The organism is Methanoculleus caldifontis (assembly GCF_032842345.1).
GTDB classification, from domain to species: Archaea; Halobacteriota; Methanomicrobia; order Methanomicrobiales; family Methanoculleaceae; genus Methanoculleus; species Methanoculleus caldifontis.
The window spans coordinates 663,706-775,321 of sequence record NZ_WBKO01000001.1 but is presented as its reverse complement, the minus strand read 5'-3'; the positions used below and the strand labels follow the sequence as shown (position 1 = coordinate 775,321).

Annotated in this window: 117 protein-coding genes, 1 tRNA gene, 1 other RNA gene and 1 pseudogene (2 of these 120 running past the window's edge); 52 read left to right on the top strand and 68 right to left on the bottom strand. The window is 63.9% G+C overall.

Annotated elements, in window-relative coordinates; translation table 11 throughout:
- From F8E02_RS04080 to F8E02_RS04030, 12 genes and pseudogenes are all read right to left on the bottom strand, one after another.
- A protein-coding gene (locus tag F8E02_RS04080) for a hypothetical protein (protein WP_317064190.1) crosses the window boundary here: on the bottom strand, positions 1-758 show its start. 1,159 nt of this gene lie to the left of the window's left edge; the window shows 758 of its 1,917 coding nt (coding positions 1-758); its start codon is at positions 756-758; its stop codon lies beyond the left edge, outside the window.
- A gap of 133 nt (positions 759-891) precedes the next feature.
- Positions 892-2,073 carry a glycosyltransferase family 4 protein gene (locus F8E02_RS04075; protein ID WP_317064189.1) on the bottom strand — a complete coding sequence of 394 codons (1,182 nt, stop codon included), beginning with the start codon at positions 2,071-2,073 and terminating at the stop codon, positions 892-894.
- 275 nt (positions 2,074-2,348) lie between these two features.
- Positions 2,349-2,504, bottom strand: a pseudogene (locus tag F8E02_RS13070) (DapH/DapD/GlmU-related protein); the annotation flags it as partial.
- 317 nt (positions 2,505-2,821) lie between these two features.
- On the bottom strand, positions 2,822-3,994 hold the full coding sequence (locus F8E02_RS04065) for a carboxylate--amine ligase (protein WP_317064187.1): 1,173 nt from the start codon (positions 3,992-3,994) through the stop codon (positions 2,822-2,824).
- Positions 3,995-4,145: 151 nt separating this feature from the next.
- A complete protein-coding gene (locus F8E02_RS04060; RefSeq protein ID WP_317064186.1) occupies positions 4,146-5,201 on the bottom strand; it encodes a polysaccharide deacetylase family protein in 1,056 nt (351 codons plus the stop codon).
- Between the two features lie 462 nt (positions 5,202-5,663).
- Positions 5,664-6,821 carry a CapA family protein gene (locus tag F8E02_RS04055; RefSeq protein WP_317064185.1) on the bottom strand — a complete coding sequence of 386 codons (1,158 nt, stop codon included), beginning with the start codon at positions 6,819-6,821 and terminating at the stop codon, positions 5,664-5,666.
- Positions 6,822-6,964: 143 nt separating this feature from the next.
- A complete protein-coding gene (locus tag F8E02_RS04050; protein WP_317064184.1) occupies positions 6,965-8,080 on the bottom strand; it encodes a DUF354 domain-containing protein in 1,116 nt (371 codons plus the stop codon).
- A 24-nt stretch (positions 8,081-8,104) separates the two neighbouring features.
- Positions 8,105-8,866, bottom strand: coding sequence for a polysaccharide deacetylase family protein (locus tag F8E02_RS04045; protein ID WP_317064183.1), 762 nt, complete (start codon positions 8,864-8,866; stop codon positions 8,105-8,107).
- Positions 8,866-10,488, bottom strand: coding sequence for a glycosyltransferase family 2 protein (locus tag F8E02_RS04040; protein WP_317064181.1), 1,623 nt, complete (start codon positions 10,486-10,488; stop codon positions 8,866-8,868). Before F8E02_RS04040 ends, F8E02_RS04045 begins: the two co-directional genes overlap by 1 nt.
- A 1,032-nt stretch (positions 10,489-11,520) precedes the next feature.
- Entirely contained in the window at positions 11,521-11,694 is a 174-nt protein-coding gene (locus tag F8E02_RS13065) for a type II toxin-antitoxin system HicA family toxin (protein WP_394357909.1), read from the bottom strand.
- A gap of 19 nt (positions 11,695-11,713) precedes the next feature.
- On the bottom strand, positions 11,714-11,983 hold the full coding sequence (locus F8E02_RS04035; protein WP_317064180.1) for a type II toxin-antitoxin system HicB family antitoxin: 270 nt from the start codon (positions 11,981-11,983) through the stop codon (positions 11,714-11,716).
- A gap of 169 nt (positions 11,984-12,152) precedes the next feature.
- Positions 12,153-12,470, bottom strand: coding sequence for a nucleotidyltransferase domain-containing protein (locus tag F8E02_RS04030; protein WP_317064179.1), 318 nt, complete (start codon positions 12,468-12,470; stop codon positions 12,153-12,155).
- Positions 12,471-12,780: 310 nt separating this feature from the next.
- Here F8E02_RS04030 and F8E02_RS04025 point away from each other — a divergent pair, with 310 nt between their 5' ends.
- The 7 genes from F8E02_RS04025 to F8E02_RS03995 all read left to right on the top strand — a co-directional run bounded on the left by F8E02_RS04025 (position 12,781) and on the right by F8E02_RS03995 (position 18,951).
- Entirely contained in the window at positions 12,781-13,047 is a 267-nt protein-coding gene (locus tag F8E02_RS04025) for a hypothetical protein (protein ID WP_317064178.1), read from the top strand.
- Positions 13,044-14,669 (top strand): carboxypeptidase-like regulatory domain-containing protein, encoded by a 1,626-nt coding sequence (locus F8E02_RS04020; protein ID WP_317064177.1) that lies wholly within the window; start codon positions 13,044-13,046, stop codon positions 14,667-14,669. The genes F8E02_RS04025 and F8E02_RS04020 overlap by 4 nt, the downstream gene beginning before the upstream one ends.
- Complete coding sequence (locus F8E02_RS04015) at positions 14,650-15,471, top strand: DUF4350 domain-containing protein (protein ID WP_317064176.1); 822 nt, start codon at positions 14,650-14,652, stop codon at positions 15,469-15,471. The genes F8E02_RS04020 and F8E02_RS04015 overlap by 20 nt, the downstream gene beginning before the upstream one ends.
- Positions 15,464-16,435, top strand: a complete 972-nt coding sequence (locus F8E02_RS04010) for an AAA family ATPase (RefSeq protein ID WP_317064175.1) — start codon at positions 15,464-15,466, stop codon at positions 16,433-16,435. Before F8E02_RS04015 ends, F8E02_RS04010 begins: the two co-directional genes overlap by 8 nt.
- A 202-nt stretch (positions 16,436-16,637) precedes the next feature.
- Entirely contained in the window at positions 16,638-17,876 is a 1,239-nt protein-coding gene (locus tag F8E02_RS04005; RefSeq protein WP_317064174.1) for a DUF58 domain-containing protein, read from the top strand.
- Positions 17,876-18,163: a hypothetical protein gene (locus F8E02_RS04000; protein WP_317064173.1), complete on the top strand. Its 288-nt coding sequence runs from the start codon at positions 17,876-17,878 to the stop codon at positions 18,161-18,163. The genes F8E02_RS04005 and F8E02_RS04000 overlap by 1 nt, the downstream gene beginning before the upstream one ends.
- On the top strand, positions 18,160-18,951 hold the full coding sequence (locus F8E02_RS03995; protein ID WP_317064172.1) for a hypothetical protein: 792 nt from the start codon (positions 18,160-18,162) through the stop codon (positions 18,949-18,951). The genes F8E02_RS04000 and F8E02_RS03995 overlap by 4 nt, the downstream gene beginning before the upstream one ends.
- Here F8E02_RS03995 and F8E02_RS03990 read toward each other — a convergent pair.
- The 5 genes from F8E02_RS03990 to F8E02_RS03970 all read right to left on the bottom strand — a co-directional run bounded on the left by F8E02_RS03990 (position 18,899) and on the right by F8E02_RS03970 (position 22,862).
- Complete coding sequence (locus tag F8E02_RS03990; protein ID WP_317064171.1) at positions 18,899-19,873, bottom strand: DUF1616 domain-containing protein; 975 nt, start codon at positions 19,871-19,873, stop codon at positions 18,899-18,901. The genes F8E02_RS03995 and F8E02_RS03990 overlap by 53 nt on opposite strands.
- 10 nt (positions 19,874-19,883) lie before the next feature.
- The gene (locus F8E02_RS03985) at positions 19,884-21,056 is read right to left on the bottom strand and encodes a hypothetical protein (protein WP_317064170.1); all 1,173 of its coding nucleotides are present in this window, start codon (positions 21,054-21,056) and stop codon (positions 19,884-19,886) included.
- An 87-nt stretch (positions 21,057-21,143) separates the two neighbouring features.
- Complete coding sequence (locus tag F8E02_RS03980) at positions 21,144-22,079, bottom strand: prenyltransferase (protein WP_317064169.1); 936 nt, start codon at positions 22,077-22,079, stop codon at positions 21,144-21,146.
- An 82-nt stretch (positions 22,080-22,161) separates the two neighbouring features.
- Positions 22,162-22,431, bottom strand: coding sequence for a DUF1294 domain-containing protein (locus F8E02_RS03975; protein ID WP_317064168.1), 270 nt, complete (start codon positions 22,429-22,431; stop codon positions 22,162-22,164).
- Positions 22,428-22,862, bottom strand: coding sequence for a metal-dependent transcriptional regulator (locus F8E02_RS03970; RefSeq protein ID WP_317064167.1), 435 nt, complete (start codon positions 22,860-22,862; stop codon positions 22,428-22,430). The genes F8E02_RS03975 and F8E02_RS03970 overlap by 4 nt, the downstream gene beginning before the upstream one ends.
- 127 nt (positions 22,863-22,989) lie before the next feature.
- On the opposite strand from F8E02_RS03970, the gene F8E02_RS03965 reads away from it, so the two are divergent.
- Positions 22,990-23,931 (top strand): UbiA family prenyltransferase, encoded by a 942-nt coding sequence (locus F8E02_RS03965; protein WP_317064166.1) that lies wholly within the window; start codon positions 22,990-22,992, stop codon positions 23,929-23,931.
- Positions 23,932-24,330: 399 nt separating this feature from the next.
- Here F8E02_RS03965 and F8E02_RS03960 read toward each other — a convergent pair whose 3' ends face one another.
- From F8E02_RS03960 to F8E02_RS03945, 4 genes are read right to left on the bottom strand one after another with little or no spacing between them, the layout of a single operon-like run.
- Positions 24,331-24,825 (bottom strand): GNAT family N-acetyltransferase, encoded by a 495-nt coding sequence (locus tag F8E02_RS03960; RefSeq protein WP_317064165.1) that lies wholly within the window; start codon positions 24,823-24,825, stop codon positions 24,331-24,333.
- Positions 24,826-24,884: 59 nt separating this feature from the next.
- Entirely contained in the window at positions 24,885-25,385 is a 501-nt protein-coding gene (locus F8E02_RS03955) for a MarR family winged helix-turn-helix transcriptional regulator (protein WP_317064164.1), read from the bottom strand.
- Positions 25,386-25,427: 42 nt separating this feature from the next.
- Positions 25,428-25,745 carry a cupredoxin domain-containing protein gene (locus F8E02_RS03950; RefSeq protein WP_317064163.1) on the bottom strand — a complete coding sequence of 106 codons (318 nt, stop codon included), beginning with the start codon at positions 25,743-25,745 and terminating at the stop codon, positions 25,428-25,430.
- 58 nt (positions 25,746-25,803) lie between these two features.
- Positions 25,804-27,828, bottom strand: a complete 2,025-nt coding sequence (locus tag F8E02_RS03945; protein ID WP_317064162.1) for a DUF2298 domain-containing protein — start codon at positions 27,826-27,828, stop codon at positions 25,804-25,806.
- 83 nt (positions 27,829-27,911) lie between these two features.
- Here F8E02_RS03945 and F8E02_RS03940 point away from each other — a divergent pair, with 83 nt between their 5' ends.
- Entirely contained in the window at positions 27,912-28,367 is a 456-nt protein-coding gene (locus tag F8E02_RS03940) for a 4Fe-4S binding protein (RefSeq protein WP_317064161.1), read from the top strand.
- Positions 28,368-28,710: 343 nt separating this feature from the next.
- On the opposite strand, the gene thiC is transcribed toward F8E02_RS03940, so the two are convergent.
- Entirely contained in the window at positions 28,711-29,949 is a 1,239-nt protein-coding gene (gene thiC, locus F8E02_RS03935) for a phosphomethylpyrimidine synthase ThiC (RefSeq protein ID WP_317064160.1), read from the bottom strand.
- 168 nt (positions 29,950-30,117) lie between these two features.
- On the opposite strand from thiC, the gene F8E02_RS03930 reads away from it, so the two are divergent.
- Together F8E02_RS03930 and F8E02_RS03925 are read left to right on the top strand one after the other, a co-directional pair.
- Entirely contained in the window at positions 30,118-30,444 is a 327-nt protein-coding gene (locus F8E02_RS03930; protein ID WP_317064159.1) for a nucleotidyltransferase family protein, read from the top strand.
- 404 nt (positions 30,445-30,848) lie between these two features.
- Positions 30,849-31,043, top strand: coding sequence for a CxxC-x17-CxxC domain-containing protein (locus tag F8E02_RS03925; protein WP_011845255.1), 195 nt, complete (start codon positions 30,849-30,851; stop codon positions 31,041-31,043).
- Between the two features lie 110 nt (positions 31,044-31,153).
- Here F8E02_RS03925 and F8E02_RS03920 read toward each other — a convergent pair whose 3' ends face one another.
- The 4 genes from F8E02_RS03920 to F8E02_RS03905 form a co-directional block, all read right to left on the bottom strand.
- On the bottom strand, positions 31,154-32,023 hold the full coding sequence (locus tag F8E02_RS03920; protein ID WP_317064158.1) for an ATP-binding protein: 870 nt from the start codon (positions 32,021-32,023) through the stop codon (positions 31,154-31,156).
- Positions 32,020-32,862: an ATP-binding protein gene (locus F8E02_RS03915; protein WP_317064157.1), complete on the bottom strand. Its 843-nt coding sequence runs from the start codon at positions 32,860-32,862 to the stop codon at positions 32,020-32,022. Before F8E02_RS03915 ends, F8E02_RS03920 begins: the two co-directional genes overlap by 4 nt.
- 13 nt (positions 32,863-32,875) lie before the next feature.
- Positions 32,876-33,217: a NifB/NifX family molybdenum-iron cluster-binding protein gene (locus tag F8E02_RS03910; protein WP_317064156.1), complete on the bottom strand. Its 342-nt coding sequence runs from the start codon at positions 33,215-33,217 to the stop codon at positions 32,876-32,878.
- A 67-nt stretch (positions 33,218-33,284) separates the two neighbouring features.
- Positions 33,285-33,641 carry a NifB/NifX family molybdenum-iron cluster-binding protein gene (locus F8E02_RS03905; protein ID WP_317064155.1) on the bottom strand — a complete coding sequence of 119 codons (357 nt, stop codon included), beginning with the start codon at positions 33,639-33,641 and terminating at the stop codon, positions 33,285-33,287.
- 174 nt (positions 33,642-33,815) lie between these two features.
- Between F8E02_RS03905 and F8E02_RS03900 the strand changes: the two genes are divergently transcribed.
- The 6 genes from F8E02_RS03900 (at position 33,816) to F8E02_RS03875 (ending at position 41,657) form a co-directional block, all read left to right on the top strand.
- Positions 33,816-36,212: a Lon protease family protein gene (locus F8E02_RS03900; protein WP_317064154.1), complete on the top strand. Its 2,397-nt coding sequence runs from the start codon at positions 33,816-33,818 to the stop codon at positions 36,210-36,212.
- Positions 36,212-37,384, top strand: coding sequence for a cysteine desulfurase NifS (gene nifS, locus F8E02_RS03895; protein ID WP_317064153.1), 1,173 nt, complete (start codon positions 36,212-36,214; stop codon positions 37,382-37,384). Before F8E02_RS03900 ends, nifS begins: the two co-directional genes overlap by 1 nt.
- A 2-nt stretch (positions 37,385-37,386) precedes the next feature.
- On the top strand, positions 37,387-38,733 hold the full coding sequence (locus F8E02_RS03890; RefSeq protein WP_317064152.1) for a phosphomannomutase/phosphoglucomutase: 1,347 nt from the start codon (positions 37,387-37,389) through the stop codon (positions 38,731-38,733).
- A 478-nt stretch (positions 38,734-39,211) separates the two neighbouring features.
- Positions 39,212-39,493 (top strand): ATP cone domain-containing protein, encoded by a 282-nt coding sequence (locus tag F8E02_RS03885; protein ID WP_317064151.1) that lies wholly within the window; start codon positions 39,212-39,214, stop codon positions 39,491-39,493.
- A gap of 251 nt (positions 39,494-39,744) precedes the next feature.
- Positions 39,745-39,819: transfer RNA gene (locus tag F8E02_RS03880), tRNA-Ile, on the top strand.
- 587 nt (positions 39,820-40,406) lie between these two features.
- A complete protein-coding gene (locus F8E02_RS03875) occupies positions 40,407-41,657 on the top strand; it encodes a hypothetical protein (protein WP_317064150.1) in 1,251 nt (416 codons plus the stop codon).
- Positions 41,658-42,089: 432 nt separating this feature from the next.
- Here F8E02_RS03875 and F8E02_RS03870 read toward each other — a convergent pair whose 3' ends face one another.
- From F8E02_RS03870 to F8E02_RS03840, 7 genes are all read right to left on the bottom strand, one after another.
- Entirely contained in the window at positions 42,090-42,227 is a 138-nt protein-coding gene (locus tag F8E02_RS03870) for a hypothetical protein (protein WP_317064149.1), read from the bottom strand.
- A gap of 149 nt (positions 42,228-42,376) precedes the next feature.
- Positions 42,377-42,754, bottom strand: coding sequence for a DUF134 domain-containing protein (locus tag F8E02_RS03865; protein WP_317064148.1), 378 nt, complete (start codon positions 42,752-42,754; stop codon positions 42,377-42,379).
- Positions 42,755-42,821: 67 nt separating this feature from the next.
- Positions 42,822-43,019 (bottom strand): DUF5320 domain-containing protein, encoded by a 198-nt coding sequence (locus F8E02_RS03860; protein WP_317064147.1) that lies wholly within the window; start codon positions 43,017-43,019, stop codon positions 42,822-42,824.
- 794 nt (positions 43,020-43,813) lie between these two features.
- Complete coding sequence (locus F8E02_RS03855; RefSeq protein ID WP_317064146.1) at positions 43,814-44,119, bottom strand: nucleotidyltransferase family protein; 306 nt, start codon at positions 44,117-44,119, stop codon at positions 43,814-43,816.
- 78 nt (positions 44,120-44,197) lie between these two features.
- On the bottom strand, positions 44,198-44,899 hold the full coding sequence (locus tag F8E02_RS03850) for a hypothetical protein (RefSeq protein ID WP_317064145.1): 702 nt from the start codon (positions 44,897-44,899) through the stop codon (positions 44,198-44,200).
- Positions 44,899-47,289 carry a DUF3821 domain-containing protein gene (locus F8E02_RS03845; protein WP_317064144.1) on the bottom strand — a complete coding sequence of 797 codons (2,391 nt, stop codon included), beginning with the start codon at positions 47,287-47,289 and terminating at the stop codon, positions 44,899-44,901. The genes F8E02_RS03850 and F8E02_RS03845 overlap by 1 nt, the downstream gene beginning before the upstream one ends.
- A 420-nt stretch (positions 47,290-47,709) precedes the next feature.
- On the bottom strand, positions 47,710-47,919 hold the full coding sequence (locus F8E02_RS03840; protein ID WP_317064143.1) for a hypothetical protein: 210 nt from the start codon (positions 47,917-47,919) through the stop codon (positions 47,710-47,712).
- Between the two features lie 407 nt (positions 47,920-48,326).
- Here F8E02_RS03840 and F8E02_RS03835 point away from each other — a divergent pair, with 407 nt between their 5' ends.
- Positions 48,327-49,979 (top strand): PAS domain S-box protein, encoded by a 1,653-nt coding sequence (locus F8E02_RS03835; RefSeq protein ID WP_317064142.1) that lies wholly within the window; start codon positions 48,327-48,329, stop codon positions 49,977-49,979.
- A 50-nt stretch (positions 49,980-50,029) separates the two neighbouring features.
- Here the strand turns inward: F8E02_RS03835 and F8E02_RS03830 are convergent, their stop codons facing one another.
- Positions 50,030-50,437 carry a nuclear transport factor 2 family protein gene (locus tag F8E02_RS03830; RefSeq protein ID WP_317064141.1) on the bottom strand — a complete coding sequence of 136 codons (408 nt, stop codon included), beginning with the start codon at positions 50,435-50,437 and terminating at the stop codon, positions 50,030-50,032.
- Positions 50,438-50,700: 263 nt separating this feature from the next.
- Here F8E02_RS03830 and F8E02_RS03825 point away from each other — a divergent pair, with 263 nt between their 5' ends.
- The 11 genes from F8E02_RS03825 to F8E02_RS03775 all read left to right on the top strand — a co-directional run bounded on the left by F8E02_RS03825 (position 50,701) and on the right by F8E02_RS03775 (position 60,703).
- Positions 50,701-51,729, top strand: coding sequence for an AI-2E family transporter (locus F8E02_RS03825; RefSeq protein WP_317064140.1), 1,029 nt, complete (start codon positions 50,701-50,703; stop codon positions 51,727-51,729).
- A gap of 31 nt (positions 51,730-51,760) precedes the next feature.
- On the top strand, positions 51,761-53,422 hold the full coding sequence (locus F8E02_RS03820) for a SulP family inorganic anion transporter (protein ID WP_317064139.1): 1,662 nt from the start codon (positions 51,761-51,763) through the stop codon (positions 53,420-53,422).
- 52 nt (positions 53,423-53,474) lie between these two features.
- The gene (locus F8E02_RS03815; protein ID WP_317064138.1) at positions 53,475-54,494 is read left to right on the top strand and encodes an AI-2E family transporter; all 1,020 of its coding nucleotides are present in this window, start codon (positions 53,475-53,477) and stop codon (positions 54,492-54,494) included.
- Positions 54,495-54,575: 81 nt separating this feature from the next.
- On the top strand, positions 54,576-55,097 hold the full coding sequence (locus tag F8E02_RS03810; RefSeq protein ID WP_317064137.1) for a DUF1269 domain-containing protein: 522 nt from the start codon (positions 54,576-54,578) through the stop codon (positions 55,095-55,097).
- Positions 55,098-55,188: 91 nt separating this feature from the next.
- On the top strand, positions 55,189-55,587 hold the full coding sequence (locus F8E02_RS03805; RefSeq protein WP_317064135.1) for a SpoIIAA family protein: 399 nt from the start codon (positions 55,189-55,191) through the stop codon (positions 55,585-55,587).
- A gap of 84 nt (positions 55,588-55,671) precedes the next feature.
- Positions 55,672-56,607 (top strand): PHP domain-containing protein, encoded by a 936-nt coding sequence (locus F8E02_RS03800; RefSeq protein ID WP_317064134.1) that lies wholly within the window; start codon positions 55,672-55,674, stop codon positions 56,605-56,607.
- A 190-nt stretch (positions 56,608-56,797) separates the two neighbouring features.
- Positions 56,798-57,817: an AI-2E family transporter gene (locus F8E02_RS03795; RefSeq protein WP_317064133.1), complete on the top strand. Its 1,020-nt coding sequence runs from the start codon at positions 56,798-56,800 to the stop codon at positions 57,815-57,817.
- A gap of 144 nt (positions 57,818-57,961) precedes the next feature.
- Positions 57,962-58,354, top strand: a complete 393-nt coding sequence (locus tag F8E02_RS03790; protein ID WP_317064132.1) for a SpoIIAA family protein — start codon at positions 57,962-57,964, stop codon at positions 58,352-58,354.
- Between the two features lie 35 nt (positions 58,355-58,389).
- Positions 58,390-59,415 (top strand): hypothetical protein, encoded by a 1,026-nt coding sequence (locus F8E02_RS03785; RefSeq protein ID WP_317064131.1) that lies wholly within the window; start codon positions 58,390-58,392, stop codon positions 59,413-59,415.
- Between the two features lie 12 nt (positions 59,416-59,427).
- Positions 59,428-59,738: signal recognition particle sRNA (gene ffs, locus F8E02_RS03780), an RNA gene on the top strand.
- A gap of 11 nt (positions 59,739-59,749) precedes the next feature.
- Entirely contained in the window at positions 59,750-60,703 is a 954-nt protein-coding gene (locus F8E02_RS03775) for a malate dehydrogenase (protein ID WP_317064130.1), read from the top strand.
- Between the two features lie 27 nt (positions 60,704-60,730).
- Here F8E02_RS03775 and F8E02_RS03770 read toward each other — a convergent pair whose 3' ends face one another.
- The 3 genes from F8E02_RS03770 to F8E02_RS03760 are packed head-to-tail and all read right to left on the bottom strand — an operon-like array spanning position 60,731 to position 61,801.
- Entirely contained in the window at positions 60,731-60,985 is a 255-nt protein-coding gene (locus F8E02_RS03770; RefSeq protein ID WP_317064128.1) for an elongation factor 1-beta, read from the bottom strand.
- 3 nt (positions 60,986-60,988) lie between these two features.
- The gene (locus F8E02_RS03765; RefSeq protein ID WP_317064127.1) at positions 60,989-61,153 is read right to left on the bottom strand and encodes a zinc finger domain-containing protein; all 165 of its coding nucleotides are present in this window, start codon (positions 61,151-61,153) and stop codon (positions 60,989-60,991) included.
- Between the two features lie 45 nt (positions 61,154-61,198).
- Positions 61,199-61,801, bottom strand: coding sequence for an amino acid kinase family protein (locus tag F8E02_RS03760; protein ID WP_317064126.1), 603 nt, complete (start codon positions 61,799-61,801; stop codon positions 61,199-61,201).
- 40 nt (positions 61,802-61,841) lie between these two features.
- Here F8E02_RS03760 and F8E02_RS03755 point away from each other — a divergent pair, with 40 nt between their 5' ends.
- Positions 61,842-63,518 (top strand): phospholipase D-like domain-containing protein, encoded by a 1,677-nt coding sequence (locus tag F8E02_RS03755; RefSeq protein WP_317064125.1) that lies wholly within the window; start codon positions 61,842-61,844, stop codon positions 63,516-63,518.
- A 2-nt stretch (positions 63,519-63,520) separates the two neighbouring features.
- Here F8E02_RS03755 and F8E02_RS03750 read toward each other — a convergent pair whose 3' ends face one another.
- Together F8E02_RS03750 and F8E02_RS03745 are read right to left on the bottom strand one after the other, a co-directional pair.
- Positions 63,521-63,838, bottom strand: a complete 318-nt coding sequence (locus tag F8E02_RS03750; RefSeq protein ID WP_317064124.1) for a transcriptional regulator — start codon at positions 63,836-63,838, stop codon at positions 63,521-63,523.
- The gene (locus F8E02_RS03745) at positions 63,835-64,068 is read right to left on the bottom strand and encodes a winged helix-turn-helix domain-containing protein (protein WP_317064123.1); all 234 of its coding nucleotides are present in this window, start codon (positions 64,066-64,068) and stop codon (positions 63,835-63,837) included. The genes F8E02_RS03750 and F8E02_RS03745 overlap by 4 nt, the downstream gene beginning before the upstream one ends.
- Before the next feature lie 70 nt (positions 64,069-64,138).
- Here F8E02_RS03745 and F8E02_RS03740 point away from each other — a divergent pair, with 70 nt between their 5' ends.
- Complete coding sequence (locus F8E02_RS03740; protein WP_317064122.1) at positions 64,139-64,504, top strand: hypothetical protein; 366 nt, start codon at positions 64,139-64,141, stop codon at positions 64,502-64,504.
- 1 nt (position 64,505) lies between these two features.
- Here F8E02_RS03740 and F8E02_RS03735 read toward each other — a convergent pair whose 3' ends face one another.
- Complete coding sequence (locus F8E02_RS03735) at positions 64,506-64,724, bottom strand: hypothetical protein (protein WP_317064121.1); 219 nt, start codon at positions 64,722-64,724, stop codon at positions 64,506-64,508.
- A gap of 151 nt (positions 64,725-64,875) precedes the next feature.
- Here F8E02_RS03735 and codB point away from each other — a divergent pair, with 151 nt between their 5' ends.
- Complete coding sequence (codB, locus tag F8E02_RS03730) at positions 64,876-66,132, top strand: cytosine permease (protein ID WP_317064120.1); 1,257 nt, start codon at positions 64,876-64,878, stop codon at positions 66,130-66,132.
- Here codB and F8E02_RS03725 read toward each other — a convergent pair.
- The 3 genes from F8E02_RS03725 to F8E02_RS03715 form a co-directional block, all read right to left on the bottom strand.
- Entirely contained in the window at positions 66,125-66,637 is a 513-nt protein-coding gene (locus F8E02_RS03725) for a ferredoxin-thioredoxin reductase catalytic domain-containing protein (protein WP_394357908.1), read from the bottom strand. The two genes, codB and F8E02_RS03725, sit on opposite strands and share 8 nt — an antisense overlap.
- Positions 66,630-66,905: a glutaredoxin family protein gene (locus tag F8E02_RS03720; RefSeq protein WP_317065144.1), complete on the bottom strand. Its 276-nt coding sequence runs from the start codon at positions 66,903-66,905 to the stop codon at positions 66,630-66,632. The genes F8E02_RS03725 and F8E02_RS03720 overlap by 8 nt, the downstream gene beginning before the upstream one ends.
- Before the next feature lie 64 nt (positions 66,906-66,969).
- Positions 66,970-68,613 (bottom strand): MBL fold metallo-hydrolase, encoded by a 1,644-nt coding sequence (locus F8E02_RS03715; RefSeq protein ID WP_317064119.1) that lies wholly within the window; start codon positions 68,611-68,613, stop codon positions 66,970-66,972.
- Positions 68,614-68,746: 133 nt separating this feature from the next.
- Between F8E02_RS03715 and F8E02_RS03710 the strand changes: the two genes are divergently transcribed.
- Positions 68,747-69,277, top strand: a complete 531-nt coding sequence (locus F8E02_RS03710; protein WP_317064118.1) for a hypothetical protein — start codon at positions 68,747-68,749, stop codon at positions 69,275-69,277.
- A 253-nt stretch (positions 69,278-69,530) separates the two neighbouring features.
- Here F8E02_RS03710 and ftsA read toward each other — a convergent pair whose 3' ends face one another.
- Both ftsA and F8E02_RS03700 read right to left on the bottom strand, forming a co-directional pair.
- Positions 69,531-70,886 (bottom strand): coenzyme F390 synthetase, encoded by a 1,356-nt coding sequence (gene ftsA / locus F8E02_RS03705; protein WP_317064117.1) that lies wholly within the window; start codon positions 70,884-70,886, stop codon positions 69,531-69,533.
- 43 nt (positions 70,887-70,929) lie between these two features.
- Positions 70,930-72,441, bottom strand: a complete 1,512-nt coding sequence (locus tag F8E02_RS03700) for an SLC13 family permease (protein WP_317064116.1) — start codon at positions 72,439-72,441, stop codon at positions 70,930-70,932.
- Positions 72,442-72,612: 171 nt separating this feature from the next.
- On the opposite strand from F8E02_RS03700, the gene F8E02_RS03695 reads away from it, so the two are divergent.
- Positions 72,613-73,617 carry a DUF3821 domain-containing protein gene (locus F8E02_RS03695; protein WP_317064115.1) on the top strand — a complete coding sequence of 335 codons (1,005 nt, stop codon included), beginning with the start codon at positions 72,613-72,615 and terminating at the stop codon, positions 73,615-73,617.
- 6 nt (positions 73,618-73,623) lie between these two features.
- Here F8E02_RS03695 and F8E02_RS03690 read toward each other — a convergent pair whose 3' ends face one another.
- The 6 genes from F8E02_RS03690 to F8E02_RS03665 form a co-directional block, all read right to left on the bottom strand.
- Positions 73,624-73,920, bottom strand: coding sequence for a HEAT repeat domain-containing protein (locus F8E02_RS03690; RefSeq protein ID WP_317064114.1), 297 nt, complete (start codon positions 73,918-73,920; stop codon positions 73,624-73,626).
- Positions 73,917-74,273 (bottom strand): STAS domain-containing protein, encoded by a 357-nt coding sequence (locus F8E02_RS03685; RefSeq protein ID WP_317064112.1) that lies wholly within the window; start codon positions 74,271-74,273, stop codon positions 73,917-73,919. The genes F8E02_RS03690 and F8E02_RS03685 overlap by 4 nt, the downstream gene beginning before the upstream one ends.
- A gap of 70 nt (positions 74,274-74,343) precedes the next feature.
- Positions 74,344-75,519, bottom strand: a complete 1,176-nt coding sequence (locus F8E02_RS03680) for a putative hemolysin (protein WP_317064111.1) — start codon at positions 75,517-75,519, stop codon at positions 74,344-74,346.
- 495 nt (positions 75,520-76,014) lie between these two features.
- Positions 76,015-77,832, bottom strand: a complete 1,818-nt coding sequence (locus F8E02_RS03675; RefSeq protein WP_317064110.1) for a DUF2207 domain-containing protein — start codon at positions 77,830-77,832, stop codon at positions 76,015-76,017.
- Between the two features lie 12 nt (positions 77,833-77,844).
- Positions 77,845-78,423: a LemA family protein gene (locus tag F8E02_RS03670; RefSeq protein ID WP_317064109.1), complete on the bottom strand. Its 579-nt coding sequence runs from the start codon at positions 78,421-78,423 to the stop codon at positions 77,845-77,847.
- 67 nt (positions 78,424-78,490) lie between these two features.
- Positions 78,491-80,167, bottom strand: a complete 1,677-nt coding sequence (locus F8E02_RS03665; RefSeq protein WP_317064108.1) for a PAS domain S-box protein — start codon at positions 80,165-80,167, stop codon at positions 78,491-78,493.
- A gap of 497 nt (positions 80,168-80,664) precedes the next feature.
- On the opposite strand from F8E02_RS03665, the gene F8E02_RS03660 reads away from it, so the two are divergent.
- Genes F8E02_RS03660 through F8E02_RS03650 form a run of 3 tightly spaced genes read left to right on the top strand, consistent with a single transcriptional unit; the run spans position 80,665 to position 82,827 of the window.
- Positions 80,665-81,021, top strand: coding sequence for an STAS domain-containing protein (locus F8E02_RS03660; RefSeq protein ID WP_317064107.1), 357 nt, complete (start codon positions 80,665-80,667; stop codon positions 81,019-81,021).
- A gap of 28 nt (positions 81,022-81,049) precedes the next feature.
- Positions 81,050-82,417 (top strand): PP2C family protein-serine/threonine phosphatase, encoded by a 1,368-nt coding sequence (locus F8E02_RS03655; RefSeq protein WP_317064106.1) that lies wholly within the window; start codon positions 81,050-81,052, stop codon positions 82,415-82,417.
- A complete protein-coding gene (locus tag F8E02_RS03650; RefSeq protein WP_317064105.1) occupies positions 82,417-82,827 on the top strand; it encodes an ATP-binding protein in 411 nt (136 codons plus the stop codon). The genes F8E02_RS03655 and F8E02_RS03650 overlap by 1 nt, the downstream gene beginning before the upstream one ends.
- On the opposite strand, the gene F8E02_RS03645 is transcribed toward F8E02_RS03650, so the two are convergent.
- On the bottom strand, positions 82,819-83,658 hold the full coding sequence (locus F8E02_RS03645) for a nucleoside 2-deoxyribosyltransferase (RefSeq protein WP_317064104.1): 840 nt from the start codon (positions 83,656-83,658) through the stop codon (positions 82,819-82,821). The genes F8E02_RS03650 and F8E02_RS03645 overlap by 9 nt on opposite strands.
- Before the next feature lie 35 nt (positions 83,659-83,693).
- On the opposite strand from F8E02_RS03645, the gene F8E02_RS03640 reads away from it, so the two are divergent.
- Both F8E02_RS03640 and F8E02_RS03635 read left to right on the top strand, forming a co-directional pair.
- Positions 83,694-84,185 carry a DUF367 family protein gene (locus tag F8E02_RS03640; RefSeq protein WP_317064103.1) on the top strand — a complete coding sequence of 164 codons (492 nt, stop codon included), beginning with the start codon at positions 83,694-83,696 and terminating at the stop codon, positions 84,183-84,185.
- 724 nt (positions 84,186-84,909) lie between these two features.
- Entirely contained in the window at positions 84,910-86,562 is a 1,653-nt protein-coding gene (locus F8E02_RS03635; protein WP_317064102.1) for a cache domain-containing protein, read from the top strand.
- Positions 86,563-86,733: 171 nt separating this feature from the next.
- On the opposite strand, the gene F8E02_RS03630 is transcribed toward F8E02_RS03635, so the two are convergent.
- Positions 86,734-87,471, bottom strand: coding sequence for an SAM-dependent methyltransferase (locus F8E02_RS03630; protein ID WP_317064101.1), 738 nt, complete (start codon positions 87,469-87,471; stop codon positions 86,734-86,736).
- Positions 87,472-87,692: 221 nt separating this feature from the next.
- Here F8E02_RS03630 and F8E02_RS03625 point away from each other — a divergent pair, with 221 nt between their 5' ends.
- From F8E02_RS03625 to F8E02_RS03615, 3 genes are all read left to right on the top strand, one after another.
- The gene (locus tag F8E02_RS03625) at positions 87,693-89,573 is read left to right on the top strand and encodes a PAS domain-containing protein (protein WP_317064100.1); all 1,881 of its coding nucleotides are present in this window, start codon (positions 87,693-87,695) and stop codon (positions 89,571-89,573) included.
- Between the two features lie 205 nt (positions 89,574-89,778).
- On the top strand, positions 89,779-90,279 hold the full coding sequence (locus F8E02_RS03620; RefSeq protein ID WP_317064099.1) for a HEAT repeat domain-containing protein: 501 nt from the start codon (positions 89,779-89,781) through the stop codon (positions 90,277-90,279).
- 93 nt (positions 90,280-90,372) lie between these two features.
- Positions 90,373-91,053: a hypothetical protein gene (locus F8E02_RS03615; protein ID WP_317064098.1), complete on the top strand. Its 681-nt coding sequence runs from the start codon at positions 90,373-90,375 to the stop codon at positions 91,051-91,053.
- Here F8E02_RS03615 and F8E02_RS03610 read toward each other — a convergent pair.
- The 5 genes from F8E02_RS03610 to F8E02_RS03590 all read right to left on the bottom strand — a co-directional run bounded on the left by F8E02_RS03610 (position 91,050) and on the right by F8E02_RS03590 (position 96,254).
- Positions 91,050-91,646, bottom strand: a complete 597-nt coding sequence (locus tag F8E02_RS03610; protein WP_317064097.1) for a hypothetical protein — start codon at positions 91,644-91,646, stop codon at positions 91,050-91,052. The genes F8E02_RS03615 and F8E02_RS03610 overlap by 4 nt on opposite strands.
- Positions 91,643-92,584 carry a hypothetical protein gene (locus F8E02_RS03605; RefSeq protein ID WP_317064096.1) on the bottom strand — a complete coding sequence of 314 codons (942 nt, stop codon included), beginning with the start codon at positions 92,582-92,584 and terminating at the stop codon, positions 91,643-91,645. The genes F8E02_RS03610 and F8E02_RS03605 overlap by 4 nt, the downstream gene beginning before the upstream one ends.
- Positions 92,585-92,720: 136 nt before the next feature.
- A complete protein-coding gene (locus F8E02_RS03600; RefSeq protein ID WP_317064095.1) occupies positions 92,721-93,590 on the bottom strand; it encodes a sulfite exporter TauE/SafE family protein in 870 nt (289 codons plus the stop codon).
- A 122-nt stretch (positions 93,591-93,712) separates the two neighbouring features.
- Positions 93,713-95,920 carry an alpha-glucan family phosphorylase gene (gene glgP, locus F8E02_RS03595; protein WP_317064093.1) on the bottom strand — a complete coding sequence of 736 codons (2,208 nt, stop codon included), beginning with the start codon at positions 95,918-95,920 and terminating at the stop codon, positions 93,713-93,715.
- A 55-nt stretch (positions 95,921-95,975) separates the two neighbouring features.
- Positions 95,976-96,254, bottom strand: a complete 279-nt coding sequence (locus F8E02_RS03590; protein ID WP_317064091.1) for a 2TM domain-containing protein — start codon at positions 96,252-96,254, stop codon at positions 95,976-95,978.
- 275 nt (positions 96,255-96,529) lie between these two features.
- Here F8E02_RS03590 and F8E02_RS03585 point away from each other — a divergent pair, with 275 nt between their 5' ends.
- From F8E02_RS03585 to F8E02_RS03575, 3 genes are all read left to right on the top strand, one after another.
- Positions 96,530-97,255, top strand: coding sequence for an ABC transporter ATP-binding protein (locus F8E02_RS03585; RefSeq protein WP_394357922.1), 726 nt, complete (start codon positions 96,530-96,532; stop codon positions 97,253-97,255).
- Complete coding sequence (locus F8E02_RS03580) at positions 97,242-98,645, top strand: hypothetical protein (RefSeq protein ID WP_317064090.1); 1,404 nt, start codon at positions 97,242-97,244, stop codon at positions 98,643-98,645. Before F8E02_RS03585 ends, F8E02_RS03580 begins: the two co-directional genes overlap by 14 nt.
- 360 nt (positions 98,646-99,005) lie before the next feature.
- On the top strand, positions 99,006-99,296 hold the full coding sequence (locus tag F8E02_RS03575; protein ID WP_317064089.1) for a hypothetical protein: 291 nt from the start codon (positions 99,006-99,008) through the stop codon (positions 99,294-99,296).
- On the opposite strand, the gene F8E02_RS03570 is transcribed toward F8E02_RS03575, so the two are convergent.
- From F8E02_RS03570 to F8E02_RS03540, 7 genes are all read right to left on the bottom strand, one after another.
- Complete coding sequence (locus F8E02_RS03570) at positions 99,286-99,654, bottom strand: YigZ family protein (protein WP_317064088.1); 369 nt, start codon at positions 99,652-99,654, stop codon at positions 99,286-99,288. The genes F8E02_RS03575 and F8E02_RS03570 overlap by 11 nt on opposite strands.
- Positions 99,651-100,160 carry a dual specificity protein phosphatase family protein gene (locus F8E02_RS03565; protein WP_317064087.1) on the bottom strand — a complete coding sequence of 170 codons (510 nt, stop codon included), beginning with the start codon at positions 100,158-100,160 and terminating at the stop codon, positions 99,651-99,653. The genes F8E02_RS03570 and F8E02_RS03565 overlap by 4 nt, the downstream gene beginning before the upstream one ends.
- A 7-nt stretch (positions 100,161-100,167) precedes the next feature.
- The gene (locus F8E02_RS03560) at positions 100,168-101,094 is read right to left on the bottom strand and encodes an ROK family protein (RefSeq protein WP_317064086.1); all 927 of its coding nucleotides are present in this window, start codon (positions 101,092-101,094) and stop codon (positions 100,168-100,170) included.
- Positions 101,095-101,194: 100 nt separating this feature from the next.
- Entirely contained in the window at positions 101,195-101,431 is a 237-nt protein-coding gene (locus F8E02_RS03555; RefSeq protein WP_317064085.1) for a KTSC domain-containing protein, read from the bottom strand.
- 58 nt (positions 101,432-101,489) lie between these two features.
- A complete protein-coding gene (locus F8E02_RS03550; protein ID WP_317064084.1) occupies positions 101,490-101,702 on the bottom strand; it encodes a KTSC domain-containing protein in 213 nt (70 codons plus the stop codon).
- A 61-nt stretch (positions 101,703-101,763) separates the two neighbouring features.
- A complete protein-coding gene (locus F8E02_RS03545; RefSeq protein ID WP_317064083.1) occupies positions 101,764-103,437 on the bottom strand; it encodes a hypothetical protein in 1,674 nt (557 codons plus the stop codon).
- Between the two features lie 140 nt (positions 103,438-103,577).
- Positions 103,578-103,955 (bottom strand): hypothetical protein, encoded by a 378-nt coding sequence (locus F8E02_RS03540; RefSeq protein ID WP_317064082.1) that lies wholly within the window; start codon positions 103,953-103,955, stop codon positions 103,578-103,580.
- A 111-nt stretch (positions 103,956-104,066) separates the two neighbouring features.
- Between F8E02_RS03540 and F8E02_RS03535 the strand changes: the two genes are divergently transcribed.
- Positions 104,067-104,351, top strand: a complete 285-nt coding sequence (locus tag F8E02_RS03535; protein WP_317064081.1) for a DUF5661 family protein — start codon at positions 104,067-104,069, stop codon at positions 104,349-104,351.
- A 6-nt stretch (positions 104,352-104,357) separates the two neighbouring features.
- Here the strand turns inward: F8E02_RS03535 and F8E02_RS03530 are convergent, their stop codons facing one another.
- The gene (locus tag F8E02_RS03530; protein ID WP_317064080.1) at positions 104,358-104,726 is read right to left on the bottom strand and encodes a hypothetical protein; all 369 of its coding nucleotides are present in this window, start codon (positions 104,724-104,726) and stop codon (positions 104,358-104,360) included.
- Between the two features lie 114 nt (positions 104,727-104,840).
- Here F8E02_RS03530 and F8E02_RS03525 point away from each other — a divergent pair, with 114 nt between their 5' ends.
- Positions 104,841-105,050 carry a hypothetical protein gene (locus F8E02_RS03525; protein ID WP_317064078.1) on the top strand — a complete coding sequence of 70 codons (210 nt, stop codon included), beginning with the start codon at positions 104,841-104,843 and terminating at the stop codon, positions 105,048-105,050.
- Between the two features lie 190 nt (positions 105,051-105,240).
- On the opposite strand, the gene F8E02_RS03520 is transcribed toward F8E02_RS03525, so the two are convergent.
- Both F8E02_RS03520 and F8E02_RS03515 read right to left on the bottom strand, forming a co-directional pair.
- Positions 105,241-105,828: a GNAT family N-acetyltransferase gene (locus tag F8E02_RS03520; protein ID WP_317064077.1), complete on the bottom strand. Its 588-nt coding sequence runs from the start codon at positions 105,826-105,828 to the stop codon at positions 105,241-105,243.
- Positions 105,825-106,397, bottom strand: coding sequence for a GNAT family N-acetyltransferase (locus F8E02_RS03515; RefSeq protein WP_317064076.1), 573 nt, complete (start codon positions 106,395-106,397; stop codon positions 105,825-105,827). Before F8E02_RS03515 ends, F8E02_RS03520 begins: the two co-directional genes overlap by 4 nt.
- A gap of 284 nt (positions 106,398-106,681) precedes the next feature.
- On the opposite strand from F8E02_RS03515, the gene F8E02_RS03510 reads away from it, so the two are divergent.
- The 5 genes from F8E02_RS03510 to F8E02_RS03490 form a co-directional block, all read left to right on the top strand.
- Positions 106,682-107,707, top strand: a complete 1,026-nt coding sequence (locus F8E02_RS03510) for a type II glyceraldehyde-3-phosphate dehydrogenase (RefSeq protein ID WP_317064075.1) — start codon at positions 106,682-106,684, stop codon at positions 107,705-107,707.
- Between the two features lie 56 nt (positions 107,708-107,763).
- Positions 107,764-108,711 (top strand): tyrosine--tRNA ligase, encoded by a 948-nt coding sequence (locus tag F8E02_RS03505; RefSeq protein WP_317064074.1) that lies wholly within the window; start codon positions 107,764-107,766, stop codon positions 108,709-108,711.
- A gap of 7 nt (positions 108,712-108,718) precedes the next feature.
- Positions 108,719-109,495 (top strand): serine protein kinase RIO, encoded by a 777-nt coding sequence (locus tag F8E02_RS03500; RefSeq protein WP_317064073.1) that lies wholly within the window; start codon positions 108,719-108,721, stop codon positions 109,493-109,495.
- A 22-nt stretch (positions 109,496-109,517) separates the two neighbouring features.
- Positions 109,518-110,060 (top strand): KH domain-containing protein, encoded by a 543-nt coding sequence (locus tag F8E02_RS03495; RefSeq protein WP_317064072.1) that lies wholly within the window; start codon positions 109,518-109,520, stop codon positions 110,058-110,060.
- A gap of 82 nt (positions 110,061-110,142) precedes the next feature.
- Positions 110,143-111,616, top strand: the 5' portion of a protein-coding gene (locus tag F8E02_RS03490; RefSeq protein WP_317064071.1) for an ATP-dependent DNA helicase. Its footprint extends 671 nt past the window's final position; 1,474 of the gene's 2,145 nt are visible here — the first part of the coding sequence; the start codon lies at positions 110,143-110,145; its stop codon lies beyond the right edge, outside the window.

Below are 111,616 nucleotides of genomic sequence, written 5' to 3'. Positions count from 1 at the left end.
AAATCCGTGATGCTTACGATCAGCATCGCAAGAAGTCCTACTTTTTCATTGAATATTTTCCTTCCGATTATGAAAACACATATTGCCGCAAGTACATACGGCAGAAGAATGAAATAATTTGAGGCGTCTCTGATGGGTACGGCAGTGAGAATCTGGCCGATAGCAACCTGGATGTGCATTAATGGGAAGAACTCTTCTTTGTTGATCAAAACACTTATATTCCCATCTTGCGCCAGCAGAAGGTTCATACTCAAGTGTATCCAGTAGTCGACACCCGAACCCCCGGAAAACCAGTATACAGAGTATTTGCTCAGCAGCGAAAGGATCACTATCTTAAATAGTTGGAGTAACACACCATGCTTTGTTTTGACGCAGAGTATGGAAAGCGCCAGCAATCCAGCACAGACGCCAAAAATGATAAAATACGTCGGAGGCCGGCAGCCAGAAGTATGCAGGAGCGCAAGGCAGGCCGTTATTCCGGAAAAAAAAAGTATTTCATAAAGGACTGACAACCCCCGCGATCTGCTGATCGGATATTCTTTCACGTTTGCTCGCCGTAAGAGGAGGTATATCAATGATGCGGAGAAAAGTGCAAGACCCAACATGGGCAGATAGATCGTTTTACTGATGAGATAAAGCAAAGAGATAGCAACCCCGATCAGTATCCCCGCAACGCTGCCTATAACGTCGATGTTATCGGTAAACCAGCTGAGGTACGTGCGCACTGTTGTCTCGCCAAAGACGTTTTTTATCCCCATGCTGCACCAGACAACAACCGCTTTTACTGTATATAGGACTTACTTCTAACGGTTTTATAAATTATCATATGTACCGAGTTTTAGTTTACAATGTAGATGAGCCCGTAGTTCCTATAAGTTCGCTTCTTTAATTCTACAGTATCTTTTCGTATACTTTCATATATCCTTTAGCGATCTCTTCTAGGGAAAATGCATGCGAGTATTCTAGAATCTTTTGGAACTCCCATTTTTTATTTAGTGCGGTATTAATCTGCTCTGCAAGTTCATGCGAATTCTTTGGTTCGACAAGAAGTCCGCAATCTTGAGAAACTATGATCTCCTCACTTCCACCATTTCGTGTCGCCACAACTGGCTTCCCGCACGCCATGGCTTCGATTTGTACAAGACCGAAACTTTCCCGTACACTTGGCAACACGAAAATATCGCAGGCGTTCATCCATAGCGACAACTCGCCGTGTGGCTTCCGATCTACCAGCCGTACGTACTGCTCAAGCTGTTCGCTCTTTATCTGTCTCTCTAATGATTGAAATGTCTGACCGCTTCCAATAATAATGCAAAGGATGTCATTTTGGTGTTTTGCAACCTCCTTGACGGCCGAGATCAAGTATTTATGCCCCTTAATCGGGGAGAAATTCCCCACCGAGAGAATGATTTTTTTATCCAGAGGCAGTCCAAGGGATCTTCGGCAGCCGGCGGAATCTTTCGGGTAAAAAATAGCCTCGTTATACCCGTTAGGTATCACGAATACCGGAGTGGCTACATTCAAGCGTTCAATACATTCTCTATTACTGTTGCTGACGGTAGTTATCGCATCGGCGGTATTAAGAACGTGTTCTATCCTGCTTTTCCAATCGGCATCCCTGAAGGGAAGAGAATAAATATCATATCCATGAGCGGTGACGACAAATGGGGTATCATACTCTTCTTTAAGGCAGGCACCCACATAGCCAGCTGACCACGTGAAGTGGGCGTGAATCAGTTGAAACCGAAGGTTGTTTCTCTTAATTATCCTGGTGACGGCAGTGAGATGTTTTCTTCCCACAGATTTATAGCAGCTTTCTATTGGCACATACAGTGTGGGTGATGGGTAGATGTGGCAGTTTTCTGGTTTGTTTGACAGATCGATTTTATAATCGAGGCTATTCTTATAATATTTGTTTCGGTTTACATGCTTTAATATTTCCATTGCAGGATTGGATCTTATGCAGACGTAAACATTTGAAAAATAGGGGGCTATAGACTCAAGAGGGTCTTTCTGAAAAGTCCTGTAGGTATGAGTAATTGCTAAAAGGTTTGTCTCAGTTTCGCGCATCATGATTTCTCCATCTTCACGTCCGTTGAGAGTTAAACAGTTATTGCCGTATGTATGATTCCGTGATTTTGACCGTTTAGAATGTCTTTAATACAAGTGAGGTCCCGGCCTGCTACCTCTCTACAGGCAATACTCGAAAGCGGTTGTATTCGTGATTAGCCTCTGTATGCGGCTTCCATTGTGGGAACTTCAAACGAAACGACACCGCATGTACGACGATTTTAAGGATCTGCATTACCTTCAATAAATTACTTGCGGTTCCTAGTGTTTGGCTATTCCCTATATCTCATAATCCTAGCGGGATTTCCAACAACTACAGCGTAGTCGGGCACATCTTTTGTAACGACCGAACCTGCTCCGACGATGGCTCCATCGCCGAGAGTTACTCCTTTCAATACAGTGACATTTGCTCCAATCCAGACATCGTTGCCTATGTGGATTGCTTTTTTTACGTGAGGCTGCTCCCTGATTAACCTATCTCGAGAAATTCCGTGGTCCCTCCCCCAGATGACCGTTTTCGGACCGATTTGGACGTCGTTGCCAATGACAATATTGCCCAGAATATGGCATCCTGCATTCATATAGAAGGTATCCCCTATGATAATCTCAGGATCGCCGATAATACGGCAGTATGGTTCGATTCTGGCTTTTCCTAGGAATTTTACTCGAACAAATGCGCAATGATCTCTGATCTTTACCCCTTTTATTAGCAAGGGTATTTTTTTGAGAAAGAAATAAGCGTCTGTTATCATCAAGTATACTCCTTGAATTCTCTTTTTATCACCCGTAGTATCGCATTTTTGGTATCGACAATCCAGGGAAGGAGATCGTCCGGACAAAAGACTGCGAAATGAGTTTTATCAGATCTAAATAAGTTTTTATAAAATATGCCAGCATATTTCCTTCTGAATAAAACGTTGAAAAGTTCGTGCTTAAAGTAAAAGAGGTGAATGTCTTTGTCTTTAATTTGCGACTGTTTGTCGGCGATTTTACCAAGGGCATCCAGGTACTGTGAATACTGTAGGTAGACCCCGGAAAGATTTCCCACGCGATGCCACATCATTGAGCGTAGATTTATCTCCATGAGTTTGTACTTGCCGTCCCTATAGTCATATTTGAATTCGGGTTCGGCAATTCCCATGAGATTCATGCCATTCAGTAATGTTCTTCCCTGGTGATAGACAGTATCCGGGGCCTGATTGGAAGCACTTGCGAAAACGCCAAAGTCATTTGGGAACTGGGAAAGTTTTTTACCGGTCCATTCATTGACGATAACTCCCTGCTTATTGCGGTATCCTACGTATGCATAGATATTCGATCCGTCACCCGGGATAATTTCCGATGCAATGAACGGTATTCCTTTCCGAATAAAATCTTCAATTTTTCGCTTATTTTTGTCAAATTCTTCCCGGTCTTTCAACTGCAGGTTTCTAAAGACATCGATCTTAAGATCGTCTCTCCTGACGGGTTTTAGGAGGACAGGGAATTGAATTGACAAAATCCTATCAATATCTTTGATGTTCTCAATTCGTATTGTTTTAGGATACGGAACCCCTAGCTTTTCGCACCATGAATATTGGTGATACTTATCCGAGCATTCGATCAGATTTTCCGGGTTAAACGGAAGGAAACAATAACCTTCTATGGCTTTATGGATTTTATGCAAATTTTCGAGATGCAGGTCGCTTGTCGGGAAAACTATTATTTTCTCGTATTCTTCGTGGAGTTTGTTCAGCGCATTAAGGAGGTTTTCTGGCGTATCCTCGATCGAAACGTGCTGTGTGATCTTATTGCTATAGGATGCTATATTCCTCGTGCTATCAAAAAGAACAATATTTTCTACTTTTTTTTCATGCAATTCCCGGACTATTGAATATCCATTTACATAACTCCCTAGGATCAATGCACAATCTGTTTTTTCCATTTTTCCTCGCCCTTCTTGATTTTATTTAAATCTAGATTATAAAGAATTCCAGACGTTAACGCTATTTTCTTTTTGTTTCAACGCATATCAATTCTTTTATTTTCTTCACGATATAAACGCTGTGGTGCGGCTGAAAAATATGATACAAAAATTAATAAAGCACATTTTTCTTCCAGAATTCCGTAATTGTCTCTGCATCTGTTATCCATGCCTTATTTCCGGCGCAATAGTGGAGAACCTTCTCATACATCCTCGGCCAGAAACTCTTGTATGGGCAGTTGAAACTGTTTGAGTGCCAGTTCAATACGAGGAGACCACTATAAGAAGCAACAACATCAATACACCTTTTTACGTGGTGCCATGCGTCCTCTTGTGACTTTGTTGTGCTGAAGAGTGTGCTATCCATCACCGTCAAAGGAAGCTCCAGCAGGTCTAACTCGGAATCTGTGTTTCTATTGAATGGCTTAAAGGGATGGCACATACCGTTCCTGAACCCGATTGCATCTGAGTATCCCAGAGTCGTGTCATATTCAAAACGCGCCAGAGATAACTGCTCCCAGGAATCCGGCACTACAAAACGTAGGTAGTGGTTCCGATAGCCGACAATTCTCTTTCCTAGGATACGTTCAAGCCGATTTTTTTCGATTTTGATTTCGTTCAGATCCCCTGCAGCATAGTAACCTCCATGCAGGCCGACCTCCCACCCGTTATCGCTGATGAAACCAACTTCTGTCTCAAGGTCATCGACGTCATATCGAAATCGCCGAATATCTCTGTCTGTTGCAAGGAAATAGAACGAAGACTTTGCATCATACGTCTCCTCTAGATCCATAATATCTTTAAATTTTAGATATGGGCTTGCCTTTTTACCTTTCAATCGCCAGAATAATTGCTTTTTAACTCCAGCGTAGTCGCCCGCCTTAAGGCAATGTCTCGAAGAAGCCAATGTATGACTAATCGGAGGGTATATTTCATCGACATCGTGCGTGAGGCATACTGCAAAATGTCTATTATCCGGATATTCGACCCTAAGACCTTCCTGAATCAGATACCTTGATACTATAGGATCAAGAATATCCCCATGCCGACTGTGACGAGATATGAACCTTCCATGTTGATCTAATCTCTGAGATGAGTACTCTTCCTTTCTCGTATAAATGTCCCAAAATTCTGGATTTTGTTGAATGCTTTCGGTTATAGGATACATCCGCTGCCTCCTTTTGAGAATGGTGATATGTTCTGTTCGACATGCCCGGACGTATAACGCTTCTTCACCGCCGCGTTAATTTGAACTGCGAAATTAATATACCATTCTCTTTGTTTAACTCGATCTCAATTCCCCATCCGAGGTCTAAAGAGTGTTCTCTATGCATCGTCGGATTCCGAAGTAATAAATGTCTTTTTTGAGTTAATCCAGTGGAAAAGGCTCTAACGTACGAATCTGTAGCGATCCCGGAGAAATCTTCACAAAGCTAACGTCACCTCTCCGGAAAGGATCTATCGCCGCATTTCATAGCGCATTCGACAATCTGACTACTTCCTGAATGGTTTCAAAGCAGGGACTACGAGGACGCTTTATCATTATAGTACCTGATTTTCGTCATGCTTTAGGATACTTTCACCCGATTCGTAGGCAAACCGCGGATAAGGGGCGATATCTGGACCTTCGTTACTTCTCTGAGTTACCGGGGTTTTGTCGTTTCCGATGGTAGGATAATAATCCTATAATATATCTTGGAGTCTCGAACATACCTAATGAGCGAAGATAGAAAAACGCTATCTTTGCGTATCGCCAGTATATAGATGCTTTATGATGCAGGAGGGCAATCGTTGCATAAACGGGTCGAGGCGATTTATATACGCCCGATAAGAAAAACACCCAGAACACAACGACACGCCTGCGCAAGCCTTCCAGATCGATTATTGTTGGTGACGCATCTTCCTGATAAACGGGATGAATCGAGATTGTACTGCGTTCTGTATCGTAATCCACCATTATTGAGGCCCGACAGACCGCCGGCCACTTCTTGTACGTTAATGCAAAGACAGGGTGATATTCACGCGTTGTCAAATAGCCGGCCTCTTCAGTGTTTGGGTATGTAATTTGTGCTGGAGGGCGCATGAAGAAATTCGGGAACAGGAAATTTCCTAGGGACATGAACGCATATTTACCGTTATGCCGAATGTAGCCCTGTATCCGGTGGGAGTGAGAACCAATAATCATAAGCACTCTGTCGTCTTCCAGCAGTCTCTTGGCCAGATGAATATCTTCTACCGGTGGAAGCCAGACATGCTCCCTGCCCCAGTGGAAAAAGAGTATGGCCTTTTTGCCGTCCCTGAGTTCCCCCAGATCTCGCAGTATCGATTCTAATCGCAAAGGATTGACACCGGGCTTATTATGCGATGCAACCTGTACTTTATTCAGGTATGAATGCCCGAAATCGCAATAACCCAGTATGCAAATCTCATCATTAATATCCCAGGGCATTCGAGCGTGAGAATCATCCATTCCCGCGCCAAAATGGCCTAGGTGTGCGTTATCGAGTTCTGCCAAAGTATCGAGAATTCCTTGATCTAATTTATCGTGGATATGATTGTTTGCCACGCACACCGCGGAAATGTTCATCTGTTTTAAATTATTCATCGCAGATGAGTCGGTAAATAACGTGCATTTATCTGCACAGAGGGCATGATTACTAATCGGGTGTTCTAAATTTGCAATTTTCGTATCCGCAGACCAGAAGGCTTTGGAATGAATTATCTTTCCGATCTCATTCCTTTGGGCATCGCCTCCGAGGAATAGATCCCCGACAAAAAGCAACCTCATCTACTCGACCTCTGAAAAATCCATGTCTTCTGTCTCCGAATTGTGGTATCTTATGAAAGTTGATCCACCCGTCTACTGGGAACTTGTAGGCTGCATCTCTAAGTGATCTGCAAATCTCACAGAATTTAAGCGAATTTGTTTTTCTATAATACCTCTACCGGCGTCTCTTTTATTTCCGTTTTGAATCGAACGGAAAAATCTGCGTCAGATTGTATTTGAGTCATGCTATCGGGATAACTTTCGATAAACCAGATCATAAATGCAGTTACGTCAATTTTTTCACTTAATAACCTCTGTCTTTTCAACTTTCCTTTCGCGTGCAAATCGGGGTCATTGAGTAATTTCAGTGCTTTGATCAGAACTTCGGATCTCATTTCGCGGGGGTCGGAGATAGTATGAACAAGTCCATACGTACCTCCCAGTTCGTCCGTAGTGCCTGCCCTGAGCGTGTTAACATACAGTGCGTGTGTTCCAAGCATGGCACACTCAGATGCCGTTGTTGCTCCCTCCCCAATATATAACGTAGCGTAGTAGAGAAGATCGTGGAGCTTTTCGGGCGACACTTTCATGCGATACTCCTCCAGCTCAGCTGGGAGCGGCCTCTCTGATGAGATTATGACCCGGCAGTGCGGTTCAAGTCCCTTCACAAGACGCATCTCGTCCTGTATTCCATGCTGCCCGACATCGTGGTGCGCATGCCACGAGACTAACCTGATGATTGCAAATCTTTCACCCTCGGTTAATCCAACCTCTTTGAGAACAGCAGGATTCGGCGTAAAATATTTTGGATGCAGGTACATCAGTTCCTTATATCCTTCAATTTTTACGTGCTTTCTTCCCAAGTTCAGTTGGAAGCTCGAGGGTGATATGATTACGTCCACCAAGGGATCGAGAATCTTCCGCAAGAGAACGACGTGATCGCAGTCGGAGAAAAAAATATGTGGTTTAAACAATAAGCGGCTCATAGCCCCGGAAATGAAAGATCCCCTGCTTATATATATATCCGGTCTGAATGCCCGGGATATATTGTATGCGGTATGGAATGATTTCGCCAGCGATATCAATTTGCGTGTTACTCGTCCTCCCTGGTTTACCCCGATAACATCATAATCCAATCCGATGCTGTTAAGGAGGGGAATTGTGACCTCTTTATCCGTGGTGATGATCCGGACGCTATGTCCTCTCTTTTGCATTTCCTGAATGAAGTGCTTAAACTGGTGAACGTGGGCTGGATGCCCCATTTCTATCAGTAGTCTCATCGAGCTCCCTCTTTACAAATAAAATCACGCCTGGATCGCCATGATCAACTTCTTTCCCATGTTGATCGCGTTGTCCTTAAGGTAGCCTGAAAGCCAGCCCCCACCGCTTATTGCCCACCTTTCCGGATGGATTGTTATATAGGGTTGTAATTTATTGTTTTCCGTGAGAACGTTGATGAGGTCGCTTGTTGTGTGGATCCCCTTACACTTCTCCATTGACTGAAAAACATCGCGGCGTGAGTGTTTCCCGTCCCAGTTCCTGCCTGTATCTGTAAAGTAGCAAAGGTTTGTACCCTGCAATGAGAGGTATGCCTCACCAACGATACTGAACTGTCGAAAATCGTAGTTGTGCCATAGATCTCTGTTGTCGTAGCGGGAGAGGGGACTTCCGTGCATGCAGATCGTCCGGACGTCGCAGATCCCCCTGAGTTCCTCAAGTTCCGAGGCGAAGAGCCCGATCGCCTCCTCGTAGTCGCCCTTTGCCTTTGCAAGCACCTCATAGTGGTAGCCGACCTCGTGGCCGAGGGCATGGATCTCCCTGATCACCTCCGGGACGAAGGTCACGGGGTGCCGGAAATAGTAGGTTGAGGTGATCCCGAAGGCGTGCTCAAGCTCGGCCATCTTCAAGGCGTTCTCCGGCTTGCGATCGACATCGTGGCGGAGGACAACCGTCCGACCGCCGGGAGGATCGGTAAGATACTGATAGACCGTGGCCGGGGTGTAGCCGGCACCGAGGAGGGCGCGGCAGAGTTCCCCGTACTTTGCCATCGTGAAGTCCCGCACCATCAATGGCCCACCGCTGAGTTCGCCTGCATATCAAACAGCATCGCAAACAGCAGAAACTGCATCCCCATCATGAACACCAGGAACGACAGCACCCCGTGTACGAACAGCACCGGATACCCCATCACAAGCTTCTCCCAGAGCGTGACGAGCCCCCCGATCATCCCGATCGGCGTGAGCACCGCCCCGGCGGCGTAGAAGAACGCGAGGGGGTGAAAGCCCATCTGGATGTACTTCGTCTTTAAGCGGAAGAGGAAGTTGCCGAGGAGGAGCTTTGAGACCCTCGGGATGTAGGTCGAGTAGCGGATCTTCGACTTCTCGCGGCCGTAGCGGGCCGGGATCGCGACGTCCCGGACGGTCATGTTGTGGATGTTCAGCCAGACCAGGAGGTTGTTGCAGTAGCCGTAGCCCTGGTAGACGCTGTCGAGGGGGAGCTCGGCGAGGGCTTTCGTCGAGATCGCCGTGTAGCCGTTCTGGGGGTCCATCATCTGCCAGTAGCCCGAGGCGACCTTGGTGAGGAAGGTGAGGAGGGAGTTGCCGAAACTCCGCCACGGCGGCATCCCCGTCCGGTAGGCCTCGTTGATGAGGCGGTTGCCCTTCGTGTACTCGGCCCGGCCGTCGACGATCGGGTCGAGGAGGGAGGGGAGGTAGGCGGGGTCCATCTGGTTGTCCCCGGCCATCACCGCGGCGATCTCCATCCCGTCGGTGACCGCCCGCTTGTAGCCGGTGGTGATCGCCGCCCCGACGCCCCGGTTGGGGTTGTGGTGGATCGGGACGATCCGCGGATCGCGGCGGCTGTAGTCCTCGATGATCGCCCCGGTCGCGTCGGCGGAGCCGTCGTTCACCACGTAGACCTTCGCGACGTAGTCCGGGATCCCGTCGAGCACCTCCCCGATCAGCTCCTCCTCGTTGTAGGCCGGGATCACCACCGCGATCCGCTTCCCGCGGTAGCGGGGCCCGTCGGTCGAAGGCCTCGCGGCCGGCACCCCGGCAACTCTCATGCCGCGGACCTGTGCCAGGATCTCGGTCCCGGCGGAGACGCCGTTGCCGCCGATCCGGATCGCCTCGATCGCCCGCCGCCCGTAGGCCCCGAATCTCCCGGGAACCGTGGTATCAGGGACCTTCGTCCCGCACGAGGCGCAGGCCTCGCCGGCCGAACCGATCACGACGTCGTTCCCCCGCCGGAGCTCGGCAAGCAGCCGGGGGATCTCCCCCGGGCTGTGCTGGCCGTCGGAGTCGATGATGACGAGCTCCTCGGCGCCGAGGTCGCGGGCGGTCGAAAAGATCGTCTGGAGCGCCCCGCCGTAGCCCTTGTTGGTCGTATGCCGGATGACCATAGCCCCGAGCGCCTCGGCGATCGGGACGGTGTCGTCCTTCGAGCCGTCGTCGACGACGAGCACCGCATCCGCGTGCTGCCGGGCGCCGACGACGGTCTTTGCAATAGAGGTCTCCTCGTTGTAGGCCGGCATGGCGACGAGGGTCCGGATGCTGCCGGGCCGCTCCCTCTTCGGCCGGGTCGCCACACTGTCGACGAGGAGGATCGTCTCCTCCCCGTCGTCGCCGTCGTCGATGACCATCTCAGACGTGCGGGCAGGGGTAACAGGAGTGCGGGTCCGGGTGGTCACTCTCGGTCCTCCCGGGATATGCTGTGGATTGCCGGCTCGGCGACGGGGGTGCTCTCCAGGAAGGAGAGGCTCTGGGGTGTGGCGGATTGCATCATAGTACGCTGGTCGTGGGAGGTCACCGGACCTTGAGCACCGTAAGGTGCGGATAGGGAATGAGCGGCCGCCGGCCGCCCGTTTGGACCGGGCGCGGCGCCGGGGCCGCTGCTTTCTGATACGTAAATTTTCATGAATGAAGGGAAAAAGGTGCCGATATGGCTCCGGGCATCCTGAGGATAAATCATGAAAAATTACCCTCTTTCGACGAGGGAAAGACGGTGCCGGCCACGGGGGGACGGGGGGCTTTCCGGGGGATGCCGCACAATATTATATATAAAGTTTTCCAAAACAGATCGCCACTTCACGAAGCCGGTTGAGGATTATGGCGGATAGAATTGCCTTTTGGGAAAATTTGTTTCATCCGACCGGCCGGGGGGCGGCAATCCGAGGTTCAGTCGGCTATAACGCCGCACTCCGACTATCAGAAGCGTCATAGGGGTTTTCCGGCACGCCCCGCCCGGGCCGGGATCGGCGCCCCCGGAGGCACCGGTCCGGAAGAAAGAGAGAGCCCACAACAGCCCGGATCGCCGGAGCGCGCCACAACAGCAACCATAACCGGAAACAGAAGAAGCAAAGAGCACCCTCGCGGCCGCCCGGGAGGCGCCGGGCCGGCAGACCGGACGAAAGAACGGTCCCACACCCCCTCGTGCCCGCGGAGATCCCGTGGGGCAGCGGCAGGTGAAGGCCTCGCCGGCAGACGGTCGCCCCCGGCCACTGCTCAAGGTCCGGGTTCGGGTGGGGGCGGCGTATTCTGAGGGATCTCATGAGGACCCTCAATCTCGCCGGCATCGTGCTGCCCGACAGAACCTGGAGCGGTCGGGGGATCCCGCCGAGATGATTGCTCCTCCTTCTCTCGTCGGGGGCACCCCGGGGCATTACGTTATTAAGAAAAATGGAAAAGAGATTGGACTATCGAAGCATCTCCAATAATGTTTCTTAGGGAATATTTGTCTGGCTGGAGATGTCGTTAAGAAGTGTATTCGGGGTTTTCGCGTTAATTTCGTTGTGCAGGGGGACGGTGACAGGCTTGGTACCGGTCTCGCATTGCTTTCCCATCCGAACATGGCTCCAGGTTTGCCGAAGAAAAGAATACCCGATCGATTCGAGCATTCTGATCACCTTATACCCGCTAACAACCGGCTGTTTTGGCAACAATATCAACCTTGTACTCGAACTTGATAACCGGCATATCGGGGGTTGTTTCTGCTGAAGATTCGGGCATGGTGATGATGGTAATCAGTTCGCCTTTCTCGATCTCCTCTTCAAAATGAAGTTCAGTTGCTTCTAAGATATTATCGATGAGATCACCGACGGTTTTTCCCTGGGTATAGATGGAGTGTTCGGTTGCGTGTGCGCCCCACCATCCGTCGCAAAAATACGTTTTGAACTCGACGATCATGCTTGATCACTTCGATAAGTGTGACATGGGTTTGGCGACAATATAAAATGATATTTGTGTGGGTAATGCTGTGAGAATGTATCTCCGCGGGGTGAAAGGAGCGGAGCTTGAGCATCGGAGGTGCGAATGGCAGAGCGGGAATATCCTGCACAAGCGGAGGGTAGTCCACCTAAACCGCCACGCCGTCCTGCAAAACATGACTGATGAAAGGATACTGCCGGTGTGCTGCAAGATCGGCCCGGGAGATGACCTTGACCGAGAGCCGCTCACCGGAGAGCATCAGCGGGTCAAAAGCAAGTCCGGTGAGGTATTCGCGAGGGCGTTGATCCTCCCGGGACGTGATCACGAGTATATCGATATCGGAGTCCGGCCGATCGTCTCCCCGTGCCACGGAATCGAAGAGCAGGATCTCCTCTATTGCGTCGTCGCACGCCGCACGCGCCTTTACCGCGAACTTATGGACGATCGGCCGCTTGACCGGGAGCATACAACGAACACTTGTGAATGTATGCCCATAGTGGTTACTGCTCCACCGCTCGAACGAATCTCCTTCTGCGTAATCCAGTCTGCGATTGTGGGGTCCGGGTAACCTGTACACCCTAAATTAAGCAAACTTAACGTAGACACGGGAACCCCCCTCCCAGTAAACAAAACTTAACTAAGACGAAACCCGGAGAGAGAGGCCGGGGCGCCCCCGCCGCCACGGTCCCAGCACCAGCAAAATCCCCCCACAGACTCGTCACTAAATAATATAATTTCAATAGGATTATCTCTCGCAGAACGAAAATTTAGTCAGGATGGCGGGTGCGAAGAAATACTATGCTGCGGCCGTACTCGCAGCCTGGCTCATCATCGTCGCCTTCTTCATGGTCCTGAACCGCACGCTCGACCTCGAGGTCTTCTTCGTCCTTGCGCTCATCGGCCTCCTCGTGGTCGCGGTCCTGATCGACGGGGCCTTCTCCCGCCCGCGCTACATGCGCTACGTCGGCTACCTCATCGCGGCCGGGGTCGCCCTCTTCGCCTACATCGTCGCCCAAAAAATCCTGGAGATCCTTGCCGCATGAACGCCCGGGCCTCCCACATCATCCTCGCGGCGGCAACCGTCCTCGTCCTCCTCCTCCTGGCAGGAGAAGCGGCCTCCCCCCTCCTCTACACGGCGGAGAACACCGCGACCCCCGCCCACGCCGACCCCGCCACCGTCCAGAAGAAGTCGCCGGGGAACGCCGACGCCCTCGTCCCCCTGATGGACGACCTCCTCGGCCAGACCGGGACCCTCGCCCTCACGATCAAACTCAAGGACTACGAGAGCGCCGAGCGCGACCTCGCCCGCTACAGCGAACTCTCCCGCCAGTTCGACCGGCTGGTCGTCACCCTCGACGTCTCCGGGACCGACATCGGCGAGTTCCAGCAGAACAACCGGCAGAACCAGGAGGCCCTCACGACGCTCTTGAACGACACTCGGCGATTCGAAGACTTAAAAAGGCTCGAGATCGAGGTCCAGGGCGACGATGGCCAGCGAATGGCCATCGCCTACGAGGGGGAGGCCCTCCGGCAGAAGATGCAGAAGGGGTTCGCCTCCTACGCCGGGCGCGAGGCCGAGACAACCCGGATCGCGGAACGTTACGAGGTCAACGCCACCCCCTACCGCCAGAGCGTCGAGCACTTCGCGGAAGTCGCCGACGCTGCGGACGACTGGCGGAAGAGCAGCGGCGGCACAGGGTCGGGCAGTGGTACAGGGTCGGGCAGCGGCACCCTCAGATCACCTCTCGGCATCGCGGTCACCCCGGCCGAAGGACGCTACGGCGACACCCTCATCATCACCGGTCGCTACACAGGCGGCACCCCGGGAACTCCCATCGAGGTCTACGTCGACAGCAGGAGCACCGCGGCCGTCGCCCTCGGCGATGGCGGGACCTACGGCTACCCCTACCGGATCGGCCGGGCTCTCGCCGGGCCGCACCTCGCCTACGCCGTCGCAGGGGCGATCTACTCCGAGGTCGCGACGTTCACGGTTCTTGCGAGCGATACCGCGATCACCCTCGCTGCCGCGGAGGCGAACGCGACGGCCGTCGCCTGCACCGGGAACCTCACGACCGCCGAAGGCCTCCCGGTCGCGGGCGCCCCGGTTCTCCTCCGGGTCGGCGACGGCACCCTCGCCCCCGCACAGACCGACCAGAACGGCACCTACAGAACGGAGATCGTCCTCCCCGCCGGGGAGCATACCATCCGCGCGGAGTTCCACGCCGCGGGCTATCCCCTCAACGCCTCCGAAAGTCCGATAGAAACGGTCGCCGTCCGGGGCGAGGGGCTCTCGGTCCTCCCGTTCGTCGCGGCGCTCGCGGCCGCGGCCGGCACCGGGTGGTACCTCCGGCGGAGACGGCCGGAGGAGCACCCCGCGGCCGAGCAGGAAGAGGCCCCGCAGCAGGAGGTCGTCGAGGCCCCCGTCCGGATATCCATCGCGGGGCTCTCCCTCCGCGAGGCCGCGACCGTCCTCTTCCGGGCACTCAGGGCCCGGCTCGGCCTCGCCGACACCAGGACCCCGCGGGACTGCGCCCGCATCGCCCCCGACCACGCCGGGTTCTTCGAGCGCTACGAGAAGATCCGCTACGCCGGAGAAGTCCCGACGGACGAGGAGATCCGGGCGATGGAAGAGGAAGCCGTGGGAGGTGACGACCGTGCAGCGTGAGGCCTGGGCGGTCCTCCTCATCCTCCTCCTCGCCGGCGGCGCGGCATACGCCCACGCGACCACCACAACCGAGGAGTTCAGCCGCTACAACGTCGGCTGGAACGGCACCTCGAACCTCGCGGCGGAGGAGGTCAGGGACCTCAGGGGTCTCGATCCCGGCGCGACCCTCCTCATCCTCGCGCCGGACCGGCCCTTCACCGCCGAAGAGGTCGGCTACCTGCGGACGTTCCTCGATGCCGGCGGCCACCTCATCGTCGCCGACGAGGAAGGGGCGGCGAACGGGCTCCTCGCCGACCTCGGGAGCACGATCCGGGTCCGCCCCGGGAACCTCGCGAGCCTGAAGCGCGACCACACCGACCCCGGCCTCTTCACCGTCCAGGTCGTCGGGAACAGCACCCTCTTTGCCGGCATCGAGACCGTCCGGGTCAACCGCCCGGCGGCGGTCGAGGGCGGCGAGCCCCTCCTCGAGACCTCGATCCTCACCTGGGACGACGCCGACGGCGACGGCCGGATCGGCGGCAAAGAGACCTTCGGGACCGCGGTCGTCTGCGCGAGGGAGGGGAACCTCACCGTCCTCGGCGACGCGAGCCTCTTCGTCAACGCCATGCTCGCCGAGAACCCGAAGTTCATCGAGAATATCCAGCCGGTCCTGGTCGACGGTGCCCACAGCAGGACCGGGACAGAGAACCTGCTCATCAACGCCGTAGCCTGGGTCCGGGAGACGCCGGCGGCCGCGGCCGCCTTCGCCGCCCTGGCCGTCCTGCCGGTGGCGTGGCATTTTGGGAGGAAGAGAGATGACTGACGACCTTACCACACGCATCGAAGCAATCGCAAACGCCTACGAAGACATCCGGCTGACCGCCCAGCAGGTGGTCGTCTCGAACCAGCCCCTCATCGAGGAGATCTTCATCAGCATGATCAGCGGCGGCCACCTCCTCATCGAGGGGGTGCCGGGGACCGCAAAGACCACCGTCTGCAAGATCGTCGCCCGGCTCATCGGCTACGACTTCCGGCGGGTCCAGGGGGCCGTGGACATCCAGCCCGCCGACATCATCGGGGTCCGGATCTACGACCGGAACAAGAGCGAGTTCGTCCTCCAGAAGGGCCCGATCTTCACGAACTTCCTGATGATCGACGAGATGAACCGCTTAACGCCGAAGACCCAGAGCGCTCTCCTCGAGGCGATGGGCGAGCGCCAGGCGACGATCGACGGGACGACCTACGCGCTCCCCGACTCCTACTTCGTCATCGCCACCCAGAACCCCCACGAGGCCGAAGGGACCTTCCCGCTCATCGAGGCCCAGTGCGACCGGTTCATGTTCAGCTCCGTCCTCACCCACCTCGACGGCGAGAGCGAGCTCGAGGTCCTCCGCCGGGAGCGGGCCGGGGAACTGGACTGGAAGGTCTACCGCGACCGGGTCGCCCCCGTTCTCAGTCCTGAGGCCGTGAGAGCCATGGCCGCGACCGCCCGGGAGGTCCGGGTCGACGAGGCGGCCCTCGGCTACATGCGCGACCTCGTCCTCGCCACCCGGTCCCACGGCGACGTCCGGCTCGGCGCGAGCTCCCGCGCCTCGATCGCCCTCCTCCGCGGTTCGAGGGTCCGGGCGGCCTTAAACGGCCGCGACTACGTCATCCCCGACGACGCCCGGGCCCTGGCCCTCCCGGCGCTGCGGCACCGCATCCTCCTCACCCGCGAGGCCGCGATCACCGGTGTCACCCCGGAGAGGGTCATCGCCGAGATCGTCGAGAGCGTCGGGGTGTCATGATGCATCGAGCCATCGCTCTGTGGTGCCTGAGGCAGAATACTGCCCCGTTCTTCGCGCCTTCGCGCCTTCGCGTGAAACGACGGTGTGTCAATAGTCATGCGATCTCGCGCGAAGCCGCGAAGTTCGCGAAGGAGAAAGGCAGGAGACTGGCCGCCACGACTGCACAGATGTGTGGGCGTATGAGCTGCTCCGGAGTACCGGGATGATCCGGCCGACCCGGACGAGCGGGGGCGTCGCCGCCCTCGCCCTCGCCCTGACCGTCACGGCGCTCCTCCTCGCAAACCCCGCCGCGGCCCTCGCCGCCGGCTCTCTCGCCCTCTTCCTGTTCTGGCGGGGCTGGCGGTTCGAGCAGGATCTCGCGGCCGCGGCGGCCTCGCTCGCGGTGACCCGCGAGGTCGACCGGACGATCCTCCGGCAGGGGACGGCGGCGACTGTCCGGGTAAAGGCCGACCTCGCCGTCCCGGCCGGAATGGAGGTCCGGGTCCGAGACCTCCCGCCGGCGGTCGCGGCCGGGGACGCCCCCCTCTCCCCGCCGGGGACGGCGGCGACCTACACCGTCAGGCTCATGGCGCCGGGGGAGACCGCGTTTCGCGGCGTCGTCCTCTCGGCAAGCGACGCCTTCTTCTCCCGCGACCTCGTCTGCCGCCGGCACGATGCCCCACAGATCCGGGTCTTCCCCGCGGGGACCACCGAGAGCGGCCGGGGGACAGGAGCCACCGGCAGCGACGCCGAGGTGGACCGGAGGGCCGCGCTTGCCGGGCAGGGCATCCGCGGGTTCCGGCCCTACCAGATGGGCGACGACCCCGGCCTGATTGACTGGAAGGTCACGGCCCGGCGCGACGCCTACTACGTCCGGCAGCCGTCCGGGCTCGAGGGGGGCTCGCCCCTCATCGCCGTCGACCTCCCGGCCCGGGCCGCGGACCCAGAGGCCTTCGCCCGGTTCTCGATGGCTGTCTGCGGCGCGGTCGAGGGGGCGATCAGCGCCCGCGACGGCTGCTCGCTCCTCGTCGTCGCCGGGGGCGAGGTCGTCCGGTTCCTCCCCCGGACCCTGGACATCCGGGACGCCATCGCGGCCCTCGGCGGGCTCGCACCCCTCGAGCCCCGGAGCCACCTCTACCGGGCGCCGGGACCCGCCGCCCTCGCGGGACGGGCCCGGATGAACGGGCGGGGAGCGGAAGATTGGGCGTTCCGCGAGAAGTTCGGCGGCGTCCTTGCGGCGTTCGCGGCCGAAAGCCCGGCGCCCTTCGCGGCCGCGGTCCGTGCGGCGTTCGGCCGGGCTGAGGCCTCCGAGATCCGGATCTACTCCCTCCTCCCGCCGGGGGATAAAAGTCACCTCGTCCAGCTCGCCCGGGAGGCGAAGGTCCGGGGGATGCGGGTCGTCCTGAAGGCCCCCGCCGGCGCCGGGGCTCTCCCCGGCATCGACGCCGTGGAGGTGCTCTGATGGAGTTCGACCGGAAATTCCTCCTCCTCTGCGGAGGCGAGGTTCTGGTCGTCGCCGCAGGTAACCTCGCGGCGGCCCTCGTCCTCCAGGCGATCGTCCTCGCCGCGTTCCTCGGCGACCTGCGGGGCTACCCGGTCTTTGCGGCCGGGATGGTCCTCTTCGCCGCGGCCGTCTACGCGGCCGGCAGCATCGCCCTCCTCGGCCTCGCCGTCGCCCTCGGCTGCGGCTACCTCGCCCTCACCGCCTACGACTACCGGATCACGCTCCGGGCAGGAGAGAGAGCATGACCACCAATAATCCCTACCGGGGAGCCTTCCTCCTCATCCTCGCAGCCGCCGGCCTCCTTGTCCTCGCGGCCGTCGCCGGGAGGGGGGATATCGCCACCGCGACCCTCGTCCTCGCCGGCACCGGCTGCTTCATCGCCGGGGTCTTCCTCCTCGCCCTCAACAAGGGCGAGCCCCTCGACCCGGAGATCGCCGCCCTCCTCCCCGCCCAGGGGACGGTCACCATCGCCACCCTCTGCGCCGACCTCGGCGTTCAGGGCGACGCCTGGTTCGTCCCGGAGGGAGAGACGGTCATCGAGATCGTCCCGGTCGCGGGCACGCTCCCGGAGAAGATCGGGGACGACTACTCCTACATCACGGACGCTGGACGGTGCGCCGTCCGGCTCGTCCCGGCATGCACCCCGCTCCTCGCACGGTTGAGAGAGAAGCACGCCCTCGAAGTCCCGGAGGAGGACGAGGCCCTCCTCGCCTGCATCGTCGAGGTCTGCGACGACCTCCTCGAGGTCGCCGGAAAGACCGAGGCTACAAAGGACGGCGAGAACATCGTCGTCACCCTCGCCGACTACCGCCTCCTCCCCGGCTGCCGGGCCGTCCGGGCGGCCTCGCCGAAGTGCTGCACGATGATCGGCTGCCCGGTCTGCAGCCTCCTCGCCGCGCTCGCGGCGCTCGGGCTCCGGGTGCCGGTAACGATAGAGCACGTCGGCGTCGACGAAAAAAGAAAGGTTCTCAGGGTTATTCTCAGGCCGGCCGGACCCGCACCCAGAGGTGCAGGTCCCGGTAGCTCGCGTTGATCCGTTCCTGCTCCACGAGCTCCTCGCCCGGGACCGTCTCGTTATAGAGCACGAACTGGATCCGGTTGTAGTCGGTCGACGGGACCGAGAACTCCCAGGGCAGTTCCCGGGTCTCGTTGTGCGGGACCGTCACCACAAAGCGGTCGAGCCGCTCGGCTGCGTGGACGGTCGAGGTGTTCGTCGCGGCATCAAAGGTCTGGTTGAGGGCGAAGGCCTCGATCGTGTAGGGGACCTCCCGGTACTCGTGGTTCCCGACCCCAATGATGAGCGACTGGGTCGAGCCGGCTGCAAAGTCGGTCGGGTAGTTCGCGGCCTTCCCACCGGGGCCGAGGATGTAGAACTCGGTGAAGTGCTCCCCTTCTTTTGGGACCGCGATGACGTAGGCGGTCGTCCCGAGCGCCGCGACGATCGAGACCACGAGGACGACGGAGAGGGCCCGGTCAAGCCGGGGGGCCGCGGGGTCGTAGAGCTCCGCACGGGCGGAGGCGATCATCGCCCGGGCCGGGACCGCGAAACGGTCGCCGGCCGGGAGGAGGAGACGCCGGTACCAGGCCACTCCGGTCATCGCGAGGGTGAAGAGGGTCAGCGAAGCGAGGATCGGGTCGAGCCGGATTCCCCAGGGCGTGTAGTTCAACGCAAGCCCGATGAGGGGGACCACGGCGATCGAGAGCCCGAAAGAGAGGGCGACCCGCTCGATGCCGTCGAGGTCCCCCTTTGCCGGGAAGAGCGCGGCGATCAGGGCGTAGCCGGGGACGAAGAGGACCATCGCAACCCCGAAGAGGATCCGGAGGAAACTTTCGTTTAAGACCGGGACGTAGACGCAGGCAAGGGTCGCGGCCGTGAAGGCTGCGACGGCGACGAGGTCGCCGGGGACGTCCCCGGCGGCCTCGACGATCAGGGGTTGTCGATCTTCGGTCGTCATAAGTCGGTCGTCAGACCCTTCTCTTCCACCCAAGCATCATCAAGATTGCGAGGGCGGCGACCGGGAGGAGGGGGGCGACCGGGGCTGCCGTCGGAGTCGTCGCCGCGGGTGCGGCCGTGGTCGGGGAAGCGGTCGTCATCGTCGTGGTTGCCGTCGGCTCCGCGGCCTGTGCCGCGACGAGAAGGACATAGGAGCCTGCCCGTGCGACCGCCGCCGTGATCCGGTCGCCTTCGACCTTCGAGGGGACCGGCGACCAGGCGCCGTTCTCAAAGCGGGCAAGCGTCGCCGTCGCGTCGGCCGAGGGGAGGCGGAGGGAGAGGGCCGCCGAGGGGTTGAACGTCCGGCCCTCGGGGGTCACGGCGTAGGCGTTCCCGGAGAGAGACCACCCGGCGGGAGCGGTCCCCTGCGCGGGAAGGGCCTGGAGCCCGGCGCCCGCGAGATCGGTCCCGGTGAGGGAGGCCTTCCCGTCGGCCGAGGTCACCGTCGCGGCGCCCGCGGCGGGCGTCGCGGTCGGGGTGGCGGTGGTGCCGGGACTGCCAGGGCTGCCGGGGTTGCCGCCCGGTGCCGGGGTGGTGGTGGTCGGCGTCGGGGTGGTCGGCGAGGAGCCGATCTGGATCGCCCGCGAGAGGGCCTGCTGCCCGTTGACGTAGACGGAGACCGTCGCGGTGCCCTGCTCTATCCCCTCAATGGCAAAGGAGATCCGGCCGTTGTTGGGCCCCTGCTTCGTGCCGAGCACCGTCATGTCGGCGACGATGTTGCTCGCCGCGGCCTGCCCGCGGAGGGTGACGAGGCTGAGGGTCCCGCTCCCGATGTTGCGGGGCTGAGCAATCCGGACCTCGCCGTTCGAGTCGGCGTTGTAACGCATGATGACGGAGCCCCCGTCGGGGAGTTCCGCCGAGAGTTCGGTCCAGTTCGTGCCCCTCGTGTAGGCGTTCACCTCTCCGTTGGTGAGGGAGAAGGGGAGGGTGATCCCCCGGGCCGAGAATGCGAAGGCTTCGCCCGGGGTCGCGGCGAACTCGCCGCGGATGCCGAGCGAGAACGAGGCGCCGTCGGGAAGGTCGCTCACGTCCACGGTGATGGTATCCCCCGACGCGATCGCGTTGGGGCTGATCGTGATCGTCGCCGCGGTCGCGGCCGGGATCAGCAGAACAAGCAGGAGCAGTAATCCACCCAGTCTCTTCACGAATAAAATCTCCTTATCTGTTGGATAGGATGTACATGATTTTTTGGAAGTAAAAAGGTTTATGAGGGGATCCCTGAACGGCCCCTATTACGGGCCGAAAAGGGATCCGGCGACCACGAGGAGGAGATAGAGGGCGAGGAGGCCCTGGAAGAGGAAGTAACCCTGGATGTTCGCGACGGCGTGGGGGAGGGCGGGTGCCCGTTCCGCGGACCGGCGCGAGAACCCCCGGAGGGCGAGCGCGAGCGGGATTATGGAGAACAGCGCCACGGGCCAGAAGTTCACGGGAGCGAAGACGCCCGCAAGCGCGAAGACGGCGAGAACCGCGGTCGCGAGGCTCGCCGCGAGGGCGATGAGCGAGAAAGCGAAGATCCGCCCCCTCCGCACGACCAGGGTCCGCTTCCCCCCCGCGATATCCCCCTCCATATCCGGGATCTCGACGCTCGTGATGAAGACGAGGCCGTAGAGGCAGAGCGGGACGGCGAAGGCGAAAAAAGGCCAATCAAGCGTCCCCATCGCGACGAAGTAGCCCGCGCCCGGCATCAGGAGGCCGAAGGTGATCACGTTCGCGACCTCGCCGAGTCTGTGGTAGGCGAGCGCGATCGGCGGCGCGGTGTAGAACCAGCCGAGGAGGTTGCCCGCGATCCCGAAGGCGAGGAAGATGATCGGGTAGTCGAAGACGGCCACGAAGGCGGCACCGATCAGGACCGAGAGCGCCATCAGGGAGACGGCCGCGTAGAGCGCGGCGGGCTTGAGCGCCGGGTTCCGGGGGAGGACGCCGCTCCCCCCCGAGATCGCCGTCGTCTCGACGAACCGGTCGGCATCGGCGTCGAAGTAGTCGTTGCTGTAGTGGACGGAGAGGTGGGCCGCGGCCATCGCCGCGTAGCCGAAGAGGAACTGGGCCGGGGTGAACCGCGCGCCGAGGAGGAAGGCGAGGAGCGCCCCGGCGGTGAACGGGATGAACCCTGATAAGAGGAAGGGGAACCGGCCGAGGCGGATGAACTCGACGACGGTACGGGTATCCATGAAGGGTCTCCCTGCGCCGGGGTATGTATATCTTTTGCCCTATGCTGTACAGGGCGATCAGGATCGCTGCTCCTGATCTCTCTCAACCCGCGAGCCCCAGGGCGAGCGCGGCGAAGAGGGCGAGGTGCAGGCAGAGGAAGACGGGGACGAGCCGGAACTTCCCCTTCTGCGTCTTGTGCCGGAAGAGGCGCATCGCGGCCAGCGCCCCGAACGGGCCGATCAGCGCGAGACCGAGGAGCCGCCTCTCCGGCGTCCGCCGGGCACCCTTTGCCGCGAACTGTTTATCGCGGCCGTAGGCGACGAACGCGGCGGCGTTCACGAGGAAGTAGGCCGTGGCCGCGATAAGGATCATGCGGCTCGCCTCTCCTGCGGCGGGGTGCTCCGCCGGATATGCTCGGAGATCCCCGAGTCCGACCGCAGAGCCTCGACGAGGAGCCGGATCTGCCGGATCGTCGCCGGGTGGAGCTCGTGCTCCATGTAACAGGCGTCGCTCTCGGCGACCTTCTCCGGGACGTGGATGATCTTTAAGAACTCTTTTAGAGTGTCGTGGCGGGACTTGATCGCCTCCGCAACCTCACGCCCCGCGGGCTTGAGGACCACGCCCTCGTAGCGCCGGTACTCGATGAGCCCCATCCCATCGAGCTTCCGGAACATCTCGACGACGCTCGAGGGGCTCAGACCGAGCTCGCACGCCACGTCCTTGGTCCGGGCATACCCTTTCTCCAGCGTGACGTTGAGGATGGCTTCGAGGTAGTCCTCGGCCGTTCTGCTGAGGTTCTTCACATCATACCTGTTCTTCGCGGCAATCAAAAGATGTTGCTGTGCAGCGGCTCGCTTCCAGGCCCGGACCCCGGCGACCCGGCCCTGCAACCTTTTTTGAACCAGGACGTGAAACGCACCACATACCACCATGAGAGAGACCCTCGCCGCCCTTGCCGACCTGACCCGCATCCACTTCTTCTTCGTCTGGCCCCTGGTCTTCTGCTCGGGACTGGCGCTTGCGTCGCTGACCTACGAGGGGCTCTCGTGGGAACTCGCCGGGCGGGCGGCGCTCATCGGGCTCTTTGGGTTCGAGGCAGGCCTCGTCCTGAACGACTACGTCGACCGGGAGCACGACCGGAGGGACGTCGACGGCTCGCTCACCCGCTACTGGCGACCGTTTGCGAGCAGGCCGATCCCGGCAGGCCGGATCGCCCCCCGGACCGCCCTCGCCGTCTTCCTCGTCCTCGCCGGTATCGCGGCCGCGCTCGCCGCGACCCTGCCGGCGCCGCACAACCTCTACGTCCTCGGCATCATGGGCTACTCCTACGCGGCCGAGTACTTCTACCAGATAAAGAAGCGCGACCAGACCCTCCCCCTCGCCCAGGTCATCGGGCGGACGGACTTCGCGCTCTTCCCGGTCGCCGGCTACCTGGTCCTCGGCAGCCCGGACGCGACCGCCCTCCTCTACTTCCTCTTCTTCTACCCCTGGACGCTCGCGCACCTCGGGGCGAACGACATCGCCGACATCGAGAACGACCGCGCCCGGGGGATGGCGACGATCCCGAGTCTGACCTTCGGTCTGACCGGGTCGGCTCCAGAGAACCCGACTCCGGTCCTCTACGGTATGAGGGGGGCGGCCCTCTGGGTCCTCGGCTTCTCGGCCGCCCACGCCGTCATGGCGGTCGTCTTCGCCCTCGTCCTCGGTCCGGTCGCCGCCGCCGGGTTCGCCGTGGCACTCCTCCTCATCGCCGCGGCAAACGCCCTCATCCTCCGGGGAAAGAGCGCGGATGCGGCGATGCGGGCGCTCCCGCTCATGCACGCGTCGCTCCTCGTCGAGGCCGCGGCGATCATCGCGGCCGCTCTCCTCTAGCGAACCATTGCATCTGAAGCATCAGAAGAACGAAGTCCTTCGAGAGCCCGAACCTGTGAAGTGCGAGCGTAAGCGAGCATGAGAAGCCATCAGGCTCCGAGGACGATGCTTCTATGAAGCGGAGTTGGAGCACCGGAGGGCGACTTGCGATGGCTCGGAGAGCCGGAGCTCATGCGCCCAAGGGGTGTGAAGATGCTTAACAGTGCCCATACACCAGACTTCGCGTCCTTCGCGGCTTCGCGTGAGCTGACTGTCTATGGGCGACGGTACGGCCTCACGCGAAGCCGCAAAGTGCGAGCAAAGCGAGTTTGAGCACTGCTTGGTGCTAAGTGCGACGGGCCTGCGCGAGATGGTAAGCTTCCACACAACAGGACCAACAAAAGAGGGTGGAGTGGTCCTCTAGAGTTCCTTCTGCATCCAGACGACGTCGAAGAGGACCCCGCGCTTGGCGCCGACGTTTTGGAACCTTCCGCACTCGGTAAACCCGTGCCGCCGGTGGAACCGGATGCTCCCCTCGTTCAACGACGAGATGCTCGCGAGGATGCAGGCGATCCCGCATTTCCTCGCTTCGGCCTCGAGGTAGCCGAGCAGGTCGGCCCCGATCCCCCGCCCAGTCAGGTCGGGCCGGAGGAAATACGTGATCTCGGCCGTCCGGGCGAAGGCCGGCATCGGGTTGTGCGGGCGGAGCATCCCGAACCCGGCGACCTCGCCTGCGGCGTCCCGCACCGCGACGGCCGGGTGGGTCCGGGCGATCCCGAGGAACAGGTCGAAGAAGGCGTCGGGCACCCTCTCCTCCGGGTAGGCGGCAAACGTGTTCTCGACGTAGTGGTTGAAGATATCGACGACGCCCCTCCGGTCGGACTCGCCGATCGGGGCTAAGGTGTATTCCGGCATGATTACCTCCGACTGCGGTGCCTCCCTCCGGGAGGCGCCTGCACGAGGTAGTTTAGCACCTAAACTATATCAGCCATCCGGAACCGCCGGATCGTCTCCGCCTGCACGGCAGGGCACTCATCCAGGATCTCCTCCATCCGGGCGAGGACCGCCATGAGGCGGTCGGCGTCGTCGCGGCCGATCTCCTCCGCGATCCTCCGGTTCACCGCCGCATGGTAGGCCCGGTGCCACGCGAACGCCTCGTCCCCCCGCCCCGTCAGCCGGAGCAGGACGGCCTTGCTGTCCCCCTCCCGCCGCACCCGCTCGAGATAGCCTTTCTCCTCGAGTTTCTTCGCCGTCTGGGAGACGGCGCCCTTCGTGATGCCGAGCCGGGCCGCGAGGTCCGAGACCCCCTCCTCCGGGTAGCGGCCGGCGACGTCGATCAGGTGCACTTCTGAAGGGTAGAGCAGGACGCCGTGCCCGATATCGACGGGCTCGCGCTCGATCGCCGCCGCTTTGTTCAGGACCCGGATGATCCGGTCGAGGAACTCCGTAGCAGGATCGGTTCTATCGTCGGGCATGTGTGAAAAGAGGGTTGGGGCCCTGACTACCTGAAGATTCACCTACTCGACCACGAACGCCCCGTTCATCGAGGGGTGGACGTCGCACCGGAAGAAGTAGGTGCCGGGCCCGGCCGGTGCCGTGAAGGTGTAGGTCGCGCGTGCCGGCCCGGTGATGACCTCGCCGACGAAGATCGCCTCGGCGGCCGAAGAATCCGTGTAGACCGCGAGGTTGTGCGGAACCCCGTCGTCGCGGTTCTCGAACTCCACCGTCACCTCTGCGCCTGCACTGACCGTGATCGTCCCCGTGCTGAAGGCGTAGCTCTCGGCCGCGAGCGCGACCGTCACCCTCTCCGCGGCGCGGACCATCTCCGGGGTCATGCCCGCACCCCCGCAACTGCGACTCTCTCTGGCATGGGGCCATCCTCCCGGGCGGGAACTATAAAGGTTGTCCTTCCGGCGCGAAGATCCGGACCCCGTCGCGATCGTAGACCGGGACGAGCCCGCTCTCCGGGAGCCTGACGTCGTAGCGCTCGCGCTCCGGCTCTCCGACGTAGAGGAGGGTCGCGTTGTACTTCGCCATCAGCGCGAGGGTCCTCTCCGGGTCTTCGTAGATCGCCCGGATGTCGGCGGGCCGCTCCGCATACCACGCCCCGTTCCCCCGCCAGGTCAGCTCGTGCCCGGTCTGGCCGAGGATCGTCGGGATCCCGGTGAACGACGAGACCCGCGAGTAATACCTGTAATCCCCGTTCTCCGCCTCCACGAGCACGTGGCCGCCGTCGAGCGTCCGGAGGAACGCGATCGCCGCGGCCTCGCCGGGCCGGGTGGCCTCCAGGTAGGCGAGGCCGTCGAGGGTGCCGTAGCCCGCCGGCGGGTACTCGATCCCGAGCAGGCCCCGGCCGATATCGACCTCGAGGGCCGCCGGGGCGGCGATGAGGGCGGCGGCCGCAACGACGGCAGCCCCCTTCCGTGCCGCCTCCGGGAGGACCGGGCGCCGGGCGCTGAGCCACCCCCCGGCGAGGAGGAGGGCGCCGGTCCCAAGAAGGATCCAGGCGTCGAAGTAGAACTTGAAGATGGTGTTGAACCGGCTGTAATCCCCGCTGAGCAGCTCTTTGAGGTAGAAGACCTCGCAGAGGCCGAGCACCGCGAGCCCGGCGATGCAGAGGAGGTCGGCAAACGAGCGCTCCCGCCGGAGGAGGAGATAGGCGAGCGGGACGGCGACGATGCCGAGCGCAACGTAGCCGGCGGCAAGCGGCAGGACGGCGACGGCGGCGAGGAAGGGGGACCGCCATACGTCCCGCGCGACGGCGAGATAGACGATCAACAGGAACCCGCCCCAGACCGCGAGGAAGGCGAGCGGGTCGGTGGGAGGAAACCCCGTCCCGATCCCCCCGATCCCCGCGGGCTCGAGGGCGAGGTAGTAGGGGAGGTAGATCGCGAAGGCGGTCGCGGGGATGGCGACGGCGGCGGCGAGGGTCGAGCAGTCCCGCTCGCGGAGAAAGAGTCCGAGGAGGAAGACCGCGACGACGGGGCCGTAGACGAGGGCGTCCCAGGAGGAGAGGAGCGGCATCGAGCCGATGGAGAGGGCGACGAGGAGGGCGAGGCCGGCACGCCCGCGGGTATCGAGCCCGCTCCACCGTAACCATGCAAACCCGAGGAGGAAGATGAGGAAGACCTGGTTGAACGCGGCCATCTCGAAGGCGTGGACGTTGCCGAGGAGGAGGGAGAAGACCGGGAACTCGAACCGGGCGCCCGCGATGATCCAGTTCGTGTCCTGGAGCGCCGAGTAGAGGTCTCCGCCCGCGGCGAGGAGCCAGGGGACCGAGGGCGGGACGAGGAGGAGGACCGCGAGCGGCAACCACCGCCAGCGTCGGAGGAAGAGGGTCGCGAGGGCGTAGAGGGTCACGAACGCCGTCCCGTAGACGGTCGCCGGCACCAGGTTGAAGGCCACCTCCGACGGGATGTCCGTGACGATCGCGAGAGAGCCCATCAGCCAGTGGCCGAGGTAGTAGTAGACGGTGAGGTGCCCGCCGGAAAACCAGGGGTCGAGCGGCGGCACGACAGGCTCGCGGATGACGCTCGCGAGGAAGGCGTGGTTCATGTACTGCTCGCTATAGTAGTTGATGACCGGGTTTGCGAACCGGACGGAGAGCGCGAAGAGGAATCCGACCAGGAAGACCGCGTCCCAGGCAAGGAGCCCCCGGAGTTCCCGGAGGCGGTACTCCCCCCGCCGGATGCCGTAGACCCCGAGGCCGAGGAAGACGAGGAGGGCGAGGGCGACCGGGACGCGGAGGAGGCCGCAGTACCAGGTCGCGAGGGCGAAGATGAGGAGGGAGGCCGGATAGGCCGCGGGGTAGGCGAGGTCCCCGAGCGCCGGGCGAAGGCGGGGCCAGAGAGCGAGCTGGAGGCCTTTGAGGAGACCGGCCCAGAGGAGGACGTCGTACGCCTGCAGCAGGAGGTTCATCCTTCTGGTATCGGGGGCGGGGGTATATGCGGTTTGCGCTCACCCCCACACGGGGGAAAGCCATGCGCTCGACCGGCTCATGAGTGCTCCCGTACCCCGCTCACCCCCACGCGGGGGAGAGTCATCGCCGGTGTGATGACCGCAGCGCAGATGGCGGCGGTGGCCCGGATAGCGGAGGAGTTCGGGACGGCACGACCGGGCTGACTGCCCGGCTCAACGTCGAGATCCCCGGCGTCGACCGGCGGGACGTGGTCGCGGCGAGGCTCCGGGAGGCCGGGATAGAGCCGGGGAGCACCGGTGCTGCCCCCCGTTCCGTCGTCGGCTGCAAGGGCACGGTCTGCCGTGAGGGGGCGGTCCGGGTCGTCGACGGCGAGGCCCGCCACGCGGAAGAGAACTGCGTCGGGTGCGGCAACTGTATAACCGTCTGCCCCATGGAGGCGATCGGCGTCGCGGTGGAGGGGGTGCGGTTCGGCGAGATGATGGAGCGGGTTGGGACGGAGGAGGTCTTTGCGGCCGCGGGGCTCCGACCGCGGCGGTGAGCCGCTCCCGGAGCCCCTCCTCCAGCCGCACTATCCGGGCGGTCCTGCCGTGGCTCTCCTCGACCTCAAAGAACTCACGCACCTTCTGCCCGTTGAACGGGCCGTAGCGTTTGAGACCGCTGCGGTCGCCGAGGACCCCGACCCGGTACTTCAGTCGGGAGACGTTCATCGCCATTCACCGGGGGGAGGGCCGCCTGCCGTCACATGAGTTTTGGGGGTCCTCGCCGGCACGGCGCGGATAAGAGATTTCAGCACAGCAACAGCCGCGTCCCGGTCGCGAGCGGGCGGGATCGCAGCGACGGGCACAAATCATATATTTCCCTCCCGGAGAGCGGGATATCCCTTACCTCTGCTCCCTGAGCCGCTTCATCAGGGCGATCGCACAGAAGTCCCCGCACATCGTACAGGGCCCCTGTTCGGGGGCGAGATTCCTTGCAGTCTCCGGGTCGATGGCATGGGCGATCTGTCCGTCCCAGTCGAGGCAGGAACGGGAGCGGGCAAGGGCGAGATCTTCGGCGTCCCGGCCGTGCTTGATCGAATCCCCGATGTGAGCGGCGATCTTAAAAGCGATGAGCCCTTCCCGCACCTGATCGGGGGTCGGAAGACCGAGGTGCTCGGCCGGGGTGAGGTAACAGAGATAGTCGGCACCTGCGCCGCTTGCGATGCTTGCGCCGACGCACCCGGCGATGTGGTCATACCCGACGGCGGTGTCGATGGGAAGAGGGCCGGCGACAAACAGCGGAGCGGGGGAGTGTTCCCGGTAACGCCGGAGGTAGACAGGGATCCGATCGGCCCTGACGTGGCCGCCGAGTCCCTCGATGATCGTCTGGACGCCGCGTTCATGGGCGTAAGCGGCAAGCCGTGCATTCCAGCGCATCTCCTCCTTCTGGGCCTCGTCCATCTCGTCGTGGATGCACCCGCTCCGCATCGTGTTGCCGAGGGAGAGGACGATATCGTGTCTCCTGAGGACGGCAAGGATCTCGTCGAAGTGCTCGACGAAGGGATTTTCGGTGTCGTTGGTGAGCATGTAGGCGGCGGTGATCGATCCGCCCTTCGAGACGATTCCCATGATCCGCTCCCCGTCCCAGGCGGCGTCGATCATCTTCCTGGTGACGGCATGGAGGACGAACGAGGAGACTCCCTCCTCTGCCTGATGCCTGATGGTGGCGAGGATATCCTCTGCGGTCATGGCACCGACGCCGATCTCGGCGGCGGCCTGGTAGACCGGCACCGTGGTGACCGGGAGAGGGACGGCGGCAAAGATCGCCCGCCTGATCGCCGGGATGTCTCCCCCGGTAGAGAGATCGGTGATGGTATCCGCGCCGTGCAACCCGGCGATCCTGGCCTTCTCGACCTCCTCTTCAGGGTGAACCCGGGAGGTCGAAGTTCCCAGGTTGACGTTGACCTTCGTCCGCAGGCCGCGACCGATGCCGACCGAGCACGTTCCCCGTGTCATGATGACGGCTTCGCCGACGGCGACGGAGTGGCGGAGGCTTTCGGCCTCGACCCCTTCGGCCGCTGCGACCGCTTCCATCCGGGGAGTGACGGACCCCTCCCGGGCCTCCTCGATCTGAGTCTTCATCCCTCCATCCGTTTGATTTCAGACCAAAAAAAGCCCGTGACGGAGGGGCATGTGGTTCAGCAACCATCCCGCACCGGATGATCGCGCAGAGCACCACACCGGCATGGGGGCGGCTCGGAGAAACGTTAAACCGTCTCCCCATCCTATCACCTCTTCAGGAGGCCAAAAGTGCCGAAAAAGCCTGAAGATATCCCCTCCCACTGGACCGTGCGGTCGATCATCGACGCGCTCGCAAGAGTGAAGCCGTACCTTCGGGAGCGGTATCACATCCGGGAGATCGGGGTCTTCGGCTCGTATGTGCACAACGAACAGAGCGCAGGGAGCGATCTCGACATCCTGATCGAGCTCGACGAGCCGATCGGCTGGGATGTCGTGGACCTCAAAGAGGACCTGGAGAGGATCCTCGGTCTCCCCGTAGATCTCGCGCTGAAGGGTGGGATCGCCCGGCAGCCACGGCTCATGCATGCCGTCGACGCGGAAGCGGTATATGTCTAAACGTGACGAAGCCCTGTTGATCGGAGATATCCCGGAGGCTATCGAACGTATTGAGGAGTACATCGCAGGATACTCAAAAGAGGACATCTTCCGGGACAAAAAGACTGTCGACGCGGTGATCCGGGACTTCGATCGCTCCTTGCGGCAACGCCCGATCGGAAACGCCCCGAGGATTAACCGCGCAGAATCCTTTCCGCCTCCCTCATCGCCCGGAAGTGCTCGCAGGAATAGAAATCGGTCCGGCAGCCATGTTTCCGCAACCTCTCGGGTCCCGAAGTCCGCTGTATCCAGGCAAGCCGGGAGGTCACTGCAGATAGGATCCCGATCACCCTCCCCCCTTCCGGGTCGATGAAGTACATTATATACTATACACTCATATCTTTACAGGCAGTGTTCTTATCTGCATGAGCAATCCAATGGATTATAACAGAGGCAACAGAAATTTCGGCGGCCCGAGGAACTTCGGCGGCCCCCGTGAAATGACCAAGACCGTTTGTTCCGACTGTGGGAAAGAGTGCGAAGTCCCGTTCAAGCCGACCGAAGGCAGACCCGTCTATTGCCAGGACTGCCTCCCCAAGCACAGAAAGCCCCGGTTCTAAAACAATAATTAACTCTTTTTTCGCAATCGCTCCATCAGGCAACTGACAGTTACGACATCCTGACAGTATTTTCCGGCAGCGGAGCGGCTCACAAAAAAAAGAGTGCGAGCTCACGGGAGCCCGAGTTCGGAGAAGAGGTTGTCCCGGAGCGCCCGCAGCGCCTTCGCCGCCGACGAGTCGGTCCGGGTCACGGGCCAGCCGCCCCGGACCGCGGCGACGACCGCCGGGTCGAACGGGATCTTCCCCGCCACCGTGATGCCTTCCCGCCCGCAGTAGTCCTCGATCCTCTTGCAGATATCCTCCGCGAGGTCGAACCGGTTGATGGCGACGAAGATCCTGACCCCGAATCGCCGGCAGACCGTCACGAGCCGCTCCAGATCGTGGAGCGCCGAGACTCCCGGTTCCGTGACGACGAGGACCGCGTCCATGCCCCCGACCGTCGCGATCAGCGGGCACCCGATCCCCGGCGGGCCGTCGGCAAGGAGCAGGTCCCGGCCAGCCGACCGGGCGAGCGCCCGCTTCTTCACCCCGGTGACGAGCAGCCCCGAGTTCCCGGAGCCCGGAAAGAGCCGGGCGTGGGCGAGGTCCCCCATCTCCGTCCCGGAGACGTAGATCTCGCCGCAGACACGCGGCTCCATCGAGACCGCCCCCATCGGGCAGACGTAGGTGCAGACGCCGCAGCCCTCGCAGTGCAGGGCTTCCACCGTCCAGGCGTCGTCCCGGCGGACGATCGCCCCGAACCGGCAGTGGTCGGCGCAGATCCCGCAGTCGCGGCAGCGCTCGAGATCGATCCGGGCCGCTGCAAGCCCCCGGAACTCCTCGGTGCTGATCCGGCGGGGGTCGAGGAGGAGAGAGAGGTTCGCGGCGTCCACGTCGCAGTCCGCGAGGACCTGCGGCACCGCGCTCACGTCCGCGAGCGCCGCCGTCACCATCGTCTTCCCCGTGCCGCCCTTGCCGCTGACGACCGCGAGCCGGATCACGGGCGCACCCCCGGTATCCTCTCAAAGAGCCCGGCGAACCGCTCCTCCCAGCCGGGGAGGTCGCGGCAGATGAGCCCGCCCCGGTTCTGGACGGCGGCAATCTCCCGCGAGAACGGGATGGTCATCAGGACGGGGAGGTCGCGCTCCCGGCAGAACTCCATTGTCGGGGCGTCCTCGCCGTCGCTCCGGTTGATGACGACGCCGGCGGGAATGCCGATCTTCTCCACCACCTCCGCCGCGAGGCTGAGGTCGTGCAGCCCGAACGGCGTCGATTCCGTCACTAGGACACAGGCGTCGCTCCCTTCGAGCGTCTCGATCACCGGGCAGGCGATCCCCGGCGAGGCGTCGTAGATGGCGAGCGGGTGCCCCTCCGCGAGCATCTTTGCCGCCCGGATGACCGCCGGGGCCTGGACCTCCCCCTCGTTCAAGACCCCGCTCACCAGCGTGAGGCGGGGGATGGGGCGGGAGCAGGCGACCCGGCCGACGGTGCGCGGGATTTCCCGGACCGCGCCCTGCGGGCAGACGAGGGCGCAGCCCCCGCAGGAGTGGCAGAGCTCCGGGAAGACGAGCACACGGTCTTTCAGGACCGTAAGGGCTCCAAAACGGCAGAATTTCCCGCACTCGCCGCAGAAAGTACAACGGTCGAGATTGATCGCCGGGACCGGCGTCGTCACCGGCACGTCCACGGCGGCGGCCGGGAAGAAGAGGTGGAGGTTCGGCTCCTCGACGTCGCAGTCGACGAGGACGACGTCGCGGGTGCAGGAGAGGACGCAGGCGAGGTTCGCCGCCACCGTGCTCTTCCCGGTTCCCCCTTTGCCACTTGCAATCGCGATCTTCATGCCAGGTCCCGCTTCAGGAGAGGGAGAGCGGCGTTAAGTTCCCGGCTGCGTACCCGGCGAGGGCATCGGCGACACTGCCGCTCCCGCGGTAGGCGTATGCCCTGATCCCGCCGGCCTCGAGGGCTTTCGCGGCGTTCCCGCCGACCTGGCCGGTGATGAGGACCGTCGCGCCGTGCTCCGAGAGCATCTGGACCGCCCGGGGCCCGACCCCGCCTGCGGCATCGATGAGGGGATTCTGGACCGATTCTGAGGCTCCCGTCTCCGTGTCGACGAAGACGAAGCAGGGTGCCCGGCCGAACCGCTCTTCGACCGGGGCATCCGTGCCCGCGGCGCGGGCTGTGATGCAGACAATCATGCTGATAGACTCCTCTGTGAATTATTACTCATATGTTCATAATACTTCGGATGGTGCATCCGCCTCGTCAGTGCCCGCTGCACTCTCCGCCGTCCTCGTGGTGGCAGGAACTCTCTCCCGGCGCAAGACGGCCGGCGATGTAGTCCTGCGCGATGTAGTCGACGTTCCCGCTGATGCCGAGGAGGACCTCGATGCCGTTCGCGTGGAAGATCTCGACGGCCCGCGGGCCCATCCCGCCGGCGATGATCCGGTTGACGCCGTGCTCTGCGAGGAAGACCGGGAGCCGGCCGGGTTCGTGGCCGGGGTTCGGCAGGTCGTCCCGCCGGTAGATGATCGACTCCTCGACATCGAAGATAGCGTACCCTTCACAGTGCCCGAAGTGTTCGGAGACACGGTTTTCGTCCTGTGCAATTGCAATCCGCATTGATTTCACCTGTGTTCCCGGCTCCCGACACGGGAGAGCCGCAGACAAACATAGTACACATACGCGCTAAATATGTTAAAACCGCCCATCGTACCATCCGGTGCCCGGCCGGGGAACCTTTTTTAAGGCAAGCGACATCCTGCGGTGTAAGTTTGCAGGAACCTGGTGAGATGAATGATTCAACCCTTGGAGATAGAAGAGTACCGACACGTCTACGAGCCGGGAAAGGTCGAATGCGCCAGCACCGGCGAGATGCGGCCGCTGGAGGAGATCATCGGCCAGGAGCGGGCGCTCCGGGCGCTCCGGTTCGGCCTGGAGATCCGGGAGCCCGGGTTCAACGTCTACGCCGCAGGGGCCCAGGGAACCGGACGGATGCGTGCCGTCCAGAGTTTCCTCGACCAGCTCGCGAAGCAAAAGCCCCGGGCGAGCGACTGGGTCTACGTCCACAACTTCCAGAACCAGTACGAGCCCAACGCCATCGCGCTCCCCGCCGGGCAGGGGACCCGGTTCAGGGAGGAGATGAAGCAGTTCATCGAGGAAGCCCGGCAGGCGCTTCCCCGGGCGTTCCAGAGCGAGGAGTACGCCAAGCGCCGTGACGAGACCCTCCAGTTGCTCCAGGGGACCAGGACCGACCTCATTGCCCGGATCAATCAAAAGGCCCAGGAAGCGGGGTTCGTCATCCAGATGAGCCCTATCGGTCTTTTAACCATCCCAATCATCGACGGGAGGCCGGTACCCGAGGAGGAGTTCATCACCCTCCCCGGCGAGGTGCGGGCGGAGGTCCAGCGGCGGCGGGAGGCCCTGAACGCCGAACTCCGGAGCACGCTCAGGCAGGTGCAGGATATCGAGCGGCAGGGGGCAGAAGCGGTCAAGGACGTGAACCACGACATCGCCCTCTACGCGATCGGCAACCTCGTCGCCGAACTCAGGGAGAAGTATGCCGGCGTCGCGGAGGTGCCCGAATACATCGACGCCGTCCAGAACGACATCCTCGAGAACCTCCAGGCCTTCCTCGGCGTCCCCGAGCAGCCGGGCGCCCCGCCGCAGTTCCAGGCCTTCATCCGGGAGATGCCGTTCCGAAAGTACGAGGTGAACATCGTCGTCGACAACGCCGATGACGGGGGCGCGCCGGTGGTCGTCGAGCAGAACCCCACCTTCCAGAACCTCCTCGGCAAGATCGAGAAAGAGGTCCAGTTCGGGATCTTCACGACCGACTTCACGATGATCCGGCCGGGCTCGCTCCATAAGGCCAACGGCGGCTACCTCGTCCTGAGCGTCGAGGATCTCCTCCGGGCTCCCCTCTCCTGGGACGGGCTCAAGACGGCCTTAAAGACCGGGGAGGCCGTCATCGAGGAGCCGGGGGAGCGGATGGGGTTCATCACGGCCAAGACCATCAAGCCCGAACCCATCCCTCTCGATATCAAGGTGGCCCTCATCGGGACGCCGATGATCTACCAGGCCCTCTATCAGATGGACCCCGACTTCAAGGAGCTCTTCAAGGTCAAGGCCGACTTCGACACCGTGATGGACCGAAACGACGAGAACGCCGGAAAATACGCCGACTTTATGTGCAACCTCGTCCGCGAGGAGAAACTCCGGCACCTGGACCGGGAGGCGATCGCCCGGGTGGTCGAGTACGGCTCGCGCCTCGCGGCGGACAAGCATAAGCTCTCGACCCAGTTCGCCGCGGTGGCCGATCTCATCAGAGAAGCGAACTTCTACGCCGCAAGCGACGGCGCAGAGCAGATACGGAAGCAGCATATCACGAAGGCGATCGAGGAGAAGATCTACCGCTCGAACCTGATCCAGCAGAAGATCGAGGAGTACATCCGCCGGGGGATCTTCCTGATCGAGACCGAAGGGGAGAAGATCGGGCAGGTGAACGGCCTCTCTGTCATCGGGCTCGGCGATTTCGCTTTCGGGCGGCCGTCGAAGGTGACCGCGAGCATCGGGGTCGGCCGCGAGGGTATCATGGATATCGAGCGGGAAGCGGCGCTCGGCGGGCCGATCCACACGAAGGGCGTCCTGATCATCAGCGGCTACCTCAACAACAACTACGCGCACGACAAGCCGCTCGCCCTCTCGGCCCGGCTCGTCTTCGAACAGAGTTACGAGGGGATCGAGGGCGACTCCGCGTCGAGCACCGAACTCTACGCCCTCCTCTCGGCGCTCTCGGGCCTGCCCTTAAAGCAGTATATCGCCGTCACGGGCTCGGTGAACCAGAAGGGCGAGGTTCAGGCGATCGGCGGGGTGAACGAGAAACTGGAAGGATTCTACGAGGTCTGCAAGGCCAGGGGTCTCGATGGGACCCAGGGCGCCCTGATCCCGGCAAGCAACGTCCAGAACCTGATGCTGAAAGAGGAGGTCGTCGAGGCGGCGCGGGCCGGGAAGTTCCGGATCTACCCGGTGCGGACGATCGACGAGGGGATCGAGGTCCTCACAGGCGTCCCGGCGGGCACGCGCCGGGAGGACGGGACGTATGAAGAGGGGACGGTGAACTACCTGGTGGACCGGCGCCTTGGGGAGATGGCGGAGGCGATGCGCGGGTTCCAGCCGATGGCGGCGAAGTGATGGAGAGGAGACGATCGGTCTACCTGGACCATGCGGCGACGACGCCGGTGCGGCCGGAGGTCGCCCGCGCGATGCTCCCCTACTTCTCGGAGCGGTTCGGGAACCCCTCCTCGCTCTACGCCCTCGCCCGCGAGGCGAAGGGGGCGGTGGAGGAGGTCCGGGACCGGGTGGCGGCGGCGATCGGCGCGAGCCCCGAGGAGGTCTTCTTCACCGCGGGCGGGACGGAGGCCGACAACTGGGCGATCAAGGGGGTGGCGGCGGCGAACCGGCGGAAGGGCGACCATATCGTCACCTCCGCAATCGAGCACCACGCGGTCCTCCACCCCTGCCGGGCCCTCGAGAAGCAGGGCTACCGGGTCACCTACCTCCCCGTCGACGAGTTCGGCAGGGTGGAGCCTGAGCGGGTCGAGGAGGCGATCACGGACAAAACTATCCTCGTCTCGGTGATGGCGGCAAACAACGAGGTCGGGACGATCCAGCCCGTGGCGGCGATCGCGAAGATCGCTCGCGACCGCGGCGTCCCGTTCCACACCGACGCCGTCCAGGCGATCGGGGCCTTTCCGGTCGACGTCGAGAGGATGGGGGCCGACCTCCTCGCCCTCTCGGCCCACAAGTTCGGCGGGCCGAAAGGGGTAGGAGCGCTCTATATCCGGCGGGGGACCCGTGTTGGGACGTTCATGGACGGCGGGGCGCAGGAGCGGGGACGTCGGGCCGGGACCGAGAACGTCCCCGGGATCGTCGGGATGGGAAAGGCGATCGAGATCGCGGTCGCCGAGATGCCGCAGAAGTCTGTCTGGCTCGCCGCGACGCGCGATAAACTCATCCGGGGGATCCTCGATTCTATCCCGGACACCCGGTTGAACGGCCACCCGACCGAGCGGCTGCCAAACAACGTCAACGTCGCGTTCCGCTACGTCGAGGGGGAGTCGATCCTGCTCATGCTCGACGCCCTCGGCATCGCGGCCTCGACGGGGAGCGCCTGCACCTCGGCCTCGCTCGAGCCCTCCCACGTCCTGACCGCCTGCGGTCTCCCGCCGGAACACGCCCACGGCTCGCTCCGGCTCACGCTCGGCTCCCGGAACACAGGGGAGGACGTCGACTACGTCCTCGAGGTGCTCCCGCAGGTGATAGGAAGGCTGCGCGAGATCTCCCCGCTCGGGGGAGGAATGTGATCGTGGCCGGGATCTTCCGGGCTTACGATATCCGGGGGCGCTACCCGGACGAGCTCGACGAAGCGACGGCGCGGAGGATCGGGAACGCCTTCGTCGGGCTCCTCGCGGCGGAGCGGATCGTCGTCGGCCGGGACATGCGTCTCTCGTCGCCATCGCTCGCCCGGGCGTTCTCCCGCGGGGCAGTCGAGGCCGGGGCGGAGGTCGCCGATATCGGTATGGCGAGCACCCCGCTCCTCAACTACGCCGTCACCGCCGGGGGGTTCGACGGCGGGGCGATGGTGACGGCCTCCCACCTCCCCGGGGAGATGAACGGGTTCAAACTGGACCGCGAGAACGCCGTTCCCCTCTCCGGGGACCGGGACCTCCCCCTTCTCGAGACCCGGGTGGGGGAGGAACCAGTCGCCCGCGCCGGCGGGTCCTGCCGCCGGCTCGAGATGCTTGATGCCTACATCGGGAAGGTGGCCGGGTTCGTGCGGAACCCCCGGCCGCTCACGATCGTCGTGGACGCAGGGAACGGGATGGCCGGGCCGGAGGTCCCCCGGCTCTTCGAGCGGGTCCCGGCGTGGGGGCTCGTGCCGATGTATCTCGAACCCGACGGGCGGTTCCCCCACCACCACGCGAACCCCCTCGACCCCGCGACCACCCGGGAACTGCAGGACCGGGTCGTGGCCGAGGGCGCGGAGTTCGGGGTCGCGTTCGACGGCGACGGGGACCGGTGCGGGTTCGTCGACGAGCGGGGAAGGCGCGTCCGCGAGGACCTGGTGACCGGGCTCATCGCGGCGTTCCTGCTCGAAGAGAACCCGGGGGCGGCGATCCTCTACGATCTGCGGTCGAGCCGGGCGGTCGTCGAGGTGATCGGGGAGGCGGGAGGGCGGCCTGTCCGGTCCCGGGTGGGCCACGCCTTCATCAAGGCCCTGATGCGGGAGGAGGACGCCCTCTTTGCCGGGGAACTCTCCGGGCACTACTACTACCGGGAGATGGGGTTCGTCGACAACGGGCTCCTGACGATGGTGCTGGTCGCAAACCTCATCGCCGCGAGCGGCCGGAGCCTCTCGGAACTCGTCCGGCCCCTCGACCGCTACTCCTCGACCGGGGAGATCAACCTCAGGGTGAGCGACCCGGCAGCGGTCCTCGCGGTGCTTGCGGCGCTCTACCGGGACGCGGACCTCGACCGCCTCGACGGGCTGACGGCGGGCTACCCCGACTGGTGGTTCAACATCCGCCGCTCCCACACCGAGCCGGTGGTGCGGCTGAACCTGGAGGCGGAGACGAAGGAACTCATGGACGAGAAGGTGCGGGAAGTGCTCGCGGCCATCCGGAAGGCCGACCCGGCGGCGCGGGAGGCGTAGGGCCGCAGAACGTATTTATCGTTCGAGGGAGACGTTTATGTGCACCAGATCTGCACGGACTCAAGGGACGGCACGAGTTGCTGCCGTTCCCGGATTCCGTGGGTCGGGACGTTTGTTTTCGGGCGGCCGCGGGTTCGGACCGTATCGGCCCCATAGATTCACGCACCCCTTACCAGTCATTCTCTCCTCCGCATCGGCGCCGCCTGACAGCATGCCCCACGCAGATGGGCGATATTGTTCTTAGTCGCCCGGGAGGGCACCGTTCGCCGATTGCTTCGCCGGGAAGAGCGGGATGGCCAACAGCCGCAACTTATAAGTATCCGATATCCCACTGTTGCCCGGCAGGCTGCAGCTTGCAACCGAAGCGGGGTTGGGTGGAGCTCCCGGAGATCGCTATCCGGGGGACAGAGAGCCGGAATAAAACGGGCGCCCGGACCTCGATTCAGGAAAACAGAACAGATAATTGATGGTGATGAAAATGGCGGAACAGCAGCAGATGGAGTCCCGGTCCTGGCAGGAGACCATGGTCCGGAAGACCAACAACCAGGAGGAGCAGTTCAACCCTGACAAGATCAGGAAGTCGATCCAGAACGCCGGAGCGGACCAGAAACTGGCGGACGAGATCACCCAGCAGATCCAGAGCAGCACGCACAGCGGGATGACGACCACCGAGATCGACAACAAGATCCAGGAGACCCTCAAGCAGAGGGATATGAACGCCTACAACAACTGGATGAAGTGGAAAGAGCAGCACCAGTAGATACAGTAAGGAGTTTCCCAGAGCGTTTCGCAGGCAGTCTCCCGGACTACAGGCGCTGGAGGTCCTTCCGCAGGTCTGCATGGCGGAGTTCCGGACGTTGCGCCTGTATGGCATGCGGCTGCCCTGCAGAACGCGCACAATGTTTTTATGATCAAGGAACAATATTTATATGCAGTGAGAGTCCGGGAACTCCCGGAAATTCGAGCTGAATGCGTCATTTCCCGATTCAGACCGGCTGCATCACACTTCTCGGGCCCGTAGCTTAGTCCGGTCAGAGCGCCCGGCTCATAACCGGGCGGTCGTGGGTTCGAATCCCTCCGGGCCCACCTTTAATCGGGGAAATCGTAACAATCATTGCTTGGATTTCGTTTTCAGCCTCTTCGATTAGGCGCTCTATAAATCGGGACGCATTGGTGACTTGGTTTTTCAGAAAATCATGCGCCTGATCCGAGATCGTAATGTTCAATCTTCTCCTCTTTCGCACGTATTCCTTTTCTTTTGCCATTTTCTCTTTTCTCCTTGTTTTTTCTACTGTCCGCACAGTGCTGTATCTGTCCGCACAGTTTCGGGTATCCTAACTCTCTGTGGTATGGGTCTTAAAGAGGTGGTAACCAAAAACGGGGGCATTTGAGGGGGACGCCGTGATGTTTCGGATGGTCGAAAGTGTGCGGACAGTTTCGGATAGCCGAAATCTGCGGGGAGGGATCGTGCATGAGGGAGCGTCACAGTAGGCAGGTGTGATCGAAGGGGTTAACCGGACGCACCGGGACAACCGGACGCACCGAAGGGAGGGGATGCTCGACAACACCTATGTTTCTGGGAAGAGGAAAGGTAGTTGATAAGGAAATGTTAAGGACTAGAGAGCCTCTTGTAGGGGAGAAAGATTATAAAATAGTTTCGGCAATTCTGATATATGCGCATAGAGGACGTCTTTACTCCAGGCGGCTTTCCACTTCATACGTACAACCCCAGGGACGAATTAGAGTTAGAAAATCAATTGAAAGATTATTTGGATACGGGATATAAGCTACTCTCTCTAACTGGACCTACTAAGTCGGGAAAGACAGTTCTCTGTAGAAAAGTAATTTCTAAGAAAAGCGGGATATGGGTTTCGGGTGGAGAAATCCGAGAGGAAAATGACTTCTGGATAAATATCATCGAGCGTTTAGACGCATTCACTAACGTTAGTTCAGAAATAAGAAGTGAAGATAATCAAACGTTATCTACGAGTGTGGAGGGGGGAATAAATGCTGTCGTTGCTAAAGGGAGCGGATCTCTAGGAGGGAGTACCACCTCCACTAAGGGTATTACCACAATATACTCACGGTATGACACCCCGCGAAACGCAGCCATAAGAAATCTAGAAAAGCAGAATATTCCAGTTATTATTGACGATTTTCATTATATCCCCCCAGAAGTCCAAACTCAAATAATTAGGTCCCTGAAAAACCCCATTTTCGAGGGGTTACGTGTCGTTTTACTGTCTGTTCCTCATCGTGCATATGACGCAGTAAAAGTTGAATCTGAGATGACAGGTCGGGTACAACAATTAAAGATCCCATTGTGGGGAACAGAGGAACTAATCGAGATTGCAGAAAAGGGATTCCCATTACTAAATGTTACCTCACCAAGAGAACAAAATAGGGCATTGGCGGATGAAAGTTATGGAAATCCACAATTAATGCAAGAATTTTGTGAGAGTTTATGTAAATCCAACAATATTCGAGAAACAACTCCAGATGTTACACCGATCACATTTACACCCTCAATGGCAGGCTTCTTTAAAGGCATTACCGACAAAATTACCTCAAAAAATGATTATGCACTTTTGCTTAGGGGGCCCCGACAAAGAACGGACCGAATTAAAAGACGTTTCGTTGACGGAACAGAAGGGGATATTTATGCAGCGGTTTTGCAAGCTTTGGCTAACACGGGCCCAGAGATGGAAACAAGGTACGAACAAATAAGGACGCAGTTAAGATCGGTTCTAGACGAAAATATTCCTCAACTTCATGAGGTTTCAAGGGTCTTAGCGCAGATGGAACTCATTTCGAGTCATTCAGAAGGCAAGCCCAGACTTATCGAGTGGGACAAGGACAGCACCACACTGTATATTCTCGATCCATACTTTGCATTTTTCCTAAGGTGGTCGGTGCGTTGTTAATAACGCCTGCCATAAGTTTTTACACGAACAAGCCTTCCCCTCACGGTGAACTCGGAAGAGGTTCACAATCCACCTCCCCTGCAGCAACTACCTCTCCCACATACTCTGCGAGGACCGCAACCTAAAAGGGGGCTATTGAGGGGGGGGCAGGCTGCGACTACTTCGTCAATGCACTCTTCTGGGATCCCGTACAGCGCGGAGGTCTCTTCCACAACCTGCCGACGCGGTACCCCACGCCTGAGCATCCCGGCAACGGTGCGCTTGAGATCATGCGCGATCTCCTCATCTTCATAAACACCGTTCACGCGGCCATACTTGAGGGTATACCTGGCAACATCCCCTTGTGGGACCCGGCATAGATGTGCTTCTCGTATCTGAACGAAACGTCAGCCCACACGCGGCGGTGTGGTGAGACTCGGACCGGCAGCAACATTAGTCAACCCACCCCTCTTCGACCTTCATCCACTTCTCCGGGTTTTTGCGCTCTTTCCCTTCGGCCTCAAGGGACTCCACATACATCGACAGGATGTGGACAACCATGTTCGAGCGGTCCCGATGCTCGCTCACCATACAGTGGATCGAGCCACCAAGGAGATCCACCTACTTGGGGATGCTCTTTCACCCTACTTTCATGGCAACTGCTACCCCCAGAGGTTCGAATCCCTCCGGGCCCATCTCAGTTCTTTGAAAAAAACGTGCAGAGCAGATGCCCTGCAGGATCACCCGGGCGGCGGCCCGGAGGGGGCGTCTCCGTCCTCGGGACACCCCTCTTTCTGCCGGCGGCCGCACCCGGCGATCCGGATCGTCTTCCCGTGCACCAGGGCGTCGGCGACCTTGGCCCGCGCCTCGTGGAGGTCGCGCCAGAGGGTCTTTCTGGAGACGCCGAGGGCGACGGCGGCCTCCTCCTGCTCGAGCCCCTGGAGGTCGACGAGCCGGAGAGCCTCCACCTCTTCGGGGAGGATGACGATGATCTCGTCGGGCCTCCCGCAGAGGGGGCCGAAACAGCGGAACGCCCCCTCATCGCCGATCACCCGGCGGACACGGGGCCGGCCGCGCCCGCGGCGGCAGCGCCCCTCGCCGGGCTCGCTTGTGTTCATGCTACCATTCTCCTCAAAAAGAGATCCGTCCCGCGTGCAGATAGTGCCTTCGTTCCGGCACCGGCCGTTACCACCGGCCGCGTGCCCGACCGCCACAACGACCGCGACCGCATCCCCACGGGATCCCGCCCCGGCCGACGCCGCGGAGGACCGGTGCGGCGGACTCGCCTTCGGCCGCTTCCGCCGGAGGCAGGGCACACCGTCCCCGGCGGCCGCCCGTCATGGGGCCGCGGCCGGAGGGACCCGTTCCGTCAAATCCTGGCATGGTGTATCACCTCAATTATTACACATATGAGTAGAAATATATCAAAGGTCCTGATGCGGCAAGGCAGGGGCTGGAAAGTGCTGCTCTCTACGAGCAGGGACTGAGACACAGTACTTCGCTAAAATGTTTGAAGCAGTCCGCTTGGAGAGCAAACCACCGACATTTTTTCGCGTTTCTCGCAGCTTCGCGTGAGTTTTGGGCACAGAGAGTGATAGTGCCTCACGCGAAAGACGCGAAGCCGCGAAGGGCGCTGGGCCAGAGATCGAGAAGGCCGGAGATTTTCGAAGCGTGAGCGAAGCGAGTTTGAGAAGCCATCAGGCTTCGAAGCGTGAGCGAAGCGAGTTTGAGAAGCCATCAGGCTTCGAAGCGTGAGCGAAGCGAGTTTGAGAAGCCATCAGGCTTCGAAGCGTGAGCGAAGCGAGTTTGAGAAGCCATCAGGCTTCGAAGCGTGAGCGAAGCGAGTTTGAGAAGCCATCAGGCTTCGAAGCGTGAGCGAAGCGAGTTTGAGAAGCCATCAGGCTTCGAAGCGTGAGCGAAGCGAGTTTGAGAAGCCATCAGGCTTCGAAGCGTGAGCGAAGCGAGTTTGAGAAGCCATCAGGCTTCGAAGCGTGAGCGAAGCGAGTTTGAGAAGCCATCAGGCTTCGAAGCGTGAGCGAAGCGAGTTTGAGAAGCCATCAGGCTTCGAAGCGTGAGCGAAGCGAGTTTGAGAAGCCATCAGGCTTCGAAGCGTGAGCGAAGCGAGTTTGAGAAGCCATCAGGCTTCGAAGCGTGAGCGAAGCGAGTTTGAGAAGCCATCAGGCTTCGAAGGACGACGTTCCGTCAGGAACGGAGTTCGAACACCGCAGGTGTGAAGCGTGAACGAAGTGAGCGTGAGCACCGCCAGGTGCGAAAGGCGACGCTCCTACGGGCAGGAGCTCGAGCGCCGCCAGGCGCGGGGCATCGAAAGTCTCTTCCCCCTCCCGAAACTCCACCAGGATATCGATGTCGCTTGCCGCGGTGGCCTCGTTCCGCGCCACGGACCCGAAGATGCCGATACGGGCCACACCGTAGCGTTCCCGGATGGTGCGGAGATTCAGCCGGATCCGGGTGAGAGGATGCATCGTTACTCTGTGATCCTGCGCCTATCCACTTATACTCTCCGGCACCGGCGCTCCCTTTACCCCGGACGCGAGGGGTTGTCAACCCTTCCGCGTACGGGCAAGACAGGCCGCCCCGGCGAGGGCCGCAAGTCCCGCGAGCCACGAGAACGGCAGCCCGGCCTGCTGCACCGCGACCGCAGAGACCACGGGCCCGAAGGTCAGAGTGGGATCGGCGAGGGGGACGGTCGTCGTCGCCGCGAGGGCCGGGGTCTCCTGCCGGACCGCGCCCTCTTCACCGGCGTCGGGGGTGTCGGTCCCAGCAGGCTCCGTCACCGTTGCCGTCGGCGTAGGAGTGGCGGACGGGGTGGCGGACGGGGTGGTGGACGGGCCGCTGCCCGAACCGCCGCTGCCGCCTGACGACGACCCGGAAGAGCCGCCGGGTGCCGTGCCCCCCGTCGCTGCGAGAGCGATCGTGGTCGAGGTACCCGGGGTGTAGACGGCCGAGCCGGCGGCAATGCCGCCGACGAGGAAGATGATCGTCTTCCCGGCATCGCTGTCCTCTCCGTTGACGATCAGGCGGTTATCATAGATGCCTTCTCCGCCGAAGGCCCCGGCGGCGACGAGGGTGAGCGAGCCGCAGTCGCGGTCGCCGATCCGGGCGGTGATGGCGGTCCCGGCCGGCGCCGGGCTCCCGTCGATCGTGACCGTGCCCGAGAACTCCGCGGGGAGGGCCGGGATGGCGGACGCGGGCGCCGCGAGGGCGAGGAGGAGGAGCAGAACGAGGATCTGTCTCACCCGCATCACGCTCCTATGGCGCAGAGGGTGCCCGGCCCGGTCATGTAGAGCCAGTAGCCCCGGCCGGGATGGACCGATCGGGTATCGGCGTATGCCCCGCTCCCGCCGTTGACGATCCCGGTCTCGAAGGCCTGCTTCCCGGCGTCGTAGCCGATCAGGGTCGTCCACTGTGCGTTGACCGAGTAGAGGGCGTCCCTCGCCGTCGCCGGGGCTGTCCCGGTGATCCCGACGGCGTTCCAGCCCGGAGCGAGGGTGCGCTCTGCAGGCGGGAGGAGGGAGTCGGTCGAGAAGGTGAGGGGGACTGTCACGGGCGCGGCCGAGTAGACCCAGAACCCCTCGAGGGGGGCAAGTCGGTCGGTCTTCTGAAGGGCCGTCCAGCTCCTGTTAGCGGTATCGTAGCGGAGGGCCGAGTGGCCGTCAGCGTCGACGCCGGCAAAGATCGCCGCGGTGTCGTTGCCGGCCGCGAGGGGCCGGGGGATCGAGACGAAGTTCCAGCCCGCCGAGAGGGTGAGGTTGTCGCCGGAGGGCGGGGCGGGGTCGTCACCGGAGAGGAGGAAGAAGGTGAGCTTGGTGTAGGCGTCGTTGGCGTAGGGAGAGTCAAGGGCGTTGATCAGCGTGTTTGCTGCCTCAGAGGCCTGGAGGGTCACGAGGTTCGCAACGAAGACGCTCGTCGCGCCGGTCTGATCAGCACGGTAGATGCTGCTGGCATTCTGTCTGGCGTTAACGTCACCCTGTGCAACCTCGAAGCTCGTGCCCATCGGGTGCTGGACGACGACGAAATACTGTCCGGCAACGAGGTTCTCGGTGTTGAGAACGTTGTACTTGAAGCTGCCGTCGGACTCGACACTGACGGTCTGGACCCCTAACGCTCCGTTAGCGCCGCCGTAGTAGTACGGACCGAAGACCCAGATGCGGACGTTGGCCGGGTTGCCCTGTGCGGTACCGGTGATCGTCACGTCGTCGCCCTTCGCAACAATCGTACTGCTCATGGTCGCGGTGACGAAGCCGGGCCGGAGCTGGATAATGCGGGCGGCATACGCGACATTAGCGAGGTTGTCCTTATCGTGGGGGGCGGAGACCGCATAAATCGTGTAGCCGCCGGAGTCAAGTAACCTGGTGACTCCGTGGGTGACCCACCGGTAGGACCAGGTGTCGTCAGCCTCAACGTCCACGTTGACGAAACTGGCAGCAGAGCCGTTGACGACCGGGTTCAGGGTACCGAGGAGATGAACACCCCGGGTGCCGAGGTTCGGACCGGTCATGAAGAGGTAAACGGTGTCGCTGTCGGTATTGGTTCCGGAGAAGGTGATCTCTTCGCCGATATAGTAGACGCCGGTGCCGGAGGCGGTGACGGTGACCGTGCCGGTCTCGACCCTCACGCGGACCTCGTCGTACCTGCTCGGGTCACGCGGGTCGGTAACGCGGAGGGTGTAGCTTGCCTCTCTGGTAGCCCTGGTGGAGGTCAGTTCGACAGACCGGGTCCCGGCTGCCGTGGTCCTGACGGTCGCGTTGGTAGCCGTGTTCGGGGTCACGCCGACCTGATTCGCGCGGAACGTCGGGGGCTGCTCACCGGGGTTCTGGAGGGTCAGGAAGTAGTCCTGCCCGGATTCGCCGGTGATGGTCACGGTGAACGAGTTGCCACGAACAACAGTGTCCTTGTTCGAGGTGATGCCGACCGCTCCGGAGGAGACCTGGAATGTCACGGCGTTGGTGTTGTACTCCGTGCCGAGGCCGGCTGCGGTGGGCCAGACACCTCTGGCGGTGTACGTGCCGACCATGGCGCCGGTCAGGTTGATCGGGTTGGTCTCGGTCCACTGGCCGGTAAGTTGCAGTCTGAGGCTCTCGCCACCGAAGGTTGTGACCGTACCGCCGCCGGGCGTGGTCAGCCGGACCTCAATCGTGTTGTAATTGGGGTCGTTCGTGCCGGTGCCCAGGCCTGCAAGGTTGTGGTCAACCCGGAACCGGATAGCGCTCGACCGGGTTATGCTCTGGCCGTCGACGGACGTGGTGCCGGTGCTCCCCAGGAGAACGCGGAGGTTCGTCGAGGGGGTCTGGACGAGAACGTCTCCAATGGGAGCGCCCGTGTAGTCGGGAGTGGCAAAAGCATACCAGATACCCGTATTCTGTCCGACTGCAGTTGCAGTCAGGTCGAAGCTCGAGGTGGCAACGACGCTGATAGGTGCTCCCACAACAGTCCTGTCGGTGGGACTGCTGAAGTGAACCAGGTATCCGCTGGTAGTGCCTGGAAATACTGCAGTGACGTTGAGGTCTTCTTCACCTACATAGATGGTGTTGCCGGTGCTAACGGTCCTCTGTGCCGCGGCCGGTGCAACGACCAGCGCGGCCAGAAGGGCCACAGTAACGATCGCCCGAAACGCCGTTTGCTCTGAACTCATCATAATCCCATTCTTGATAACGCGTTAACGGAGGGGCTGGAATTCCGCAGGATACCAACTGCGGGGGGACTGAACACAAGATAGAGCCACTGGACCGGTGAGAGCCCTCTTTTCCGCGAGCAGGGTTCTGTCTCGTGCAAGGTAGGATAAATATGCCGTTATCGCCCTGACCGGGAGATCGGGAGTAGGCGAAATCCGCCAACTCAAGGGAGCCGGAGAGTCCGATACAGCCATGCCGGCCCCTCATATGCGGCCGGACAATCCCGGATCGGAACGATGCCCATCAGAGAACGGAGGAGTCGCACCGGACATGGGCGCGACAGGCCCACTCGTGATCAAGACCGCGGTTCTCCGTCGGGAGACAGATCGGTCCGGGAAAAAAGCAGGTTATGTGTCGGAAGACCAGTGCAGGCGCACCCGTCAGGCCCGGGTCTCCTTCTTCCGGCGCTCCAGGATCCCTGCAACGACCGCATAGAGGTCCTGCTCGAGCCAGGCCTTGCGCTCCCGGGTATAGTCTCCGCTTCCGTGGGAGTAACTCCGGATGAACCGTATCGCATCGGCAGGCCCGAGGCTCTTCACCAGTGCCTCGAACCCCCGAACCCTGATCTCATCAAGCGTCTTCGCTTCCATCGGCAGTCACCTCCATGAGCCACTGCACAGGATTATACATGCAGGTGTCCAGACGCTCAATTGCCCCTACCGGTCAATAAATTGATCGATGACGATTCCCAACAGGAGAAGGGAGGTCCTGGAGATTTTCATCAGGCACTGCAGATCCCGGCATACGGCAGGCAACAAGTCCGTGGATCAACTGCTCCCGGACGGTGATAGCAGGCCGGCTACAAACCGCCCTTCTGGAAAATGAGAACCGGCATATCCCCGGGCACGAGCTCCCTCCTGCCGGCGCCCCAGGATCCCTGCAACAACCGTATTATGAACCCGCCCGTCCCGGGTTCTGCGCCCTCCGGTATAAGTCGCCTCCCCACTCTTCCCCCCCTGCAAAAGTATATCACAATGTCCCCAGTTGAACACTCATCATGCAGCAGGAGCAGGATACCGCCGCCCGCGTCCTCAACGTTCTCAGGTCCCGCCCCAAAGGGATGGCCATCGCCGAGATCGCCCGCGAGGCCGGGATCAACCGCAACACGGCAGCCCGACAGCTGGAACTCCTCCGGGCAAACGGCCAGGTTGAACTGCGGGAGTTCGGCACGGCCAAAGTCTATTACCGGGCCCGGCGGGTGCCGCTCTCGGCGTTCCTCTGCTTCACCAGAAACCTGATCCTGGTCCTCGACAGCACCGGGAAGATTGTCCAGATCAACGACCGGTACTGCAAACTCGCCCGGCGTGAGAAGGACGATCTCATAGGCCTGACCCTGGCGGCCGCAGACCTGCCGGTCGTCTCCGCCCCGGAGGCCATGGCCGTGATGGAAGGCATGGATAAAGAGCAGGTCGTCACCGACCTCCGGCACCCGCACGACGGCGGGGACCTCTTCTTCCACCTCCAGGTGATCCCGACGACCTTTGAAGACGGCAAGAGAGGCCTTACCGTCGTCCTCGAAGACATCACCGACCGGCACCGGATGATGGAGGCGCTTAAGAAGAGCGAAGACAACCTCCACGCGTTCATGTTTGCCCTCTCGCAGCCGGCGCACCTCATCGACAGCGAGGGGACCGTGCTCGTGAGCAATGAAGTGGCCCCGAGGAGGCTCGGCGTGCGTCTCGAGGATTACGTGGGCAGGAACATAGCCGCCTACCTGCCTCCCGAGATCGCCGAGATCCGGGCGAGATACCTGGAGAGAGCGGTTCGGGAGAAGCAGGCGGTGATCTGGGAAGATACGCGCCGGGAACTTGACTACGAGCACCATCTCATCCCCATCATCGAGAAGGACGGCAGCGTGAACCGCCTCGCTCACATCGGGTTCAACACAACGGCATGGAAGAGGGCTGAAGCGGCCCTGCGGGAGAGCGAGGCGCGGTTCAGATCGATCCTCGACAACTCCACCGACGCCTTATACCGGCGGGATCTCCGGTCAGGCCGTTTCGACTACTTCAGCCCCGCAATCGAGCAGATCACCGGCTACCCCGTAGAGGAGATCCTGGGCCTGAACGTGGACGCGATCCTCAGGCGCGTCCACCCCGAAGATCTTGAACGGGTACTGACCGATAAGATAGGCACCTCGTTGAGAGAGAAGGAAGGGACGGTCGATTACCGGTTCCTGTGCGGGGACGGCAGATACCGGTGGCTCTCCGACCGGTTCGTGATAACCTGTGATCCAGACGGCGCACCCCTCTTCCGGGAGGGGATCCTTCGGGACATCACCGACCGCAAGAGGACGGAGGAGGTCCTGCAGGAGAGCGAAGAGCGGTTCCGCGAAGTCTTCGACCTCACCCCCATCCCCGCCGCAATCGTCGGAGAGGGCGATCGGGCCTTCTTCGTCAACCGGCAGTTCACCGAACTCTTCGGGTATACAGAGGACGATGTTGCAGCAGGCGGGGAATGGTTCACCCGGGCATTTCCCGATTCGGACTGCCGGGGAGAGACGGTTGCCCCCCGGGATGCCGGCAGGACAACGCCGGAGACCGGCCGGGCGCGGTGTAAGAACGGCGAGGAGAAGACCGTCCGCTTCCACCCCGTCATCCTCAGCAACGGGGACCGTTACATCACCTTCGAAGAGATCCCCGGTGGCTGAACCCCTCCCTCCCGGGGGAGTTGCGGCCGGGGCACACGGCTCCCGGCGCCTCAAAACGCCGCAAGGAGATCTGCCGTGTCATAGTAGTGATAACACCGTACGATCCTGCCGTCCCGGAACGAGAAGAACATCGCCCAGTCATGGACGAACTGCACCCCCGTTGCGTTGACGGTCCCCCTGTTTCGCCCTTCCACGGCAACCATATCGTCCCGGGCGACGAGCGTCAGAACTTCGAACGGCTCCGGCCTCACCTCTGCAGCCATCTCTCCGAAGAACCGTCTCACCTCCTCGCGCCCGTGGCGGGGACGCGCCCACGTGAGCGCCTGATGATGAATACGTGTCACCGGCGATCGAAAATCGACATCCTCGGCAAAGAACTCCATGGCGCCCGGGATATCCCCGCGCCCGAACGCCTCAAAGAGTCTTCCCACTGTCTCCGCATTCTGCTCGTCACCCATCTGCATCACCCCGCCCATCGCTTGCAGCCGAAACGCGCATCCACTCAGGGCTATGGGGACAGGGGGGTTAAAGTTTGCTGCCGGATCCCCCGCCCGGACAACCGGGATCGGGCCGGCCCTGCAGGCAGCGATCTCTCCCGATACGGTGCTCCCGCACAGGATTCACTCCCTGCAAATCCAACCGCAGTATCCTCTAAAACTCAATCAAAAACGACAGGATGCGTTACGAAGGGCTCATATGCCAGATCCACATACGGGAGATAGTGACCACCAGATACTCCGACACCGGTCTCCTGACGCTGATCCTCGCCCTCCTCATCTTCGCCGGGATCCTCATCGCCTTCTGGCCGCTCCTCGACGCCATCGTGCTCGCGCTCTCCCTCGCCGTCGTCCTCATCCCGTTCAAGCAGCGCCTGGCCTGCAGATCCTCCGACCGCATCGCCGCCGCCATCATCACGCTCCTCGCCTTCGCCTCCATATCGGGACTGATCGTCCTGACGGCGGCGATCGTCTACACCAACGCCGGCTACATCTTCAACATGGCAAACATCATCATCGGCTGGGTCGAGGCGCTCCCCGACGCCGGCATCCTCACCCCTGACGCGGTGGCCGAGACCCTCCAGGCCGTCGTCAATATCTTCGAGGCCTACCTCGCGAGCATCGCGATGAGCCTCCCCATGATCCTCCTGAAAGCCTTCATCTTCTTCCTCGCCCTCTACCTCTTCGTCCTCTCAGGCGACCACGTGGCACAGGAACTCCGGTCCGTCCTCCCCGAACAACTCGCTGCCTCGGTGAACAGCCTCTCGGGCAAGACCGTCGACACCCTCTACGCCGTCTACATCGTCAACGTCCAGGTGGCCCTCATCACCTTCCTCATCGCCGTTCCCTTCTTCGTCTTCTGGGGCTACGGTCAGGTCCTGGTCCTCGCCGTCCTGATGGGCATCTTCCAGCTCATTCCGTTCCTCGGGCCGCAGATCCTGATCATCTTCCTGGCCCTCTACGCCCTCGCCCAGGGGGACACATCAGGCGCGGTCGTGATGCTCGCCGTCGGCTACCCCCTGATCTCCGGGTCCGCCGACTTCTACTTCCGGCCGAAGATGATGGGGAGGCGGATGGCGATCCACCCCGTCCTGATGATGATCGGCCTCTTCGGGGGCCTCGCCCTCTTCGGGATCATCGGAGTTATCCTCGGCCCGCTCTTTGCCGCACTCCTCGTCTCCGCCTATGAACTCCTTGTCGTTCAGCTCCGCGCCGGGAAGAGCGAGCAGGCGGTCCTCACCGGGCAGGGGTAACTATATCCCGCGCCCCGCCCCCTTCCGGGGCATGCCCGCCGGCACACCGCAGTGGAGGAGGAGCCTTCCCGCCGACCTCGCCGCCGGCGCGACGACCGCCCTCGTCGGGATCCCGCAGGGGATGGGGTTCGCCCTCGTCGCCGGGATCGACCCCATCTACGGCCTCTACACCGCCGCGTTCGCGACGGCGTTCGCGGCGTTCCTCACCGGCTCCTCCTATCTCAAGGTGATGCTCTCAAACGTCCTCGCGGTCTCCCTCTTCTCCGTCCTCGCCCCGGTGCCGCAGGCCGACGTCCCGGCCACCCTCTTCGTCCTCACCCTCCTCGTCGGGCTCTTCCAGCTCGGCTTCGGGCTCGTCCGGGCCGGCAGCCTGACCCGGTTCATATCGAACGCCGTCCTGACCGGGTTCATCGTCGGGGCGGCGCTCCTGATCATCGTCGGCCAGCTCGGCAACCTCACCGGCTACGACCTCCCGAGAAACCCGGTCCAGATCCTCGCGGTAGTGGACCTCCTCACCCACACGGAAGGGGTCCAGCCCGAAGCGCTCGGCATCGGCCTCCTCACCATCGGCCTCGTCGTCGCCTTCCGGCGGGTGCCGCGCCTCCGCCCCGTCGCCCTTCTCCTCCCGCTCATCATCGCCGCCCCCCTCGTTCAGGCCGCCCTGCCGGAGGTCGCGCTCGTCGGCGATATCAGCGCCGTCCCTGCCGGCCTCCCTCTCCCCGTCATCCCGGATATCGCTCTCGCGCCCGGTCTCCTCGTCCCCGCGCTCGCCCTCGCCATCATCGGGCTCGTGATGGCCGTCGGGGTCACGGAGGCGATCCCGGAACGCGACGGGACCATCGCCGATGTGAACCGCGACTTCTCCGGGCAGGGCGTGACGAACATCGTCTGCAGTTTCCTCCAGTGCGCACCCTCGGCCGGCTCGCTCGCGGCGACGGCATTGAACGTCGGCGCGGGGGCAGAGACCCGGGCGGCGAACCTCATCTCCGGGGCCATCGTCGGGGCGATCATCATCGTTGCGGGACCGCTCGCGGAACAGATCCCGCTCCCGGCCCTCGCCGGCATCCTGATCCTCATCGGGGCCGAACTCATGTACCGGCCGAGGGAGATCACCTGCATCTGCAGGTACTCCCGCCCCGGACGCTGGGCGATGCTCGCCACCTTCGTCTCCACCCAGGTCCTCCCGCTCCAGTACAGCATCTACGTCGGCGTCTTCCTCTCGCTCGGCATCTACCTGGTCACCTCCACCCGCGAGGCCTCCGTCGTCCGCCTCGTCCCGGTCGGGGAGGGGATGTTCCGCGAAGAGCCCCCGCCGGGCCGGCTCACGGCAGGCCGGCTCACCGTCCTCTCGGTCTCCGGCAGCGTCTACTTCGCCACCCTCCGGGCGATCGAACGCTCGCTCCCCTCCCCCGAAGGGGTCGAAGGCGCCGTCGTCGTCCTCGCCCTCCGGGGGAGGGTCGAGGCCGGGAGCGGGCTCTTCCGGATGCTGGAGCGCTACGCCCGGCAGGTCGGCGCCCACGGCAGCCGGCTCGTCCTCGCCGAAGTCGACCCGAAGCTCCTTGCGGGTCTCGAAGAGACCGGGACCGCCGCCGCCGTCGGCCGGGAGAACGTCTTCGTCGCGACGCCGGTCATCGGGGAGTCGCTTCGGGAGGCGATCCGGGCCGGGGAGGCCCTGGCCCGGGAGAGGGGCTGAACCTGTCCGGAAAAACTCTATCTCGTCGGGCGCCCAAACCATCCCTGTAGATATGGCCAGGAACCTCTCTCCCCCTGCCCGGATCGCGATCGTCGGGGCCGCGGTCGTCATCGTGCTCGCGGGGGTCCGGACCGCAACCCCGATCCTCGGCCCGTTCCTCGTCGCCGTCTTCTTCGCCATGATCACCGCGCCCGTCATGACATGGCTGACCCGCCGCGGGATGCCGCGGATCCTGGCCGCCGGAGCGGTGGTCGCCGGCCTCGCCGCGCTCCTCGCCGGGACGGTTGCCTTCCTCGCGGCGGCCCTCACCGGGTTTATTCTCTCTCTGCCGCAGTACGAGAAGGCGCTGGAGGCGCAGGTCGCCATGCTCGCCGGGTACGGCATCGACCCTGCGAGCATCAGCGTATGGGACTATGTCGACCGCGGATACGTGATCCAGCAGATTGCCGGGCTCGCCCAGCAGCTCGGATCCGTCGCCTTCGACGCCGTCATCGTCTTCATCGCGATCGCCTTCCTCCTCATCGAAGCTCCGCGGCTCGCGGCCGTGCTCGCCCGGCGCCTGGGGCCGGAGAGTTCTCCTTTCCAGCACTTATCCCAGTCGGGCCGGCTCCTCATCGACTACGTGCTGGTCAGGACCAAGGTGAACCTGATCACCGGCGTCGGGACCGGGCTCTTCCTCGCCCTCCTCGGGGTCGACTTCGCGGTGCTCTGGGGATTCATCGCCTTCGTCCTGAGTTACGTCCCCTACGTCGGTCTCCTCACCGCCGCGATCCCGCCCACGCTCCTCGCCCTCATCGAGTACGGACCGGCGGGAGCAGTGGCCGTCATCGCCGCGATCGCCCTCATAGACGCCGCCGCCGAGAACCTCTTCCTCCCCCGGATGGCCGGGAGGGAACTCGACCTCTCGCCGTTCGTCGTCCTCTTCTCCATCGTCTTCTGGGGCTTCGTCTTCGGGGCGGTCGGGGTCTTCCTCGCCATACCCCTGACGATCGCGGTGAAACTCTTCCTCGAGAGCTGGGAGGAGACCCATTGGATGGGGGAACTGATGGGCTCCGGGGAGCGAAGGGGATAACACCCGACCATTCCCGGACCGACCGCAGAGGATATATATCCCGGAAGATATCTTCGGCCGCATTTATGTGCGGGAGGAGTTATGAGTGATCTGATTGCCATCGCCTATGATGGCGAGGATACCGCGTTCCGGGTCAGGGACCGGCTGATCGACCTGACAAAGGAGCACACGATCGAACTCGAGGACCTCGTGGTCGTCGTCCACCACCGGGACGGGAAGACCGAGATCAAGCAGGCGACCAACCTCGCCGGCATGGGGGCGCTCTCCGGCGCCTTCTGGGGGCTTCTCATCGGCCTGATCTTCTTTGCCCCCATCTTCGGACTTGCCATCGGCGCGATCGCCGGGGCGCTCGCGGGACGCTTCTCCGACTACGGCATCGATGATAAATTCATCAAGGAGGTCGCGGAGAGCGTCGGGCCGGGCAACTCCGCGGTCTTCCTGCTCGTCAAGAAGATGACGCCGGACAAGGTGGTCGCCGCCATCAAGGACTACGGCGGCCGCGTCATCCGGACCTCGCTCTCGGATGCGGAGGAGGCGAACCTCCGCGGCGCCTTCGGTGCCGGGACGACGGCAACGGCGGCAGTCCCGCCGCCTACCCCGTAAACGGGGGGCGAGGAGGAGGAGCCCGGGCCCGGCGGCCTCCGCCGGGTGACGGCCAAAACCTTTTTCCGGTGCGCGCCGGAAGGGGGGCGCCATGCTCGAGCAGATGGAGACAGGTGCGGAGAATGTCGTCGGGTTCCGGTTCGACGGCGAGATGACGGACGAGGACTACGCCGCGAGGCTGATCCCGGCGCTTGAGGCGGCGGCAAGGAACCACCCCATCGTCCGGGTCATCTTCTCGGTCGTGGACTTCCACGGCTGGAAACCCCGCGGGCACTGGGAGGCCCTCAAGCGGTGGTACGGGATCGGGCAGGTCGACAGGATCGCCATCACCGGCGGCGAGAAGTGGGAGGAGTGGATGCACCGCCTGCCCGGTCTCTTCGTCGGGTTTACCGGGATCGACGTCCGCTTCTTCTCCGACGACCACCTGGAAGCGGCCCTCGACTGGCTGCGAGAGCCGATACCGACGGGGGAGGCAGCGGAGGCGGTATAACTGCCGTCGCGGCCTGATCTGCGGGGAACCGGCAACCCTTTTTATCCCCGGCAACCAACCGGTGATCGAACAGACAGCGATCCCATGCGTTATCACAAGGATATCATATTTGAGAAGCCCCGAGCAGAGGAGATCCGGCGTCTCGGGCTGCTCCCGGCGGACCTCCACTTCCACACCCGCCACTCCGACTCCGTCACCTCCGTCCGGGACGCTCTGAAGCTCGCGGCCCGGCGGGGGATCGGGCTTGCGATCACCGACCACAACCAGACGAGCGGCGTCGTCGAGGCGGGCCGGCACAAGAGCAACGTCTCCCTCATCCCCGGGATCGAGGTCAGCGCCAGCGACGGTCCGCACCTCCTCCTCTACTTCTACTCGGCCGCCGATCTCGTCGACTTCTACCGCCGCCACGTCGAGAAGAACCGTGGAGAGGGTCCGTTCACGGCAATTCGTCTCGACACCGAGGAGATACTCGATCGCCGCGAGGGCTACGCCTGCATCGCCGCCGAGGCGCACCCCTGCGGGTATGCGTTCCTGAACCGGGGGGTCGAGCGGTGCGTCGCGGGCAGATGCATCGGCCAGGAGGTCTTCTCCCGCCTCGACGCCCTCGAGGTGATCTGCGGCGGGATGGCCCGGTCCCACAACCTGAAGGCCGCCGGGCTCGCCGCCGCCCACCGCCTCGGCCGGACCGGGGGGACCGACGGCCACCTCCTCCACGAACTCGGCGGGGTCGTCACCTGCGCCGAGGCCGAAACCGTGGAGGAGTTCCTGGACGCCGTCGCCCGGAGAGAAACCGTCATCATCGGCCGCGAGCGGCCGCTCGTCGAGAAGGCGGTGATGGGGACGGCAGTCCTCCCGCACCACCTCCCCTACACCGTCCCCATCCTCCGGGCCCGGTGGGAGCAGGGCTTCCCCCGGATACGGAAGTTCGTCCGCGGCAGGCTGAACAGGGCGGTCTTCCCCCGCCCCGACGGTGAGGAGGACGCCGCGGCCGACTCCGCCGCACGGGGCGGCGCCCGGTAGAGGCCGCCACCCGGAGACCGGGTACGCTTATATACGAGGACCAGACCTCTTCCCGTGATGACGTTACGGCAGGCGCGGCGTACCGGTGAGCCCGCGCGTGAAGCAAAGGATATGCCGGCGGGGAAGAGGTTCGGGCGGACCGGCGGAGTCCTGAAAGGAGGGGGCCGGATTACACCCGCGCACGACTGAAATGCAGCCCTCCTCGTCCACGCTCGCCTCGCTCGCCCGCGTCCTCGTCATCGGCGCCATCCTGGTCGCCGGGATGCACGTTGCCGCCCCGCTTGCAAACCCGGTCCTCGCGGCCCTCGTCATCTCCGTCGTCGCCTCTCCGGCCGTCCGCTGGCTGGAGCGGCGAGGATTCCGGCGATGGATGGCGGTCCTCGCCCTCGTCGGGCTCATCGCCGGAGCGAGCCTGCTCCTGATCGCCGTCCTCGGCATCTCGCTCCTCCAGATCGAACAGGCCCTCCCGGCCTACCAGGAGCTCCTGCAGGAGCAGCTGGCGCTCCTCGGCGGCACGGGCCCCGACCTCGGAGGGCAGATCCCGGGGGCGTCCGGCGACGCGTCTCTCCTCCCCTCCGTCGAGGCGGTCGTCGCGGGGCTCACGGAACTCGCGATCGACGTCCTGGTGACCATCACCGTCACGGTCTTCATGCTGTTTGAGTTTGCCGGGCTCCCGCAGAGGCTTCGCACCTTACCCGGCATCGGCGGCACCGATCTTGCCGGCCGGTGCACCGGGTTCTCCCGGAGCCTGAACGGGTATGTCGGCATCAGGACGCGGGGGAGCGTCGTCACCGGCAGCGTCATCGCCGTCCTGCTCTGGCTCATGGGGATCGACGCCCCGGTGCTCTGGGCGATCCTGATCGTGCTCTTCAGTTACATCCCCTACCTCGGCCTCCCTATCATCTCCATCGCCCCCACCGGCCTCGCCTGGCTCCAGCACGGGCTCCCCGGCGCCGTGGCCGTCGCCGCCGGGATCGCGGCCGTCGACTATCTCTCCCGGACCCTCCTCGCCCCGCACCCCGCAGAAGAAGAACTCGGCCTCTCCCCGCTCGTCATCATCCTCTCGGTCTTCTTCTGGTTCCTGGTGCTCGGCGTCCCCGGCCTCTTCCTCGCCGTGCCGCTGGCGCTCTTCGCAAAGGCGGTGCTCGGTGCCGTAGACGACACCCGCTGGCTCGCGGCGTTGATGGAGCCGGCCGAACAGAGCCCGTAGTTTCCGGAACGCCCGCCCCCTTCGCCGCAACGCACGAGGAGGACGGCGGCAGGGGATCCGGATCCCGTCTGCAGACGCCATGCCGGAGCAGGAGACCGCCGACAGGCCATACCTTTTTTTCTTCCGGGGCCCATAGAGGCACCCATGCTTGACCGGATGAAGGAAAGTTCAGGAAGTATTCTCGGCTTCCGGTTCGACGGAAAACTGAGCGAGATCGACTATACCACCATCCTGATCCCGGACCTCGAACGAGCGATGAGCGAAAACCGGAACGTCCGGCTCCTCTTCAAGATCGAGGGGTTCCGGAGCTGGAGGCCCGGCGAGGCCTGGGACGACTTCAGGCAGTGGCCCGGGATCGAGCGGGTCGACCGGATCGCCATCGTCGGCGGCGAGCGGTGGCGGGAGTGGATGAACCACATGCCGGGGCTCTTTGTGGGGTTCAACGGCATCGACGTCCGATACTTTCCCGAGAACCGTCTCCGGGACGCCTGGGGCTGGCTCAGGGAGGGGCTCCTGGTCCCGCCGCAGGCGGCATGAAATACGTATATACCGCGGCCCCCAACCCTTCGGGTATGCACTGTCCCGTCTGCGGGCACGACTGCGTCACCGACGCCCGCACACTCCTCGCAGAGCTCCCGGAGCGCTTCGCCCCCTGTCCCGACTGCATGGGGCTCGTCTACGATAAAAGGAGCCCTCCGCCCGATATCGGCACGGCCGAGCCCTGCCCCGCCTGCGGGAAGCGGTTCATCGACGAGGTCTTCGCCGGGATCTACCGGATCATGGCCGCCGAGGGCGACCTTGCCGGGACCGAACCCCTCGCGGCCGTCGGGATGCCGCTCGTCCACCCCGGCGTCCCGATGCGGAGAGCCCCCTACCTCCCGCCCCGGTCGCTCGTCCTCCTCTCGCGGTCGGTCGGGGAGCGGGCGGCCGCCCGGCTGCTCGCCGAAGTTCCGGAAGTCCGGGGCGTCGTCCGGACGGACGCCGGGACGCCGGGCGTCAGGGATACCGACGCGGCGCCGCAGACCTACACCCTGCTCGCCGGCTGCGACGTCCGGGCCGACGTCTTCCCGACCCGGAGCGGCCCGGTCGTCGTCTACAAGCAGCAGTCCGTCCTGCACGTCGAGTTCCCCCGGGACCGGAACGAGAAGATCCTCTCCCTCGAGCGGGAGATCGCCCGCCGCCGGCCCCGGACCTTCGTCGACGCCTGCTCGGGCGCGGGAACCCTCGGCCTTGCCGCCGGCCGCGCAGGCGTTCCCCGCGTGATCTATAACGACGCCTGGTACGCCGCCGCGTACTGGACCGCCTGCAACCTCCGGGCGAACCGGGAGGCGCTCGGGATCGAAGAGGTGACGATCCTCCGGTCCTACGAGAACCTCCGGCAAAATCCGGTCGCGCAGGACCCTGTCCTCGTCGCGACCGCGGCGGGCGCGCGGGAGGCCGCGGTCTACCAGGGCGACCTCCGGCTGCTTGCGGCCGTCCTCCCGCCGGAGGTCGATCTTGCCGCCCTCGACCTCTTCGAGAAGGCGGATGCCGGGAAGATCGAGGGGATCACCCGGGCCTGGCAGGCCAGGGTGGGCGGAGCTATTTTTATCCCGTAGACACCACTACATACGGGGACTAGCCTGGGTGGCTCGGCGTCACCTATCACCCGAAACCGCCGTCATGCGGGGGGCGAAGTCCGAGGAAGGCCGCAGCGGCTTGCAGGAGCTGTTGCGTCCCGACGGAGAAGCCTCGTCCCATGAGGTCGGCGGAAAGGAACCAAAGCCCCGGAGGGGGCGGCGACCTTTTGCCGCGGGTACCGGTTCAGGCCCGGAAGGGAGCAGACTTACCGTGGACGTTCGGCGCCCATGGGGTTGCGGGGTGGAGGAGGGATGCAGCGGTGAATGCCTGTGCGCACGGTCGACCGAGGACGCGTCCCCAACGGCGATCTCCATGGCAAAAGTAACGATTCTTGGGGCTACAGGGAACGTCGGCGTATTTGCGGCCCATACCATCTCCGAGATCCCGTACGTCAGCGACATGCTGCTCGTCGGGAGGCCCGGACGCGAAGATTTTCTCGCGGGCTGCTGCCGTGACCTCTCTGATTCATTCGCTGCACGGGGCACCGATGTCCGGCTCTCCTACAGCACCGCAATCTCGGACGCAGAGGGCTCGGATGTCATCATCTCCGCAGCAGGAATGCCGCGCAGGCCCGGCCAGGATAGGAACGACCTCGCTTTTGAGAACGCAAAGATCACGGCCGATACCGCCGAGATCATCGGCCGGTGCGCGCCGGACGCTCTTCTCTTCCTCGTCACGAATCCCGTCGACGCCATGACCGCGGTCGCCCTGAAGTATTCGGGGTTCAAACCGAGGCAGGTCTTCGGGCTCGGGACACATCTGGACTCCATGCGCCTGAAGTCCCTGATCGCGCGCTACTTCCGCGTCCATGTCAGCGAAGTGCATACCCGTATCATCGGCGAGCACGGCGAGAGCATGGTCCCGCTCTGGTCGGCGACGACGATCGGCGGCATCCGGATCAGCAACCTGCCCACCTTCTCGGGACTGCCCGCGCAGGAGATGATCGATACCGTCAGGACGAGCGGCGAGGCCATCATCAGGGGGAAAGGGGCTACCGTCTACGGGCCGGGCGAAGCGATTGCAACCCTTGTCCGGACGATCCTCGGCGACGAGAACCGGATCCTCACGGTATCCAGCCACATCACGAGCGAGATCCACGGGATCGGCGACGTCTGTATCGGCGTGCCCGCCCGGATCAACAGAAACGGTGTCTTCCCGGTGCCTATCAGTCTCGAGGGCGACGAGGTTGCGGGGTTCCGCGAATCCGTCGCAAAGATCAAGAAGGTCACCGCCGAAGTGATGGAACGGCTCGAAGAGGCCCGGTAAGCCGGAAAAAAAGGTATACGAATCCGCTCAAACGAGCGTGGATTCGACGATCTCTGCGCTTGCGACACCTTCAAGGTTCTGGAGCGCTGTTTCGACTTCGTCAGGAGCCCCGGCTTTGTCGGGGACGACGACGACGGTTTTCAGTGCCACGAGGCCAAAGCCGATCGGCTCTTCGCGGATCTCCTGGGCAGGGACGACCGCCCGGATCGCGGCCTGAAGCGCGTCACGGTCGACGTCGGGGGATTCGGGCATGACTCTTAAGATGATGGCTACGTTTCCCATCGGTCATGGCCCCTGGAACCCGCACTTCGGACATGTATAGGCTATGCTCTGTTCCCTGCACCGGTAGCACCTGTTGATCTCGTGCGCGCACTCAGGGCACGGGAACCAGGTGGAGCCTTCCTCGGCCAGCGTGGCGTTGCAGGAGGTACATCGGTCTTGCGCTGTCATCGTTTTTCCTCGAAAGAGTAACTTATCATATCTCCCCCGCGGCAATTAAAATCTCGGATCGATGAGCGTCCCGATGACCTCCTCGTCGAGGAGAGCACGGCGGATCCGGTCGTCGTGTCTCCCGCTGACCACCCGCGCCTTCAGACCGTGCTGAAAGACGAACCGGATGAACGCGGGATCGACCTCGTCGGCGGCAAGATCGGGGTCCTCGACCCGCGGCAGGAGCTTGCCGCGGCGATGGATGCCGTCGACCGACTTTAAGAGGAGGAGGTCGGCGGAGAGCTCGTCCGCGACCCACGCGGCGATGGTATCGGAGGTGACGTTCCAGGAGTGGGGGAGGGGGTCGGCCCGGCGGAGAGCACAGTAGGGGAGGAGGACCGTCACCTCCGTCGGCAGGGCGATCGCGGAGGTCGCCGGGATCCCCTGCGAGGCGATGTACCACCCGAACTGCTCCATGCCGGCGATCGCCATCCAGTGGGCGGTGGTGTCGGAGACGTTCAGGCGCCGGACGAGGTCGGCGAACTTCCCGCCGCCGGGGACGATCAGCACCGGGCGGCCGACTTCGCGGAAGGCGGCGAGCAGGTGACCGACCCGGTCAAAGAGGCTCCCGCCGACCTTGACGACCAGCGGGGGCGCGAGCATGCTCATATCGCTTTGCTATTAAACCGGCCGCTACATAACCCTGCGTATGCGCCGGATCCTCGCGGCCGTACTGCTCCTCTGCCTCATCGCCGGCACGGCCGGCGGTATCGCGATCGTCGAGTTCTGTCCCGACCCCTATCTTGCCGGCGACCTCGACGAGTACCTGGTGATCGAGGGGAAGGGGGTGCTCGACGGGTTCGTCGTCTCGGACGGCGAGGGCGGGTTCCGGTTCCCGGCGGGAACGAGGATCGACGGGCGGCTGATAATCGCGCGGAGCGGCCCGGCCTTCGAGCAGACCCACGGCTACCCCCCCGACTTCGAGATGGAGGGACGGACGGAACGCATACCGGACGTGATCCAAAACGGGAACCTCCTGATGGCGAACCAGGCCGACGAGCTCCTCCTCTACCACGGGACCACCCTGGTCCAGCAGGTCGCCTGGCCCGCCGACGTCCGGCCCCGGCAGGGGCAGGTCCATTACTTCGAGGACGGCGTCTGGGACCCGCGCCCCTTCTTCATCGGCCAGTCCCGTTTTATGCCCGCGACCTTCGAGAACGTCGCGGTGACCGCGTTCGTCGCTCCGGACTGCTCGTATGGGGCCTTCTCGGCGGCCGTTGCGCGCGCACAGCACGAGATCCTCGCAAACGTCTACGAGTTCACCGACCGGGGCATGGCAGAAGACCTCATCCGCGCCCGCGAGCGGGGCGTGGCCGTGACCGTCCTCCTCGAGGGCGGGCCGGTGGGCGGCGTCTCGCCCGAGGGGCGGGCGGTCGCGGGCGCCCTCAACCGGAGCGGGATCGTCGTCCTCTCGATGGAGACGACGGATGCGGCCCACGCGCGGTACCGCTACGACCACGCGAAGTACCTCGTCATCGACCGGAGGCTGGTCCTCATCGGGAGCGAGAACTTCAAGCCCGGCGGCTACCCGGTGCCGGGGCTGCAGGGCAACCGCGGGTGGGGCGCCTGCCTCGAGGACGCCGGGCTCGCCGCCTACTTCCGTGACGTCTTCCTCTCCGACGCCGCAGGCAGGGACATCGTTCCGTTCAGGGGGACGGAAGCGGAGCTCCGCACGCCCTGGGCGCCCGCCTACACGGTGGAGTTCGCCGCCTGCCGCGCGGAGGGGGCGCGGGTGACCCCGGTCCTCTCCCCCGACACGAGCGCTCTCATCCTCGACCTGATCGAGGGGGCAGAGGAGAGCATCGCGATCGAGCAGGCCTACATCACGAACGAGACCACGTACGAACTCAACCCCTACCTCGCGGCCGCGATCGACGCCTCACGGCGAGGCGTCGCGGTCAGGGTCCTCCTCGACGCCGCCTGGTTCAACACCGCGGACGATGCGGACAACGACGAGATGGTCGGGCTCATCAACCGGATCGCCGCGGCCGAAGGGCTGCCGCTCGAGGCCCGGCTCGCGGATCTGGAGGCGAACAACCTCGCCAAGATCCATAACAAGGGCGTCGTCGTCGACGAAAAAGCGGTCCTCGTCAGCAGCGTCAACTGGAACGCCAACTCGCCGGCGTTCAACCGGGAGGCGGGCGTGATCATCGAGCACCCGGGGATCGCCGCCTATTACGCAGAGGTCTTTGAGGACGACTGGGACGCCGCAGGAGAGGCGGGGACCGGCAGGGTCGGGGGACTCGACCGGCTCAAACTGATGGCGGCGGCCTGTATCCTCATCGGTCTCGCCGTGCTCTACCTCTACCGGCGCCGACGCACCTGACGCTATCGGCGGCCCGGAAGGTCGGTGGAGCGGCAGACGTCGCAGATGGTGATCGTCCCCTCGCCTGAGGCGACCGCGGAGACCCAGCGCTCGATGACCGTATCGAGGTCGCCGGGGAAGTCCTGCCGGGAAAAGCCGCGTTTCCGGCTCATATACTGGGAGATCGCGGCCCTGCTGATGCCGAGGCGCTTGGAGGCCTCGCTCTGGCTGATCCCGCGCTCGTTCACGAGCCGGTAGACCATCTCCGCGCGCATCTGGGGAAGGGGCATCCGCGCGAGGGTGTCGCAGCGCATGATGTCGCAGGAGGGAGGTTCGGTCATTGCACGGGCACCAGCCGGGAGTCCTTGTACTCGTAGAGGATCTGCCGGGCGTCGCGGAAGTTGAACTTCTCCACGATCATATCGTTGTCCTTCAGCCTCTTTAAGGCGTAGCGGACGGTGCGGGGTGCGAGGCTGCTGAGGCGGACGAGTTCCTTGTGGGTCAGGGCACCCCCGTCCTCGAGCAGCAGGAGGATCTTCTTCGAGGAGGGGGGAAGGTTCACATCATCCATGCAGGATAGTTAACGGTGTTAACATATCAAACTGACGGTAGTTATAACCTCCCGGGCCCATCGGGTACGTATGCTTGAGTGGCAGGAGAAAACGGCGCTTCTTGTCCTCGTCTGCGTCGTCGGGATCGTGCTTGCGGGGCATCTCCTCTTTGATGCCGCCGGCCGGCCGCTCTTCGCCGTCCCGTACTCCGTGGAGGTCCCGGACGGGGCCCTCGTCGTCCTCGAGGGGAGGATCGAGGGGGTCGCGGAGACCTCGGCCGGGGGGCACCTGATCCTCACCGTCAACGGCACCCCGGTCTTCCTGGCGCAGAACGTCGCCGCCGGCCTCGAACTTGCAAAAGACGAGAACGTAACCCTTTACGGCGTCGTGCAGACCTACCGCGGGAAACGGGAGGTGGTCGTCTCCTCCGCGGCAGACCTCCGGGTGCTCAAATGACTTATTTCGTCCCGGTATAGAAGATATCGGCACCGCTGTCGTCGCCCCCGATACGGGGCCTCGTGTGCCGCGATTTCGCGGGGTCCCGCTCCACCTTCTCCGTCGCCGTTCCGGGCTCCCGGCGGTCGGGCGCCGGGGTATCGTCGCCCTTCTTCTTCCTTCCTCCCTCCACGCCGCTCCCGGAGGGGAGATCTCCGTCGTTGATCCGCACGCTCGGCATACAGGAGAATCGACGGGGCCGGTATATGACACCTTGGATCGCCAGAACAGCCCGGGTTGGATTTTTCAAGGGAAAACGCGCATCCTGCGGGCAGTGGACCGGAACGCATTAGTCTAAGGCAGTAGAACCTCCTGCCATCGGCGAGACAGCAGTGATCCGGGCGGAGGGAGGCGGCGAGGAGGCAGGCCGGAGCGGCACGGAGGACTACCCGCTCTCCGCCGTCCCCGACGAGGCCCGGCAGGGGTTCTGGCCGGTGACCCTGGTGCTGCTCGGCTTCACCTTCTTCTCCGCCACGATCTGGGGCGGCGCGAGTCTCGGAGCCGCGTTCCCGCTCTGGCCCGACCTTGCGGCGATCATCCTCTGCGGGAACGCGATCCTCGCCGCGTATGTCGCCGGCCTCGGCTACGTCGGCTACAGGAGCGGCCTCTCCACCGTCCTCTCCGCCCGGTTCGCCTTCGGGGATATCGGGAGCAGGTGGGCGGACGCGCTCCTCGGCCTCACCCAGATCGGCTGGTACGCCTGGGGGACCGCGACGATCGCGATCGTCCTCGGCCGCCTGCTGGGCCTCGACCCGTGGTTTCTCGCGCCCCTTATGGCCATCTTCGGCCTCGGCTTCTGCCTGACGGCATGCATCGGCTACCGGGGGCTTGCGGCCCTCTCGCGGGTCGCGGTCCCGGCCATGCTCCTCCTCATCGTCGCGAGCGTCGCGGTCGCCCTCCGGGACGCCGGGAGCGGGGCGGCTCCGGTCGCGGCAGGCACCCTCACGGTCGCCGAGGCCCTCACGATCGTCGTCGGGACCTTTGTCTCCGGCGGCACCCAGGTCGCCAACTGGACGCGCTTTGCCGGGTCCGGCCGGGCCGCCGTCATCTCCGTGCTCCTTGCGTTCCTGGTCGGGAACACCCTGATGGTCGCCGTCGGGGCGATAGGGGCGGCGGTCTACGGCCTCTCCGATATCGTCGATGTCCTGGCAGTCCAGGGCCTTCTCCTGGCCGGCGTCCTGCTCCTCTTCTTGAACATCTGGACGACCCAGGACAACACCATCTACAACTTCTCGGTCGCCGGATGCCACTTCTTCCGGACCGAACGGCGGCGGCTGGTCACCTCCGCCGGCGCCGCAGCCGGGACCCTGCTCGCCCTGCTCGGCATGTACGACTGGCTGATCCCCTACATGGTCACGATGGGAGTGCTCATCCCCCCGCTCGGCGGGGTGATCATGGCCGACTTCTTCATCGGCCGCCGGGGCCGCTACCCGCCGTTCGAGGAAGGGGCCGTCCCGCGGTTCAACCGGCGCGGGCTTGCCGCCTACGCCGCAGGCTCCCTTGCCGCCGCCGTGATCCCCGGCATCCCTCCCGTGAACGGGATCGTCGCCGCGTTCCTCGTCTACGCGCTCCTCACCCGGCTCAGATGAACCGTTCGAACCGGTCGCGGGGGACCCGGCAGATCGGGCAGGTCTCGGGCGGCTCGTCTCGCGCGCAGAGGTAACCGCAGACCCTGCACCGCCAGACCGGATACCTCAGCCCATCCGGGATGCGGCCGACCGCGGCCCGCTCCTCCTTCTGCCGCTGCCGCTCCGCCGGCCCGGGCCGGCGTTCCGGGACGGGACCGGCTGCCCGGACCCCGGCCTCCACGTCGGCGGTGACGTAGAGGGCACAGTAGCAGGCCCCGTAGTCGGTGAGGTCGGGGTCCCGGTAGTCGCAGGGGCAGATGATGTCGAGGTCCTCCTCCCGGTTCCCGGAAGCGAGGCGGCACGGGCAGGAGATATAGCCGTAACGCTCCCGGTTTGCGAGCAGGCCGCGGACGAGGCCGCGGGTGAACTCCTTATCGGGGTTCAGGTGGTAGCCGCCGGCCGCCGCCTCGCGGTCGAGGTCGCGCATGAGCCGCTCCACCTCCGCCTCGCTCGTCGTGTCAGGCACCGACCGCCTCCCGGATCTCGTCCTCGCGGAACCCGACGATCACCTTCGTGTCGTTGACGACGACCGTCGGGAACGAGAGCTGCGGGTTCCAGCGCTCGACCTCCCTGATCATCCGCTCACGCTCCTCGCCCGCGAGGAGGTCCACGTAGACGTACGAGAACCCGACGCCGAGGTCGGTGAGGAATTCCTTTGTCCTGGCGCACCAGCCGCAGGTACTCAGGGCATACAGAAAGACCCTGCCGCGGTCAACTCCGGGCACGTGCTGCATCGCCATCACGATCACCCTGACTCCGGGGGCCAGAGGTAAGAAGCTTACCCCCGGACGGTCCGGGTCAGGATGCGGCCGGCCGGAGAAGGAGGAGGAGCGCGGCACCGTCCGCGCCGGGATCGAGCGACGCACCGGCAAGGCCGAACTTCCGGCGGTAGAACCGGAGCTTCCGCCCGGAGAGCGGGGCCGGGCCCCGGACCCGGAGGCCGATGCGGTCGCCCTCCTGCCGGAGAGAGAGCCGGACCTCGCGAGCCCCGGCGGCCGCAAGGTCCTCGAGCACGCCGACGACCTCGTCGAAGAACCGTTCCCGGTCGACCAGCACCGGCGGGAGAGGGCCATCGGTCTCGACGGAGAGGTCGACGCCCTCGAAGAGCGGGAGGTAGGCGAGCCGGGCGACGAGCCCGTCGCGGTATGCTGCCGGGTCGTCGGCCGCCTCGATGAACGCCTCGTCCGAGAAGGGCGGGGTCGAGATCCCGCCAACCAGGTCGCGGAGCACCGGCGGGAGGTCGACGGCCGAGAGGCAGGCGGTCTCCCGGTAGCCCATGATCGTGTTCATGAAGTCGGTGAGCAGGCGGCCGGCCCGGCGGAGGAGCGATGCGTCGACGACGTGGTTGAGCCGGTCACCCGCGAAATGAGCCTCGATCCGCTGGATCACCTGGACGGCCTTGAGGACGAGCTGGACCTCGAGTTTCTCCCCCGCCCGGAACTCGTCGACGAACCGCGAGAACTCCGCCAGGAACTCGTCGATCCGGTCGGACTCAAGGAGGTCCAGGTAACGCCGGGCCTCTTCGGCCTCGCCGAGGTCGTCGAGCCGGTAAGCGAGGGCGTAGAGCCTTCCTGCGATCACGGAGAAGATCCGGCTGGCCTCCTGGAGCAGGTCGACGGCGTGCTCCAGGGAGTCGTCGAGCCGTTGCCGGTCGAAGGTGCCGATATCCGAAAGCCTCCCGGCATCCCCCGCGAGCCGGTCGAGGAGAGCGGGCATCGCCGCGGCCGGGACGCACCGGCCGTGGCCGGGACAGCAGAGGCTCACCGGTTCGCAGGCAAGGATCCAGCGGACCCTCCCGACGGTCGCGAGCAGCGCCGGCTGGTCCCACCCGACAAGCCCCGCGACCCCGGGGCTCGTCGCGAAGAGGAGGTCGCCGATGAAGAGGAGGTCGCCGAACCGGATGCAGATGCTGTCGTCCGAGTGGCCGGGGGTGTGATAGACGTGGAGGGTATCCCCGGAACGGAGCGGGATCCGCTGCCGGTGAAGGACGATCCCGTCGCCCGCCTCCAGGGCCTCGCGGTCGCGGACGGTGAGGAGAGGGAGTCCGACCGGGAGCGGTTCGACCTCCCATCCCATGATCTCCGCGACCGTCCGGGCCGGATCGGCGGACTCGAGCGCCCGGGCGCCCTCCTCCTCCGCGGCGACGGTGAGGTCCGGGAGGGACCGGAACCGCCGGTCCCGGATGGCCTGGTAGCAGTGGTCGGCGTGGCAGTGGGTGATGAAGAGGAAGACCGGACGCGGCGCCTCCCGGATGGTCTCCTCCACGAGTTCGAGGATCCGGTCCATCTGCCCGGCATCCGCCCCCGTATCGACGATCAGGATCTCGCCGGGCGTCCGGATGACGTAGGCGTTCGAGCAGGTGACGTCGGGCTTCCGGAGGAAGGGGTAGATCTCGGCGCCGGCGGTCCCCGGCACCGGCTGCCATCGCTGGTCTTCAAGCATTCCGCAACACCCTGGCTGATGAAGCAGTATTGGAACGCGAAGGAGAAATACCAGGCGGATATCGCTCATGGTGCCGGGCCTGGATAACGCTTATCTCGCCGTACGAAAAGGAGGGAGGTGGTGAAGAGAGGATATGGATGCCAGAAGATCTGCACGGATCCTGGCCGCGCTCGTGCTCGCCGCGTGGGTCTGCGGCACCGCGGCCGCGCAGGGGACGACCATCGATGAGATCGGCACCGTCGCTGCCGGGGAGACGGTCGTCATCAGCGGGACGACGAACCTCGCTCCCGGCAACCGCCTGATTGTTGAGGTGACGCCGGTCGCGTTCGGGCCGGGCGGGGCGGGGGGCACATCGGGGACGGCCGTCGTCCAGGCAGGCAACGGCACCGCGAACACCTGGTCGTTCGAGGTGAATACGGCCGGGTTTGAACCCGGCGAGTATCTCGTCACCGTGGACTGGGTCGAGGGCGACGCCACGACGAGCTCCAGATTCACCGTCACGGCGCCGGCGGCCACCCCCACCCCCACGGCGACACCGACGCCGGAGGCGACGCCGACGCCGACACCGGAACCAAGCCCCACGCCGACCGCGGCAGGACCCGTGATGCCGGCAGCAGCGGCTCTCGCGGCGGCAGCAGCCGGACTCCTGGTGCGGCGGCGGTAGGGACCGGGATAGTCCTTTTTTTCATCGGTCAGGCCTGAGGCAGTACCTCATGGATTCATATGGAGAGGGATTGCAGCTGCCCTGATCTTCACGGCTTTGCACGTATGAAATCTCACCCCCACGCAACAACTACTCACGCGAAGCCGCGAAGAACGCGAAAGCGGGTGCTAAAAACCCCAATGACTTCGCGCCTTCGCGGCTTCGCGTGAGATCGCGTCACGCCTCTCAGTCCTTCGCCTGGCTCTCTGGCGCTTCACCGCCGGTCCACGATCCGCTTCGGCCGGCCGGGCACCCGGTGGAGCTCGAGCCCTCCCGGCGGCGTGAGGGTGCAGAGGACACGGAGTGTCCCGTCTTCGTAGGCCTCTGCAAGGGCCGGCACCGACCGGAAGAGGGCGGCAAGGAACGTCTCCTCGACCTCGCGCGGGTCGGCGCCAGCCGGATCGAGGGTCTCCATGCTCACCCGGAGAACGGTCTCCCCCGCCTCTTCGCCGCCGTAGATGAATGCCTCGTACTCCCCGTTCAGCGAGGCCATATGCTCCGGCGCGAAGACCGCCGCCTCCACGTCCACCCGGTTGAGCGGGACTCCGGCGACCAGGACCGTCTCCGCCTCGCGCCGGGGGTTCTCGATCCGCATATGCGTCCGCCCGCATGCGCACCGCTCCCGGGAGACGACCCGGCAGGTATCCTCCGTGTCGTAATTGATGAGGAGCGTCCCCGCCCTCCTGCCCGGCTCGAGGAGCGTCGTATAGACCAGCCGGCCGCTCTCGCCGTCCGGGGCGAACCGCTCCATCCGGGGGTCGTAGAGGTCGAAGTGGACCAGGTCTTCGGGGACGTGAAGCCCGGCCTGGCGGGTGCACTCCCCGCACATCGTTCCCTCGGTGCTCCCGTAGGTGTTGTAGACCGGGCAGCCCCAGACCTCTTCCAGGTAGCGCCGGGACTCCGGGGCAAAGCTCTCGCCGCCGACGACGAGGCGCTTGACGCCCGCCTCCTGCGGCGGGATCCCCTCCGCCTCCATCCGGCGGGCGAGCCGGAGGAGCTTGAAGACGCTCCCGATCACCGCCGTCGGGCGGTAGTGCGCCATCACCCTGACCGGGAAGGTGCACTTCCCCTCCGGGATGACCGTCACCCCGAGATCCCGGGCGGCGAGCGTCATGGTGTTCGCCCCGACGTTCATCCCGTAGGATGCGCAGACCACCACCCGGTCGCCCCGTTCAAAACCCTGCGAGACGAAGAGCCGGGCGTACTTCCCGGCATACCGCTCCCAGTCCTCCCAGGTGAGGAAGAAACTCTTCGGGACCCCGCTCGTCCCCGAGGTCTCGTTGACCGTGAAGACCGCATCCCAGGGGACGCTCCTGAAACAGAACTCGGGGGTGTTCGGGGGCTGGTAACGCCGGATCGTCGCCCCGGAGATGATGGGGAGGTCGCGGAGGTCCTCGTGATCCCGGATCGCCTCCGGACGGATCTTATGTCGTTCGAACCACCGGCGGTAGAAGGGGGAATGCTCCGCCGCGTACCGGACGGTGGCCTGGATCCGCTCGTCGACGAGCGCATCGAGATCCGCTCGCGGGAGCGTCTCCATCGCCGGGCTGTAATACCGATCGTCTGCCATCCGGGCGGGATGGGCGCCCGGGATAAAATAGGTGCCGGGGGGATCAGAGCGCCCAGGCAGGGATATCGAGGGGGACCCCGGTCGCCCAGAGGACGACCGTGAAGAGGAAAGCCGTCCAGAGCACGACGCCGATGATGTCAAGCGCCCAGCCCGACCGGAGCAGGTCTTTTGCCGATATGTAGCCGCTCCCGAAGGCGACGGCGTTCGGCGGGGTGGCGACCGGGAGCATGAACGCCATCGAGGCGCAAGCCGCGGCGGTCAGCATCAGGATGACCGGGTTGATCCCCACGCTGATCGCCGTGACCGCCATGATCGGCATCAGGACGGCGGCCATCGCGGTGTTCGAGGAGACCTCCGTCGCAAGCGAGACCCCCAGCGCCACGACGAGGAGCAGGAGGACGATCGGAAGGCCGTGAATGAGGGTGAGGGACTCGACGATCGTCGCGGCAAGCCCGCTCTGGATGAACCCGTTCGAGAGGGCGATACCGCCGCCGAAGAGGAGGAGGATACCCCAGGGGATCTTCACCGCCCACTCCCAGTTCATGGTGAAGACGCCCTTTTTGGCGTCGATCGGGAGAAGGAAGAGGAGGAGCGCCCCGAAGATCGCGATGGTAGAGTCCTTGATGCCGGGGAAGAGCATGTCGAGGCCGGGAATGACCACTCCGCCGATATCCTTGGTCTGCGCAAAGATCCAGGCGAGAGCCGTCAGGGTGAAGACGATGAGCGTCCACCGCTCGCCCTTCGAGATCGGACCGAGTTTCGCGAGCTCCGACCGGATGATCCCCCGGGCGCTCGGCAGCGTCGTCAGCATCCGGCGGTAGGGGACCCGGGTGAGCCAGAGCCAGGCGATGAGGAGGAAGGTCAGGGCGAAGGGAACGCCGAACTTCATCCAGGTGAAGAAGTCTATCGTGGGTGCGTCGGGAAAGATCGCCTCAAGCTGGGAGATGAAGATCCCGTTCGGAGGCGAGCCGATGATCGTGGCGATCCCCCCGATGCTCGCCGCGTAGGGGATGGAGATGATCAGGCACCGTGCGAGCGACTGCTCTTCTCCCTCGAGCAGCTCAAGCGCCCGGTCGGTCCCGGGGATGATCGTCAGGATGATCGCGACCGCGATCGGGATCATCATCATGGCCGTCGCGGTATTCGAGATCCACATCGAGAGGAACGCGGTTGCGAGCATGAACCCGAGCACCAGGCGGCGCGGGCTCGTCCCCACGACCCGGATGATATGCAGCGCGATCCGCCGGTGCAGGTTCCACCGCTGCATCGACATCGCGATGATGAATCCGCCGAGGAAGAGGAAGATCACCTCGTTGCCGTATGACTCCGCCACCTTCACCGGGGAGAGGACCCCGAGGGCCGGGAAGAGGACCAGCGGGAGCAGGGCGGTCGCCTCATGCGGGATGACGCCCGTGACCCAGAAGAGGATCATCAGCACGGTGACCGCCGCGACGGACTTTGCCTCAGGGGCGAGGAGGCCGGGATCGATGGGGAGCGCCAGGATCGCGAGGAAGACAAGGAAGGATGCAACGATAAAGGCGACCTTTTTCATCATCACAACTGGGGGAAGGAATTATTTAAGGGTGCGGAATTGAAATTGCAACCGGTTTGGAACGCATCGGGCAAAAAGGGCTCATACCAGCAGTAATGAGGAGTCGGGCCGCAGAGAAGCCGGCAGAGCCTCGCCGCACCAAGGTATATCAGCAGAATCAGCACACGGGATATCATGACATCAGAGTGGATCCGCAGGCGAGGCCTCGTCATCCTCCTCGCCGTCTGCCTTCTCGCCCTCTGTGCCGGAGAGGCCGGGGCCCGCGGGCCGGCGATCAACGAGATCCAGCCCTACGACACCATCTTCATCCACGAAGAGGGGCTCGATCTCTCGCAGCTCCGGAACGCGACCACGAATAATCCCATCACGGCCCTCCAGAGGTACCAGGACGGCAACCCCGACCGGGCGCTCTTGAAGAGCATCCCGGTCGCCGACGACACCAGTTTCACGGTCCAGGACTTCCTGGTGAACGGGGAGTTCGGGACCTACCACGCCTACAACCCCCAGGACGGAGCGAGGGCGCTCGTCTTTATCCGGGAGCCGCAGATCTTCCTTGACGTGGTGCTCGCAAGCCCCTACCACCACGAACCGCTGGCCGGGCTCACCGTTTCGCGAAACACCCGGATCGCGTTCAGGGTGACGTCCCCGGACGTCGGGTCCTTCTACCAGGCGGGCGGCGCCTACCCGGCGACGGTCGATATCGTGCTCACCACGCCGGGCGGTGCGGAGAGCACCGTCATCAGCGGGGTCAACCTTGCCGGGCAGAACGTCAGCTCGACCCGGTTCTACACCGACGATCCGGGACGACCGGGCCCGATCGAGCTCTCCGGCCTCCGTGAATACGGGACCTACACCGCCCGGGCCGTCTGGAGGACGCCGGCGGCCTTCGACGCCTCTGCTCCCGACTCCGAGCCGGTGACCTTCACGGTGGGCAACCGTGTCGGGGTCGATGCCACCCCGACGCCGACGCCCGCCGTGACCCCGACCCCGACAGCGACACCGACGCCGGTGCCCACGACCCCGGCGGCCACCCCGACGCCGACCGTGACCCCGACGGTGACGGTGACGGAGACGATGGTTCCGGCAACCACCCCGACGCCGACCGCAGCCCCGCTCCCGGTTGCAGCAGCCATAGCCGCGCTCGGTCTCGCCGTCATCCTTGCCGGCCGTCGTCGCTAGAGGAGATTAACAGAACCGGCAGCCGCAGCCCCCGGCCCCGACCCGGCGGAGGGCGTCGGCCGCCCACTTCGCGACACCCGGGTCGCCGTCCTCAAGCGCCCGCGTGAGCGCCGGGGCCGCCCGCTTATCCCCGATCGTGCCGAGGGTGTAGGCCGCCCACATCCGGAGGCGGGGGTCGGGATCGTCGAGTGCGGAGAAGAGGGCAGGCAGGGCGGCCGGGCCGAGGGCGGCGAGTGCCGCCGACGCGGCCATCCGGTCGGCACTGCTGCCGTCGCGGAGGATGCGGATCAGGCCGTCCGTCACGGCGACTCCTGCTTCTCCTCATCCCGCTCGTCGAAGATCTCGTCGAGGCCCACGTAGATCGGGAAGACCTCGTGCACCCCCGCGAGCAGGAAGACCTGGTAGACCTCGGGCCGGACCGAGCAGAGCGCCAGATCGCCGTCCGTCCGCCGCAGGTCGCGCATCTTCCCGAGCAGGACCCTCAGACCGCTGCTGCTCATGTAAGCCGCTTTCTCCAGGTTCACGAGCACCTTTCGCCCGCCGCGTGCCAGCACTCCGCCTATCGCCTTATCCAGGCGTTCCGCCGATTCCGCATCGATTCTGCCGTCCACCGATACGATTGCCGTATCGTCCCGCTCGCTGACCGAAACGTCCATGGTTCAGTTCTCAGCGCGCGAGGGGAAAAACAGCTCGTTTTGCGCCCGGGCAAGGGGCCGTAAAAAAGAGTTAGTGGTTCTGCCGGTAGAGGTCCCAGGCGTCGACAGCGGTGCCGTTTGTAAGGATGCAGACACCGTATTCGCTGCCGTCGGGGTTCTTCCGGGTCTCATAGGCGTAACCCTGTTCGATACACCAGACAGCGGCCGGGTCGGCGATGCCGGCGCTCACGCCGCATGTCGCACACGACCAGGGGACGGCGATGATCTCGACCGGAGTCCCCCACTGCTGGATGGTCGCGACATCGCGGGCGATCTTGCCGGCGAAGGCGATCCTCATCCCGTCGACCCGCCAGGTCTCGTTCAGGTTGAGCGGGAGAAAGCGTTCGCCGCCGTCGGTGACGATCCCGTAGAACCCGCCCTCGAGATCGACGTAAGTGACCGTCCCGGTCTCCGCGACATAGGTCGTGTTGCCGGCCGAATCGATGGCGAGGACCTCGACCGGGACGCCCCACTGCTGGATGGTCGCGACATCCTCCAGCACCCGGCCGACGAAGGTGACGTTCACACCGTCCACCTGCCAGGTCTCGTTCAGGTCAAGCGGAAGATACCGTCTCCCGTCGTCGGCAAGGAGCCCGTAAAACCCGCCTTCAAGGTCGACGTAGGTGATCGTGCCGTTCCCCGATACGAGCAGGACCCCGTCGATCCGCTCGATGGAGGAGAGGGTCACCGGGGTCCCCCACATATGGATCCCGGCCCCCCCGTCCAGCACATCGGCACTGAAGGCCACCCGGATACCGTCGACCCGGTACTCCTCAGGGAGGTCCTGGGGGAGGAAACGTCGCCCTTCATCGTCGACGATCCCGTAGAACCCGCCCTCGAGGTCGACATAGGTGATCGTGCCGTTCGCCGCGACCGTGCGGCGGGTATCGGCTGTCTCGATCTCGACGATCTCGACCGGCGTCCCCCACTGCTGGAGGGTCGCCGTGTCCTTCAGGGGATCGGCGACGAACCTGACCCGGAGACCGTCCTGCCGGAACTCTTCGGGCAGATTCACGGGGAGGTAGCGTCCGCCCTCTCCGACGATACCGTAGAACCCGCCCTCGAGATCGACGTATGTGACCGTCCCGTTCCCGGAGATACGGTCGGCCGGCAGATCCTCTCCGCCGGCGGCCATGCACCCGCAGGCGATGACGGCGCCGAGGAGTGTAAGAAGGATAACCGGATAGCCCGGATATGCTCGCGTCATATGCATCAACAGAGATACATTCTCCCCCGGCAGGTAAGTAAATTGCCTTAACTACGATAATATTCGGACCCATCGGCCGGGAGAGCCGTATACCGGCCGGGAGAAGAGGGGCCGCATCTTGTGGCTCTCCGGGTATGGTGACAGGCTCCGGGGGCTGTATTGTAACGTAACCTCGCGCTAAGGTCTGAGAGTCGCGAGTGCCGGTTAACTTCCTCCTTCTCTTCGCGTTCTTCGCGGCTTCGCGTGAGACTTCGTTAATGCCTCTGTCGTCAAGCTCACGCGAAGGCGCGAAGCCGCGAAGGGCGAGCGAAGCGAGTTTGAGCACTGTCAGGTGCGAGGGGCGATAGGCCAAAGGGCCGGAGTTTGAGCACTGTCAGGTGCGAGGGGCGATAGGCCAAAGGGCCGGAGTTTGAGCACTGTCAGGTGCGAGGGGCGATAGGCCAAAGGGCCGGAGTTTGAGCACCGTCAGGTGCGAATGAGAGGGAGGGGGGAGCGTCAGCGTCCCCCGACGCCGCCGCCGCCGAAGCCGCCGCCGCCCCCAAACGACCCGCCGCCGCCGCCACCGAAGCCGCCGCCGCTCGAGGGCGGGGAGAAGAGGACGATGGGAGCAAAGATCATCGGCATATTCGAGTAGAGCGGCACCCCGACGTCCGGGAGGCTGATGTTCAAGTTCTTCATCGCCTGCTCGACCTTATCGCCGAGGCCGAGGGCGGTCGCGTAGACCAGCCATTCGCCCCACATCGAGAGGTCGGCAGGAGAGTACTGCCGGATCAGGGCGAGGTCCGAGAGGAAGTAGGCGAACGCGTCCCACTCGAGTTTCTCCTTGTAGTGGTCGTCCTTCCAGATCCCAAAAAGGGTCGAGGGGAAGAGGGCCGCGATCCCGACCTGGACCGCGACGATGAAGAAGAGGATGCCGGCCGGGATCAGAAGATTGACCGCACCCGGCGCCAGGATGAACGCGAGGATCGCAAGCCCGCAGGGGATGGCCCCGAGGAAGACGAGCGGAAGGACGAGCTCGCGGCCGTCGCGGATATACCGCCGGGAGAGCGTGGTGTCCACATTCCGGGAGAGAGCGGTGAGCGACTGCTGATACTGCATGATCCGGTGCTGGTAACCCGGGCTCCGCCGGGCGGTCTCGGCGAGCGCCGTAAGTTCGGCGGTATCCACGACGTGGTCGTCGGCGATGTTGGCAAGGAAGTTGAGGACCCGCTGCTCGTAGGGATCGGTCGACTCCCCTGAGACGATCCGGACCGTGACCCCTCCGCCCTCCGGCTTCTCCGTCACCACGATCTTCCCCTGCCGGTGGAGGTCGAGGACCGTCGCGTAGAACCCGTTGTCATCGAACTCAAGAGCGTCGCCCTTGAAGAGGAGGTTCACCTGCCAGGGCTTGAGCGCGGTGTTCGGCGTGAAACTCAGGTACTCCGGCACCGTGAACGGTTTCTCCCTGCCGTAGCGGATATACACGCCGAGAAGGATGAACGGCATCAGGAGGACGAGAAGGATCGCAAGCCAGTAGAGGACGCTCGCCGCCCCGTAGAGGAGAGGGGACCAGCGGTTGGCGTCGGCAGCCTGCTGCCGCACATCGGAGACGAACTGCGGGAACCCGTCGATCTCTTCCATGAACGCCGGATCGAGGATCATCTCGACGTTCAGAGAGTCGCCCTGCGGGGCGCTCCCCGTGATGATGACGGCATCCGCCGTCCGCTCGACCTCGAGGGTCGGGGGATGAGTGTAGACCTCCTCGATATACCCGGCGAACGGCAGGGCGATCCGGAGGTTCCGGTAGGGGACATGCTCGTCGACGAGCCGGAGGTTCAGGTGCGCCCATTGGTCGTCGTGCTCGATCGGCGGCCGGATCCGGTAGTGGTACTCCACCGTGTAGGTCCCCGGCGCGAAGTAGCCGGGGTTGTAGAGGCCCACCTCGTTCTCGAACGCGAGGTCCCGGATCACCGCAAGGTCCGAGGGGCTCGGATTCCCGGCGGCCGTCCGCACCTCGCCCTCCGCGTTCCTGACGTAACCGATGGTCCCGGGCGGGGCGGTCATCTGGACGAACTCGATATGCGGCCGGTCGACGGCGGCGAAGGTGAGCGGTGCGTCCCAGTAACGGAAGAGCATCCGGTACTCCCCCGCGGAACGGACGTCGTAGGTGTAGCGCTCGATGAACGTCCCGTTCTCGTAAAAGACGGCATCGTAATCCTGGACTTCCAGGCTGCCCCGGAGAAGGTCGGGGAGAGCAAGGGCTCCCGCGACCGCCAGCACCCCGGCAAGAAGGGTGATGGCAACAAGGATGATGATCTGCTGCCGTTCAGTCATGCCCACACTTCATCAGAACGCTATCGTCGGGACGCGCTCGATCTCCTCGCCGAACTCCAGGTACTGCAGCTTCGTAAAGCCCATGACGCCGGCGATCAGGTTCGAGGGTATCGTATCGGTCATGGTGTTGTACTGCTGGGCGATGTTGTTGTAGGTGTAGCGGTGCCGGGCGATCTCGTCCTCGACCCCTCTCACCGAGCCCATCAGGTCCTTCACCGTCTGCGAGGTCTTGAGGTCCGGGTAGTTCTCCGCGACGGCGATGAGCCGCCCGAGGACCGACCGGGACTCGCGCTCGAGTTCGTTCAGGTCGCCGGGACCGGCGCTGCCGACACGGGCCCGCATCGCGGTCACCCCGGTCAGGGTCTCCTTCTCGAAGGCTGCGTAGCTCTTCACCGCACCGAGGAGCTGCTCGATCATGTCCAGCCGCTTCTTCATCGCGACCTTCACCTGTCCGAGGGTCGCCTCGGCGGAGTTTTTGAGCGAGAAGAACCGGTTGTAGATGCCGATGGCTGCCGCCGCGACGCCGATCACGACCAGCACCACGACAGCGATAAGGACAAGGGAGATTATGTCCACCAAGGTTGTCACCATTACTCTATGTGCCCCGCGGCGTATTTAAGAGGTGACTTATCGCCCGGACCCGCAGGTCCGGCCGGGATTACTCCGCGATCTCCTCGCCGGAGCTCACCATCGCCACGACCTTGCCGTCCGCGTCCCGCAGAAGGGCGTTGTGCCAGAGGATCGGCTTCTCCCGACCGTCGCGGGTGACGATGGGGCTCTCCTCGAAGGCCGGGGGTTCAAGCCCGCCGGCGACGAGGCGGGCGAAGTTCCGGGAGAGCCGGTCGCGGAGACGCTCCGGGACGGCCGTTCCAAACCAGTTCTTCCCCACAAGCTCCCCCTCGACGCAGCCGAGAACCTCGCACCCCCTCCGGTTGACGAAGTCGATGGTGCCGTCCGCGCCGATGACCGCGATCACCACTCCGGCTGCATCCAGGTAGCCCTGCGCCCGGTCGCGCTCGGCCACGAGGAGGTCTTCGGCGGCGGCGCGGTCGGTGATATCCTCGGCGATGCCGAGCATGTACTTCAGCCTGCCGTGCGAGTTGTAGACCGGGATCTTCTTCATGGAGAGCGTCCGCCCGCCGGGGAGGTGCGCCTTCTCCTCGAGGGCGAACGCCCTCTCCGCGAGATCACGGTCGCCGTTGGCGAAGAAAGACGCCATCTCCAGCGGGAAGAGGTCCTCGGCCTGCTTCCCGGCCATCGCTTCCTGCGTCTTCCCAAGGAACGTCTCTGCGGCATGGTTTGCGAAGACGAAGGTGTTCCCCTCCACTTCACGGACGAAGACCATGCTCGGGATGTTGTTGACGACCGAGTAGAGGAACGACTTCCACTGGGCCACCCTCTTGACGGCACGGACCCGGTCGGTGACGTCGCGGCAGACCATCCGGTAGCCGGTGAATTCCCCGATCATATCATAGATCGGCGTCCCGCCCGCCTCGAGGACGACGGTGCTCCCGTCACGATGGTGCATCGTCCACTCAAAGAGGACCTTCGGCTCGGGGTCCGCAAAGAGGGCGGCAAACTGTTCGTGGACCCGCTCTGCCTTCTCCCGGCCCATGAAGTCGCAGGGTGTCTTCCCGATCATCTCTTCGGGCGCGTAACCGAGGATCTCCCGGCTTTTGGGGCTGACGTAGGTGAACGTGCAGGTCTCGTCGACGTTCAGGATCAGGTCGTTGATGTTCTCGACGAGGCTCCGAAAAAGCATCTCGCTCTCGCGCAGGGCCTCCTCCGCCCTGCGGCTCTCGGTGATATCCTCGAGGATGATGGTGACGCCCGGCGCCCCGTCGTTGAAGACGGTGGGGAGGAACTTGATCCGGAAGAAGAGCTCCTCGTCGCGCCGCAGGAACCGGAGCTCTTCCGTGACCTCACCACCGTTCAAGGCGTCGGCGATCCGGCTCCGGATCAGCGGATGATCGAACGCCGCAAGCGGCGACTCCTCGACGCTCCTGCCGATGATCTCGTCCCGATCTTTCCCGGCAAACGTGCAGACGGCATCGTTTGCCTGGACGATCCGGCGGTCGCGGTCGAGGACCAGGACCAGATCCGACGAAAAGTTGAGCATGGCGGCGATAGGAACCCGTTGCGAGAGGTAGAAGACCTTTGCCTTCCCGTAGGTCTCCATCTCCACCTGGCCCGACACGAGGAGGACGTCGAGATACCGGGAGACGGTGTTCCGGTTGACTCCGACGGCGGCAGCAAGATCGGAGACCGACATGCCCCGCGGGTGCTCTTTTAGGGCGTTCAGCAGGGGTGAGAGTGTGTCGGTAATATGATCCATGTGCAAACAGGATTTCGCGCCGGGGAATATAGGGTTTTGCAGTGTCGCATGCTATGATGCCACATGCAATGCCACGCCCCAATGCAAGGCAATAACAGAAAGGTTTATAAAATATATCGATCAACATATGATCCCCAGAGTCGGGGAGAAGGGGAATCTCACCGACGACCCGGACCACACGGGCACAGGTGGTCCGAAACCGAGACGAGAATCGGCTGGGACGGTGAACGGAACATTCACCACGCTGATTGCATCAACGTCAGGGTTGACGTCCGCTCCGGAGAACACCCCGGCAGCAAGCAACACAGGCACACCTCTCTGAACACACTCATACCGGCACGGTGCGAGCAGAGGCACCCGGGCGGAAGGCACAACCGCCCGAAGGCCGCCCTGCCGCAACCGGATGGTTATCACACACCCTCAATACACCCTCATTTTTTCGCTCTCGCCGGACGCAGAGCAACATCTTTTAGCCATCAGATTGAAATAGTTGATAAATGCGCGATCACCTGGAGATTACCGAGAGGAGAGCAGGCGCCGTCGATATCGTCGCGGTGAAGGGCAGGCTCGATGCCTCCTCCTCGGAGGCGGCAGAAGAGCGGATCAACCGGGTACTCGATACCGGAAGCAGGCACCTCCTCATCAACCTCTGCGATCTCAGCTACATCAGCAGCTCCGGCCTCCGGGTGCTGCTTGCCGCACTGAAGCGGCTGAAGAAGGACGGCGGCACGCTCCGGATCGCCTGCGGAAACCCGCAGATCCTCGAGGTCTTCACCATGGCCGGGTTCCACCGGATCTTCTCCCTCGCTCCCGACGAAGCGGCGGCGCTTGCCGGGTTCCCGGCGGAGCCCTGAGCGGGCGCGCCAGGGGGTGTAGACCGGCATGGCACTCTCCGGCTACGGCGATACGTTCTTTGTGCTCCTGCAGATGATCTGCGTCGTCGTGGTGGTCGCCTACCTGATCACCCGGACGGCGTCGTTCACCCAGGTGCTCGACGGCGTCTTCACCTGGAAAGGCCAGGCCATCCTCACTCTCCTCTTTGGCGCGCTCTCCATCTACGGCACCGAGAGCGGGATCACCATCCTCGGCGCCACGGCAAACGTCCGCGACCTCGGCCCGATGGTCGGGGGGCTCGCCTGCGGCCCGGTGGTGGGACTCGGCGCCGGCCTGATCGGCGCCGCGTACCGCTTCTCCCTCGGCGGGTTCACCGCCCTCCCGTGCGCGGCCGCAACGGTCCTGGCGGGTCTCTTCGGGGGGCTGATCTTCCTTCTTGCCGGGAGGAAGTTCATCGGGATGCACGGCGCGGTCCTCTTCGCCGTCGGGATGGAGGCCTTCCACATGGGGCTCACCCTCGCCATCTGCCGGCCGTTCGAGCAAGCGCTCACCGTCGTCGAGGGGGTGGCCCTCCCGATGACCATCGCAAATGCCACCGGAGTCTTCGTCTTCGCGCTCATCATCGGAAACCTGATCGCCGAACGGCAGACGAAGGCCGAGCGGGATACCTACCTCTCCGAACTCGAGCGCAAAAAGGCCGAACTCAGGATCGCCCACGACATCCAGATGAGCTTCCTCCCCGAACGGCTGCCGGAGGTTCCGGGGATCGAACTCGCCGCCCTCTCGCTCCCGGCAAAGGAGGTCGGCGGCGACTTCTACGACGCGATCCCGCTCCCCGGAGACCGGACGGCCTTCGCCATCGCCGACGTCGCCGGGAAGGGCGTCCCGGCGGCGCTCTTCATGGCGCTCTCGCGGACGGTCCTGCGGGCGAACACCCTGGTCCCGCGGAGCGCCCGCGAGGCCGTGGGCGAAGCCAACTCGCTCATCGCCGAGGACGCGAAGTCCGGGATGTTCGTCACCCTCTTCTACGCGGTCGCCGATCCGGCGAAGCGGACGCTCACCTACGTCAACGCGGGGCATAACCCGCCTCTCCTCTTCCGGTCGGGCGCCGTCCGGCCGGTCCGGTTGGAGGGCACGGGGATCATCCTCGGGGTCATGCCGGAGGCCGAGTACGGGGAGGAGACCGTCGCGCTTGCGAGCGGCGACCTCCTCCTCCTCTACACGGACGGGATCACCGAGGCGATCAATCCCGGCGAGGAGCAGTTCGGGGAGGAGAGGTTGATCGAGACCGTCACGGGCTGCCGCGACCTCTCCCCCGGCGAGATCGTCGACCGGATCCGCGGCGCGGTAGCCGGGTTCTCAGGAGATGAACCGCAATTCGACGACCAGACACTCATGATACTGCGGGTGGTATGATGGCTGAACTCACGATACGGGCGGATCTCTCGGCGCTCGCGACGATCGCCGAATTTCTCGCCGAAGAACTCAACGGTAGCGGTGATGAACTCATCTTTGCCCTGCAACTCGCCGTCGACGAGGCCTGCAGCAACACCATCCTCTACGGCTACCCCGACGGGGAGGCCGGGACGATCACGGTCGGCTGCACGGTAGACGATGAGGCCGTCTGCGTGACGATCGCCGACGACGGCGTCGCGTTCAACCCGCTCAACGCCCCGCAGCCGTCTCTCGATACCCCCGTAGAAGAGCGGCCGATCGGGGGGCTCGGCGTCCACTTCATCCGGACGGTGACGGACCGCGTCTCCTATGCCAGGATCGGCGACAGAAACGTCCTTTCGATGGAGAAGAGGCGGCCGGCCTCACCCTGACGCAGGAAGAAGCGAGCCGAGCGCCTGAGGGAGGTCCTCTTTTGCCGCGACCACCCTCGCCGACTCCTCGAGCATCAGATTGACGAGCTCGTTCTGCCCGGCGATCCGGAAATCCGTCCGGAGCGCGACGATCTTTTTTCCAAGGGCGTAGGCATACCCCATCTCCCACGATGTCCCGGAATCGGCGTCCGCGCCGTCGATGACCGCGACGACGGCATCGATATCCCGGAGCACCCGGAGATGCTGCGTGAAGATGGTCCGGTGCTCCTCCCGGCACCGGGTGCAGCTCGTGTCCCCCACCTCCTGGGGGAGGTAGACGTCGAAGAGGTGGGCTTCGAGGAGGTCGCGGAGAACGAGGTTGTAGGCCCTCTCAGCCTCCGAGAAGAGCGGGCCTGCAAGGTAGACCCGGTAGCGGGAGAACTCCTTCACGTCGATTGCCGGGATATCCGGGAACCGGGCGAGGAACGCCCCCCGCCCGGGCTGCTTCACGGACGAGTAGTAGGTGGCCGTCACCCCGCAGGTGGGGGAGGAGTCGACCCCGACGATCGCAAGCGGCGGCTCGCCCCGCTCCCGGATGAGGGCGCGGACCTCTGCCTCGAGCCGGTCGAGGAGCGCCGAGAACTCATCGGTCGCGAGCCGGTCGAGGAACGAGCCCGGCTCCCGGTCGGCGCCGAGGTAGATCGTCTCCGGGCAGGGGAGCGGGACCATCTCGACCGAGAAGCGCCGGCAGCGTTCCGCGGCCCGGTGGAAGTAGCGGAGATCCTCCTCTGTCGTTATCCCGCGGGCACGGCAGGCGGGATTGAGGATGCAGGGAGCGACGAGCACGTACATTGATAGGATCTCGGCGGCGTACCATAACAAGGCAGATGATACGGCTCTACGCTTATCGGGACAATACCTGCGACCCCCGGAAATGCACGATGAAGAAACTCGCGCAGCGGGGGCTCGTCACGATCGTCACAAGCATTGCAAAGATCCCCCGCTCGACCCTCCTCCTCGACCCGACGGCGGAGAGAGCGGTCTCTCCCGCCGACCGGGACCTCCCCTCGGTGACGGCGCTCGACTGCTCCTGGGAGGTCCTCGACACCGGGGCCGTCGCCTCCTGGCGCAACCGCCGGGCGCTTCCCTTCCTCGTTGCCGCAAACCCGGTGAACTTCGGCCGGCCGTTCCGCCTGACCTCGGTGGAGGCGATGGCCGCAACCCTCTACATCCTCGGCGAGAAAGAGCAGGCCCGAGATATCCTCGCCCCGTTCGGGTGGGGGCTGCGGTTCCTCGAGGTGAACGCCGACCCGCTCGAGGACTACGCGGGGGCAAAGGACAGCGCCGAGGTCGTCGCCCTCCAGGCGCTGTACATGTGAGCCACGCTGCAGGGATGGCGCGAGAGGAGAGCATCCCCCTCCGGTGTGGAAGATGAAGCAAGGCTGTGTCTGAACGAAGAAGAGGGCGCACCAGCGTCAGAGGGGGCACAGGGGGTGGATACCCACCCGACCGCCCACACGTGCCGAACGCCGCACGCGACGAGTGAGTAGTACGAGCACTTCCCATCCGGGGCGTGCTCCACTCGCGTTTACAGTTCTCTCATGTCACCGGGGTAAGGTTCCCCAAGATATTAGATGATCCATGCGGTATTTATACGATTCTATTTTATTTCGCCCATTAGCCGCCAATCTCAGCCCGAATCGCCGAAAAACTTTTGAACTGTCCTCGATTCTCACGAGTATCTGCAGCGTCGGAGTTCCGGATAGGTAAACAAACGAGAATAAAACGACGGAAGTAGGAGGCGATTCCTTCCCGGTGTTTCTCTGCCGGCACCCGGCATGAAGGCGCATACGACTTCCGCCCGGAGTCCGGCCGGGACCCGAACGATCGACCCCCGCAGCCCGGAGACGCCCATCCTGCATCGCGCACTGCGGATCCCGGCAACAGACCTCCCACGATCCGTTTCGCGGATCCGTGCGTCCGGCGCAGTGCAGCGCAAAAACGACTGCCAGGGCATGGAAATTCCGGGGTTTTGTGAAATATTTCCCGGGCAGGCTCCTGGAATTTCGGCATATTTAACTGCAGGCCGGGGTAATTTCGGTTATGCGCATATGTACGATCGCTGCCGCTCTCGTCATCGCCGTCACGGTGCTCGGAGCAGGCTGCATGGAAGAGAGCCAGCCCCCCCTGCAGACGACCCGGGACGCCGTCCTCCAGGAGGCCGTCCTCGCGATAGATCAGGAGCTCGCCTCGGTCGGGGCTTCGCTCGGGGAGGATGCCCGGGTGCTCGGCGAGACCGGGCTTTCGGGCGCTGCAGGGAAAGAAGCACTGAAGCAGACGCTGCTGGAGTACCCCTGGGCCGAGTCATACCTCGTGATATCGAGAGATGGTATCGTGGTTATGGCCGTGCCCGAGAACTATGCCGGCCTCGTGAACACGGACGTCTCGTCCCAGCCGCAGGTTCAGCGAGCGGTCCGGGAGCGGGCGCCGCTCATGAGCGAGGCCTTCTACCTCAATGAGGGATTCACCGGGATCACCCAGAGCTACCCGATCTGCGGGACGGAGTACCTGGGATTCGTCAGCATCGCCTACAGGCCCGACGCCCTCATCGGACGGACGATCGCGCCCCTGACGAACGGCACCCCGTACGACATCTGGGTGGCGCAGACCGACGGGCGGGTGATCTACGACACCACCCCCGAGGAGATCGGGCGCAACCTCTTCTCGGACCCCGATTACCAGGTACCGGGGCTCCAGGAAGCGTTTGCCCGGATCGTCGCCGAACCCACGGGATCTCTTGAGTATTCGTTCTGGGACCGGAGCTGGGAGCGGAACGTGACCAAGGAGGCGATCTGGGGGACTGCCGGGATCGACGGAGCCGAATGGCGCGTCGTCGTCACGCGGAACCTCGACGCAGCGGAGCGGCAGCAGGCCCCGGCAGGCGAGAGGCCCCCTGCGGCGGATGCGGCCGAGGAGATGAAGGCTTTCGTCGCCTCTGCTGCGGCGTATGCACGGGAGCACGACCGGACGGAGGCACTTGCCGCGTTCAACGACCCCGACGGAGAATTCGCCAGGGATGAGCTCTACATTTTCGCCTACGACATGAACAGCACCGTCCTTGCCCTTCCCTTCCAGCCGGCGTTCATCGGGACGAACCGTAGCGAAGTGCACGACTCAAGCGGCGTGGCGTATATCTACGGCATGAGCAGGCTTGCGGCGGAAGGGGGCGGCAGCATCTACTATCTCTACCCGAACCCGGCGCGGGGGTACGCGGAGGAACTCAAACTCGGCTACGTCCTCCCCGTAGACGGGACCTGGTTCGTCGGGTCGGGGATCTACATCCCTGAGGTCGCGACCGACTTCAACACAAGCGTCAGGGAGACGCTCGTCCAGCGGGTGAAGGCCGCAAGGGGCTTTGCTCAGGAGCAGGGGAGAGAGACGGCATGCGCAGCCTTCAACGACCTTTCCGGTGACTTCGCCGACGGCGGGGCATACATCTTTGCTTACGGGACGGACGGGACGACGCTCGCCCTCCCCTACCAGCCCGATCTCATCGGGAAGAACCGTCTCGACTTCGAGGACCGGTACGGCGTCAGGGTGATCCTGCTTGAGAGCGCCGCAGCAGAGGCCGGGGGCGGGTTCGTCTACGTCACCTATTACAACCCGGATACCGGGCTTGACGGGCTCAAACTCTGCTACGTCGCTCCGGTGGACGAGAAATGGTTCGTCGGCTCCGGGGTGTATGCCGGAGCGTAACCGGAACTTCCTTTTTTGGCTCAGGGGAAAATTCCCGTCAAAGGTCGCACTCCCTGCCCCCCCAGCGACCATGAGAACCATCCGCACGCGAAGGCGCGAAAGCGCGAAGATAACCGTCAATACCACTTCGCCGAACTTCGCGTTCTTCGCGGCTTCGCGCGAGACCTCCTCTCACCAGAAGCCGGGCACCATGACATACATCGCCCAGTCCATATACTCCCGGCCGTAGCCGAAGTACTCGTCCTGGACGCGGCGGAGGTAGCCGACCATGAAGTCGCGGTCGGGGTGGTCGGAGTGGCTGCCGAGCCAGGAGAGAACCGCCTGCCAGATCGCCGACTCGTAGCGGTCCCAGTCTTCGGGACCCGCCCGGATGACGGCGGCGACGTCGAGCCCGGCCTCGCGGGCGGTGCCGAGGATCTCGTAGCCGGTCAGGACGTCGGGCCACTCGCGGGCGAACTCCGGCGGGACGCGGTCCGACCGCCAGCAACGGTCGCCGATGACGATCGTCCCCTCGTCGTGGACGAGACCGAGGAGGGAATCGAGCGTCGCCGAAAACCCGCCCTGGATGTGGGACGCCCCGATCGATACGGCGCAGTCGAACGGTTCGTCGGGGGCGTAGTCGCGGGCGTCCATGCACCGGACGCTGAGCCGGTCGCCAAGCCCCGCCGCCCGGAACGTCTCCTCCGCCCGGTTGCAGGCGTCCTCGCGGGACTCGATGCCGAGGCCGGATATCCCGTACTCCTGCCCCCAGAGCGCGAGGATCGTCCCGTTCCCGCACCCGGTCTCCACGACGCGGGTCCCCCTGCCGAGCCCTGCCGCCTTTCCCGCGGCGAGCACTTTTGCCGGGGTGGTCGGGTTCATGATCGCGAGCGCTCCCTGTGTTATGCTGACGAGTTCTCTGTCCTCCATAATCGGCTGCCCTCCGGGCCTGTCCTACAGGATACGTCCTCCCCCCATAAATCCCTGCACCCCGGCCGATCTTCCCCCGGCCTCCCTGCGCACCGATGAGCGTCTGCGTTCCGGAGGTGCCGTCCGCCTCCTGAGAGAGGCATTCGATCCGCCGGAGATACAGCCCCGCCGCAAGACGAAAGAAGTATATATTATACGCAGGCCTACAACGGCGGTATGGCATGCAGCCGGATCAGGATCTCCCGGGGAGGATCCTGCGGACCCTCAAGTTCCGGCCGAAGGGTATGACGATCACGGAGATCGCAAGGGCCCTCGGAGCAAACCGGAACTCGGTCTCCAGGCACCTCGAGGTGATGCAGGCAGAAGGCCAGGTCGAGGCGCGGCTCGTCGGCAACGCCAAGGTCTACTCGGTCGCGCAGCGTATACCTCTCTCGGCGTTTCTCTGTTTCACGAAGAACCTGATCCTGGTCCTCGATGCCGACCTCACGATCGTCCAGGCCAACGACCAGTGCCTGAGGCGATTTCGGCGTACAAAAGATGAGATCGTCGGCTGCAACATCCGCGATGCGGCCCTCCCGGTCGTCTCTTCGCCGGAGGCGCTCGCCGTGGTCGAGGGCCTCGAGCGCGAGCAGGTGATCGCCGAGATCCAGCACCGGCGGGACGACGGCAGCGAGTCCTTCTACCAAATGCAGGCGATCCCGACGACGTTTGAGGGCGGGGAGAAGGGCTGCACCGTCGTGCTCGAGGATATCACCGAGCGGAAACAGTACATCCGGAACACGATGTTCCTCGCCCGGACGGCGACCGACCTCGTCGATCTGCCGCCGGTGGGCGATATCTACCAGTACATCGTCGACCGGCTCATGGAGCTCGCGCCGGGGACATACATCTTCATCATCTCCTACGACGAGCCCGACCGTCAGTTCGTCGTCCAGGCGGTTGGAGGCGAGGGGTTCCGGGAGGGGGTCACGGCACTTCTGGGGCGCGACCCCCTCGGCCTGATCCTCCCGGTCACCCGTCTCCTGGAGGCCCCGTACAACGAGACCCCCCTCTTGCTGCGCGGCCTGCGGGAGTTTGTCTTCCGCCCCGAACCGTCCTCATGGTCGTTCTACGACCTCTGCTTCGGGGTGGTCCCACAAGAGGTCTGCGAGGCGATCCTCTCCCGATTCAATATTGTGAAGACGTGCATCATAGGGCTGGTCTGGCGCGAGCAACTCTTCGGCATCGCCGGCATCTTCCTCCCCGCCGGAAGGGAACTCGAGAACCGGGAGACGGTGGAGTCGTTCGTCCGGCAGGCCTCGATCGCCCTCGCGCGGCGCGAGACCGCCCAGCAGCTCCGGCTGAGCGAGGCCCGGTTCCGGGGCATGGTCGACTCGTCCCCCTTCGGGGTCGCGCTCATCGACCGCGAGGGGCGGTTCGTCTACGTCAACCGCCGGTTCGTAGAGATCTTCGGTTACGGTCCGGACGAGGCGCCCACGGTCGCTGAGTGGACCCGGCTGATCTTCCCGGACGAAGAGGCCCGGCAGGAAGCCCTCGGCGCCTGGCGATCGGACCTTGAGCGGTCGGTTCCAGGCCAGGTCAGGCCCCGGACGTTTACTGTCCGGTGCCGGGACAGATCGAGGAAGACGATTCTTTCCCGCTTCGTAACACTCTGCGACGGGACAGAGTACTCGACCTGCGAGGATATCACCGAGGAGACGCGGGCCTACCGCCTCCTCGTCGCGGACATCGCCGACCTGCGGCGGCGGGAGCAGGAGATGCTCCTCAAAGACCGGGCTATCGCCTGCACCGGGCGTGCGGTCGCCCTCCTCGCCCCGGACGGGGTGGTGACCTACGCGAACGCCGCCTACCTCGCCCTCTGGAACTACCCGACAGCAGAGGAGGTGCGGGGGTCACACTTCTCCCGGTTCTGGGAAGAGCCGGAGGAGATGCGGGAGATCATCCGGATGGTTCTCGATGGCGGGTCCTGGCATGGCGAGCGGGCCGGCATCCGGAACGGCGGTGCGAAGTTCCGGGTGGACCTTCTCGCGACGCCGATCATCGGCGAAGACGGCAGGGTGCTCGGCATGATGGCGGCAGTTACTGCTAGGGCAGTAACTTGAGAAAACGCGAAGTGTTTTCGAGTGGCGACGCGTGTCTCAAAGGGTGCGACGTTCCGCTAGGAGCGGAGCTTCCACCGGCCGCCGCGGAAGGGTATAAAAATCTATGCCCGGCACTGCCGTTCCGCAGTACTGTACGGCGATTCCGGTGCGTAAAGGCTTATTGTAACGCCGGGACACCCCCCATCTGTAAAGAGGAGGTGAGGAGATGCAGAAGACGATCGAGAGGAGAGAAGTTAAGGCGGGCGAGCCCGGGCAGGTCCGGGAACTGATGCACGTCATGCTGAACGCCGACACCTACACCAGCCTGCAGGCTGTCGGGAGTCTCGGGACCATCGGGGCGCCGGCGATCGGGCCGCTGGTGCAGGCCCTGCTCGCCACCGACAGCGATGCACGCTGGACCGTGGCGATGGCGCTCGCCCGAACCGGGGCCGAAGCGGTGGAGCCGCTCATCGGGGTCCTGCTCGTCGCGGACGACGATATCAAGAACCCGGCAGTCTGGGCACTCGCCGAGATCGGTGATCCCCGGGCGGTCGACCCGCTGATCGGCATCCTCAGGACCAGCCGGTCCGAGTGCTGCCGGGCCCTGACCGCCGCCGCCCTGCTGAAACTGGGGGATCCGGCGGGGGTCGCCGAGGTCGAGAGGACGTTTGCGCAGCTGGGCCATGAGTTCGAAGGCCTTGCCATGGAAGCACTCGAGGGGACGTGAAGCGCCCCCGGTCCGCCCAACCATCTCTTTTTCCCGCCCCGTCCCCGGATCGTATGAGTAACTACTAATAGCGCCTCAAAACAAGAGATCAGTATGCAAGGGCGCCACATCCCGCTCCTTATCCTCCTTGCGGTCGCCGTCGTGGCCGGAGGCTGCACGGCGCCCGATACGGTTGCAGATCTCCAGTCCGATTCCCCCGCCCCGCCGCAGCTGCTGACGCTGGCGCAGACGTTGCTGGGGGGTCTTCCGGCCCCCACCCCCGCCGCACCCCCCCGCGAGAATACGACCCTCGAAGTGAGGAAGGTGGCGTTCGTCGACCCGCGGACCTACCAGATCCCGACCCCGACACCCACGATCACGATGACAAAGCAGCCTAACGACCTCCGGGTCTCCGAGAGGATGGTGGACTACGCAACGGCAACCATCGACCGGCCTCCCCGTGTTCTTGCCACCGAGGTCTATCGTATCCCGTACCCCTACTGGGCCGTCAACGTGAGCGTGACGCCGATGAACGACTACTCCTGGTTAGCAATGGAGATCTACGAAAAGAGCGACCCCAACAAGATTGTCAGGGAGATCCAGTACTCCCGTTCCGATCTGGCACGCCCCGGAAACGTCTCGACAAAAGATAACTCTACAGAGAGCGGCTCTGCACGAAAGGAGGAGACATTCACCATCCGGGAAGGCTACGGCGACTATTACTTCATCATCCGTTCTGAGTCGCTGAAGTCGCTCACCATCACCGTCAAGGTCCCGGAGAAGTATCTCGTCTAGGCGGGAGAGATCTCCTCCCCGCTCTCTGCAGCCCGGAGTTCCCGCTCGTACTCTTCTACCGCGGCCAGATACTCCTTCCACGCACCGTCCGCCTCTTTGAGATTATCCTTTGCCGCGGCGTAGGCCTTTGCGTCGTAGGCGGCCGCGGCCGAGGACCAGAGGGAGAACGCCCGGTTCAGGCTCTCGAGCGCCCGGATGTAGGCCGCCTGCGCTCCGGCATAACTCATCGGGACCACATCGGCAGCGATCACCTGCCGGTGATAGGCCGTGACCCCCCTCCCGTACTCCGCGAGGGCTCCAAACTGCCGCATATACGCGTCAGTCTCACCGATCGAGAGGTGGTCAGGGGAAGAGCGCATGTGCGTCGAGACCGCCTCGTGGAGCCGGTGGAGGTCTGCCTCCGAGGCTGCCATATGGCTGCCGAACGCCGCAACCCGCTGCTCCTTGGTGTGGTCGAGATACAGGTTCCACCCGATGAAAACGACGGCTATCAGGGCAACCGCCGCCCCGACGGCGATGAGCGCCTGCCGCCGGCTGACGGTGATTTTCGGAAGTTTCGGGAGTTTCGGAGCCTTCAGGTCCACGGCACTCACGCCCCTCTCCCCGGCAGCCGGACCGGGTGGATACGGTATTCGGCGGGCATGAGGAGGTAGCGCAGGGGAATGATCTCCGGCGTCCCCGACCTCACGCTCTCGACCGGCCCGGCCCGGGTATCACCGATCGGGGCAGGCCTGGCCCAGAACGTCGAATTTCCCGTGGAGACCGAGGTGTAGTTCGTCCCCTCGACGTAGTAGTAGTGCTTCCCCTCGTACGTGAAGTATTTCGGCGTGTACTTCGCGTAATAGGGGTTGAACCCCTCCATCCGGATACCGAGCGCCATGTGGTCCGGGTACCGGAGCAGCACCGTATCGTAGCTGAGAGCGTCGAGGAGCCCAGCCATCAGGATAGCCGCATCCTCGCTGTCTCCCTTCCCGTCGACGAGCGTCTCGACGGGGTATCTGGTGTACTCAACACTCTTTCCCACATGCCGGGCATACCGGGGGAGGACGCCTTCGGTATAGGAGTCGGTGCTGTTGTCGGGCGCGTACGGTATCTGCTGGACGAAGAAGATCAGGTTCATCAGCCGGAAGTACTCCTCTTCCGGGTTGGCGGTCGGGGGTGCGATCCGGCGGGCGAGGTCGTCGAGGACCGGCCGATCGGCATCCGCGAGGGCGTATCGCCCCCAGGCGAGCGGGTCGGCAAACCGGGGGGTCGCCCGGCGCTCGAGGAAGAGCGCCTCCGGGACCCGGACCTCCGTTGTATGGACCCCGCCGTCGATCGACGTCCAGCGGAAGGTCCGGGTGTAGACCGGAGCGCCTTCCGGGAACGGCGTCGCGGCCGGGGCCGGGATGGGCGGGTGATACACGGGCGGTGCCGCCCCGGCGAGAGAGGGGCCGCCCGATGCCGGGAGGAGCGCGGGTTTCACTACGAGAGCGACGAGCAGGATCACGATCCCGCCCGCGAGAACGCTGACAATATCCTTCCACTCCATCTCCGGGGCCCCACCGCGTATCGGTACTAGGATATGGGCGGCCGCCGGCTAAAAACCTTGACGGCAACCGGGCTTTCCGTCACTGCCGGTCCCGGAGGCCCGTCCGCCTCCCCGGCAACCATTCCGGAGATACGGTTCAGGGCACCCCGATACCGAGGAACCCCGCGATAAAGCGGATCGCCGCGTAGAGGAAGTAGAGGCCGAAGACCAGTTTCAGGGTCGCCGGCCGGAACCTTCCGATCGACGCGGCCCCCGCCTGGGCGCCGGCGATCGACCCGGCAGCGAGGATCAGCCCCGCCCCGACGGCGACATACCCTTCCGCGAGTTTGATCCCGCCCCCGACGACCGCCATCGGGATCATGGACGCTAGCGACGTCCCCATCGTGACAGAGACCGGGGCGCCGAAGAGGTAGAGCAGCCCCGGGACGAGGGCGTAACCGCCCCCAAGCCCGGTGATCCCGGTCAGGACCCCGACGGTGGCCCCGAAGAGGGCGTGGCCGGGAGCGGTTCCCCCGACACGCTCAGGCTCCGGCCGGGTGCCGGACCGGAGCCCGTCCCGGATCATCCCTATCGACGGGGCGAGGAAGATCAGGCCGAGGATCAGGTCGAGGACGCGGGTATGGTCGACGATGAAGGAGAAGAGCCAGGAGCCGATGAGGACACCGAGAAGGCCGCCCGTGGCGATCCGGGCTGCCACCCGGCCGTCGAGATTCCCCCGCGCAAGGTGGCCGACGGCGCCGGAGAGCGAGGTGAAGACGACCACAAAGAGCCCGGTCCCGATAGCGACGGGCTCCGGAAATCCGAGGTAGAAGTACATGACGGGGAGCATGATCGTCGACCCCCCGACCCCGATCAGCCCCCCGAAGACCCCGGCGACGACGCCGACGGCGAGAAGGAGGAGGACGGCGCCCGGCGTCGCCGGCGGCGCGACGACGAGGGCTGAACCGAGCATCGTCGCAACCACCGCGGCGAGCAGCGCCCCCCGGGCAAACAGGCCGCTCGTCATGCGTCCGGGTTCCCTTCCCGGGGCACCGGGTAGCCCCCTCTCGCTTCACGCCGGACCGTTGCCGGGCAGGATGCCATATGGGAGCAGGTTGTCCCCGCCGTCGCATCAACCTGCCGGAGCCGTCAGCGGGGGATGCAGACCCCCTCGATTCCGGCCGCCCGCTTCGCCGGGCCGGCCGCGTACATGCAGACCGAGGGATAGTAGTGCGTGACATACTCTTTGAGCATCCGGACCGCGCAATACTGCGGGGCGATGCTCTTGATCGACTCTTTCATGATCCGGACCCACTTGTGCGGGGTATCATCTATCGTCCGCGAGTAGTAGAGCGGGGCGAGCTCGTTCTCGATCAGGTCGTAGAGCGTCCCTGCGTCAGGCTGCCCCTCTCCCGAGTAGGGGGGGCGGCCCTCGAAGCCCCAGCCGTTTCTGCCGTTGTAGCCCTCGACCCACCAGCCATCCAGGACCGAGAGGTTCGGCACCCCGTTCATCCCCGCCTTCATGCCGCTCGTCCCGCTCGCCTCCATGAGCGGGACGGGAGTGTTCATCCAGACGTCGACGCCGTGGACCATGTAGCGTGCAAGCTGCTCGCCGTAATCCTCGATGAACGCGATCCGGCCTCCGAACCGGGGGTCCTGGGAGTACTGGTAGATCTCCTGCAGGATCTGTTTGCCCCGCTCGTCGGCAGGGTGGGCCTTCCCGGCGAAGATGAACTGCACCGGCCTCCAGCGGTTGTTCACGATCCGGTCGAGGCGGTCCAGGTCCTCGAAGATGAGGTCGGCCCGCTTGTACTCGGCAAACCGCCTGGCAAACCCGATCGTCAGCGCCGAGGTGTCGAGCATGAGCCCTTCGGCGGCCAGGTTCGCGGGCTCCTCCCGGTGCCCCGCCCACTTCATCCGTTTCCGATCCCGGAGCCGGGCGAAGAGTTTCATCTTCAGCCACTGGTGCTCGCGCCAGAGCTCTTCGTCCGGGATCTCGTCGACCACCTCCCAGAGCGCCGGGTTATCGTACTCCTCCCGCCAGTTCGGGTAGACCGAGTCCATGTACCGGTCAAAGAGCGCTTCGATCCGGTGGTTCAGCCATGAGGGCATGTGGACTCCGTTCGTGATGGCGTCGATCGGGATCTTCTCGACGGGCAGATCGGGCCAGAGGGGCTGCCACATCTCGCGGGCGACCTCGCCGTGTTTCTGCGAGACGCCGTTGTGGAAGCGGCTCATACGGAGGGCGAAGGCGGTCATGTTGAACCCGGCGCCCGGGCTGTGAGGGTCCTCTCCGAGCGCCATGAACTCGTCCCAGGTCAGACCGAGCGACGAGCAGTAGGTGCGGAAGTACTTCGCCATCAGTTCCTCAGGGAAGACGTCGTGGGCGGCCGGCACAGGGGTGTGGGTGGTGAAGACCGAGGTCCCCCGGACCTGTTCCCGCGCATCTCCGGGGGGCATCCCGGCATCGAGTCGTTCGCGGAGCCGCTCGAGGAGGGCGAACGCCGAATGGCCCTCGTTCAAGTGCATCGCCGAGTACTCGATGCCAAGGGTATGGAGGACCTTCCGCCCGCCGATGCCGAGGACCACCTCCTGCCGGAGGCGGCACTCGATCTCCTTCAAGTAGAGGCGGTGGGAGATGTTCCGGTTCTCGGGCTCGTTCTCGTCGATGTGGGTATCGAGGAGGTAGAGGGGGACACGCCCCACCTGCACTTTCCAGACGGCGACGTAGATGGCGGGCTCGATCAGAGGGACACGGATCACGAGCTGCCGGCCGCTATCGTCGAGCACCCGGAGAACCGGCGCGGCGTCGCGGTCCAGGACCTCTGCGATGTTCTTCTGCCAGCCGTTCGCTTCGATGTGCTGGTGCAGGTAACCCTCGGCATACATGAACCCGACGGCGACCAGCGGCACGCCGAGGTCGCTCGACGCCTTGACATGGTCCCCCGCGAGGATGCCGAGCCCCCCCGCGTAGAACGGGAGCGAGTGGTGGAGCCCGAACTCGCTTGAGAGGTAGGCGATCGTCAGCGGCACGCGGCCGGGGTAGTACTGCGAAAACCAGCTCGTCTTCGGCTCCATATACTGCCGGAACCGGTACATGATGATGTCGTAGCGGCGGAGGTACTCCGGGTTCGTCGCTGCCCGCTCGAAGAACCGCGGCGGAGTATCGAGAAGCATTCTGACCGGGTTGTGGCCGCTCATCTTCCACTCCGCCCGGTTCAACATCTTGAAGAGAACGCTTGCCGAGGAGTGCCAGCTCCACCAGAGGTTGTACGCAAGGTCGACCAGCCCGGAGATCCGCTCCGGGACGTGAGCGAACCGGTCGTAGGGTATCTCCGTCATCATCGTGACGGGCATTACCGGTCACACCTGATAAGTGCTTCTGTCACCTCACGGCCGCTCAGAAACCAAACTATCGCCGCTCTTCCCGCTCCATGATCTCCCGGATCTTTCGCTCCTCCCATTCCCTGCCGAAGACCCGGCCGCCGACGAAGACGCTGAGCGCGTGGAAGATCACGCCTACCCCCCAGAAGATGGTCACCCAGTAGAACCAGAGCCCGCCGGGGCTGGTCACCATGTTGATCGTAAAGAGAAGGAGGTTGACGACAACGTAGATGGCAAAGTGCGTATAGAACCCGCGGATCTCCTCAACCTGTCTCCTCGCATGGGCATGCCGTTCCTGTTCATCCATGAATCCCGGTAGCCGGCCCGAGCGGTTATACCTATCCATGTGCTCCGGGGCCGGCTCTGCACCGGAGGGAATCCCGCAGGGAGCCGTGGCCGGGCGGCAGCCGGGCGCGGGCGGGATGCCGGCCGGGATGAAACGAGGCTGCAGCCCGTAATAGAGGAGACCTGAGAGCCCTTTTTGACGGAAATCACGGGAAGAGAGGAGTGATAAATAGAAAAATATTATACGGACCTGCTGCCGATGTTCATTCACGAAGAACGCGGAGGAGCGTGACCGGCGTGCAGAAGATGATCGAGGCGGACGGCCTCACGAAGAACTACGGCAATGTTGCGGCGGTGAACGGGGTATCGTTCTCCGTTGGAAAAGGAGAACTCTTCGGCCTGCTCGGCCCGAACGGGTCGGGGAAGACGACGATGATCCGGATGTTGACCGGGCAGATTCCCCCGACCGCAGGATCGGCAAGGGTGATGGGGCTCGACCCGGCGAGAGATCCCATCGGCGTCAGGGGTCTCGTCGGGATCATCCCTGAACAGGAGTCGCCGCCGAGTTTCCTGACCGCCGAGGAGTATCTCCACTTCGTGGCCCGGATCCGGAACCTCGACCGGATCGAGGAGCGGTGCGACCGCTGGTTCGACCTCCTGGACTTCCGGGAGAAACGAGGCGTCCTCTGCAAGGACCTCTCGCGGGGCACCCGGCAGAAACTGATGTTTGCGCAGTCGTTCCTCCACGAGCCCCGGCTCGCGCTCATCGACGAGCCGCTGATCAACCTGGACCCCATCGTGCAGCGGACGGTCAAGGACTTCCTGGAGGATTACGTCCGTGACGGCGGGACCGTCTTCATCTCGACCCACATCCTCGAGATCGCCGCCGAGATCTGCGACCGGGTAGCGGTCCTCCACAACGGCAGGCTCCTCTACTGCGGCCGGACCGGGGACCTTGCAGGGTCCGGCGAGAGCCTCGAGCGTTCCTTCCTCGACCTGGTGCGGGGCGATGCCGGTGCCTGACCTCTTCTGGGCAATGATGAAGGAGGAGTGGCGGATCCACTCGACGATCTTCGGGAGCGCCGGCTTTGCGCTCTTTCCGGTGGTCGTCGCGTTCTTCGCCTTCGCGGGCTCGCTCACCCTCCCGATCTTCTCCGACACGCTCCCGTATGCCGCGATGGCCCCCCTCGCGCTCGCCCTCTTCCTGCTCGCGGGCGTGATGGTGGGGTCGTTCGGGACGATGGGCCGGGAGTTCATGAACCGCCGGTTCGGCCAGGCAAGCCTCCTCGCCTACGCTTCAAGGAGCCTCCCGATCTCGGAGCGGCGGATCTTTGCGACGTTCCTGGTAAAAGATACCGTCTACTACGTCCTCCTCTACGTCCTCCCCTTCGCGGCGGGGTTCACCGCGGCGACCCCGTTCATCTCCCTCGACCCGGCTCTCGGCATTCTTGCGCTCGTCTCGCTCGCGCTCGCCTTCCTCATCGGGCTCTCGATCGTCTGCCTCCTCTCGACGCTCTACGCCCGCTCCGTCCGGCTCCTCGCGGGAGCGATCGCGGTCCTCGCGGCCTGCGGGGTCGCGGTGTATGCCCTCGGGACCATCCCCGTCTTCCCCCCGTATGCCTTCCTCCTCGCCCCGGGACCGTCCCCGCTCGTACTCTCGCTCCTCCTCATCCTGGTCCCGGCCGCCGCCTCGGTCCTTCTCGTCACTGTCGACTACCCCGACCGGACGAGACGGTTCGAAAACCGCCTCGACCCCCTCGCAGAGAGGCTCCGCACCGTCGGCAGCGGGCACTTCATCGCGAAAGACGCCCTCGACCTCCTGCGGAGCGAGGGCGGCGCCGGAAAGGTGATCTTCTCGTTCCTCCTCCCGCTCGGCCTCGTCTGGGTCTGCCTCCGGATCCTGATCCGGTTCATCCCGGGGATCGACCCGCTCGTCGTCTTCGCGGTCCTGCTCGGCGTCCTCTCGGCCACCATCTACAACTGGCTGACCGAGTTCGACTCCTTCACGGCTTACGCCGTCCTGCCGGTGGAGGTCTCGGAGGTCATCGACGGGAAACTGAAGAGTTACGCCCTCGCAAACCTCCTCCCGGCCGCGGTGCTCGTGCTCGCGGCGGCGACGACCGGCGGGGAGGGGACCCTCCTCCCGGCCTTCGCCGCGTTCCTCTCGGTCTCCGCCTACACCCTCGCGGTGACGGTCTACCTCACCGGCCTCCACCCGAACGTCATGCTCTATGCCGCCGGGGTCTTCCTCCGCTACGTCCTCGCGATAAGCCCGGTCCTCCTCGGCCTGATCTTCGCCTCGCTCATCGACCCGGCATACGCCTTCGCGAGCCTCCTCCTCGTCCCGACGGCAGGACTCCTTATCGTCCGCGGGCGGAGAAAGTGGCGGGCATGGGAGATGCCGGGTTACTGACAATTACCGGAACTTCCGGGTAGGAATCGGATCTCACGCGAAGCCGCGAAAAACGCGAAGTTTGGGTACATACATCCCTTCTCTTCGCGGCTTCGCGGCTTCGCGTGAGGTAAAGTATAGGGACAGTGACACGGCCTCAAGCACACTCAAAGGAAGCCTCCTTCACAAGTTTCGCCGCTCCGCATGAGTCGACAGGGCACAGCAGAGAGAACCCTACACTTTCACCCCCCGCACGGCGCGGCTTTTAGACCCCTGCAGGAAGACCCGGGGGCATGCTGCGAAGGGCGGGATACATCCAGAGGTGCAGATGCGCCGCGATCGACGAGAAGGGAAGATCCTGCCGGACCCTCGAGGTTATGCTTGACGGCCGGGCGGTTCGGGGTCAGGGCATGGGAACTCCGGCAGGCGCTCGACGGCCTGCGCCCTGCCCGGATAGAATGGCTCCGCCAGGACCGGGGCCCGGTCCTCGACGGTGCGGCCGGGAGCGGGGAACTCTCCCGGTCCGGGGCGGCGCTCACGTTCACGCTCTTAACCGGGGAGCGCTACACGGTGCCGACGACGGCGGTCCGGGCGGTTTTCGCACGGGCCGCCGCGTTCGCTCCCGTCGCGGCGGTCCTTCCCGCCGGCAGGCGGACCTCCGTCACCGGGTGACCCCCGCCTCGCGGATCGCCGCTTCCCCGGCGTCGCGGAACGCGCGACCGACGTTTCCCGGCCCGAGGAGCACCCCGCCGAAGATCCTCGATACGACCAGCACGTGGCCGTCGAGGGCATGCTTCCGGAGGAGGTCGAGGAGCACCCTCCCCGGCCGGCCGACCTCGCCGTCGTTCTTGAACTCCTCGATCGAGCCGCACCGGAGAGCGGCGCAGTGGTGGGCGGCCTTCGGGTAGGCCTCCCGGTGGCCGGCGAGGACCGGTGCGAGATCCCCCGGCCCTGCCACCCGGTAGAGGTGCGCGTGGAACCGCGACCGCCGGACCTCAAACTTTGCCGCGCCGAGCGGCTCTGCGGTCACGCAGCCACCCGCTTCTTCGTATACTCCTCCCAGTGCGCCTCCATAAAGCCCCGGAACCCCCGACCGGGCCTGTATGGCGGGTATATCCGGCGGTAGGCCTCCTCCGCGGCGGCGAGGCTCTCCGTCGGCAGAACGTCGGTGTAGGCCGCAAGGTAGAGGAGCCCGATCGACGCCGACCGCGAGACCCCGAAGCCGCAGTGGACCAGCACCGGCCGGCCTGCCGCGAGGCAACGGCCGATGAAGGAGAGGGCGGCGTCGATAGCCTCCTTCGGGACGTCGGCGGGATTCCTCGAGTCGACCAAGTTGAGCATCAGCCGGTTCCCCCGCCGGGCGACCAGGCGTTCGGGGTGGTCTTCCGGCACCGTCCCGACGGGGGAGTAGGTGACGGCCAGGCAGTGGTAGGGGCTCCGGCAGGCATGTACCACGCACCAGGTCTCGTGGGTCTCCACCGTGACCTCGTAGTCCTCCTGCGTCCCGACATAGAGGTTCGGATAGATCTCGATCATGCCCCTCTCACCGCCCTTCCAGCGCATATGCCGCCGCGCCCAGGAGCGGCGCCTGTCCGGCGAGACTGGAGACGACGATCCGCGGGAGGGCGAGGTAGCGGTCGATATAGGGCTCCATATGCCGGATCACGAGGTCCCCGTGGTAGCGGGCGATCGGCCCGTCGAGCACGATCACATCGGGGTTGTAGGCGACGACGACCGCCGAGACCCCCCGGGCGTTCACCTGCCCGAGCGCCTCCATGAAGGCGAGGGCGACCGGATCCTCCTCTCGCGCCGCCGCAAAGATCGCCCGGGTCGAAGAGGCGTCGAATGCGACGCTCCCGGCGCCCGTAGCCTCCCGCCAGGCGGCGAAGAACCCGGGGACGTTCTTCCCCGAGGCGTAGGCCTCCCAGTGGCCCTTATAGCCGCACCCGCAGGTGAGGTTGTAGCAGGTCTCGACGGGGATGTGGCCGATCTCCCCGGCGTTCCCGTCCGCCCCGAGAAGGAGGCGGCCGTTCACCACCGCACCGCCGCCGAGCCCGGTCGAGAGGGTGATATAGACGACGTTATCGGAGCCGCGGGCGGCGCCCGCCCAGCGCTCGCCGAGGACGCCGGCCCGGGCGTCGTTGATCAGGGCGACCGGGAGATCGAACCGCCCGGCAAGCGGGCCGGTGATCTCCACGACCGGGAAGGCGATGTTGGGGGAGTTCGTGACCCACCCGCGGCCGAGGTCCAGGGGGCCGGCCGACGCGACGCCGATCGCCGCGACGTCCTTTCCCTCCGGTGAGGCGAGGAGAGCCTCGATCCGGGCGATGATCTCGGCGGTGATCACCGCCCCGCCGGACCCCGCGGTCGGGGTCGGGACGGCGACGTGGGCCGGTATGGTCGCATCGGAGCCTACCAGGGCGGCGCGAAGGTTGGTCGCGCCGAGGTCGACGGCAATCACGGTCGTCATGGTCATATCTCTCTGACGTTATCTCGAAGTACGCGGAGCGCGGGCATAAACCTACGCCCGGCAGGTCCGGGCAGGTCACGGGGGGAAGGGGGCTCCCGGCTCAGATCTCCTCCCCGACCGCCATGCAGGGGTACTTCTCCCGCGGATACCTGCCCTGGACCGACTCGCGTACGAACTCCTCCCGCGACGGGGCGGCGAGGAGGCGGTCATAGACCTCTTTTGGGACACCGGCGTAGCGGTAGGCGTTCCCGGTCGTGCAGATGACGAGGAGCGCCTTCGTCGTCGGATCGTAGCCGATCGATCGCGTGCCGTCATGCCCGGCTGGCTGCTGAGACATGCGGCCCGGTGTAGTCGGGGAGGATGATAGCGGTTGCGGCAGGGTGCTGCCGTACCGATCACCGGACCTTCTCGTAGGGGTAGCGCAGCCGGATGAAGTCCCCGAAGTACCGGCCCTTCGACCGGGCGGTGAGCAGCCCCTCGTAGACGGAGGCCGGCACCCCCACGTAGTGGTAGACGCCGCCGCTGTGGAACTCGACCTCCAGGATCTCGTCTTCCTCGTCGTAGCCGACAGACCTGATGTTGGTGGACGCGACCGCCTGGCGTTGCATGGACGGGGGTAGTGGAGTTGTGAGGGATAAGGGTTGCGGGGGATGACCGTATCGGCCGGGGTTACGGCTCGACCGATATGAACCCTGCATCCGGAGCCCGGTCGTAGACCGTCCTGTTGAACTTGTCGGGGCTGATATGGACCTGGCCCACCCCGAACCGGGTCTCGTACCCGGAGGCTACCCACTCCCTGAGCTGGTCGGTGAGGGGGATACCCGCCCTGCTCGGCACGAGGGCGGTCTCGACGTAGAAGTTCAGGCTCCCGTCGTCGTTCAAGACCTCCGGGGGGACGCTCGCATACATGCTCTTCCCCTGCACGGTGACGAGGTGCCGCACACCCCTCGCGCCGAAGACCCCGCCGGTATCCCCCACGAACATGGCGTCGAGCCTCCCGTTGTAGAGGGAGTAGACGAGCGCCGACTCAAAGAGACCGTCCGCGGCCTGGTCGGTGTCGAGGAAGACCGTGGTCACGGCACCGTCGTCCGGCTCAAGGCTTGCGTAGGTGACCTTCACGAGCAGGGTGCTCCCCGCATACCCGGCCTCGACCGAAGCGATCTCGTCCCCGTCGTAGCCGAACCCGGCGGAGTCGCCTGCAGGGTCGGAGACGAGGACCGGCTGCCCGGTGTATGCCAGAAGAGGCAGGACCGCACCGGTCGCGGAGTCGATCGCCCCCGTATCCGGGACCTGATCCGGTCCTCCGGGAGTGCCCATCGTATCGAGCGGGAATGAGTCGAGGACGATGCTCGCCCGCCCGTCGTCGGGGCCGAGCAGCGCAAGCGGAATCCGGAGGAAGGTCTGATTGCCGGCAACCAGAAACATGGCATCGTTGTAGGGAAGGCCGAGGGGAACCCCCGTCGTCTCCGCATCCCCTCCTTCGAGGAGGCCCGGGCCGGCCTTCTCCAGGCTCGCGCCTGTCCCGAGCAGGGTCCCGGCGGTGTAGACCAGGCGATAGTCGACCCCGAACGACGGCGGCGCCTCCCCGGCGTTCATGAACCCCGTGGCCAGGTTCTGGTCCGTATCGAGGAGGATCCAGCCTGTCAGGTCTCCCCCGAGGGAACTCCCGTCGCTCCCGACAGCGGCCGCGTAGGTCACCAGGATATCGAGCACGCCGTCGTGGACGTTCATCTCAAGATCTGTTACGTCCCCGGAGGGGGTCTCTCCTGCCGGGTCCCGGAACCTGCTGCTCGTCGGTTCACCCCCGTAGGGGACGCGGACCTCGCCGCTTTCGGCGTTCATGACCCCGTAATCCGGGGCCCGGTCGAAGGCAAAACCCGGCCCGGTCCCGGCATAGACGACTGCAAAGAGGTCCGGGTCGGTACTGCCTCCGAGGCTGCCGAGGGGCACCGCGACATCGATCCTGTTTCCACTCACCGAGAGGGTGTTCCCGCTCACCGGGTCGTCATTTACGGTCGTGGAGATGATAGGTTCGGTATAGATGATCGGCATGACGGAGAAGGCGTAGACGTAGTCCGCGCCGGTCCCCTCCCGGTAGCCCGTCGCAGGGTCCCGGTCGGCATCGACGAAGACCACCCCGCCGTAGTCCCCCGCGGGCTCCCGGGCAAGGTCCATCCGGACGTAGAGGACGCTCTCACGGACCTCACAGGAGAGGCCGGTGATATCGGGGTCCGGGAAATCCCCTGCCGGGTCGGAGATGCCGGCACCGGACACGGCAGAGGTGAGCAGCAGCACCGGAAGTAGGAAGAGCAGATACGTTCGCCTCCGGTCCATCTGCGCCATCGTCCTCCGGCCACCAGAGGAGCGGGAGGGGATAAAGGTGCCGCCCGGGCGAGGTGGAGCCGCCGGTTCTTCCGGATAGGCTTTGCGAAGTTGGATAGCTGCCGGAAAGAGCGGGCTTCGTTTTCAGGGAAAAGTCCGCCCTACACCGTCGTGACGAAGGCCGCGACTGCCGCAAGCCCAAGGAGCGTGAGGAAGACGAGCACCCCGGCCGTCCAGGCGATCATGAAGAGGGCGATCGTCGCAAGACCCGCCTCCCGGAACGGGACGGTCCCTGCGTTCATCCGCCGGGCCGTTGCCCAGGCATCGTAGATCCCGTAGAGCCAGACGGCAACACCGGGAATGAGCATCACGAGAAGCCCCGCGAGCGCGAGAACGAGCACGAAGAGGCCCTTCAGCGTCTCGCCGTTGCTGACCTGCCCCAGGCCCGGAAAGAGGAGGGAGAGCCCCGCCGCAAACACCGGGCTCTTCTCCCGCCTCGCCGGGGTACCGGCCCCGGGAAGTACTACCGATTCCGCCATGATCCTTGACATACTGCTCTTTAGCGGGGGAAGGATATTTCGGCCTGTCCCCGCCACGACGCCGACAGGCTCATAACCCCGGGGCCCCACCCCTCCTCCGAGGGAGACTGCATGACACGTAGAGAAGTGACCCGCGACGAAGCAAAGGCGATGGGCGAGCAGCTCGGCATCACCTGGCAGGATTTCGACGTCGAACAATTCCGGCGCGGCATGGTCGTGGAGCTCGAGCACGGCCTCCACGACCCGGCAACAAACGTCACCGACGACGATCTCTTCCTGACCGCAAAGATCGCGCTTGCGCACTTGAACGAGTTCCCCGACTACTACGACCGGCTCGATAAGATGGAGGAGGAGGCGGAAGCTTACTGGACGGAGCGGAAGGCGGCCCCGCAGTGAGGGCGGTCACCGCCACGACAGCCCTGCCGCGACGCCGGATACCGCTTCGGGAGCGGCGGGCAGGAGAAGGAGGATGAACAGCCAGACGAGGGCGAAGAGGAGGACGGACGGGATGCTGCTCTCATGGTACGGGATCGCTCCCTCGTTCATCCGTCGGGCGGTGGCGTATGCGTCGTACGTGCCGTAGAGCCATATAGCCGCCCCGGCAGGAGCAAAGCCGAGAGCCCCGACAAGAGTCCCGGCGAGGATGACGAGTCCGCGGGCGAACTGCCCGTTATACACCTGGCCGAGCCCTGCGAAGACGATCGAAAGGAGGGCGGAAAACCGCGGATCTTTCGATTCCAGGCCGGTCGAAGGGATTATTTTGGAGGTCAAGGGTAGGCACCAGCACCAGAAAGAGCGCCGCAAGAAGAAATGCTTTGCGGGTGACGGCGGGGCCTGCCCGCGGCTGCGCAACAACTATCCTCCGCGAGCTACAACCATAAGGGCATGGAACGACGCGCAAACGCCGAATGGGTAAGAATACGGCAGCGACGGGTCATCGACGACGGGGAGTATTACGCCGAGCGGCTCTACGAGACCCGGCAGGCCGCAACCTCCTACGCACGGGAGGCGCAGAGGCTGGGCAAGGAGGTTCTCGTTCTCCCGACCGCCAGCGAGGGCGGGCACCGGGGTTACGCCGTCTTTGTCGAACGCTAGGTCCGCGAGACCGCAGAGGCAGCTGCCCTGCTATCTGTCCGGTGGAGGTCGAAGCACGGGGGGACGCCTTCGGCGAGAGGAGCGATAACAGAGTGGGGGGCGAACCCCATCCACATTCCCCATTACTTCGTCGGCAGGGGAGGTGATATAATCCCCGCACGGGAGGAGTTCCGAGGTTGAACCGGCCGGTTCAACAGACCCGGCACTCCCGTATCGCCGAGGCCGAAGACCGCTCCCGCCACTCGTTATCGAGGATCCCCCGGAGATCGAGGTCCTCAAAGACGCCCTCTCTCAGGACATGCTCCCGGAGATGGGCCTCGTGCACCATCCCGCACTTCTCCATCACCCTTCCCGACGCAGTGTTCCAGGAGAAGTGCGTGGCGTAGATGCGGTGCAGGCCGATTACGGAGAACCCGTACTCGATCACCGCCCGGGCGGCCTCCGTGGCGTAGCCCCGGCCCCAGTAGGGCCTCCCCACCCAGTAGCCGAGCTCCGCCCGCCCGTGGCGGCGGTTGACCTCCACGAGCCCGGCCGCGCCCACGAGAGCACCGTCCCCGGAATGGGTGACGGCGTAGACAGCGTGCATCCCTTTCTCAAACCCCGGCTTATGCGTGGCGATCCAGGCCTCCGCCACTCCGTCGGGATAGGGGTAGGGTATCGCAAGCGAGCACGATGCAACCCTGTAATCGCCGGCGAGCCGCTGCACCCCGGGGGCGTCCGCAAGGACGAACGGCCGCAGGAGCAGGCGATCGGTCAGGAGAACGGGCTGTCCGGTCATACGGGCATGCTTCGCAGCGGGTGGGGAATCTCTGCCCTGATGGGGCTGACGATCCCCCAGAGGTCGACATCCTCATAGACGCCCCATTTCCTGACGTGCTGGCGAAGCCGGCCTTCATGCACCATCCCGCACTTCTCCATCACCCGGCCCGACGCCGGGTTCCGGGAGAAGTGGATGGCATGGACCCGGTGCAGGCCGAGGGCGGAGAACCCGTAGCCGATCACCGCCCCGACCGCCTCGGTGGCATACCCCCGCCCCCAGCAGGCCTGCGCGATCCAGAACCCGAGCTCCCCCCGGGAATGCTCGGCGTCGATCTGGAGGCGGACGCCGCCGATGAGGTCTCCCCCCCGGGCAAGCGTGACGGCGAATGCCGCCGCATCGCCACGCTCGGCGCCCTCGCGGAGGGACGCGATCCAGACCTCCGCAAGGCCGTCCGGGTAGGGATAGGGGAGGAGGGTGGTCGCGGAGACGGCGTAGTCTCCGGCGAGCCGCTGCACCTCAGGTGCGTCCGCGAGGGTGAACGGCCGCAGGAGCAGGCGACCGGTTGCAAGGATGGGCTGCGACTCCATGGATGATATCCAGATGGTGCCGGCCGGTTATAAATCCTGCCGCGCTGCCTCCCGGCCGGCGGGAGAGGACGAGAAGGGGGCGGTCGGGAAAAGCCCTCCTGCCCGGCCGTATAGCCTGCATGAAATCGCCCGGTTTATACCTTGAGGTCGGAAATTTTCGATTTACCGGCCCTGATGGTTATTGAGGCATACCATGGAGCCTCTTTTTCGATATGATCCCCTAATGAGGGTCGGATTTGCAAACCAGCAACCTTTATTAATTTTTGTTCTGTATTCCAACATGCATGATCAAAGTCGCGATCAACGGGTTCGGCACCATCGGCAAACGGGTAGCCGATGCGGTCGCCGCACAACCCGACATGGAAGTCATCGGGGTCTCGAAGACGAGCGTCTCCGCTGAAGCGTACATCGCAAAACAACGCGGGTATCCCCTCTACATCGCGGACCTCGGGAAGAAACCTGCGTTCGAGAAGGCCGGGATCGAGGTCGCGGGCGACGTCGAGGCGATGCTCAAGGTCGCCGATATCGTCGTGGACGCCACCCCCGGCGGCGTCGGCGAGAAGAACCGGCCGCTCTATGAGCGCCTTGGAAAAAAGGCAATCTTCCAGGGCGGCGAGGGGCACGAGGTCGCCGGTTTCTCCTTCAACGCCCACGCGAACTACAAGGAGGCTGAAGGGCACCAGTTCGCCAGGGTCGTCTCGTGCAACAGCACCGGGCTCATCCGGATCATCCACGCCATGGACCAGGCCTTCGGCGTCGGGCGGGTCCGTGCGGTGATGGTCCGGCGGGCGGCGGACCCCAGCGACGTCAAGAGGGGACCGGTGGACGCGATCGTCCTCAACCCGGCCACGATCCCGAGCCACCACGGCCCCGACGTCAACACCGTCCTCCCGCAGATCAACATCGTCACCCTCGCGATGATCGTCCCCACCACCTTCATGCACATGCACGTGATCCAGATGGACCTGAAGAAGGAGACCACCCGCGAGGAGGTGCTGAAGGTCTTTGAGAACCACAGCCGGATCGGGCTCGTCCGCAAGGCCACCGGGATCAAGAGCAACGCCGAACTCCGGGAGTACACCCAGGACCTCGGCAGGCCGCGGACGGACCTCTGGGAGAACGGGGTCTTTGAGGAGTCGGTCTCGGTCCTCGACGGGAAAGAGTTCTACTGCTTCCAGGCCATCCACCAGGAGGCCGACGTCGTCCCCGAGAACGTCGACTGCATCCGCGCCCTGATGGGGACGGTGAAGGATCCGAAAGAGTCCATCCGGATGACCAACGAAGCGCTCGGCTTCGTCGCCATCGGATGAACGGCGGGAGCCGGGGAGGAAGAAGGATTAACTCCCCGGCAGACCCACTCTTTTCAATGGATCCGTACGAACTGGCGACCCGGAATACCGTCGAGGTCGTCACCGACGAGGAACTGCGCGCGCTCATCGACCGTCCGGTCAGGCGGGTCTACACCGGCTACGAGCCGAGCGGGGAGATCCACCTCGGCCACATGGTGACGGTGAACAAGCTGATGGACCTGCAGCAGGCGGGGTTCGAGGTGACCGTGCTCATCGCCGACCTCCACGCGTTCTTGAACCGCAAAGGCACGATGGAAGAGATCCGGGAGACCGCCGAGTATAACCAGCGCTGTTTCGAGGGGCTCGGCCTCCGCGGCGCGAAGTACGTCCTCGGTTCTGACGTGCAGCTCACGCCGGAGTACGAGCTCTCGGTCCTCACGCTCTCCCAGGCGATCACCCTCAACCGGGCCAAGAGGAGCATGGACGAGGTCGGGCGCCAGATGGACAACCCCACGGTCTCGCAGATGGTCTATCCCATCATGCAGATGGTCGATATCATGACCCTCGGCGTGGACGCCGCCGTCGGCGGGATCGACCAGCGAAAGATTCACATGCTGGCGCGGGAACACCTCCCCTCGATCGGGTATCCGGCGCCGGTCTGTATCCACACGCCGATCATCAACGGCCTCGACGGGAAGAAGATGTCGTCGTCGGCGGGCAACGTCATATCGGTCGCCGACTCCGAGGAGGATATCAGACAGAAGATGAAGAAGGCCTTCTGCCCGCCGGAGGTCGAGAACAACCCGGTGCTCCAGATCCTCCGGTATCATGTCTTCCCCCGGGCCGGGACGGTCGTCATCCGGCGGCCCGAGAAGTTCGGCGGGGACCGGGAGTTTAACGCCTACGAGGACCTCGAGCGGGCTTACGCGGCGGGCGAGATCCACCCCCTGGACCTGAAGAACGCGGCCGCCGTCCACCTCATCGATATCCTCGCCCCCGTACACGACTACGTCTTTAGCAGGTGATCCGGCCGTGGGCCGCAACGATGAGTACGAGCAGTTCGATCGCGAGATCGAAGCGATGGGCGTCAGGATCAAGGACGCCGACGCGGTGAAGGTACGGGACGATGTCTTTGACGAGGTCACCCTGATGGCCCTCTACAAGCTCGTCCACAAGAAGCTGATCTCGGCCATCGGCGGCCCGATCAGCACCGGGAAAGAGGCGAACGTCTTCTACGGCGAGCGCGACGGGCTGGGGCTCGCCATCAAGATCTACCGGATCCAGACGGCGAACTTCAAGGCGATGAACGAGTACCTGGCAGGAGACCGCCGGTTCTCAAGCGTCCGGGGCACGCGCAAGGCACTCATCTTCGCCTGGACGAAGAAGGAGTACAGCAACCTCGCCCGGGCGCACGAGGTGGGGATTCCGGTCCCCGAACCTCTCGCGTTCGACCGGAACATCCTCTTAATGACATTCCTCGGCGAGGACGAGGTGCCCTACCCGCAGCTCCGGAACGCCGCGGTCGAGGATTACGGGGCGGTGTACGGCACGATCCTCGATTACATCAAGCGGCTCTACCAGGAGGCGCGCCTGGTCCATGCCGACCTCTCCGAATACAATATCCTCTACCACGAGAAACCATACCTGATCGATATGGGACAGGCGGTCACCCTGGATCACCCGCGGGCGCCCGCGTTTCTGATCCGGGACGTGAAGAACCTGAATCGATATTTCTCCCGCTACTGCGATGTGCCGGACGAGGAAGAAGTCCTCCGTGCGATCACCGGCACCGGGCGCCGGGAGCCCTGAAGACCGGAAAAAGGGTGCTATCATGACCAGACAGGAGATAAAAGTTTCAACAGCCAGGATAGGCGTGATCATCGGCAAGAGCGGGTCTACCAAACGCGAGATCGAAGAGAAGACCGGCATAACCCTCCGGATCGACAGCGAGGAGGGGATGGTGGCGATCGAGGCGGAGGACCCCGTGGCCGTCATGACGGCGACGAACGTCGTCTCCGCGATCAACCGCGGGTTCTCGCCGGAGCGCGCGTTCCAGCTCCTCGAGGACGAGGACATGATGCTCGACATCCTCGACCTCGCCGACCTCTCGGGCACGACCCGGCAGCTCGAACGGCTCCGGGGCCGGATCATCGGCAAAGCGGGAACGTCCCGCGCCCAGATCGAGGATATGACCACCACGGAGATCTCGGTTCAGGGCAAGACCGTCGCGATCATCGGCCTCCCCGATCAGGTGGAGACCGCGCGGAAGGCGGTCGAGATGCTGATCCAGGGTGTGCCCCACGAGCATGTCTACGCCTTCCTCGACCGGAAGAAGAAGGAAGCCAAACAGGCGATGCTGGAGTACTACTCCTGATGCGGCCGGGGGGCGGGGCCCCCGTCCCCGGCCACGATGACACACATTCTATACAGGTTGCACTGGAAATGAAGGGGTATATATGGAGATAGCCGGCCTCCCGATCCCGCCCGATCTCGCGGCCGGCTATGCTCGCCGCGGGATCACGGAACTCTACCCGCCGCAGGCGGCCTGCGTCGAAGCAGGGCTTTTCTCGGGGAAGAACCTCCTCATCGCCATCCCGACCGCGAGCGGCAAGACGCTTGTCGCCGAGATGGCGATGCACCACCAGGTGAAACGGGGAGGCAAGTGCCTCTACATCGTCCCCCTGCGGGCGCTCGCGAGCGAGAAGTTCGAGGAGTTCTCGGGCAAAGGCCTCCGGGTCGGGATCGCCACCGGCGACTTCGACCGGCGGGACGACTACCTGGGGAGGAACGACATCATCGTCGCGACGAGCGAGAAGGTCGACTCGCTCCTCCGGAACCGGACGCCGTGGCTCTCCGAGATCAGCCTGCTGGTCCTCGACGAGGTCCACCTGATCGACGACCCCTCGCGGGGGGCGACGCTCGAGATGGTGATCGCGAAGCTCCGCCACAAGAATCCCGAGATCCAGCTCATCGCCCTCTCGGCGACCATTGGGAACCCACAGGACCTCGCCGGGTGGCTGGACGCCGAACTCGTCGAGAGCGACTGGCGGCCGGTCGACCTGCGGGAGGGAGTCTTCTTGCAGGACTGCATCCGGTTTGCCGACCACGACCGCCAGGTCGAGCGCCGGAGCAAGTACGAGGACCTGGACCTCGTCCTCGACACGGTGGCGGAAGGGGGCCAGTGCCTGGTCTTCGTCAGCTCACGGAAGAACGCCGAGGCGTTCGCGAAGCGCGCGGCCTCGGGCCTGAAACTTGCAAACCCCGTCCTCGCCGGTTATGCCGACAAACTCCGCTCGAACGCCGCGACCGAGATGGGCCGGATGCTCGCCGCCTGCGTCGCGCAGGGCGCGGCGTTCCACCACGCGGGGCTCGCGCGGGAGGAGCGGCAGATCGTCGAAGCGGGGTTCCGGGAGGGGCATATCAAGGTGATCGCCTCCACCCCGACGCTCGCGGCGGGCTTAAACCTCCCGGCCCGGCGGGTGATCGTCCGCGACTACCTCCGGTTCAACGCCGGGGAGGGGATGGTCCCGATCCCGGTCCGCGAGTACCGGCAGATGGCCGGGCGGGCCGGGCGGCCGCATCTCGACCCCTACGGCGAGGCGGTCATGATCGCAAAGTCCGAGGAGATGGTCGACGAGCTCTTCGCCTGCTACATCGAGGCGGCGGCGGAAGACGTCCGGAGCCGGTGCGCGGACGAAGCGGTCCTCTGCACCCACATCCTCTCCCTCATCGCGACGGGGTTCGCCCGCGAGCGGGACGAGGTGCTCGGGTTCATGGACGGGACGTTCTACGCCCACCAGGGCGAGAGCCCCCTCGCGCTCAAACGCGCGGTCCAGCGGGCGCTTGAGTTCCTGCGCGAAGCGGAGATGATCACCGAGGTGGGGGAGTGGCTCGAGCCGACGGAGTATGGGTCGCTCGTTTCAAGGCTCT

Coding starts and splice junctions, on each gene's coding strand:
- F8E02_RS04075 (WP_317064189.1), bottom strand. CDS start 2,073: ATGATGCGCGAAACTGAGACAAACCTTTTAGCAATTACTCATACCTAC.
- F8E02_RS04065 (WP_317064187.1), bottom strand. CDS start 3,994: ATGGAAAAAACAGATTGTGCATTGATCCTAGGGAGTTATGTAAATGGA.
- F8E02_RS04060 (WP_317064186.1), bottom strand. CDS start 5,201: ATGTATCCTATAACCGAAAGCATTCAACAAAATCCAGAATTTTGGGAC.
- F8E02_RS04055 (WP_317064185.1), bottom strand. CDS start 6,821: ATGAGGTTGCTTTTTGTCGGGGATCTATTCCTCGGAGGCGATGCCCAA.
- F8E02_RS04050 (WP_317064184.1), bottom strand. CDS start 8,080: ATGAGACTACTGATAGAAATGGGGCATCCAGCCCACGTTCACCAGTTT.
- F8E02_RS04045 (WP_317064183.1), bottom strand. CDS start 8,866: ATGGTGCGGGACTTCACGATGGCAAAGTACGGGGAACTCTGCCGCGCC.
- F8E02_RS13065 (WP_394357909.1), bottom strand. CDS start 11,694: ATGCTCGAATCGATCGGGTATTCTTTTCTTCGGCAAACCTGGAGCCAT.
- F8E02_RS04035 (WP_317064180.1), bottom strand. CDS start 11,983: ATGATCGTCGAGTTCAAAACGTATTTTTGCGACGGATGGTGGGGCGCA.
- F8E02_RS04030 (WP_317064179.1), bottom strand. CDS start 12,470: ATGCTCCCGGTCAAGCGGCCGATCGTCCATAAGTTCGCGGTAAAGGCG.
- F8E02_RS04025 (WP_317064178.1), top strand. CDS start 12,781: ATGGCGGGTGCGAAGAAATACTATGCTGCGGCCGTACTCGCAGCCTGG.
- F8E02_RS04020 (WP_317064177.1), top strand. CDS start 13,044: ATGAACGCCCGGGCCTCCCACATCATCCTCGCGGCGGCAACCGTCCTC.
- F8E02_RS04010 (WP_317064175.1), top strand. CDS start 15,464: ATGACTGACGACCTTACCACACGCATCGAAGCAATCGCAAACGCCTAC.
- F8E02_RS04005 (WP_317064174.1), top strand. CDS start 16,638: ATGATCCGGCCGACCCGGACGAGCGGGGGCGTCGCCGCCCTCGCCCTC.
- F8E02_RS04000 (WP_317064173.1), top strand. CDS start 17,876: ATGGAGTTCGACCGGAAATTCCTCCTCCTCTGCGGAGGCGAGGTTCTG.
- F8E02_RS03995 (WP_317064172.1), top strand. CDS start 18,160: ATGACCACCAATAATCCCTACCGGGGAGCCTTCCTCCTCATCCTCGCA.
- F8E02_RS03990 (WP_317064171.1), bottom strand. CDS start 19,873: ATGACGACCGAAGATCGACAACCCCTGATCGTCGAGGCCGCCGGGGAC.
- F8E02_RS03980 (WP_317064169.1), bottom strand. CDS start 22,079: ATGGATACCCGTACCGTCGTCGAGTTCATCCGCCTCGGCCGGTTCCCC.
- F8E02_RS03975 (WP_317064168.1), bottom strand. CDS start 22,431: ATGATCCTTATCGCGGCCACGGCCTACTTCCTCGTGAACGCCGCCGCG.
- F8E02_RS03965 (WP_317064166.1), top strand. CDS start 22,990: ATGAGAGAGACCCTCGCCGCCCTTGCCGACCTGACCCGCATCCACTTC.
- F8E02_RS03960 (WP_317064165.1), bottom strand. CDS start 24,825: ATGCCGGAATACACCTTAGCCCCGATCGGCGAGTCCGACCGGAGGGGC.
- F8E02_RS03955 (WP_317064164.1), bottom strand. CDS start 25,385: ATGCCCGACGATAGAACCGATCCTGCTACGGAGTTCCTCGACCGGATC.
- F8E02_RS03950 (WP_317064163.1), bottom strand. CDS start 25,745: ATGACCCCGGAGATGGTCCGCGCCGCGGAGAGGGTGACGGTCGCGCTC.
- F8E02_RS03945 (WP_317064162.1), bottom strand. CDS start 27,828: ATGAACCTCCTGCTGCAGGCGTACGACGTCCTCCTCTGGGCCGGTCTC.
- thiC (WP_317064160.1), bottom strand. CDS start 29,949: ATGAAGACTCAGATCGAGGAGGCCCGGGAGGGGTCCGTCACTCCCCGG.
- F8E02_RS03925 (WP_011845255.1), top strand. CDS start 30,849: ATGAGCAATCCAATGGATTATAACAGAGGCAACAGAAATTTCGGCGGC.
- F8E02_RS03915 (WP_317064157.1), bottom strand. CDS start 32,862: ATGAAGATCGCGATTGCAAGTGGCAAAGGGGGAACCGGGAAGAGCACG.
- F8E02_RS03910 (WP_317064156.1), bottom strand. CDS start 33,217: ATGATTGTCTGCATCACAGCCCGCGCCGCGGGCACGGATGCCCCGGTC.
- F8E02_RS03905 (WP_317064155.1), bottom strand. CDS start 33,641: ATGCGGATTGCAATTGCACAGGACGAAAACCGTGTCTCCGAACACTTC.
- F8E02_RS03900 (WP_317064154.1), top strand. CDS start 33,816: ATGATTCAACCCTTGGAGATAGAAGAGTACCGACACGTCTACGAGCCG.
- nifS (WP_317064153.1), top strand. CDS start 36,212: ATGGAGAGGAGACGATCGGTCTACCTGGACCATGCGGCGACGACGCCG.
- F8E02_RS03885 (WP_317064151.1), top strand. CDS start 39,212: ATGGCGGAACAGCAGCAGATGGAGTCCCGGTCCTGGCAGGAGACCATG.
- F8E02_RS03875 (WP_317064150.1), top strand. CDS start 40,407: ATGCGCATAGAGGACGTCTTTACTCCAGGCGGCTTTCCACTTCATACG.
- F8E02_RS03870 (WP_317064149.1), bottom strand. CDS start 42,227: ATGGTGAGCGAGCATCGGGACCGCTCGAACATGGTTGTCCACATCCTG.
- F8E02_RS03865 (WP_317064148.1), bottom strand. CDS start 42,754: ATGAACACAAGCGAGCCCGGCGAGGGGCGCTGCCGCCGCGGGCGCGGC.
- F8E02_RS03860 (WP_317064147.1), bottom strand. CDS start 43,019: ATGCCAGGATTTGACGGAACGGGTCCCTCCGGCCGCGGCCCCATGACG.
- F8E02_RS03855 (WP_317064146.1), bottom strand. CDS start 44,119: ATGCATCCTCTCACCCGGATCCGGCTGAATCTCCGCACCATCCGGGAA.
- F8E02_RS03850 (WP_317064145.1), bottom strand. CDS start 44,899: ATGCGGGTGAGACAGATCCTCGTTCTGCTCCTCCTCCTCGCCCTCGCG.
- F8E02_RS03845 (WP_317064144.1), bottom strand. CDS start 47,289: ATGAGTTCAGAGCAAACGGCGTTTCGGGCGATCGTTACTGTGGCCCTT.
- F8E02_RS03840 (WP_317064143.1), bottom strand. CDS start 47,919: ATGGAAGCGAAGACGCTTGATGAGATCAGGGTTCGGGGGTTCGAGGCA.
- F8E02_RS03835 (WP_317064142.1), top strand. CDS start 48,327: ATGCAGCAGGAGCAGGATACCGCCGCCCGCGTCCTCAACGTTCTCAGG.
- F8E02_RS03830 (WP_317064141.1), bottom strand. CDS start 50,437: ATGGGTGACGAGCAGAATGCGGAGACAGTGGGAAGACTCTTTGAGGCG.
- F8E02_RS03820 (WP_317064139.1), top strand. CDS start 51,761: ATGCCCGCCGGCACACCGCAGTGGAGGAGGAGCCTTCCCGCCGACCTC.
- F8E02_RS03815 (WP_317064138.1), top strand. CDS start 53,475: ATGGCCAGGAACCTCTCTCCCCCTGCCCGGATCGCGATCGTCGGGGCC.
- F8E02_RS03810 (WP_317064137.1), top strand. CDS start 54,576: ATGAGTGATCTGATTGCCATCGCCTATGATGGCGAGGATACCGCGTTC.
- F8E02_RS03805 (WP_317064135.1), top strand. CDS start 55,189: ATGCTCGAGCAGATGGAGACAGGTGCGGAGAATGTCGTCGGGTTCCGG.
- F8E02_RS03800 (WP_317064134.1), top strand. CDS start 55,672: ATGCGTTATCACAAGGATATCATATTTGAGAAGCCCCGAGCAGAGGAG.
- F8E02_RS03795 (WP_317064133.1), top strand. CDS start 56,798: ATGCAGCCCTCCTCGTCCACGCTCGCCTCGCTCGCCCGCGTCCTCGTC.
- F8E02_RS03790 (WP_317064132.1), top strand. CDS start 57,962: ATGCTTGACCGGATGAAGGAAAGTTCAGGAAGTATTCTCGGCTTCCGG.
- F8E02_RS03785 (WP_317064131.1), top strand. CDS start 58,390: ATGCACTGTCCCGTCTGCGGGCACGACTGCGTCACCGACGCCCGCACA.
- F8E02_RS03775 (WP_317064130.1), top strand. CDS start 59,750: ATGGCAAAAGTAACGATTCTTGGGGCTACAGGGAACGTCGGCGTATTT.
- F8E02_RS03770 (WP_317064128.1), bottom strand. CDS start 60,985: ATGGGAAACGTAGCCATCATCTTAAGAGTCATGCCCGAATCCCCCGAC.
- F8E02_RS03765 (WP_317064127.1), bottom strand. CDS start 61,153: ATGACAGCGCAAGACCGATGTACCTCCTGCAACGCCACGCTGGCCGAG.
- F8E02_RS03760 (WP_317064126.1), bottom strand. CDS start 61,801: ATGAGCATGCTCGCGCCCCCGCTGGTCGTCAAGGTCGGCGGGAGCCTC.
- F8E02_RS03755 (WP_317064125.1), top strand. CDS start 61,842: ATGCGCCGGATCCTCGCGGCCGTACTGCTCCTCTGCCTCATCGCCGGC.
- F8E02_RS03750 (WP_317064124.1), bottom strand. CDS start 63,838: ATGACCGAACCTCCCTCCTGCGACATCATGCGCTGCGACACCCTCGCG.
- F8E02_RS03745 (WP_317064123.1), bottom strand. CDS start 64,068: ATGGATGATGTGAACCTTCCCCCCTCCTCGAAGAAGATCCTCCTGCTG.
- F8E02_RS03740 (WP_317064122.1), top strand. CDS start 64,139: ATGCTTGAGTGGCAGGAGAAAACGGCGCTTCTTGTCCTCGTCTGCGTC.
- F8E02_RS03735 (WP_317064121.1), bottom strand. CDS start 64,724: ATGCCGAGCGTGCGGATCAACGACGGAGATCTCCCCTCCGGGAGCGGC.
- F8E02_RS03720 (WP_317065144.1), bottom strand. CDS start 66,905: ATGCAGCACGTGCCCGGAGTTGACCGCGGCAGGGTCTTTCTGTATGCC.
- F8E02_RS03715 (WP_317064119.1), bottom strand. CDS start 68,613: ATGCTTGAAGACCAGCGATGGCAGCCGGTGCCGGGGACCGCCGGCGCC.
- F8E02_RS03710 (WP_317064118.1), top strand. CDS start 68,747: ATGGATGCCAGAAGATCTGCACGGATCCTGGCCGCGCTCGTGCTCGCC.
- ftsA (WP_317064117.1), bottom strand. CDS start 70,886: ATGGCAGACGATCGGTATTACAGCCCGGCGATGGAGACGCTCCCGCGA.
- F8E02_RS03700 (WP_317064116.1), bottom strand. CDS start 72,441: ATGATGAAAAAGGTCGCCTTTATCGTTGCATCCTTCCTTGTCTTCCTC.
- F8E02_RS03695 (WP_317064115.1), top strand. CDS start 72,613: ATGACATCAGAGTGGATCCGCAGGCGAGGCCTCGTCATCCTCCTCGCC.
- F8E02_RS03685 (WP_317064112.1), bottom strand. CDS start 74,273: ATGGACGTTTCGGTCAGCGAGCGGGACGATACGGCAATCGTATCGGTG.
- F8E02_RS03680 (WP_317064111.1), bottom strand. CDS start 75,519: ATGACGCGAGCATATCCGGGCTATCCGGTTATCCTTCTTACACTCCTC.
- F8E02_RS03675 (WP_317064110.1), bottom strand. CDS start 77,832: ATGACTGAACGGCAGCAGATCATCATCCTTGTTGCCATCACCCTTCTT.
- F8E02_RS03670 (WP_317064109.1), bottom strand. CDS start 78,423: ATGGTGACAACCTTGGTGGACATAATCTCCCTTGTCCTTATCGCTGTC.
- F8E02_RS03665 (WP_317064108.1), bottom strand. CDS start 80,167: ATGGATCATATTACCGACACACTCTCACCCCTGCTGAACGCCCTAAAA.
- F8E02_RS03660 (WP_317064107.1), top strand. CDS start 80,665: ATGCGCGATCACCTGGAGATTACCGAGAGGAGAGCAGGCGCCGTCGAT.
- F8E02_RS03655 (WP_317064106.1), top strand. CDS start 81,050: ATGGCACTCTCCGGCTACGGCGATACGTTCTTTGTGCTCCTGCAGATG.
- F8E02_RS03650 (WP_317064105.1), top strand. CDS start 82,417: ATGGCTGAACTCACGATACGGGCGGATCTCTCGGCGCTCGCGACGATC.
- F8E02_RS03645 (WP_317064104.1), bottom strand. CDS start 83,658: ATGTACGTGCTCGTCGCTCCCTGCATCCTCAATCCCGCCTGCCGTGCC.
- F8E02_RS03640 (WP_317064103.1), top strand. CDS start 83,694: ATGATACGGCTCTACGCTTATCGGGACAATACCTGCGACCCCCGGAAA.
- F8E02_RS03635 (WP_317064102.1), top strand. CDS start 84,910: ATGCGCATATGTACGATCGCTGCCGCTCTCGTCATCGCCGTCACGGTG.
- F8E02_RS03630 (WP_317064101.1), bottom strand. CDS start 87,471: ATGGAGGACAGAGAACTCGTCAGCATAACACAGGGAGCGCTCGCGATC.
- F8E02_RS03625 (WP_317064100.1), top strand. CDS start 87,693: ATGCAGCCGGATCAGGATCTCCCGGGGAGGATCCTGCGGACCCTCAAG.
- F8E02_RS03620 (WP_317064099.1), top strand. CDS start 89,779: ATGCAGAAGACGATCGAGAGGAGAGAAGTTAAGGCGGGCGAGCCCGGG.
- F8E02_RS03615 (WP_317064098.1), top strand. CDS start 90,373: ATGCAAGGGCGCCACATCCCGCTCCTTATCCTCCTTGCGGTCGCCGTC.
- F8E02_RS03605 (WP_317064096.1), bottom strand. CDS start 92,584: ATGGAGTGGAAGGATATTGTCAGCGTTCTCGCGGGCGGGATCGTGATC.
- F8E02_RS03600 (WP_317064095.1), bottom strand. CDS start 93,590: ATGACGAGCGGCCTGTTTGCCCGGGGGGCGCTGCTCGCCGCGGTGGTT.
- glgP (WP_317064093.1), bottom strand. CDS start 95,920: ATGCCCGTCACGATGATGACGGAGATACCCTACGACCGGTTCGCTCAC.
- F8E02_RS03590 (WP_317064091.1), bottom strand. CDS start 96,254: ATGGATGAACAGGAACGGCATGCCCATGCGAGGAGACAGGTTGAGGAG.
- F8E02_RS03580 (WP_317064090.1), top strand. CDS start 97,242: ATGCCGGTGCCTGACCTCTTCTGGGCAATGATGAAGGAGGAGTGGCGG.
- F8E02_RS03565 (WP_317064087.1), bottom strand. CDS start 100,160: ATGATCGAGATCTATCCGAACCTCTATGTCGGGACGCAGGAGGACTAC.
- F8E02_RS03560 (WP_317064086.1), bottom strand. CDS start 101,094: ATGACGACCGTGATTGCCGTCGACCTCGGCGCGACCAACCTTCGCGCC.
- F8E02_RS03555 (WP_317064085.1), bottom strand. CDS start 101,431: ATGTCTCAGCAGCCAGCCGGGCATGACGGCACGCGATCGATCGGCTAC.
- F8E02_RS03550 (WP_317064084.1), bottom strand. CDS start 101,702: ATGCAACGCCAGGCGGTCGCGTCCACCAACATCAGGTCTGTCGGCTAC.
- F8E02_RS03545 (WP_317064083.1), bottom strand. CDS start 103,437: ATGGCGCAGATGGACCGGAGGCGAACGTATCTGCTCTTCCTACTTCCG.
- F8E02_RS03540 (WP_317064082.1), bottom strand. CDS start 103,955: ATGGCGGAATCGGTAGTACTTCCCGGGGCCGGTACCCCGGCGAGGCGG.
- F8E02_RS03535 (WP_317064081.1), top strand. CDS start 104,067: ATGACACGTAGAGAAGTGACCCGCGACGAAGCAAAGGCGATGGGCGAG.
- F8E02_RS03525 (WP_317064078.1), top strand. CDS start 104,841: ATGGAACGACGCGCAAACGCCGAATGGGTAAGAATACGGCAGCGACGG.
- F8E02_RS03520 (WP_317064077.1), bottom strand. CDS start 105,828: ATGACCGGACAGCCCGTTCTCCTGACCGATCGCCTGCTCCTGCGGCCG.
- F8E02_RS03515 (WP_317064076.1), bottom strand. CDS start 106,397: ATGGAGTCGCAGCCCATCCTTGCAACCGGTCGCCTGCTCCTGCGGCCG.
- F8E02_RS03510 (WP_317064075.1), top strand. CDS start 106,682: ATGATCAAAGTCGCGATCAACGGGTTCGGCACCATCGGCAAACGGGTA.
- F8E02_RS03505 (WP_317064074.1), top strand. CDS start 107,764: ATGGATCCGTACGAACTGGCGACCCGGAATACCGTCGAGGTCGTCACC.
- F8E02_RS03495 (WP_317064072.1), top strand. CDS start 109,518: ATGACCAGACAGGAGATAAAAGTTTCAACAGCCAGGATAGGCGTGATC.